The sequence below is a fragment of the Mesorhizobium robiniae genome, assembly GCF_040545535.1.
In the GTDB taxonomy this organism is placed as follows: domain Bacteria; phylum Pseudomonadota; class Alphaproteobacteria; order Rhizobiales; family Rhizobiaceae; genus Mesorhizobium; species Mesorhizobium robiniae.
Window position 1 is genome coordinate 167,244 of record NZ_JBEPMC010000010.1, and the last position, 95,500, is coordinate 262,743.

General features: G+C 62.1%; 92 protein-coding genes and 1 tRNA gene. 45 read left to right on the plus strand and 48 right to left on the minus strand.

What is annotated here, in order from left to right; genetic code table 11:
* Positions 1 to 115 precede the first annotated feature (115 nt).
* Together ABID19_RS25500 and ABID19_RS25505 are read left to right on the plus strand one after the other, a co-directional pair.
* Positions 116 to 1,282 carry an acetyl-CoA acetyltransferase gene (locus ABID19_RS25500; RefSeq protein ID WP_354493686.1) on the plus strand — a complete coding sequence of 389 codons (1,167 nt, stop codon included), beginning with the start codon at positions 116 to 118 and terminating at the stop codon, positions 1,280 to 1,282.
* A 129-nt stretch (positions 1,283 to 1,411) separates the two neighbouring features.
* Positions 1,412 to 2,416 (plus strand): asparaginase, encoded by a 1,005-nt coding sequence (locus tag ABID19_RS25505; RefSeq protein ID WP_354493687.1) that lies wholly within the window; start codon positions 1,412 to 1,414, stop codon positions 2,414 to 2,416.
* Positions 2,417 to 2,425: 9 nt separating this feature from the next.
* On the opposite strand, the gene ABID19_RS25510 is transcribed toward ABID19_RS25505, so the two are convergent.
* Complete coding sequence (locus ABID19_RS25510; RefSeq protein WP_354493688.1) at positions 2,426 to 3,802, minus strand: TIGR03808 family TAT-translocated repetitive protein; 1,377 nt, start codon at positions 3,800 to 3,802, stop codon at positions 2,426 to 2,428.
* A 118-nt stretch (positions 3,803 to 3,920) separates the two neighbouring features.
* Between ABID19_RS25510 and greA the strand changes: the two genes are divergently transcribed.
* Positions 3,921 to 4,394 (plus strand): transcription elongation factor GreA, encoded by a 474-nt coding sequence (gene greA / locus ABID19_RS25515; RefSeq protein WP_354493689.1) that lies wholly within the window; start codon positions 3,921 to 3,923, stop codon positions 4,392 to 4,394.
* Here greA and ABID19_RS25520 read toward each other — a convergent pair.
* The 4 genes from ABID19_RS25520 to ABID19_RS25535 all read right to left on the minus strand — a co-directional run bounded on the left by ABID19_RS25520 (position 4,391) and on the right by ABID19_RS25535 (position 8,628).
* Complete coding sequence (locus ABID19_RS25520; RefSeq protein ID WP_354493690.1) at positions 4,391 to 4,780, minus strand: type II toxin-antitoxin system death-on-curing family toxin; 390 nt, start codon at positions 4,778 to 4,780, stop codon at positions 4,391 to 4,393. The two genes, greA and ABID19_RS25520, sit on opposite strands and share 4 nt — an antisense overlap.
* A complete protein-coding gene (locus ABID19_RS25525) occupies positions 4,777 to 4,998 on the minus strand; it encodes an AbrB/MazE/SpoVT family DNA-binding domain-containing protein (RefSeq protein WP_095496758.1) in 222 nt (73 codons plus the stop codon). The genes ABID19_RS25520 and ABID19_RS25525 overlap by 4 nt, the downstream gene beginning before the upstream one ends.
* 76 nt (positions 4,999 to 5,074) lie before the next feature.
* Positions 5,075 to 7,189 carry a methylmalonyl-CoA mutase gene (gene scpA, locus ABID19_RS25530; protein ID WP_354493691.1) on the minus strand — a complete coding sequence of 705 codons (2,115 nt, stop codon included), beginning with the start codon at positions 7,187 to 7,189 and terminating at the stop codon, positions 5,075 to 5,077.
* Positions 7,186 to 8,628: a methylmalonyl-CoA mutase subunit beta gene (locus ABID19_RS25535; protein WP_354493692.1), complete on the minus strand. Its 1,443-nt coding sequence runs from the start codon at positions 8,626 to 8,628 to the stop codon at positions 7,186 to 7,188. Before ABID19_RS25535 ends, scpA begins: the two co-directional genes overlap by 4 nt.
* A 359-nt stretch (positions 8,629 to 8,987) precedes the next feature.
* On the opposite strand from ABID19_RS25535, the gene ABID19_RS25540 reads away from it, so the two are divergent.
* The 5 genes from ABID19_RS25540 (at position 8,988) to ABID19_RS25560 (ending at position 14,478) form a co-directional block, all read left to right on the plus strand.
* Positions 8,988 to 10,532 (plus strand): helicase HerA-like C-terminal domain-containing protein, encoded by a 1,545-nt coding sequence (locus ABID19_RS25540; RefSeq protein WP_352929142.1) that lies wholly within the window; start codon positions 8,988 to 8,990, stop codon positions 10,530 to 10,532.
* A gap of 97 nt (positions 10,533 to 10,629) precedes the next feature.
* Positions 10,630 to 11,490: an FAD binding domain-containing protein gene (locus tag ABID19_RS25545; protein WP_354493693.1), complete on the plus strand. Its 861-nt coding sequence runs from the start codon at positions 10,630 to 10,632 to the stop codon at positions 11,488 to 11,490.
* The gene (locus tag ABID19_RS25550; protein ID WP_354493694.1) at positions 11,490 to 11,966 is read left to right on the plus strand and encodes a (2Fe-2S)-binding protein; all 477 of its coding nucleotides are present in this window, start codon (positions 11,490 to 11,492) and stop codon (positions 11,964 to 11,966) included. Before ABID19_RS25545 ends, ABID19_RS25550 begins: the two co-directional genes overlap by 1 nt.
* A gap of 2 nt (positions 11,967 to 11,968) precedes the next feature.
* On the plus strand, positions 11,969 to 14,233 hold the full coding sequence (locus ABID19_RS25555; protein ID WP_354493695.1) for a xanthine dehydrogenase family protein molybdopterin-binding subunit: 2,265 nt from the start codon (positions 11,969 to 11,971) through the stop codon (positions 14,231 to 14,233).
* Positions 14,233 to 14,478 (plus strand): MoaD/ThiS family protein, encoded by a 246-nt coding sequence (locus tag ABID19_RS25560; RefSeq protein WP_352526126.1) that lies wholly within the window; start codon positions 14,233 to 14,235, stop codon positions 14,476 to 14,478. Before ABID19_RS25555 ends, ABID19_RS25560 begins: the two co-directional genes overlap by 1 nt.
* A 161-nt stretch (positions 14,479 to 14,639) precedes the next feature.
* Here the strand turns inward: ABID19_RS25560 and ABID19_RS25565 are convergent, their stop codons facing one another.
* A complete protein-coding gene (locus ABID19_RS25565; protein WP_354493696.1) occupies positions 14,640 to 15,230 on the minus strand; it encodes a CGNR zinc finger domain-containing protein in 591 nt (196 codons plus the stop codon).
* Between the two features lie 119 nt (positions 15,231 to 15,349).
* Between ABID19_RS25565 and ABID19_RS25570 the strand changes: the two genes are divergently transcribed.
* The gene (locus ABID19_RS25570) at positions 15,350 to 16,255 is read left to right on the plus strand and encodes an alpha/beta fold hydrolase (RefSeq protein ID WP_354493697.1); all 906 of its coding nucleotides are present in this window, start codon (positions 15,350 to 15,352) and stop codon (positions 16,253 to 16,255) included.
* Positions 16,256 to 16,331: 76 nt separating this feature from the next.
* Here the strand turns inward: ABID19_RS25570 and ABID19_RS25575 are convergent, their stop codons facing one another.
* The 3 genes from ABID19_RS25575 to ABID19_RS25585 all read right to left on the minus strand — a co-directional run bounded on the left by ABID19_RS25575 (position 16,332) and on the right by ABID19_RS25585 (position 17,692).
* Positions 16,332 to 17,156: a L,D-transpeptidase gene (locus ABID19_RS25575; protein WP_354493698.1), complete on the minus strand. Its 825-nt coding sequence runs from the start codon at positions 17,154 to 17,156 to the stop codon at positions 16,332 to 16,334.
* A 195-nt stretch (positions 17,157 to 17,351) separates the two neighbouring features.
* Complete coding sequence (locus ABID19_RS25580; RefSeq protein ID WP_354493699.1) at positions 17,352 to 17,651, minus strand: HAD-IA family hydrolase; 300 nt, start codon at positions 17,649 to 17,651, stop codon at positions 17,352 to 17,354.
* Positions 17,614 to 17,692, minus strand: a tRNA-OTHER gene (locus tag ABID19_RS25585). The genes ABID19_RS25580 and ABID19_RS25585 overlap by 38 nt, the downstream gene beginning before the upstream one ends.
* 223 nt (positions 17,693 to 17,915) lie before the next feature.
* Here ABID19_RS25585 and ABID19_RS25590 point away from each other — a divergent pair.
* The 5 genes from ABID19_RS25590 to ABID19_RS25610 all read left to right on the plus strand — a co-directional run bounded on the left by ABID19_RS25590 (position 17,916) and on the right by ABID19_RS25610 (position 21,447).
* Positions 17,916 to 18,107, plus strand: coding sequence for a hypothetical protein (locus ABID19_RS25590; protein WP_354493700.1), 192 nt, complete (start codon positions 17,916 to 17,918; stop codon positions 18,105 to 18,107).
* Between the two features lie 61 nt (positions 18,108 to 18,168).
* Positions 18,169 to 19,047 carry a branched-chain amino acid aminotransferase gene (locus ABID19_RS25595; protein ID WP_354493701.1) on the plus strand — a complete coding sequence of 293 codons (879 nt, stop codon included), beginning with the start codon at positions 18,169 to 18,171 and terminating at the stop codon, positions 19,045 to 19,047.
* 106 nt (positions 19,048 to 19,153) lie between these two features.
* Positions 19,154 to 19,756 (plus strand): superoxide dismutase, encoded by a 603-nt coding sequence (locus tag ABID19_RS25600; RefSeq protein ID WP_354493702.1) that lies wholly within the window; start codon positions 19,154 to 19,156, stop codon positions 19,754 to 19,756.
* 290 nt (positions 19,757 to 20,046) lie between these two features.
* Positions 20,047 to 20,490: a c-type cytochrome gene (locus ABID19_RS25605; RefSeq protein WP_352929122.1), complete on the plus strand. Its 444-nt coding sequence runs from the start codon at positions 20,047 to 20,049 to the stop codon at positions 20,488 to 20,490.
* Between the two features lie 9 nt (positions 20,491 to 20,499).
* On the plus strand, positions 20,500 to 21,447 hold the full coding sequence (locus ABID19_RS25610) for a cytochrome c (RefSeq protein WP_354493703.1): 948 nt from the start codon (positions 20,500 to 20,502) through the stop codon (positions 21,445 to 21,447).
* Between the two features lie 6 nt (positions 21,448 to 21,453).
* Here ABID19_RS25610 and ABID19_RS25615 read toward each other — a convergent pair whose 3' ends face one another.
* From ABID19_RS25615 to ABID19_RS25630, 4 genes are all read right to left on the minus strand, one after another.
* Positions 21,454 to 22,302, minus strand: coding sequence for an LON peptidase substrate-binding domain-containing protein (locus ABID19_RS25615; protein ID WP_352929119.1), 849 nt, complete (start codon positions 22,300 to 22,302; stop codon positions 21,454 to 21,456).
* Positions 22,303 to 22,506: 204 nt separating this feature from the next.
* The gene (locus ABID19_RS25620) at positions 22,507 to 22,896 is read right to left on the minus strand and encodes an SET domain-containing protein (RefSeq protein ID WP_354493704.1); all 390 of its coding nucleotides are present in this window, start codon (positions 22,894 to 22,896) and stop codon (positions 22,507 to 22,509) included.
* A gap of 198 nt (positions 22,897 to 23,094) precedes the next feature.
* The gene (locus ABID19_RS25625; RefSeq protein ID WP_352929117.1) at positions 23,095 to 23,721 is read right to left on the minus strand and encodes a LysE family translocator; all 627 of its coding nucleotides are present in this window, start codon (positions 23,719 to 23,721) and stop codon (positions 23,095 to 23,097) included.
* 80 nt (positions 23,722 to 23,801) lie between these two features.
* Entirely contained in the window at positions 23,802 to 25,913 is a 2,112-nt protein-coding gene (locus ABID19_RS25630; RefSeq protein WP_354493705.1) for a S9 family peptidase, read from the minus strand.
* 116 nt (positions 25,914 to 26,029) lie between these two features.
* On the opposite strand from ABID19_RS25630, the gene ABID19_RS25635 reads away from it, so the two are divergent.
* Both ABID19_RS25635 and ABID19_RS25640 read left to right on the plus strand, forming a co-directional pair.
* Positions 26,030 to 26,398 (plus strand): SH3 domain-containing protein, encoded by a 369-nt coding sequence (locus ABID19_RS25635; RefSeq protein ID WP_354493706.1) that lies wholly within the window; start codon positions 26,030 to 26,032, stop codon positions 26,396 to 26,398.
* Positions 26,399 to 26,830: 432 nt separating this feature from the next.
* Positions 26,831 to 27,256, plus strand: coding sequence for a Ros/MucR family transcriptional regulator (locus ABID19_RS25640; RefSeq protein ID WP_287244296.1), 426 nt, complete (start codon positions 26,831 to 26,833; stop codon positions 27,254 to 27,256).
* A 145-nt stretch (positions 27,257 to 27,401) separates the two neighbouring features.
* Here the strand turns inward: ABID19_RS25640 and ABID19_RS25645 are convergent, their stop codons facing one another.
* Positions 27,402 to 27,830 (minus strand): SufE family protein, encoded by a 429-nt coding sequence (locus ABID19_RS25645; protein WP_354493707.1) that lies wholly within the window; start codon positions 27,828 to 27,830, stop codon positions 27,402 to 27,404.
* A gap of 115 nt (positions 27,831 to 27,945) precedes the next feature.
* The gene (locus tag ABID19_RS25650) at positions 27,946 to 28,314 is read right to left on the minus strand and encodes a DUF5330 domain-containing protein (RefSeq protein ID WP_354493708.1); all 369 of its coding nucleotides are present in this window, start codon (positions 28,312 to 28,314) and stop codon (positions 27,946 to 27,948) included.
* 535 nt (positions 28,315 to 28,849) lie between these two features.
* Here ABID19_RS25650 and ABID19_RS25655 point away from each other — a divergent pair.
* The 3 genes from ABID19_RS25655 (at position 28,850) to ABID19_RS25665 (ending at position 31,780) form a co-directional block, all read left to right on the plus strand.
* Complete coding sequence (locus ABID19_RS25655) at positions 28,850 to 30,595, plus strand: ATP-binding protein (protein WP_354493709.1); 1,746 nt, start codon at positions 28,850 to 28,852, stop codon at positions 30,593 to 30,595.
* Positions 30,570 to 31,343: a peptidoglycan-binding domain-containing protein gene (locus ABID19_RS25660; protein ID WP_354493710.1), complete on the plus strand. Its 774-nt coding sequence runs from the start codon at positions 30,570 to 30,572 to the stop codon at positions 31,341 to 31,343. Before ABID19_RS25655 ends, ABID19_RS25660 begins: the two co-directional genes overlap by 26 nt.
* Positions 31,344 to 31,432: 89 nt before the next feature.
* Positions 31,433 to 31,780, plus strand: a complete 348-nt coding sequence (locus ABID19_RS25665) for a DUF1491 family protein (RefSeq protein WP_354493711.1) — start codon at positions 31,433 to 31,435, stop codon at positions 31,778 to 31,780.
* Between the two features lie 45 nt (positions 31,781 to 31,825).
* Here ABID19_RS25665 and ABID19_RS25670 read toward each other — a convergent pair whose 3' ends face one another.
* Complete coding sequence (locus tag ABID19_RS25670; protein WP_354493712.1) at positions 31,826 to 32,845, minus strand: DUF2336 domain-containing protein; 1,020 nt, start codon at positions 32,843 to 32,845, stop codon at positions 31,826 to 31,828.
* Positions 32,846 to 33,056: 211 nt separating this feature from the next.
* Here ABID19_RS25670 and ABID19_RS25675 point away from each other — a divergent pair, with 211 nt between their 5' ends.
* Positions 33,057 to 33,281 (plus strand): hypothetical protein, encoded by a 225-nt coding sequence (locus tag ABID19_RS25675; RefSeq protein WP_354493713.1) that lies wholly within the window; start codon positions 33,057 to 33,059, stop codon positions 33,279 to 33,281.
* Positions 33,282 to 33,296: 15 nt separating this feature from the next.
* On the opposite strand, the gene ABID19_RS25680 is transcribed toward ABID19_RS25675, so the two are convergent.
* The 4 genes from ABID19_RS25680 to ABID19_RS25695 form a co-directional block, all read right to left on the minus strand.
* Positions 33,297 to 33,845, minus strand: coding sequence for a DUF1254 domain-containing protein (locus ABID19_RS25680; protein ID WP_354493714.1), 549 nt, complete (start codon positions 33,843 to 33,845; stop codon positions 33,297 to 33,299).
* Complete coding sequence (locus ABID19_RS25685) at positions 33,838 to 34,422, minus strand: DUF1214 domain-containing protein (RefSeq protein ID WP_354493715.1); 585 nt, start codon at positions 34,420 to 34,422, stop codon at positions 33,838 to 33,840. Before ABID19_RS25685 ends, ABID19_RS25680 begins: the two co-directional genes overlap by 8 nt.
* 113 nt (positions 34,423 to 34,535) lie before the next feature.
* On the minus strand, positions 34,536 to 36,695 hold the full coding sequence (locus tag ABID19_RS25690) for a transglycosylase domain-containing protein (RefSeq protein WP_354493716.1): 2,160 nt from the start codon (positions 36,693 to 36,695) through the stop codon (positions 34,536 to 34,538).
* A 199-nt stretch (positions 36,696 to 36,894) separates the two neighbouring features.
* Positions 36,895 to 37,533, minus strand: a complete 639-nt coding sequence (locus ABID19_RS25695; protein ID WP_352929101.1) for a TetR/AcrR family transcriptional regulator — start codon at positions 37,531 to 37,533, stop codon at positions 36,895 to 36,897.
* A gap of 130 nt (positions 37,534 to 37,663) precedes the next feature.
* Between ABID19_RS25695 and ABID19_RS25700 the strand changes: the two genes are divergently transcribed.
* A complete protein-coding gene (locus ABID19_RS25700; RefSeq protein ID WP_354493717.1) occupies positions 37,664 to 40,078 on the plus strand; it encodes a GcvT family protein in 2,415 nt (804 codons plus the stop codon).
* Positions 40,079 to 40,098: 20 nt separating this feature from the next.
* Positions 40,099 to 41,652, plus strand: coding sequence for a trimethylamine methyltransferase family protein (locus tag ABID19_RS25705; RefSeq protein WP_354493718.1), 1,554 nt, complete (start codon positions 40,099 to 40,101; stop codon positions 41,650 to 41,652).
* A gap of 21 nt (positions 41,653 to 41,673) precedes the next feature.
* Here the strand turns inward: ABID19_RS25705 and ABID19_RS25710 are convergent, their stop codons facing one another.
* The 3 genes from ABID19_RS25710 to ABID19_RS25720 all read right to left on the minus strand — a co-directional run bounded on the left by ABID19_RS25710 (position 41,674) and on the right by ABID19_RS25720 (position 44,082).
* A complete protein-coding gene (locus ABID19_RS25710) occupies positions 41,674 to 41,838 on the minus strand; it encodes a hypothetical protein (RefSeq protein ID WP_354493719.1) in 165 nt (54 codons plus the stop codon).
* A gap of 140 nt (positions 41,839 to 41,978) precedes the next feature.
* A complete protein-coding gene (groL, locus tag ABID19_RS25715; protein WP_354493720.1) occupies positions 41,979 to 43,604 on the minus strand; it encodes a chaperonin GroEL in 1,626 nt (541 codons plus the stop codon).
* Positions 43,605 to 43,698: 94 nt separating this feature from the next.
* Complete coding sequence (locus ABID19_RS25720) at positions 43,699 to 44,082, minus strand: co-chaperone GroES (RefSeq protein WP_354493721.1); 384 nt, start codon at positions 44,080 to 44,082, stop codon at positions 43,699 to 43,701.
* A gap of 247 nt (positions 44,083 to 44,329) precedes the next feature.
* On the opposite strand from ABID19_RS25720, the gene ABID19_RS25725 reads away from it, so the two are divergent.
* On the plus strand, positions 44,330 to 44,602 hold the full coding sequence (locus ABID19_RS25725) for a hypothetical protein (protein ID WP_354493771.1): 273 nt from the start codon (positions 44,330 to 44,332) through the stop codon (positions 44,600 to 44,602).
* Positions 44,599 to 44,865 carry a DUF1488 family protein gene (locus ABID19_RS25730; RefSeq protein WP_354493722.1) on the plus strand — a complete coding sequence of 89 codons (267 nt, stop codon included), beginning with the start codon at positions 44,599 to 44,601 and terminating at the stop codon, positions 44,863 to 44,865. The genes ABID19_RS25725 and ABID19_RS25730 overlap by 4 nt, the downstream gene beginning before the upstream one ends.
* Before the next feature lie 42 nt (positions 44,866 to 44,907).
* On the opposite strand, the gene ABID19_RS25735 is transcribed toward ABID19_RS25730, so the two are convergent.
* The 3 genes from ABID19_RS25735 to ABID19_RS25745 form a co-directional block, all read right to left on the minus strand.
* Positions 44,908 to 46,005 (minus strand): sensor histidine kinase, encoded by a 1,098-nt coding sequence (locus ABID19_RS25735; RefSeq protein WP_354493723.1) that lies wholly within the window; start codon positions 46,003 to 46,005, stop codon positions 44,908 to 44,910.
* Positions 46,006 to 46,371: 366 nt separating this feature from the next.
* On the minus strand, positions 46,372 to 46,563 hold the full coding sequence (locus tag ABID19_RS25740; protein WP_354493724.1) for a hypothetical protein: 192 nt from the start codon (positions 46,561 to 46,563) through the stop codon (positions 46,372 to 46,374).
* A 48-nt stretch (positions 46,564 to 46,611) separates the two neighbouring features.
* Positions 46,612 to 46,869 carry a hypothetical protein gene (locus tag ABID19_RS25745; protein WP_354493725.1) on the minus strand — a complete coding sequence of 86 codons (258 nt, stop codon included), beginning with the start codon at positions 46,867 to 46,869 and terminating at the stop codon, positions 46,612 to 46,614.
* A 194-nt stretch (positions 46,870 to 47,063) separates the two neighbouring features.
* On the opposite strand from ABID19_RS25745, the gene ABID19_RS25750 reads away from it, so the two are divergent.
* The 9 genes from ABID19_RS25750 (at position 47,064) to ABID19_RS25790 (ending at position 54,913) form a co-directional block, all read left to right on the plus strand.
* Positions 47,064 to 47,474 (plus strand): DUF3168 domain-containing protein, encoded by a 411-nt coding sequence (locus ABID19_RS25750; protein WP_354493726.1) that lies wholly within the window; start codon positions 47,064 to 47,066, stop codon positions 47,472 to 47,474.
* Between the two features lie 175 nt (positions 47,475 to 47,649).
* Positions 47,650 to 47,949 carry a hypothetical protein gene (locus tag ABID19_RS25755; RefSeq protein ID WP_354493727.1) on the plus strand — a complete coding sequence of 100 codons (300 nt, stop codon included), beginning with the start codon at positions 47,650 to 47,652 and terminating at the stop codon, positions 47,947 to 47,949.
* 70 nt (positions 47,950 to 48,019) lie between these two features.
* The gene (locus ABID19_RS25760; protein WP_292217009.1) at positions 48,020 to 48,685 is read left to right on the plus strand and encodes a response regulator transcription factor; all 666 of its coding nucleotides are present in this window, start codon (positions 48,020 to 48,022) and stop codon (positions 48,683 to 48,685) included.
* Complete coding sequence (locus ABID19_RS25765; RefSeq protein WP_354493728.1) at positions 48,669 to 50,120, plus strand: ATP-binding protein; 1,452 nt, start codon at positions 48,669 to 48,671, stop codon at positions 50,118 to 50,120. Before ABID19_RS25760 ends, ABID19_RS25765 begins: the two co-directional genes overlap by 17 nt.
* 173 nt (positions 50,121 to 50,293) lie before the next feature.
* Positions 50,294 to 50,734, plus strand: a complete 441-nt coding sequence (locus ABID19_RS25770; RefSeq protein ID WP_354493729.1) for a hypothetical protein — start codon at positions 50,294 to 50,296, stop codon at positions 50,732 to 50,734.
* Between the two features lie 116 nt (positions 50,735 to 50,850).
* Positions 50,851 to 52,008, plus strand: coding sequence for a c-type cytochrome biogenesis protein CcmI (gene ccmI, locus ABID19_RS25775; protein ID WP_354493730.1), 1,158 nt, complete (start codon positions 50,851 to 50,853; stop codon positions 52,006 to 52,008).
* 3 nt (positions 52,009 to 52,011) lie between these two features.
* On the plus strand, positions 52,012 to 52,455 hold the full coding sequence (ccmE, locus tag ABID19_RS25780) for a cytochrome c maturation protein CcmE (RefSeq protein ID WP_095486555.1): 444 nt from the start codon (positions 52,012 to 52,014) through the stop codon (positions 52,453 to 52,455).
* A 5-nt stretch (positions 52,456 to 52,460) separates the two neighbouring features.
* Positions 52,461 to 54,452 (plus strand): heme lyase CcmF/NrfE family subunit, encoded by a 1,992-nt coding sequence (locus ABID19_RS25785; RefSeq protein WP_354493731.1) that lies wholly within the window; start codon positions 52,461 to 52,463, stop codon positions 54,450 to 54,452.
* A complete protein-coding gene (locus ABID19_RS25790) occupies positions 54,449 to 54,913 on the plus strand; it encodes a cytochrome c-type biogenesis protein (protein WP_354493732.1) in 465 nt (154 codons plus the stop codon). Before ABID19_RS25785 ends, ABID19_RS25790 begins: the two co-directional genes overlap by 4 nt.
* Here ABID19_RS25790 and ABID19_RS25795 read toward each other — a convergent pair.
* On the minus strand, positions 54,910 to 55,218 hold the full coding sequence (locus ABID19_RS25795) for a type II toxin-antitoxin system RelE/ParE family toxin (protein ID WP_354493733.1): 309 nt from the start codon (positions 55,216 to 55,218) through the stop codon (positions 54,910 to 54,912). The genes ABID19_RS25790 and ABID19_RS25795 overlap by 4 nt on opposite strands.
* Positions 55,215 to 55,484, minus strand: coding sequence for a CopG family ribbon-helix-helix protein (locus ABID19_RS25800; RefSeq protein WP_354493734.1), 270 nt, complete (start codon positions 55,482 to 55,484; stop codon positions 55,215 to 55,217). The genes ABID19_RS25795 and ABID19_RS25800 overlap by 4 nt, the downstream gene beginning before the upstream one ends.
* 183 nt (positions 55,485 to 55,667) lie before the next feature.
* Between ABID19_RS25800 and ABID19_RS25805 the strand changes: the two genes are divergently transcribed.
* The 4 genes from ABID19_RS25805 (at position 55,668) to ABID19_RS25820 (ending at position 62,640) form a co-directional block, all read left to right on the plus strand.
* Positions 55,668 to 57,203, plus strand: coding sequence for a Do family serine endopeptidase (locus ABID19_RS25805; RefSeq protein WP_354493735.1), 1,536 nt, complete (start codon positions 55,668 to 55,670; stop codon positions 57,201 to 57,203).
* A gap of 331 nt (positions 57,204 to 57,534) precedes the next feature.
* The gene (locus tag ABID19_RS25810) at positions 57,535 to 58,209 is read left to right on the plus strand and encodes a response regulator transcription factor (RefSeq protein WP_164547000.1); all 675 of its coding nucleotides are present in this window, start codon (positions 57,535 to 57,537) and stop codon (positions 58,207 to 58,209) included.
* Position 58,210: 1 nt separating this feature from the next.
* On the plus strand, positions 58,211 to 59,686 hold the full coding sequence (locus ABID19_RS25815; RefSeq protein WP_354493736.1) for a sensor histidine kinase: 1,476 nt from the start codon (positions 58,211 to 58,213) through the stop codon (positions 59,684 to 59,686).
* Complete coding sequence (locus tag ABID19_RS25820) at positions 59,686 to 62,640, plus strand: bifunctional [glutamine synthetase] adenylyltransferase/[glutamine synthetase]-adenylyl-L-tyrosine phosphorylase (protein ID WP_354493737.1); 2,955 nt, start codon at positions 59,686 to 59,688, stop codon at positions 62,638 to 62,640. Before ABID19_RS25815 ends, ABID19_RS25820 begins: the two co-directional genes overlap by 1 nt.
* Positions 62,641 to 62,739: 99 nt before the next feature.
* Here the strand turns inward: ABID19_RS25820 and ABID19_RS25825 are convergent, their stop codons facing one another.
* Both ABID19_RS25825 and pepN read right to left on the minus strand, forming a co-directional pair.
* Entirely contained in the window at positions 62,740 to 65,067 is a 2,328-nt protein-coding gene (locus ABID19_RS25825; protein WP_354493738.1) for a PAS domain-containing sensor histidine kinase, read from the minus strand.
* Between the two features lie 215 nt (positions 65,068 to 65,282).
* On the minus strand, positions 65,283 to 67,928 hold the full coding sequence (pepN, locus tag ABID19_RS25830) for an aminopeptidase N (RefSeq protein ID WP_354493739.1): 2,646 nt from the start codon (positions 67,926 to 67,928) through the stop codon (positions 65,283 to 65,285).
* Between the two features lie 154 nt (positions 67,929 to 68,082).
* On the opposite strand from pepN, the gene ABID19_RS25835 reads away from it, so the two are divergent.
* On the plus strand, positions 68,083 to 70,389 hold the full coding sequence (locus ABID19_RS25835; protein WP_354493740.1) for a xanthine dehydrogenase family protein molybdopterin-binding subunit: 2,307 nt from the start codon (positions 68,083 to 68,085) through the stop codon (positions 70,387 to 70,389).
* Positions 70,390 to 70,433: 44 nt separating this feature from the next.
* Complete coding sequence (locus ABID19_RS25840) at positions 70,434 to 71,336, plus strand: DMT family transporter (protein WP_352929835.1); 903 nt, start codon at positions 70,434 to 70,436, stop codon at positions 71,334 to 71,336.
* On the opposite strand, the gene ABID19_RS25845 is transcribed toward ABID19_RS25840, so the two are convergent.
* The 3 genes from ABID19_RS25845 to ABID19_RS25855 form a co-directional block, all read right to left on the minus strand.
* Positions 71,337 to 72,149 carry a helix-turn-helix domain-containing protein gene (locus ABID19_RS25845; protein WP_354493741.1) on the minus strand — a complete coding sequence of 271 codons (813 nt, stop codon included), beginning with the start codon at positions 72,147 to 72,149 and terminating at the stop codon, positions 71,337 to 71,339.
* Positions 72,150 to 72,243: 94 nt separating this feature from the next.
* A complete protein-coding gene (locus ABID19_RS25850) occupies positions 72,244 to 73,131 on the minus strand; it encodes a uracil-DNA glycosylase (protein WP_354493742.1) in 888 nt (295 codons plus the stop codon).
* A 288-nt stretch (positions 73,132 to 73,419) separates the two neighbouring features.
* Complete coding sequence (locus ABID19_RS25855) at positions 73,420 to 74,064, minus strand: hypothetical protein (protein ID WP_354493743.1); 645 nt, start codon at positions 74,062 to 74,064, stop codon at positions 73,420 to 73,422.
* Positions 74,065 to 74,411: 347 nt separating this feature from the next.
* Between ABID19_RS25855 and ABID19_RS25860 the strand changes: the two genes are divergently transcribed.
* Both ABID19_RS25860 and ABID19_RS25865 read left to right on the plus strand, forming a co-directional pair.
* Positions 74,412 to 76,091, plus strand: a complete 1,680-nt coding sequence (locus tag ABID19_RS25860) for an electron transfer flavoprotein-ubiquinone oxidoreductase (protein WP_354493744.1) — start codon at positions 74,412 to 74,414, stop codon at positions 76,089 to 76,091.
* Between the two features lie 146 nt (positions 76,092 to 76,237).
* The gene (locus tag ABID19_RS25865; protein WP_354493745.1) at positions 76,238 to 76,840 is read left to right on the plus strand and encodes a DUF922 domain-containing protein; all 603 of its coding nucleotides are present in this window, start codon (positions 76,238 to 76,240) and stop codon (positions 76,838 to 76,840) included.
* Between the two features lie 7 nt (positions 76,841 to 76,847).
* On the opposite strand, the gene ABID19_RS25870 is transcribed toward ABID19_RS25865, so the two are convergent.
* The 5 genes from ABID19_RS25870 to ABID19_RS25890 form a co-directional block, all read right to left on the minus strand.
* Positions 76,848 to 77,879 carry an endonuclease/exonuclease/phosphatase family protein gene (locus ABID19_RS25870; RefSeq protein ID WP_354493746.1) on the minus strand — a complete coding sequence of 344 codons (1,032 nt, stop codon included), beginning with the start codon at positions 77,877 to 77,879 and terminating at the stop codon, positions 76,848 to 76,850.
* Positions 77,880 to 77,973: 94 nt separating this feature from the next.
* Positions 77,974 to 79,434, minus strand: a complete 1,461-nt coding sequence (locus ABID19_RS25875; RefSeq protein ID WP_354493747.1) for an AMP nucleosidase — start codon at positions 79,432 to 79,434, stop codon at positions 77,974 to 77,976.
* 148 nt (positions 79,435 to 79,582) lie between these two features.
* On the minus strand, positions 79,583 to 79,777 hold the full coding sequence (locus ABID19_RS25880; protein ID WP_354493748.1) for a hypothetical protein: 195 nt from the start codon (positions 79,775 to 79,777) through the stop codon (positions 79,583 to 79,585).
* A 34-nt stretch (positions 79,778 to 79,811) separates the two neighbouring features.
* A complete protein-coding gene (locus tag ABID19_RS25885; protein ID WP_354493749.1) occupies positions 79,812 to 79,964 on the minus strand; it encodes a hypothetical protein in 153 nt (50 codons plus the stop codon).
* Between the two features lie 316 nt (positions 79,965 to 80,280).
* Complete coding sequence (locus ABID19_RS25890; protein ID WP_354493750.1) at positions 80,281 to 80,625, minus strand: DUF2147 domain-containing protein; 345 nt, start codon at positions 80,623 to 80,625, stop codon at positions 80,281 to 80,283.
* 468 nt (positions 80,626 to 81,093) lie between these two features.
* Here ABID19_RS25890 and ABID19_RS25895 point away from each other — a divergent pair, with 468 nt between their 5' ends.
* Positions 81,094 to 81,360: an SEL1-like repeat protein gene (locus tag ABID19_RS25895; RefSeq protein ID WP_354493751.1), complete on the plus strand. Its 267-nt coding sequence runs from the start codon at positions 81,094 to 81,096 to the stop codon at positions 81,358 to 81,360.
* Positions 81,361 to 81,818: 458 nt separating this feature from the next.
* Positions 81,819 to 82,940 (plus strand): ABC transporter substrate-binding protein, encoded by a 1,122-nt coding sequence (locus tag ABID19_RS25900; protein WP_354493752.1) that lies wholly within the window; start codon positions 81,819 to 81,821, stop codon positions 82,938 to 82,940.
* 218 nt (positions 82,941 to 83,158) lie between these two features.
* Here the strand turns inward: ABID19_RS25900 and ABID19_RS25905 are convergent, their stop codons facing one another.
* The 8 genes from ABID19_RS25905 to ABID19_RS25940 form a co-directional block, all read right to left on the minus strand.
* Positions 83,159 to 85,126, minus strand: coding sequence for an acetyl/propionyl/methylcrotonyl-CoA carboxylase subunit alpha (locus tag ABID19_RS25905; RefSeq protein ID WP_354493753.1), 1,968 nt, complete (start codon positions 85,124 to 85,126; stop codon positions 83,159 to 83,161).
* A gap of 46 nt (positions 85,127 to 85,172) precedes the next feature.
* Entirely contained in the window at positions 85,173 to 85,595 is a 423-nt protein-coding gene (locus ABID19_RS25910) for a hypothetical protein (protein WP_435528772.1), read from the minus strand.
* A 54-nt stretch (positions 85,596 to 85,649) separates the two neighbouring features.
* Complete coding sequence (locus ABID19_RS25915; protein WP_354493754.1) at positions 85,650 to 86,192, minus strand: O-acetyl-ADP-ribose deacetylase; 543 nt, start codon at positions 86,190 to 86,192, stop codon at positions 85,650 to 85,652.
* Between the two features lies 1 nt (position 86,193).
* Positions 86,194 to 87,801 (minus strand): carboxyl transferase domain-containing protein, encoded by a 1,608-nt coding sequence (locus tag ABID19_RS25920; protein WP_354493755.1) that lies wholly within the window; start codon positions 87,799 to 87,801, stop codon positions 86,194 to 86,196.
* Positions 87,802 to 87,805: 4 nt separating this feature from the next.
* The gene (locus ABID19_RS25925) at positions 87,806 to 88,189 is read right to left on the minus strand and encodes a type II toxin-antitoxin system VapC family toxin (RefSeq protein ID WP_354493756.1); all 384 of its coding nucleotides are present in this window, start codon (positions 88,187 to 88,189) and stop codon (positions 87,806 to 87,808) included.
* Positions 88,186 to 88,578 (minus strand): AbrB/MazE/SpoVT family DNA-binding domain-containing protein, encoded by a 393-nt coding sequence (locus ABID19_RS25930; protein WP_354493757.1) that lies wholly within the window; start codon positions 88,576 to 88,578, stop codon positions 88,186 to 88,188. Before ABID19_RS25930 ends, ABID19_RS25925 begins: the two co-directional genes overlap by 4 nt.
* Positions 88,579 to 88,660: 82 nt before the next feature.
* Positions 88,661 to 89,824 (minus strand): isovaleryl-CoA dehydrogenase, encoded by a 1,164-nt coding sequence (locus ABID19_RS25935; RefSeq protein WP_354493758.1) that lies wholly within the window; start codon positions 89,822 to 89,824, stop codon positions 88,661 to 88,663.
* Between the two features lie 63 nt (positions 89,825 to 89,887).
* Entirely contained in the window at positions 89,888 to 90,550 is a 663-nt protein-coding gene (locus ABID19_RS25940) for a TetR/AcrR family transcriptional regulator (protein WP_354493759.1), read from the minus strand.
* 150 nt (positions 90,551 to 90,700) lie between these two features.
* On the opposite strand from ABID19_RS25940, the gene ABID19_RS25945 reads away from it, so the two are divergent.
* On the plus strand, positions 90,701 to 91,234 hold the full coding sequence (locus ABID19_RS25945) for a MarR family winged helix-turn-helix transcriptional regulator (protein ID WP_354493760.1): 534 nt from the start codon (positions 90,701 to 90,703) through the stop codon (positions 91,232 to 91,234).
* Positions 91,235 to 91,243: 9 nt separating this feature from the next.
* Here ABID19_RS25945 and ABID19_RS25950 read toward each other — a convergent pair whose 3' ends face one another.
* A complete protein-coding gene (locus ABID19_RS25950) occupies positions 91,244 to 92,356 on the minus strand; it encodes a pyridoxal phosphate-dependent aminotransferase (protein WP_354493761.1) in 1,113 nt (370 codons plus the stop codon).
* Positions 92,357 to 92,494: 138 nt separating this feature from the next.
* Here ABID19_RS25950 and ABID19_RS25955 point away from each other — a divergent pair, with 138 nt between their 5' ends.
* Positions 92,495 to 94,174, plus strand: coding sequence for a tetratricopeptide repeat-containing sulfotransferase family protein (locus ABID19_RS25955; RefSeq protein ID WP_354493762.1), 1,680 nt, complete (start codon positions 92,495 to 92,497; stop codon positions 94,172 to 94,174).
* 280 nt (positions 94,175 to 94,454) lie between these two features.
* On the opposite strand, the gene ABID19_RS25960 is transcribed toward ABID19_RS25955, so the two are convergent.
* Positions 94,455 to 95,500: porin (locus tag ABID19_RS25960; RefSeq protein WP_354493763.1), on the minus strand; the 1,046-nt coding region annotated here is incomplete at its 5' end.

Below are 95,500 nucleotides of genomic sequence, written 5' to 3' on the forward strand. Positions count from 1 at the left end.
TCAAGCGATTGTGTGGGTCTGGCCCCTTCACGAATTCGTCGGAACGGTTCATACTTGAACAATGCTGAGGCGCGCTGCGGCATCGCGTAGCCCGGCCCGCAGGATGGAGGTTGCCATGACAGCATGCATCGTCGGCTGGGCGCATTCGCGCTTCGGCAAGCTCGAAGGCGAGACGCTGGAGAGCCTCATCACCAAGGTGGCTGGCGAGGCGCTCGAACATGCCGGCATCGGTCCTGACGAGGTCGACGAGATCGTGCTTGGCCACTTCAATGCCGGCTTTTCCGCGCAGGATTTCACCGCAAGCCTGGTCTTGCAGGCCGACGACCGGCTGCGCTTCAAGCCGGCGACGCGGGTCGAGAACGCCTGCGCCACCGGTTCGGCAGCGGTCAGGCAAGGCATCCGCGCCATCGACGCCAATGCCGCCCGCATCGTTCTGGTGGTCGGCGCCGAGCAGATGACGACGACGCCAGGTCCCGAAATCGGCAAGAACCTTCTCAAGGCCTCCTATCTGCCCGAGGATGGTGAGACGCCGGCAGGTTTCGCCGGCGTCTTCGGTAAGATTGCGCAGGCCTATTTCCAGCGCTATGGCGACCAATCGGACGCACTCGCCATGATCGCCGCCAAGAACCACAAGAACGGCGTCGACAATCCCTATGCGCAGATGCGCAAGGATTTCGGCTATGAGTTCTGCCGCCACGAGAGCGAGAAGAACCCCTTCGTCGCCGGTCCCCTGAAGCGCACCGACTGCTCGCTGGTCTCGGATGGCGCCGCCGCTCTGGTCCTTGCCGACACCGCGACGGCGTTGAAGATGCGCCGCGCGGTCGCCTTCCGCGCTAATGAGCATGTGCAGGATTTCCTGCCGATGTCGAAGCGCGACATCCTGGCCTTCGAAGGCTGCGAACATGCGTGGAACCAGGCGCTGAAGAAGGCCGGTGTGACGCTCGACGATCTGTCCTTCGTCGAGACGCATGACTGCTTCACCATTGCCGAGTTGATCGAATATGAGGCGATGGGTTTGGCGAAACCGGGCGAGGGCGCAAAACTGGCGCTGGATGGCGAGACTGCGAAGGACGGCCGGCTGCCGATCAATCCGTCCGGCGGGCTGAAGGCCAAGGGCCACCCGATCGGCGCCACTGGCGTGTCGATGCATGTGCTGAGCGCCATGCAACTCGTCGGCGAGGCGGGCGGCATCCAGGTGCCGGGCGCCAAGCTCGGCGGCATCTTCAACATGGGTGGTGCCGCTGTCGCCAACTACGTTTCCATTCTCGACCGGATCAGATAAAAGCGGCCCGCTTATAGCGCCGCGCGCCCTTTAGGGCGCGCAAAGGACGCTGTAACACTTTGATTTTGCTCATGGTCCTTTTCGAAAATCGATTCCGATTTTCGAGGTCATGCGCGAGCGGGAGGATCCATGACAAATCCGGTTCTAGTCGAGGTTCTGCGCGGCGCGATCGTCGAGAGCGCTCATCGCGGTGCCATTGCGGTCCTCGATGCCGATGGCAAGCCGTTCCTGGAGATCGGTGATACCTCGCACCCGGTGTTCCCGCGCTCGGCGGTGAAAGCGATCCAGGCACTGCCGCTGGTCGAAAGCGGTGCCGCCGATGCGTATGGTTTCCGCGACCGCGAACTGGCGCTTGCCTGCGCTTCGCATTCCGGCGAGCCCGCGCATGTCGAACTGGCACGGGCGATGCTGGCGAAGGCCGGGCTGGACGAGACCGCACTTGAGTGCGGCGCGCATTGGCCCTCGAGCCATGACGCGACGGTTGCGCTGGCCAGCGCCGGCACCTTGCCGAACGCGCTGTACAATAATTGTTCCGGCAAGCATGCGGGCTTTCTCTGCACCTGCGTCCACGCCGGCATCGCTCATCGCGGCTATGTCAAATCAGGCCATGCCTCGCAGGAGATGGTGCGCGATGCGATGCAAGCGGTGACCGGGGCTGCCCATGATGTCGACCATTGCGGCACGGACGGCTGCTCGATCCCGACCTATGCCGTGCCGCTGCACAGCTTCGCGCTCGGCTTTGCCCGCATGGCGACAGGCATCGGCTTTGAGCCCATGCGCGCCAAGGCCGCTAAGCGGCTGCTTTCCGCCTGCATGGCGGAGCCCTTTCTGGTCGCCGGTACGGGCAGGGCTGATGTCGCGCTTATGAAGGCAGCTCCCGGCCGGATTTTTGTGAAGGGAGGGGCCGAAGGCGTCTATTGCGCGGCCCTTCCGGAGCTTGGCCTTGGCATCGCGCTGAAATGCGATGACGGCGCTGGTCGTGCGGCGGAAGTCATGGTCGCCGCCGTGCTGGCCAAGCTCCTGCACGCCGATAAGGCGCTGGCGGCGAAACTGATCGAACAGGCAAATCCGCCCATCCAAAGCCGGATCGGCGCCAAGGTTGGCGCTGTCAGGCCCACCGCCGCATTGAGCTGAGAACGGCATTCAGCTCACATGATTGCGCTCGATGGTCAGATGCGCATAACCGGCATTGCCAGACGAGGCGAGATCGCCGGCCACCGGCTCGGCCCAGCGGTGGCCGACGATTGCGCCGTTTTGGGCGCTGTCGATGACATTGTCGGAGATGACCGCCGTCCCTGCGCCCTCGACCACGGTTACGGCGATGCCGGTTCCAGCCTTGCGGATGATGTTTCCCGTCGCGACCACATTCCGCATGAATGGCCCCCAGCCGATGTTCATGCCGTAGAGCGGCGCATTCTCAACGACATTGCCGGAGACCGTGGTATCCGCCTCGACGCCGATGCCGACGCCGAAACCGGGCGGATCGGCAGGGTAGGGGCCGCTGGTCGAGAGATTGCGCACGATGTTGCCTGAACACACGCCCATGCGGCCGCCCTCGTTGAAGTTGACGATCGAGATGCCGTTGGCGGCGCCATCGACGATGTTGTTGCTGACGATCGCCCCTTCGAACGAGAATTCGGAATACACGGCGGTCTCGCCCGAGCGCGAGCAGGTGTTGCCGGTGATGTGCAGATTGCTGGCGCTGTTGGCGCGGATCGACGAAAACGCGCAATCCGAGACGATGTTGCCCGAGATGACGACGTTGCCGGCGCGGAAAGCATTGATGCCGTTGCCGTTCTGGCCGGTTCCGCCGCTGCGCGCCTGAATGCGCTCGACACGGTTGCCACTGACGATCGTGCCGTCCTCGGCCGCTTGCCAGCGGTGCACGAGGATGCCGCCATTGGCGCAGTCGGACACGGTGTTTCCTGATATCGCCAGGCCGGCGGCTTCGACCGAATAGATGCCGGCGTCGGCGGCGCCCGATATTTCCGAGCGCTCGATGCGGCCCGAAGCGTGCTCGAGCGCCAGGCCGCTCTTGCCGCTGCCGGATATCTGGCAATTGTCGATCACGAGGTGCGTGACGCGGCGCAGGTCGAGCAGTCCTTGCGCGTGGTCGCCCATCCAGCGGTTGCTGCCGTCAAACACCAGCCCGGTGAATTCGATGTGCTCGGCCTGTTCGGCAATGAAGAGATGGCCGCTGCCGCCATAGACGATCCGCGATGCACCCGGCACCCCGGAAAGCCTGACACGGCTGGGCAGCGACAGATTGGACACGACATAGGTTCCCGGTGGCAGGAATACCGGCATGTCGCGGTCGTTTGCGTCGCTTAGCAGCCTGGCGAAGGCTTTGCTCTGATCGTCAAGCGCGCCGGGCCGCACGCCGAGGTCGGCAGCGTTGATCGAGCCGCGCATCGAGGCATTGTCGATGCCGGGCAGGCCGGCCGCCGCTGCCTTGCCGAGCGAGAGGCCCATGACGGCAAAGCCGGCGGTCTGCGTAAGCAATCTTCGTCTGTTCAACATCGGCACAGATTCCCAGCGTTCGGTCCGTCGCGTCGCAGGAATCGTGCCAGGCCGATCGGTCCGGTCCGTTTGCCGGCAATGGCTTGTGCAGTCGCCGCGCGAGGCATAAGTTTGATTGATGAGCAGAGCTTTCACCCGCGAAGAGGACAGCGAAAACGCCATCGCCGGCATCGGCGAGCGGCCGATCAGCCAGCATCGCAATCTGGTGACGGAACGTGGCCTGGCGATGATCGACGCCGAACTGGCTGCCCTGCGCGATGATTTGGGCAGGGCGGAGAAGAGGGCCGATCGCGAGCGCATCGCGTTGATCTCGCGCGACCTGCGCTACTGGACGGCGCGTCGTGAAAGCGCCGAGCTTTCCCTACCGGAACCGGGCAGCGACCTGGTTCGCTTTGGCATGGGTGTCACGCTGGAAGGCGATGACGGTAGGAAGGTGCATTGGAAGATCGTCGGCGAGGATGAGGCCGATCCGGCCAAGGGCACGATTTCCCATGTATCACCCATGGCGATGGCCTTGTTCGGCAAGAAGGTCGGCGAAATCGCCGTGGTGAACGGCAAGGAGTGGGAAATCGTCAAGCTGACTGCCAGTTAGTCCTCGACCTTGACGACATGATCGCGGAAGAAAGCCGCCGCACCGGCCTCGTCGATCTCGCCGGCGGCAACGCCCATGACGAATTCATAAATCGTGCCGTTGTCGGCCGTCAGCATATAGCCGTTGACAATCAGGAATGCGCCGGCGGCGACGATGGCCGTGCGCTTGTTGCCGTCGACAAAGGCATGATTTCTGGCGATGCCGAAGACATAGGCCGCAGCCAAATCCTCGATCGATGGATCACCGTAGTTCGCCTTGTTCTCGGCGCGGGCGAGCGCCGATTCGAGAGCATTCTCGTCCCTCAAACCCTGCGCGCCACCATGCCGGCGCAGCTGCTCCGCGTGCATCGCTTCCACGGCGCGTCGGCTCAGAAAGTGCCAGCTCATTCGGCGAGCTTCTGAAGCGCGACCTTGTATTTGTCCATCACCTCGCGCGCAGCTTTCATTTGCCGCTCGAAGCTATCGTCCACCGGCTTCAGCGCAAGGCCGTCACCTGTCTCAACGATTTGAAGCTGGTCGCCAGCCTTCAGGTTTAAACGATCGAGAAGCTCCCTCGGCAGGATCACGCCTTCGGAATTGCCGATCTTGCGGATAGTCGTGTTCACGGCGCTGCACCCTTGTTGCAACGCAAATTATAACGCGATCCGCTCTCCGTTACAACGGATATTATAACAGGGCCACTTAGAGCAGCCGATCCATCAGCCGCTCCGCCGCTTCCGGGATGACGGTGCCCGGCGGGAAGATTTCCGCGGCACCCGCCTGCCGCACCGCATCGTAATCCTGCGGCGGGATGACGCCGCCGGCGACGATCAGCATGTCATCGCGGCCAAGCTTCTTCAACGCATCCTTGAGTTCGGGAATAAGCGTCAGGTGCCCCGCTGCGAGCGAGGAAGCGCCGACGATATGCACGTCGTGCTCGACCGCGAGCCTGGCGATCTCTTCCGGCGTCTGGAACATCGCCCCGACAGTGACGTCGAAGCCAAGATCGGCAAAGGCGGTGGCGATGACCTTTTGGCCGCGGTCGTGGCCGTCCTGTCCCATTTTGGCGACGAGAATGCGCGGCTTGCCGCCGGACTTCTCCTCGAACGCCACGATCTTGTCCTGCAGCCGGTCGACCACCGGACTGTCGCCGAGTGCCTTGCGATAGATGCCGGAGATCGTCTGGACCGAGGCGACATGGCGGCCGAAGACCTTTTCCAGCGCCAGCGAAATCTCGCCGACCGTGGCGTTGGCGCGTGCGGCGCGGATGGCGAATTCCAGCAGGTTTTCGCCGCTCTCCGCAGCGCGGCTCAGCGCATCCAGTGCGCTCTCGACCGCGCCGACGTCGCGTGTGCCTTTCAGTCTTTGCAGCTTCGACAATTGCCGAGCTCTGACTTCGGCATTGTCGATCTTCAGCACGTCGACCTCGATGTCCGTCCCGGGGCGATGGGCATTTACGCCGACCAGTATCTGTTCGCCGGAATCGATCCGTGCCTGCGTGCGCGCGGCTGCCTCTTCAATGCGCAGCTTGGGTATGCCTTTTTCGGTTGCGGCGGCCATGCCGCCCAGGCTCTCGATCTCTTCGATATGGGCAAGCGCGCGCGCCGCCAGATCATGCGTCAGCCGTTCGACATAGGCAGAGCCTCCCCACGGGTCGATAATGCGGGTGGTGCCCGATTCCTTTTGCAGGACGAGCTGCGTGTTGCGGGCAATGCGCGCCGAATGGTCCGTCGGCAGCGCCATCGCCTCATCAAAGGCGTTGGTGTGCAACGATTGCGTATGACCCTGCGTCGCCGCCATCGCCTCGATCATGGTGCGGATGATGTTGTTGTAGGGATCCTGTGCCGTCAGCGACCAGCCCGAAGTCTGGCAATGGGTGCGCAGCGACAGCGAGCGCTCGTCCTTCGGCAAGAAGTTCTTCAGCATCAGGCTCGACCACAAAAGGCGGGCAGCCCTCAGCTTGGCGATCTCCATGAAGAAATTCATGCCGATTGCCCAGAAGAACGAAAGGCGCGGTGCGAAACGGTCGATATCGAGACCCGCTGCGACGCCGGCGCGGGCATATTCGATGCCGTCGGCGATCGTATAGGCAAGCTCGAGGTCGGCAGTCGCGCCCGCCTCTTGCATGTGATAGCCGGAGATCGAAATCGAATTGAACTTCGGCATGTGCTGCGAGGTGTAGGAGAAGATGTCGGAGACGATCCGCATCGAAGGTTTTGGCGGGTAGATGTAGGTGTTGCGCACCATGAACTCTTTCAGAATGTCGTTCTGAATGGTTCCGGCAAGATCCTTCTGCGCAACGCCCTGTTCTTCCGCCGCCACGATGTAGAGCGCCATGATCGGCAGCACCGCGCCGTTCATGGTCATCGACACCGTCATCTCGTCGAGCGGGATACCGTCGAAGAGCTGGCGCATGTCGAGTATGGAATCGATGGCGACGCCGGCCATGCCGACATCGCCGGCAACGCGCGGATGATCGCTGTCGTAGCCGCGATGCGTGGCGAGGTCGAAAGCGACCGACAGCCCCTTCTGGCCGGCGGCAAGGTTGCGCCGGTAAAAGGCGTTCGACTCTTCCGCCGTCGAGAAGCCGGCATATTGCCGGATCGTCCAGGGCTGCTGGACATACATGGTCGGGTAGGGGCCGCGCACGAATGGCGGCAGGCCCGGATAAGTGTCGAGATGCGGCAGCCCCTTGAGGTCGCCTTGGTTGTACAAATGCTTGACAGCCAATCCTTCCGGCGTCATCCGCTGGCCCCTGATCTCGATCGGCGCGCGGCGCGGCGCCGACCAGCCGATCTGGCTGAAATCCGGGATCATGATGCTGCTCCGATCGACTGATCGATGCGGATCGGAAACAGCGGCTCGCACACCGCCACGCCTTCGGTGAAGGCGGGCCGCCGCTCCGCCGCCAGCGTTTCGACCGGACGCTCGGTCTTCAACGGATGAAGCGTCGTGCCGACGATGGCCCGCTCGCCCGCCTCATAGGCAGCATTGCGGCGCGCGGAAGCCGCCTGAACCCGTCTCTGGATGTGCCCTTGCTGCAGGCTGGACAACACGCCACCTTCCGCCTCGATCCGCTGGAATTCTTCCCAAGCCGCTTCGCAGAGGCTCAATGTCAGCGCTTCGACGGCGCCCGAACCGCAAGCAGGGTCGGCGACGTGATCGATATGACTTTCGTTGGCCATGATCAGTTGCGCGTTGCGGGCGACACGGCGGGCAAAGCCCGCCGGCAGGCCATGCGCGATCGTATGCGGCAGGATGGAGATCGAATCGGCCCCGCCGGCTGCCGCGGCAAAGCCGGCGATTGCAGTGCGCAGGATATTTGTCTCCGGGTCCGCCGAAGTCATCATGCGGAAGGACGTCTCGGCATGGATGCTGGCGGTCGAGGCGGAGATCGAGCATGCCTCCTGAACACGCGCCCACAGCCTGCGCAGGGCCCTGACCTTGGCCATCGACACGAACTGGTCCTGGTCGACGCTCAGTGCAAAGCCGATATGGGGCGCCGCATAGACAAGCGGCTGGCGCGCTTCCTCGAACATCCGGAGATAGGAGACCGCCGAAGCCATCATGGTGCCCAGCTCCTGCGCTTCGGTGGCGCCGGCATTGTGGAAGACGCGCCCGTCCGCCTCCAGCAGAACGCCGGGCACGCCCATCGAGAAAAAATGCGCCAGAGATTGCGGCATCGACGCCTGCAGCGCCTCGATCGACATGCGCAACCGGCCGGTCCCGGCAAATATCGCCGCCGGATCGATGCCGAAGGAAAGGTTGAGCTTTGCCGGGTCTGACCGGCGCTTGCTCAAAAATGCAACCAGCCAGTCGGCCACGGCGCGGCTCCAGGGATGCGCGTCGATGCGGATCTGGATGCGGTTGAGCGGCACGCCGTCCAGCACTGTCTCGAGCGCCTCGGCAGTCCTCGGCAGGCCATAGCCGAACGCGTTCGGCGCGCCTTCGAAGACGAGCGACAATCCGGTGGCACCCTGTGCCACGTCTTCCAGGGCCTGCGCTTTGGCACGGCCGATATCCGGGTCGTCGATACGCTGGCTGACGAACCACGGCGACCTGGGATTTGCCCGCGCGAGAGGCTCTGCGGTGGCCGAACGTTCGTAAAGCGGTTCGATGCGAATCGCATCGTCAGTATGGGATACGAGCTTTTCCTCGAAGGATCCGCCGGCCAAGGCTTTCTCCGCAAGGGCCAGCCACCGCAGCCGGTCAGGGTTCGGAAGCTCGGCATCGTGGTTCAAGGCACCGGCGCCCATCCGCTCTCCTCGTCTACAGCGCCGCGCGTCCTTTGGACGAGCAAAGAACGCTGGAGCACTTTTGATCCTGCGCACGATCCCCAGCGAAAATCGATTCCGATTTTCGGGGTCATGCGCTTGTCGGCCCACAGGCCTGGAACATCAGTCTATGGTTCCCCGTCGCATATCACAATGCAACACGCCTGCGACGATGAACCGTCAACCGATTGCCAAACATGCGCAAAATCCGCAAGCTCCAAAAACTCAATTTCGACTATGGCCATTGTCGCTGCGCAATGGCGTCATTATACCTGCGGCGAGCCCCACCAGTTTCAATACGTCAGGGCGTTCAACACTTCAGGTTTGCGGAGACCGGACAGATGGCCGACGACACCAGCATTTTCATAGGAGCCAGCCGCAAGCCGGACGACAGCTACCAGCGCCCCGAACGCCTTTTGCTGCAATATGGCAATCGTCACGGCATGATCACTGGCGCGACCGGCACAGGCAAGACCGTGACCTTGCAGATATTGGCGGAGAGTTTCTCCAATGCTGGCGTGCCGGTCTTCTGCGCCGACATCAAGGGCGACCTGTCAGGCATCGCCATGATGGGGACGGCGCAGGATTTTCTGGTCAAGCGAGCCAAGCAGATCAAGCTCGATCCTTATGAATTCCAGGAGTTCCCGGTCATCTTCTGGGATTTGTTCGGCGAGCAGGGCCATCCGATCCGCGCCACCGTCTCGGAAATGGGGCCGCTGCTTCTGTCGCGCCTGATGAACCTTTCCGAGGCGCAGGAAGGCATCATGAACATCGCCTTTCGTATTGCCGACGAAGAAGGCCTGCTGCTGCTGGATTTGAAGGATCTGCAGGCGCTTCTTGCCAACATTGCCGATCGCGCCCAAGAGATCGGGGCGCGCTACGGCAATGTCACCAAACCTTCGGTCGGCGCGATCCAGCGCACGTTGCTGGTCCTGGAGCAGCAGGGGGCGACGAACTTCTTTGGCGAGCCGGCATTGCGGATCGCCGATATCATGCGCACCACCCGCGACGGCCGTGGCGCCATCAGCGTGCTTGCCGCCGACAAGCTGATGATGAATCCCCGCCTCTATGCGACATTCCTCTTGTGGCTGATGTCGGAACTGTTCGAGGAGCTTCCCGAAGTCGGCGACCCCGACAAGCCAAAGCTGGTCTTCTTCTTCGATGAGGCGCACCTTTTGTTCGAGGACGCGCCGAAGGTGCTGATCGACCGGGTCGAACAGGTGGTCCGCCTGATTCGCTCGAAGGGCGTCGGCGTTTATTTCGTCACCCAAAATCCGCTGGATATCCCTGAAACGGTGCTGGCCCAGCTCGGCAACCGGGTGCAGCACGCGCTTCGCGCCTACACGCCGCGAGAGCAGAAGGCGGTGAAGACGGCCGCCGACACGTTCAGGCCCAATCCCGACTTCAGCTCTGCGACCGTGATCACGCAGCTCGGCACCGGCGAGGCGCTGGTCTCGACGCTGGAAGCCAAGGGTGCTCCGTCGATGGTCCAGCGGACGTTGATTCGCCCGCCGTCGTCCCGCCTTGGTCCGATCACGCCTGACGAGCGCCGCAAGCTGATCACCGAGAGCCCGGTTGCGGGGCAATACGACGAGACCATCGATCGCGAATCGGCTTTCGAGATGCTGCAGAAAAAAGCCAAGGATGCTCTCGATGCAGAGGCGCAGCAGCAGGAGAGCGGCCGCTCGCGCTGGACTATTCCGGGCTTCGGCAATGATGATCCACCCCCGCAGACCACCGGCGGCGGCCGGCCACCGGCGCGGCGCGCGTCCAATCGCCAGACGGTGGCGGAGGCAGCGATCAAATCGGTGGTTCGTTCGGTCGGCTCGTCCGTGGGACGAGCAATCGTTCGCGGCATTCTCGGCAGCCTCTCAAGAGGCCGCTGAGAACGCTAGCTGAATCGCCGCAAATGCAGAACTGGGTAGCCATTATAGGGAGACTCCTTATAACGGTCGACGAGATTGCGATAACCAAGGGGAGACGATGCGTTACATACGTCCGCTTTCAATCGAAGACGCCGTTGGCCAGTTGACCGGCTCGTCCGGCACAGCTGCCATTCTCGCCGGAGGCAGCGACCTGCTGGTGAGGATGAAAGGCGGTTTTATCGAACCCGAGCTGATCGTCGACATCAAGGCGATCGAGGGCTTGAGCGAAATCCGGGAAACGGCTGATGGCTTTAGCATAGGCGCAGCGGTCCCCTGCGCCGTGCTGGGCGAGAGCAAGGCCTTGAAGAAGGCGTGGCCCGGCGTCGTCGAAGCCGCGAACCTGATCGGCTCGAAGCAGGTACAGGGGCGATGCACCATCGTCGGCAATCTCTGCAACGCCTCGCCGGCCGCCGACAGCGTGCCGGCGCTGGTGGCCGCCGGCGCAAAGGCGTTGGTTGTCGGGCCGGAAGGCAAGCGCACAATCCCAGTGGAAGCCGTGCCGACCGCGCCGGGCAAGACGTCGCTGGCCAAGGGTGAGATCATCGAGGCGATCCTGCTGGACGGGCGCGCGCCGCGCTCCGGCGATGCCTATCTGCGTTTCATTCCACGTACCGAGATGGATATCGCGGTGGTCAGCGCCGGCGTGAACCTGACGCTCGACGAGCACGGCGTCGTCAAAGCGGCCCGCGTAGCGCTGGGCGCTGTGGCGGCGACGGTGCTTCTGGTCGAAGAGGCCGCCGAGGTTCTCATCGGCTCCAAGCTGGACGAAGCGACGCTAGAGCGGCTCGCCAAAGTCTGTTCGGGGGCGTGTCGCCCCATTGACGACAAGCGTGGCACGGTCGAATTCAGAAGAAAAGTTGCGGGCGTGCTGGCCAAGCGGGCCGCCGCGACCGCCTATGCACGTGCAGGGGGCAAATGATGGCTGGAGTTGCAGTTTCAACGACGATCAATGGCGACAATTTCGAGTACCTTTGCCAGCCGGACGAGACGTTGCTCGACGTGTTGCGCGATCGTCTGGGATTGACGGGCGCCAAGGAAGGCTGCGGCACCGGCGATTGCGGCGCCTGCAGCATCATCCTCGACGATCGGCTGGTGTGCTCGTGCCTGGTGCTCGGCGCGGAGGCTGAAGGCCGGCGCGTCGATACCGTCGAGGGCATGGCGCATGGCGACAGGCTGCATACGCTGCAGCAGAAGTTCCTTGAGCACGCAGCACTGCAATGCGGCATCTGCACGCCGGGTTTCCTGATCGCCGCCAAGGACCTTTTGGCCAAGAACCCCGATCCGACCGAGGAGGAAATCCGCTTCGGCCTCGCCGGGAATCTCTGCCGCTGCACCGGCTATGACAAGATCGTGCGCGCCGTCCAGGACGCCGCCAGTGTTATGAAGGAAGCCTGACGATGAATTTCGATCCGCGTTATTCGGGACGCAATTTCTCTTCCGTCGGTACGCGCCCCATCCGTCCCGACGGCGTCGACAAGGTGACGGGCCGCGCCCGCTACGGCGCCGACTTCAATATGGCCGGGCAACTGGTCGGGCGTGTTCTCAGAAGCCCCCACGCGCATGCCGCGATCAGGAGGATCGACACGTCGAAGGCGGAAAAGCTAGCCGGCGTCAAGGCGGTGATCACCGCGGCCGACCTGCCCGACCTCACCGACGGCGATGCCGCCATGTACGACATCCTCGACAACTGCATGGCGCGCAAGAAGGCGCTTTATGACGGCCATGCCGTGGCCGCGGTCGCGGCAATCGATGCCCTCACCGCAAGGCAGGCGCTGAAGCTCATCGAGATCGACTACGACGTGTTGCCGCATGTGACCGACGTCGACGAGGCGACGAAGCCGACGGCGCCGGTGCTCAACGAGACCATTTTCACCGAAGGCGTCGAACCCAGGCCCGGCAAGCCCTCCAACATCGCCAAGCGCAGCCAGTACGGCCATGGCGACGTCGAGGCGGGCTTTGGCGAGGCCGATTTCATCGTCGAGCGCTCCTTTAAGACCGAGCAAACGCACCAGGGCTATATCGAGCCGCATGCTTGCGTGGCGAGCGTCAGCTCCGACGGCACCGCCGATCTCTGGGTCTGCACGCAGGGCCATTTCGTCTACCGCCAGCACTGCGCGCAGCTGCTTGGCATGGAGGCTTCCAAGCTGCGCGTCACCTCGTCGGAGATCGGTGGCGGCTTCGGCGGCAAGACTCATGTCTGGGCCGAGCCGGTGGCGCTGGCGCTGTCGCGCAAGGCCGGCCGACCGGTCAAGCTGGTGATGACGCGCGACGAGGTGTTCCGCGCCTCCGGGCCGACAAGCGCCACCTCGATCGACGTCAAGATCGGCGCCCGCAAGGACGGCACGATCACCGCGGCCGAGGCGACGCTGCGCTATTCCTGCGGCCCCTACACCGGCATGTGGGCCGAGCTCGGCGCCATGACCGCGTTCGCCTGCTACAGGCTCGATAACGTCAAGTCCGTCGGCTACGAGGTGCTGGTCAATCGGCCGAAGACCGCGGCCTATCGCGCGCCGTCGGCGCCCATGGCCGCTTTCGCGGTAGAGAGCGCAATCGACGAACTGGCCAAGGAGATCGGCATGGACCCGGTCGAATTCCGGATCAGGAATGCCGCGCAGGAAGGCACCAGATCGTCCTACGGCCCGGTATATGGCCCGATCGGCATCGGCCCCACGCTCGAAGCGGCGAAGAACCATCCGCACATGAAGGCTCCGCTTGGCAAGAACCAAGGCCGTGGCATGGCTTGCGGCTTCTGGTTCAACTTCGGCGGCCAAACCTGTACTGACCTCAACATCGGCATGGACGGCTCGGTATCGCTTGCCGTGGGAACCGTCGACGTCGGCGGCTCACGCGCCTCGCTGTCGCTGGTGGCCGCGGAAGAACTTGGCATCGCCTATGAGCAGGTCAAGGCGGTGGTCGCCGATACTTCCAGCCTCGGTTACAACGATATGACGGACGGAAGCCGGGGTACCTTCTCGTCCTCCATGGCGACGATCTCGGCCGCCCGCAACGCGATCAAGGTCCTGCGGGAACGCGCCGCGCAGATGTGGGACATTTCCGTCGACGACGTCGCCTGGGAACAGGGCCATGCGGTCGCCAAGGGCGAGAAGCACGGCAATCTCGGAAAACTGTCGCTGAAGGAGATCGCGGCCGAGTCGGGCAAAACTGGAGGGCCGATTGCCGGCCACAGCGAACTCGTCGCCGATGGCGCGGGCGTCTCCTTCGCCACCCATATCTGCGATATCGAGGTCGATCCCGAGACCGGCGCCACGAAGGTGCTGCGCTACACTGTCGTCCAGGACGCCGGCAAGGCGGTGCACCCGACCTATGTGGAGGGACAGTACCAGGGGGGTGCTGCGCAAGGCATCGGCTGGGCGCTCAACGAGGAGTATATCTACGGCAAGGACGGGCGGCTTCAGAATGCCGGCTTCCTCGACTATCGCATCCCGGTCTGCTCGGACCTGCCGATGATCGACACGCAGATCCTCGAGATCCCCAACCCCAACCACCCTTACGGGGTGCGCGGTGTTGGCGAGACATCGATCGTGCCGCCGCTGGCGGCGATCGCCAATGCGGTGTCGAACGCCGCGGGCGTGCGGATGACGCATATCCCGATGTCACCGCCGCGCATCCTGGCGGCGATCGAGGCCGAACGGGCAGACTGATGGTTGAAGTGACGCTCTGGGGATCGCTTGGCGCGGCCGCCGGAGGCAAGAACAAGGTCGAGATCGAAGCAAAGGACATAAGGGAGCTGTTCAGGAAGCTGGCTGAACAGTATCCCGGCCTCGAGCCCTTGATCGACCGCGGCATCGCTGTCGCCATCGACGGTACGATCTATCGCGACACCTGGTCGAAGGAATTGCCAAAAGGCGCTGAAATTTTCCTGCTGCCGCGTCTTGCCGGAGGATGACTGGACAACCGTCTCCCTGCCATCGACAACCAAGATTTTGGCCTGTCATGCTGGGCAGCCATAGCGCATCTACGCGACTAGACGTGAATGCGCCAAGGTGGATGTAGCGGCCGTCGGCGGCGCCCTTTTCTCCATCGCGACATCACTATGAAGCCGTTCGTCTAGCCATGCTCCCTGTGGCGCGACACCTTCTCGCGGTTTCCGCAGGTCCGCATGCTGCACCAGCGGCGTTTCCCGCCTCGCGACGTGTCCAGGAAAAGCCAGCCGCAGCGCGGACAGGAGCGCAGCCTTTCGCGCGACAGGGTGAAGAAGGCTTCCACCGCCGTCACGGCCAGGAAGGCCGTGACGGCGGCCGGGTGCCGCCACTCGACCAAAGTGAGTTCCGGTCGCGTACCGTTCGATAAGATCGACCCGGCGGCAAGCCCGCTCGCCGCACCGGAGAACAGGAAGCTCAGCGCCTCCATCACGGGGGGCCTGCCTGCGGCGATTGCCCCGAAGACCCGGGCCGACGCCTCCCGAACCGCGTGGACCCCTTCCACGAATGGTTCGCCCGTTATGCTGGCGACCGCTTCTGCCTGGCGGGCATCGGCAAGCCCCGATGCCTTGAACCAGTTTCCAATGTCCTGTGCGGATTTGAGCAGTTCGTTATCCTGCTCGGGCACCCGCCGGTTGAACACGGCGTTCGCGAGATCAAGGGCGGGATGCCCACCAATGAAGTGCTCCTGCACCCATTGCGTATGTGCGTTCGCCACGGAACCTAACCTCGTCTAACCTGTTATCCGGTTACAAGCACTGTAACCGCTATATTACGGAAATCCGGTTTCGAGGCCAGGGCGTTGTCTCGTCCGGCACGAGAAGGAGGAAATGAGAGATGCAAAACTATCACCACAAGACCCGCCACGAGACCATCAATGTCAAAGGCCTTGATATCTTCTACCGGCATGCCGGCGATCCCGAGAGGCCGGCAATTCTGCTGCTGCACGGCTACCCGACTTCGTCTTACATGTATCGCAACATCATCGAGCCATTGGCGGAAACCGCCTATGTCGTTGCGCCGGATCTGCCTGGTTTCGGCTATTCCTCCGCGCCATCCGCCGATGCCTACGACTACACGTTCGAGAACATTGCCGACACGATCGATGCGTTCCTCGCCGCGCTGGATCTCGAGAGGTTCTTTCTATTTATTCACGATTTCGGCACGCCCGTTGGCTACCATCTCGCGACGCGCCGGCCGGACCGCATCCTTGGCCTGATCGTCCAGAACGGCAATGCCCATGACGAGGGGCTGGGGCAGGGATGGGACGCCCCGAAGGCGTTCTTTGCCGACCCGACCGAGGAGAACAGGGCCAAGCTCCCCGACTGGATGAATTTCGAGACGACCCGATACCAGTATATCGGGGAGCAGCCGGAGCGCCTGGCGTCTCTCTATCCTCCCGAGGGCTGGCATCTCGACTGGGAGCGCCTGTCGCGGCCCGGAATCACCGATATCCAGTTCAAGATCTTCTCAGATTACGGGTCTCACATTGCGCGTTTCCCGACAATCCGGGCCTACCACCGCGAGCACCAGCCGCCATGCCTTCTGCTTTGGGGCAGACACGATCCTTTCTTTGATATCAACGAGATCATGGCCTACAACCGCATCCTTGATGCGCTGGAGATCCACGTCTTCGAAAGCGGACACCAGCTTTTGGAAACCCATCACAGAGAATGCGCGGCTCTTGTGAGCCGCTTCATGCGCGACGTGGACGCCGGCGTGTTTCGAGATTCCGCCAAGTGAGTTGCATGAGTGCTTTGGCGTGCCCGGATCGACGGTGAGAGCGGCAAATGTCCGCTCCTCCTGCGCTTCGACCAGCTCAGAAAATCGAGTCCGAGATTGTTCTTGCCGCGCCGAGCAGGATCGATCCTTCCGGGACGCCCGCATCGATCGGAATGGCCTTGCGGTCTGCCGTGGCAACAAGCTCCTGACCGACACCGGAGGTAACGATCACCGGCGTCTTGTTGGGCACACGGTCATAAAGGTCGATAATGTCCTGATTTATCAAGCGAACGCAGCCAGATGACACCGATTTGCCTATGGAGTACCACTCTGGCGAGCCGTGCAGGCGGTAAAGCGTGTCCTGGTTGCCCTGAAAGAGATACAGCGCCCGCGCGCCGAGCGGATTCGTCAGCCCGCCGGGCATGCCGCCATTGTCGACACCGTATTTCGCGAGCTCAGGCTGGCGGGCGATCATTTCGGCCGGCGGGGTCCATTTCGGCCATTTCTGCTTCCACTGGACGACGGCGTCGCCAGACCATTCGAAACCGGCGCGACCCAGCCCGACGCCATAACGGATGGCTTGTCCGCCCGGAAGCACGAAATAGAGGTGATGGCCGGCGGTATCGACGACGATGGTGCCGGGCTGTTGGCCGGTCGGATCGGAAACGATCTGACGCAGAAATTGCTCGTCGATTTTCTCGAACGGTACACCTGGGACGTCGAACCCACCGTCGCTGATCGGTGCGTACATTGTTGCATAGTCCATGAGCGGCGGCTCGACATTGGCTGGCGGTGGAGGCTCGACCGGCCGCCCTCCTGTCGTGGTGCAGGCGGAAACCGCAATCGAGGCGGCACCGAGCGCAGCGGCGTTGAGAAAGCCACGACGGCTCAGGCGATAGGATTCGATTTCGGTTGTGAACATGGCTGCCTTTTTTAGGTCTCAAATCGAAACAAAACATGAATACGCCGATCGGTACGGCGCCAGCCCTACCAATGCCCGGCGCGATAGGCGGTTCCGATTCTGGCCTGAGGGTGGACAAAGAAAGGCAAAGCTGTGACGGCGCCGTCGCTGTTGCGCCGGGGCAACAGGCCTACAGCGCGCGCGATCGGTCATGCGTTAGCCTCCGGCCAGCAGGCCTTCGAGCGAGGGCAGGATCAGGGCCGGCGGAAAGTCCCGGTATTCCTCGGGCTGGTTGGAGCGGTTGATCCAGACTGTCCGGAAGCCGAACTTGGTGGCGCCGGCGACGTCCCAGCGGTTGGATGACTGAAACGACACCGCATCCGGATAGAGGCGCCAGCCTGTCGCGACCATGTCGTAGACCGACGGGTCGGTCTTGAAGCGCCTGACCGTATCGACGGAATAGATGTCGTCCAGGAATTGGTCGAGCGCGGCGGATTTGACCGCCGCTTCCAGCATCTCAGGCGAGCCGTTGGAGAGGATCGCCAGTTTCGCGCCCGATGCCTTGAGCGTCTTGAGCACCGCCGGCACCTCCGGATAGCAGTCCAGCCGCCAATAGGCGTCGAGCAGCTTGGCCCTGAGCCCCTTGTCTGCGGAAGGAACCTTGCGCAAGGCGAAATCGAGCGCCTGTTCGGTGAGTTGCCAGAAATCCGCATAGGCGCCCATCAGCGTCCTTACCCAGGAATATTCCAGCTGTTTGGCGCGCCAAATCTCCGACAGGAGTTGGCCGTCCGGTCCGATCTGGTCGGCATGGCGGCGTACGGCGGCATGCACGTCGAACAGCGTGCCGTAGGCGTCGAAAACGTAAGCCGCAAAATGCATGACGACAGTTTTGCGGCGCGGCAAGGCCAGGCGCAAGCACAGATTGCAATCCGCATGCCGCTGGCCTCAATAAATCTCGGTCATGCCGGTTGACGGCAGATGACAAAGCATCTTCCAATGGCGACACAGGACAGTTCTGAAACGGAACCAAGCGATGACACTGGCGACTGCGGCGCAATCCGCGACATGGACCTTCGTGGACGGCGACTGGTACGAAGGCAATGTCGCCATTCTGGGGCCACGCAGTCATGCCATGTGGCTCGGCACCAGCGTCTTCGACGGCGCCCGCTGGTTCGAGGGTGTCGCCCCCGACCTCGATCGCCATGCCGCGAGGGCGAACGCCTCGGCGATCGCGCTTAGTCTCAAGCCATCCATGAGCACCGAAAAGATCGTCGGGCTGACCTGGGACGGGCTGAAGAAGTTCGATGGCAAGACGGCGGTCTACATAAGGCCGATGTACTGGGCCGAGCATGGTGGTTACATGGGCGTGCCGGCAGATCCGGCCTCGACCCGTTTCTGCCTTTGCCTCTACGAATCGCCGATGATCTCTCCGGCGGGCTTTTCGGTCACCGTCTCGCCGTTTCGGCGACCAACCATCGAAACCATGCCGACCAACGCCAAGGCCGGCTGCCTCTATCCCAACAACGGCCGTGCCATCCTTGAAGCCAAGATGCGCGGCTTTGACAACGCCCTGGTGCTGGACATGCTGGGCAACGTCGCCGAGACCGGAACCTCGAACATTTTCCTGGTCAAGGACGGCCATGTCCTGACGCCGGCGCCGAACGGCACGTTTTTGTCCGGCATCACCCGCTCGCGAACGATGACCCTGCTTGACGAGTATGGGTTCAAGACCACCGAAAAAGCGCTGTCGGTGCGCGAATTCCTCGAAGCAGACGAGATATTCTCGACGGGAAATCATTCGAAAGTCGTGCCGGTCACCCGCATCGAGGATCGTAATCTCCAGCCCGGGCCCGTAGCCAAGAAGGCGCGCGAACTCTATTGGGATTGGGCACATTCGACTTCAGCCGGTTGACCCGATAAAAAGAGAATCGGCGCTTCATTCCGGAGTTGTTCCACATCAATCCAGACCTATGTTAGTCCGGTATCGACACCGGATTTTTCCACGAGGAGTACGACCGATGGCTTTTGAATTGCCCGCCTTGCCCTATGACTACGAGGCCTTGCAGCCTTACATGTCGAAGGAGACGCTGGAGTATCATCACGACAAGCACCACAAGGCCTATGTCGACAACGGCAACAAGCTGGCCGCCGAAGCCGGCCTGGGCGATTTGTCGGTCGAAGACGTTGTAAAACAGTCCTTCGGCAAGAATGCCGGGCTCTTCAACAATGCCGCCCAGCACTACAACCACATCCATTTCTGGAAGTGGATGAAGAAGGGCGGCGGCGGCAACAAATTGCCGGGCGCGCTGCAAAAGGCGTTTGACAGCGACCTTGGCGGCTACGACAAATTCAAGGCGGACTTCATCGCCGCCGGCACCACCCAGTTCGGTTCGGGTTGGGCCTGGGTTTCGGTCAAGGACGGCAAGCTGGCTATTTCGAAGACGCCGAACGGCGAGAACCCGCTGGTTCATGGCGCGACGCCGATCCTGGGCGTCGACGTCTGGGAGCACTCCTATTACATCGACTATCGCAACGCCCGGCCGAAATACCTTGAAGCTTTCGTCGACAGTCTCATTAACTGGGACTACGTTCTCGAAATGTACGAAAAGGCCAGCGCATGACCCCGAAAATCGGTATCGATTTTCGGAAAGGATCATGCGCAAAATCAAGCTGTTACAGCGCCCTTTGCGTGCCGGAAAGGCGCGCGCGCCGTAATCGCCGTTGAGTTGCAGAAAAGCCCCGGAAACGGGGCTTTTCTTTTGGCTCGAGATCGGCTGCTCATTCCACGCAAGAACGGCTGTCGCGAAAATTCACATAACCGTGAGGCGAATTTCCGGAATTTTTAAGCCACCTTTGCCGTTATCGCTAGGGCCGGATCCGGTCCTAAACATCTTCACCATGGAGCCAATGAATGAGAAAGCTTATCCTCGCCATCTCGATGCTCGCCTTCGCCGGTTCGGCGGCGTCTGCCGATCCGATCCAGGAGCGGCAGGCCCTGATGAAGGAACGTGGAAAGATCGCCGGCCAATTGTCGAAAGTGGTTAAGGGCGAGGACCCTTACGACGCCGCTGCCGTGCTGACGGCGTTGCAGGCGCTGCAGGCCAATGCCGAAAAATTCCATGCCAACGTCGACACTCTTTTCCCGGCGGGCAGCGACACCGGCGACACCACAGCTGCTCCCAAGATCTGGGAAGACATGGCCGGCTTCAAGGCGGCTGAACAGAAATATCTCGCCGACGTCAAGGCTGCTGCCGCTGCTGCCCCCGCGGACGTCGATGCCTTGAAGACACAATTCAACACTATCGGCGGCGATTGCGGCACCTGCCACCAGACATACAGGATAAAGAAGGGCTGATAGCGGGCGATGCGCCTGCTGAAAAAACTCGTCGGCGCTGCCCTTCTTCTGGGCGCCGCCGGCGCGGTTGCCGGCTGGTTCCTGTCGGCGCCGGTCAGGCTCGACGCTGAGACCCTGGCGCAGCTCGGCTCCGGCGATGCCGCCAGGGGCAAGCGCATTTTTTATGCCGGCGGCTGCACGTCCTGTCATGCGAAGCCAGGCTCGCAAGGCGATGCCCGCCTTCAACTGGCCGGCGGTCTCGAACTCAAGACACCGTTCGGCACTTTCGTGCCGCCGAACATTTCGCAGGATGCCAAGGACGGTATCGGCGCCTGGTCGGTCGAGGACCTCGCCAACGCCATGCTGAAGGGCGTGTCGCCGACCGGCGAGCATTTTTATCCTGCGTTTCCGTATGCTTCCTACGCGCGCATGAAGCCGGCCGATATTGCCGATCTTCATGCTTTCATGAAGACGCTCCCCGCTGTCGCGGGCAAGGCGCCGGCCAATTCGCTGGGATTCCCGTTCAACATCCGTCGCGGCATCGGGCTGTGGAAACGTCTCTATTTGGGCGATCAGCCGGTGGTTTCCTTTCCGGACGGGACGCCGCAGCTGGTGCTGGCAGGTCGTTATCTGGTCGAAGGGGCTGGCCATTGCGGCGAATGTCATACGCCGCGGGATTTCATCGGCGGCGGCAAAAAAAGCCAGTGGCTAGCGGGTGCTGCGGCCGCCGAAGGCAGCGGCATCGTGCCGAACATCACTTCGGGCGAAGGCGGGCTCGGTGACTGGTCAGAGGCCGATATCGCCTACTATCTCGAGACTGGCTTCACGCCGGATTTCGATTCCGTGGGCGGCGCCATGGTCGATGTGCAGAGAAACATGGCCGAACTGACGCCCGAGGACCGCGCGGCGATCGCAGCCTACCTGAAAGCCGTCCCGCCGCATCCCGACGGCTATCCCGCGCGCAAGTCGACGAATTAGCACCCGTTAGGCGGTTGGCTCTGGCCTATTCTCAGGCCGGCCGGCCTTCATCAGGTCGAGGATCTTTTCCAGTCGGGCGACGACATCGCTGGTTTCCAGAAGTTGCTGCTTCTGTTCGATGCTGATCGACAGCAGCGGCGCGAGCGTATCGGCTAGGACACCGGGATCGCCGATGGAGGGCAGACCGAGCCGCGCCTTGGGCCTTCGCTGGATCGAGGAAAAATCGATGTTGGCGTAGCTCTGATATGTATCGAGAACCGCGCTCGAACGTGCTGCCGCCTCCGCCGATTGGCCACGCTGCTCTTCAACCGGCGCGACCTCTGCCGCCAGAAAGTCGGCGTTGGCCAGGTGGAGGATCGCGGCTCGCTGGAGGCCGGAAACGGAGACCTTGAGAACACCATCCACCTGCGTTTGGCAATTTATCACGCTTGCAGTGACACCCACTGGATAGAGAGAATCAAGGCTGCCGGGATCATCGTCGGTCGCCCGCCTCTGGGCGACCACAAGAACGCGGCGGTCGCCTGCCATCGCGTGCTCCACCGCGCGCCGCGTTTTGTCCCGGCCCACGAAGACCGGAACAGTCATTTGCGGAAAGAGCACGAAATCCCGCATTGGAAAAATCGGCAGATCCGCGCCGGAGGAAGGGGGTGGGCTGGCCTCGGGCGTCGGGTTTCTGGGCCCAGCACCGACGGGTTGGCTCGCCTGAATCCTTGCAGCCAATACATTCCAGTCGCGGAAGCCGAGGACCCTGGCAATGAGCTCGAGGCTTTCGCTGTGGGACAGGGAAACAGATTTGGCGTTCAGCGCTTCGGACAGTGTTTGCGCCATGGCTTTTGCATCGCGGAAATCGCGCATGGAATGATCCTTTGCTTCGAAGAACGGAAGACGTCAGGGCTTGCATTACTGACCCGTTCGTTCGGGCAAAGGGAGCCTGAAGTGGCTCGATACATTCACCTTACCCCGGAGGGTGCAAGCAGCAGGTTGTATCCACCTGTCTGGAGGGTGCGCTGAAGGTCCGGTGTTGTCAATCCTGCCCGCGCTGCATTCCACGTTCCCGTTTTACGGGTGGCGATCGCCCAGGAAATCGAAGCCGGTGTCGAAGAAATGATTGTAGTCGCACGTCATTTCCTCGCCGGGCGCGATGTCGCGCAATGCATATGTCTCCTCGGGTGAGGCGACGTCGCAATTCGGGTTATCGGCATGGTTCATGTAGCGCGCGTCGTCGGCTTCGAAGACGATGTAGTTAGGGTCGCGGCGGTCGGGATAGGAATAACGGTCGAGATAGGCTTTTACCGGTCCGGTCTCGCGTTCATAGACATCGACCGGGATGCGCCGGTCGTAATTGGGGTTGAGCTTCCAAACCAGTGTGCCACGGGGAATGTGGTTCTTGGCAAAAACTCCGATGCCTTGGATGGGCGATTTGTCGAGATAGACGTCGACGAGCATCATAGCAGACCCTTTGGAGTGACTGGGTGATTTTGGGTGGCGCGGTCGCGAAAGCCGCGCATTGGGTAGCGCGCGGCCATCGGAATTGCGAGCAGAAAAATCCGCTGCGCATGACTTGGGGCAGACGCTTCGAGAGGGATCACGCAAATTAAAAACTCGTGACTGTGAGCAAGCGGCAAGGCCGTGCAAGGCTGCCGCGCATTAGCGCTCCTGCAGCGCCAGCCGGACGCCCAAAGCGCAGTAGATTCCGCCAACAACCTTGCCCTGCCATCTCAGCACCGTCGGATTTCGGCGCAGGAAAGTGCCGAGCCGCCCAGCGCTCACTGCAAAGACGACCGTGCTGAAAAGGCCCAGCACGACAAAGACGACTCCCAATGCGGTCAACTGAAGCATGACCGATCCATTTTCAGGCCGCACGAACTGAGGAAGAAATGCGAGGAAGAAAAGCGCGGTCTTGGGGTTGAGCACTTCGGTCAGGATAGCTTGCCGAAATGCTTTTGCGGCGGAGATCGCAAGCGCGCCAGCAGCCGGGTTGGCCGGCGTTTTCTCGATGATCGCGCGAATGCCGAGATAAACGAGGTAGGCCGCACCGGCGTACTTTACGATGCTGAACAGCGCCGCCGACGTGGCAATGATCGCCGAAATCCCGACTATCGCCATGAAGGTGTGAACAACGTCGCCAGCCGCGATCCCGGCGCCGGTTGCGATGCCTACCCTGGTTCCAGAACTGGTCGCCCTCGCCACTGTCAGAAGAGTGGCGGGGCCTGGGATAAAGACAAAGCCAAGCACAACCGCGACATATGCAATCAATGTGGCAAGATCGATCATTGGTTGGCTTCTCCGCAACTTTCCCCGCCAATGAAGCCACGTTGCGGAACGCAAGGCAATGACTGCTCATCCGCCGGTGCTCACGCGGCAAGGTCGGCCTTGCCTGCAACCTTCAGCGCAAAGGCATATGTATAGGCGATCTCCTCAAGCCTGGAAAACCGGCCGGATGCGCCGGCATGGCCGGAATCCATGTTGATCTTGAACAGCACCGGATTGTCGCCAGTCTTGCGGTCGCGTAGCCGCGCCACCCATTTTGCCGGCTCCCAGTAGGTGACGCGCGGGTCGGTGAGGCCGGCAAGCGCCAGGATCGGCGGATAATCGAGCGTGGCGACATTGTCATAAGGCGAGTAGGCGGCGATGGTCTGATAATCGTCCCTCGAAGTGATCGGATTGCCCCATTCCGGCCATTCCGGCGGCGTCAGCGGCAAGGTCCCGTCGAGCATGGTGGTGAGCACGTCGACAAACGGAACCTCGGCGACAATACCGCCGAAGCACTCCGGCGCCATATTGGCGACGGCGCCCATCAGAAGGCCACCGGCCGAGCCACCTTGTGCGACAATTCGGTCATGGGCCGTGTAGCGCTCGGCGACGAGGTGGTGTGCGACTGCGATGAAATCGGTGAACGTGTTCATCTTGTGCGCCCGCTTGCCGTCGTCGTACCAGCCGTAACCCTTGTCCTTACCGCCGCGGACATGGGCGATGGCATAGACGAAGCCGCGATCGACCAATGAAAGGCAGTTGGTGTTGAAGGCGGCCGGCACTGTGATGCCGTAGGACCCGTAGCCGTAGAGCAGGCAAGGCGCCGAACCGTCGAGCGGCGTTTCGCGGTGATGGATGAGCGAGACCGGCACCAGTTCGCCGTCGGCGGCGGGCGCCATCAGCCGCCGCGTCACATAGTGGTCCGGGTCGTGACCGGACGGCACTTCCTGGGTCTTCAGCAGCACGCGCTCGCGGGTGCGCATGTTGTAGTCAAAGACCTGCGCCGGCGTCGTCATCGACGAGTAGGAAAAGCGCATGATCTCGGTGTCGTATTCGTAGGATCCCGACAGGCCGAGCGAGAATGCTTCCTCGTCGAAAGAGATGAGGTGCTCCTCGCCGCTCTTGCGATCGCGCACGACGATGCGCGGCAGGCCTTCCTTGCGTTCAAGCCTGACCATATGATCCCTAAAGCCGATCACCGAGAGGATCAGCCGCCCCGCTTCGTGCGGCACCAGTTCCTGCCAGTTGGCGCGCACTGGGTCGCTCGCCGGCGCCGTCATCACCTTGAAATCCTTGGCGCGGTCTGCGTTGGTGAGAATGAAGAAGATATCGCCGCCTTCTTCGAGGTCGTATTGCAGGCCAGTCTCGCGCGGGCAAACCAGCTTCGGTTCGGCGAACGGCTCGCTGGCGCTCATCAGCCGGTACTCCGAGGTCTCGTGATCGTTGATGCCGATCATGATCCATTCGTTGGAGCGCGTGCCGCCGACATTCATGAAGAAGCCGGGATCGGTTTCCTCATAGATCAGCCGGTCATTCTGCGGGTCGTCGCCAAGGACATGGAACAGCACCTTGGAGGGGCGGTGGTTGGAATCGAGGCGGGTGTAGAAAAATCCGTCGTTGCCGGCATCCCACACGCCGCCGCCACCTGTGTCCGGAATCCGGTCCGTCAGTTCGTTGCCGCTGGCAAGATCGCGCACACGAAGCGTGAAGAATTCGGAGCCCTTGTCGTCGAACGCCCATAGGAGCTTGCCGTGATCGGCCGAATGATCGACGCCACCGAGGCGGAAATAGGCCTTGCCCTCGGCCTCGAGATCGCCGTCGAGCAGGATCTGCTGGTCGCCGCCATCGCGCGGTGTCCGGAAATAACGCGGCTGCTCGCCGCCAAGCTTGAAAGATGACCCATAGGCGTAGGGTCCGTCCTTCATTGGCACGGAAGAATCGTCTTCCTTGATGCGGCCCTTCATCTCCTTGAAAAGCTGCTTCCGCAACGGTGCGGTGTCGGCCATCAACGCCGCCTGGTAGACGTTCTCGGCTTCGAGATGGGCGCGGATTTGGCCGTCGAGCAGGGACGGGTCCCTGAACATCTCTTGCCAATTATCGGCTCTCAGCCAGGCATAGTCGTCCGTCCGGGTTACTCCATGATGTGTATCGAAGACCGGTCGTTTCTCCGGTTGCGGCGGGGTTACAGTCGGAAATGCTGGGGTTCGGGTCATTGCGTCTCGCTGTGGAAGTTACTTGAATGGAGAATGAACACGCCGATCAGCGCGGGTTCAAGAGCCGGAACATATGTTTGCACCCGCTCCAGAAGATGAGCCGGAGGAGAGAGACAATGAAATTCCGTTTTCACGCCGCCGCGGCTTTCGCCGCCGCTTCGACAGTTTTAGCCTTTACCGGCCAATCTCATGCAACCGTGTTCGCCGCTTGGCAAGTGACCAACCTTCCGTTTGGCGACACGCTCAACGTGCGCAAGTATCCGGCCGGGTCATCCCAGAAGCAGGCCGCCTATCCCAACGGAGCCGTTTTGCAGATGACCGGCAAATGCACCGGCGGCATAAACCTTCTCGACATCGCCAAGCAGCCGGCTTGGAGGCAGGAGCAGAAGATCCGTTATCGCTGGTGCGAAGTTTGGCATGATCCAGCACAGAACGGCACTTTCGTCACCGGCTGGGTCTATGGAAAATACATCGCCCCGCATTGACGGATCGGTGGCGGTCCACGGCTGATCTCTGGGCTATTCGCAGCAGCGGCCGAGACAAATCGCAACCTATGGTTTCGCGGACTCTAAACAACCAGCTAGCGCGCGCTACAACCAAGCATAGCGAAGCATTGAGATATTTTTACTAGCTGCAATGGATGTAACGGCAGCTTGACCTAGCGTCAGCCGCTGCTGGTCTGACCAGAAAATATCGTAAAGTTACAGAGTGCACGAAAGATTGAAGCTCATCGTGGAATATTTTCTTAACATCGATGAATATAGCACAAGAAGCGAATTGACTTACTTCGTTCACTGGCTCATTAGGATGCTGCGACGCGAATCGCAGAGGCTCTTTCCTGCAAAAATTTCGCGCGGTGCCCGACCTGTCAAAAATAGGGCGCAGATAGAAACACCTTTCGTTGGGGCCATGAAGCCATGGATATTGTCGAAACACCTTCCAGAAATAGTGATGCGCTGATCGAATTGACGGCCGATGTCGTAGCCGCCTATGTCAGCAACAATCCGGTGCCGGTCGGCGAGCTGCCGAGCCTTATTGCCGATGTCCATGCCGCCCTCGGGCGCGTGGGTGGGGCCAGTGAACAGCCGCCTGCCGACAAGCAGAAGCCGGCAGTAAACCCGAAACGCTCAGTCCATGACGACTACATCGTCTGTCTTGAAGACGGCAAGAAATTCAAGTCGCTGAAGCGTCATTTGATGACCCACTACGGTTTGACGCCTGACGAATATCGTGAAAAATGGGGCCTGGACGCAAGCTATCCGATGGTTGCTCCCAACTATGCTGCTGCCCGCTCCCAGCTTGCCAAGAAGATGGGTCTCGGCCGCAAGCGCAAGGGGCGCTGATAACCCGCACTCTCTCTACTTTGTGTTAGATGATCAACGGCGCCTCCGGGCGCCGTTTGCTTTTGGAGCATTGCTGCGCGACATGCGTTGCCATGTATCCGGCGCCGTCATGCCGATTGATTGCGCTGTTGACCTAATCAGCCAGTCAGGCGGTCTGCCTCAAGGCCGCCTCGGCGTCGCGCTTGATGCGCTTGACCATAGAACGAAGACCATTGGCGCGTTGCGGCGACAGGTGTTCGTCGAGGCCGAGTGCCTTCAGCGTGGCTTCCGCGTCGGTTTTCTGGATCTCACTGGCGGTTCGTCCCGAAAACAGCGCCAGCATGATGGCGACGAGGCCGCGCACGATATGGGCGTCCGAATCGCCGGCGAAGGTGACGACTGGATCGGAGCCCGACCCATATTCCGTGGTCAGCCAGACCTGGCTAACGCAGCCGGGCACCTTGTTGACGGAATTGCGTTCCTCATCGGGAAATGGCGGCAGCGCCTCGCCCAGTTCGATCACATAGCGATAGCGGTCTTCCCACTCGTCAAGCAGGGAGAAATCGTCGCGGATCGTTTGGATCGTCGTGGTCATCGCCCCGGATATAGTCACCCGGCGACGCCGCGTCACGGAAAAAGAGGAAAAACACCGTAGGCATCGAGCGGGCGATCGGCCTGCGGTGCAGTGATAGACGTGGCTGAAAAATACCTCAGTTCTTTGCCGGCAAGTCGCCCTTTGCCGGCAAGTCGACTTTCGCGGGCAGGACGATGTCTTCGGGCACGCTGCCGGTCGTTGTCGCCGTGTCGGGTTCGGCGGTCTCGTCGTCCAACATGGCGGCTGCGATCTTGGCGGTCTCCTTGGCTCGGGCGGTGATCGTGTGCATTGCGGACTTGCCGGTCTCGCAGACGTCAGGCTTGCGTTCGCATATGCCGGCAATGTCGCCGACCGCCTCGCGCGCCGCAAACAAGGCCTGGATCGGCCCGACGCTTTGGTAGCCGGTCTCGCCGGAGCCGACATTCAGCGGCAGCGCCAGAAGCACCAACGAAAACCAGAAAGCCATTCTTATCAGAAAGCCCATCTGTATGCCCTCTCATCCATGACCGGACCATGCATTCGTGCGGCATGACCTCTTTATGATTGCGATAGTGGCACAGACGCACAAAGGACGGCTTGTCTAGTCAGCGAAAATTTTCCTCAAATTTTAGGCAAATTCGAAACGAAGCATTTTGCAACGGGTTTGCCTCAGATCCAGGCTATTTTCTTCACTTAAGGTTAACCATCCATCTGACTGTTTTCTATAGTTATTTCTCAAAAGAGCAGCGTGCGGATGGCAGCTGTGAGCGGCGGGAGGGCGGTCAGCCCGGATAACGCTCCATTTACTATGGCTGCAATTGCCCAGGTTTTGCCGCGCCGGCCTCCCGATATTTGCCTCGGGCCGGGCATTGGTCGGTCCCGCCTTATCCATTCCTTAAACGCTGGATGCGAGTTTCAGATCAACAAAAGCGACCTGCGAAGCAGGGCTGTTCACGACCGGATGCGAGTGCGTTGAGTTGAGTTCGATAAGAACCAGATACGTTGAGTTGCCCGGCGCCATGGCAGCCGGTTGCGAACGTATGGTTCATCCGTCGATACTCGGACAGAACGACCGCCGGTGCCAGAGCCGATTTATCGGTGTCATGCTGGCCGCTCCGTTCTTTGCCGCAGGTGCAGCAGTCACGCTGGTCACCTCGGGCATTGGCGCTGCCGTGACCATGGCTGCGATCCTTGCGACGTTCGGCTTCTGCTGGTTTGCCGCCTTGCTGGTGGCGGCATCGGGCAAGATGGCGTTCGCCGGCCAGGTTGCCCTGGCGATGGGCAGTTTCGCTCTTGCCGGTGTCATTGCCGCAGCGGGAGGCCTGGCCTCGCCGGTCGCCATGCTTGTCCTGGCGCTGCCGTTCGAAGCCTGGTGGATCGGCGCGTCTCGTCGCGCCGCATTTTGGGGCACCGTATCCGCATCTGTCGCTATCCTGCTGCAGCCCTTTGCCGGTTTTGTCTTCCCGTTCGGCGCGGCAGAAATCGCTGCGTGGCATTGGCTGCTGCCGCTGGCCTGGGCGCTCACCCTCATTCCGCGGATAGCAGCCCTTGGCAACCCGGCCGGCGCGCAGCGTGACCCGGCGACGGACGATCGGCTCGAAAACGTCATCGACGCTGTTGTCCTGCGGGCAGGCAGGCATGGCGAGGTTCTGGATGCGTCGGCAAAAGCGCGCGCGATCCTGAAGCTGCAGCCGGAACTTCTGTTCGGTACCGGCCTGTTCGACCGCATCCATCTGTCCGATCGCGTCGCATACCTCAGTGCGCTGGCCGACATGCGCGATGGCGCATTGGCGCGCCGGCTCGATGTTCGCGTCCGGCTGCCGCAAAACGGCAACGGCCCGACGGCGGACAATTACCGGCCGTTTTCCCTCGAGCTGATGCGGGCTAAAGAGCAGGAGGACGTCTTCACATTCGTCTTGCGTGAAAACGACGAAGTCACCGGGTTGCGCGAAGAGCTTGCCGCTGCGAAAGAGGCGGCCGCGTCTGCCGAAGTGGCAAAGGGACGTTTCCTGGCGGTTGTCAGCCATGAGCTTCGCACGCCGTTGAACGCCATCATCGGTTTTTCCGACATGCTGTTGCATGAGATGTTCGGTACCTTCAAGGATCCGCGCCAGAAGGAATATGTCGGCCTGGTCAAGGAGTCCGGCCAGCATTTGCTTGCCGTCGTCACCTCGATACTCGATGTGTCAAGGATCGAAGCCGGCGCCTACGCAACCGAGCCGGAACCATTCCGCTTTGTGGAAGCGGTCGAAATGTGCCGGTCGATGATGCGCTTGCAGGCCCAAGCCAAGGACATCGAACTGCAAGCCCAGATCGCACCGGATGCAGGCGAGATAAACGCCGATCGTCGCGCCGTGCAGCAGATCCTCATCAATCTCGTTTCCAACGCGATCAAGTTCACGCCCGATGGCGGAGATGTCGTCGTCGGCGCCAAGCGGATCGGCTCGCGACTGCATTTCTGGGTCAGGGACACCGGCATCGGCATCGCCGAGGAAGACTTTGCCAATCTCGGCAAGCCGTTCATGCAGATCCAGAACGACTATACGCGCCGCTTCGAGGGATCCGGGCTCGGCCTGTCGCTGGTAAAGGGGCTGGTGGCACTGCACGAAGGCACGATGTCGATCGAAAGCATGCCAGGCGAGGGCACTACGGTGACGATCAGCTTGCCGGTGAACGGACCGAGGGGGCGTTCGACGGACAAGCCCGGCGTGCTGCCGATGCCCGCGGCCAAGACGGAAGGCGAGACGAAAGGGGACAGGCATGGCTCGCTCCGCAAAACAGCCTAAGGCGGTCAAGCGCCGCGGCAATGCCTTGCAAGGTGGCGCGGTCGCCATCGGCAGCCTGATCTCGCGCAACCCGGTTCTGGTCGGCGGTTCGACCGCCTTCCTGGTGACGCTGTTCTACGTCTCGGCGAACGCCCTGTGGTATCAGCCTTTTCCCCATGCCGGCGCGTTCTTCGCGACCAGGAGCATAGAGAACTTTCCTCGCGCAGACGCCGACGAGCCAGAGACTACCATCAACATCGTGCGGCCGGGGCCGGCCTCGGCACCGATCAAGAGCGATCCAGTCGTCGAACAGGTCCAGGGCATATTGAAGGATCTCGACTTCTACTCCGGTACGGTCGACGGGATTACCGGCCCCAACACGCGCAAGGCTATCCAAGCCTATCAGCAGAAGGTCGGGCTCAACGCCTCCGGCGAGATCGACAGCGTCCTGCTCGATCAATTGGGCGCCACGCCAACCGCCTCCACGGCGGTGCCGCATCCTGCACCTCGCCCGGGCGACACGGCCGCCGTTCCCGTTTCCGTTTCGACGCAGGCAAATGCGGCAGCGCCAGCGCCCGACGCCCGTATCATCAAGATCCAGGCCGGGCTGAAGGCATTCGGCAATGACGATATGCAGCTCGATGGCGTGGTTGGGGCACGCACCAAGGCAGCGATCAAGGAGTTCCAGTCGCTGTTCGGATTGCCGGAGACCGGCGAGCCCGACGAGGTCGTCTACGTTAAGATGCGCGAGATCGGCCTGACCAACTGAAGCTTTGACCTGCTAATGGTCGAAGCGATCGCTCGCGGATTGGCGAAAAACTCGCTAAACAGCACCCGGATCTCGTCCGGAGTTTTGTGATGCGCGTAACCACCGATCTGTGGGTGTCGGCCCTGCTGCGCCGGGTTTTCGGCGCCGGCGGCTTCGCGGCCGTGGTCAAGCGCGGCGCGACCGAGGCCGGCGCCGTTTTTGTGCTGGCGCGTGGCAGGCTGGGCGAGATCGCCCTGTTCGGGCCGGCGCCGCAGACGAGCTATGATTCAGCCAAGCCCGATGAGCGTTTCTTCAGCCTGCTCGGCGCAGGCGACGATGTCGCCGTCTTCGACGCTCGACTGGAAAGGGAGAAGAAATTCGACCCCGACATCTGGGTGGTCGAGATCGAGGCCGGCTCTGTTCCCGTCGAGGAACTGATCTCCATCAAGTCGCTCTAACGATCTTCATGAAAACAGAGGCTTAAAGCGTTCGCTTGAATCTCTTCAGACACGACGCGCCTTGACGTTAGCGGCAGCATTGTCGCTGTTCGCCTCGCGGATGTCGGCGTATGCCGCAACAGGTCCGGTATAGCGAACGGCCTTCGACAATGCCTCGGCTTTCCAGCCGCGGAGCCTGTCCAACGCTGCCTCGCGATGCAGCAGGCGGTAACGGTCGAGGAAGATGCGGATCGCCTGCGGATGCTGGAAAGTGGTGGGATAAACGGCGACGGTGATCAGGAACGCCCTGTCTTCGCCAAGATCGAGCGCGCGCAGGGCGGCCAGCAGCGACGTGTAATTCTGGTTTGCGGTAAGCAATCGCGCCGTTGAGAAATCGATTTCGAGCGCGTCGGCCAGTGCTGTCTGGAAGAACGCGGCGTTGCCGGTCAGCGCCGTCTCGCGCAGTTTGACATAGGTTTCGGCGCCGTCGGACGGACCGGTGGCCGCGCTGGCGCTCTTCGTGTCGGCATGCATCATCGACCGCAGCCGGCGCCGTGTATTTTCGGCAGCGGCGCCGGGCTCCGGTTGCGCGGCGGGATTGGGCGCGGCGAGTTCGGCGGTTTCGGGCGTCGGCTCGACGATCGCCTCCGGCTGTCGCATCCGTACCAATGTCGGCTTTTCAAGCACCCTGATCAGATCCGCGATGGTCGGGTTCAGGTTCTTGCGACGCGCGATGGCACGCGCATGCGGCAGGCCGTGCCGCCCGATCAGCGCGATGAGATCGACATCGCTGAGCGCGCGCGAGCGGATGAGCAGCGGGGCGGCGACGTCGACCGGCTCCTCGCAAAGCCGCCGGACCAACGCAGTGGGCGCATATTCGCACTCGGAAAGGGCGGCAGCGACGTAGCGGCGTGATTCGATCGACACATTGGCGAAAAGCGGAAGCGTCAGGTCTTCAAGCTGCGCGATCTCCCGGCGTGAAGGGCGGGTGAGCGAACAGAACGCCGACACCGCCGCACGGAACAGCCTTTCGGCCTTTCCCGATTCAGCCCGTATAGCGATTTGCCTGAAATCCGAAGCTGACACGAAGATACGCCTGATACTCGACACACAATCTGGACCATGCTCGACCGGGACTGTGTCGGTTTCGCATTCGCCGCGGGCCAAGGCTTCCTGACCTTTAGACAAAGATCAAATTAGCGGCGATCCGTTAGCGTTCCGTTAACCTACTGGCGTCCTTAATCAGATTGGAGGCGTTGCGTTGTGCTCCGGGGCAACCGAGAGGAATACGCGAACCATGGGCATGGTACTGTCTTTCGTGCCGCGAACGGCGGCAACCAATCGAGCAGAACAAAACACCGGAGCGCCGGCGGCGGTGATCATTTTCCCCGGCGTCCGCTATGAGCAACGGCCACTGACGGGCGAGACCCGGACAGGCGTCGGTCTGGACAAGCCGGGCTCGATGCCAGGCGCGTCGGGGACGCCAGGCTCGTCGGGGACGCTGCCTGTTCCACACCACTGATTTTCAGGATCCGCTTTAGAAATCCTGCAGCTCACAGGAGCTCTGATCGAGAAACCGCGACACGGTTGGCTTCCAGCTGTCGTCGGGAACGAAGGCGCGGATGACGAACATGCCTTCATCGATGGGTACCTCGACGAAGATTGCCCCTTGCAGTTCCTCGGGAAGATCCTTGCGCATCTCGATCATCTGCGCCGGCGTCAGGACGATACTGTCCAGCACCCTTCCGGTCGCACTGTGGTCGTTGAAGGAGTAGATGTTGTGGCCGCTGCGGTCATAGACCGATACGGACCAGAACGGGACGTTTCCTGGCGACTTCACCCGCACCATTCCTTCGGACAGATCGAACCGGCAAGCCGCTGCATAAAACAGCGGATCGACGGATTTCACCACCGGCGTCCCGCCGGCCTCTGCGTCCAGCCTGGTCATCCTATAGAGATCCGAGGCCATGGCCAGCCGCGACCAGGCATCACGTTCGGAAAATTCCGGGACGAGCAGCAGCACGACGATGTGCACGATGCCGGCGCCAAGCAGGCCGAGCAAGATCGCGTGCAGCAGCTTACGCATTGCAGCCGACCTTCACGATCTGCGGCAACTTGACATCCGAAAGACCCGTGCTGCTGGCAATTGGCGTGTCGTAGAATGTCAGCACGAAATACATCCGGCCGAAGCCGTCGGAAAGCAGCCAGTTGCCCGGCGCGGGGTGGTTGCCGACGGAAACCACCACCGAATTGTCGGGTTGGCGCACCACCTGGTAAGATTGAAGTGCCGCAAGCCTCGACTTGCCGGTCTCGACCACGCCGAGCGATTGATCGGCGGCATAGAGCGTCCAGAACCGCGCCGTGGGAAATCCGCCTTCGATTTCATAGGCGCATTGGCGTTTCAATTGTTCGCCGCCGGAATCGCGTTCGGCGATAAAGGACAGGCCTTCTGCCCGCCCGAGCGCCAGCACGCCCTCGCGCGCCACGCGGGCTCTTGAATAAGGGTCCGCCGCCTGCGTGCCGATATCGGGAAACGCCGTCCATGGGCCGATCCTGATCGCGCCGATACCATCCTGCGTCTTGAGAGCGTACCAGACGCTGCCGCCGCCGCCGCCGATGGCTATGGTAAGCGCGAGGAGCGTCAGGAAGGCATTCTTGAGCATGAAGAGCCGCGGGAAAGAGGAGTGCCGCTCGGGGATATCGCGGGGCAGGGGGCCATGGCAAGCGGACCCTCGGAATTTGCCGGCGCGAGTATGGCCTGGCCCGCGTGCCGGCATCAAAGCGCCGACAGGGTCTCCGGCGTCGTGGGTGCCTGGAGGACCGGCGCCGACTGGAACAGCCTTGTGATGTCCCTGAGCGTCCGCGTGGTTTGGCTGGACAGCACCGGCGGGCGCTCGGCGGCGGCGTTGGCCGCTGCTTGTTCGGCATTCTTCTTTTCCGCTTCCTCGGCCTTGGCGGCGATCTTTTCGTCGACGAAAGGATGATCGAGACCGGGGATCGGCTTGAGGTCGATATTCTGGTGCGCATAGACCATCAGCCGCTGCCACACCATCGCCGGCAGCGAGCCGCCGGTCATGTTGTTGGTCGGTGTGAAGTCGTCATTGCCGAGCCACACGGCAGCCGTGTAGTTGCCGGTGAAGCCGACATACCAGGCGTCTCGGTAAGACTGCGTGGTGCCGGTCTTGCCGGCCGATACGATGTTGGGAAGGGCTGCGCGCCGCGCCGTGCCCATCACCGGCACCGCCGCCAGCATGGTGTTCATGGATTTCAACGCCTGCTGCGAGAGCACTCGGTGCGGCGGCGGGGCGTCCTTGGTGAAATCGTAAACCACGTCGCCGGTACGGGTGACGAGCTGGGTGATGCCGTGCCGTGAGCCGACAAAGCCGTTCTGGGCGAACACGCTGTAGCCTGTCGCCTGGTCCATCACGGTCATGCCCGATGTGCCGAGCACCATCGTCTTGTGTGATTCGAGTGGCGATTCGACGCCCATGGCTTCCGCCATCGCCTTGATCGGCTTGATGCCGAGATAATCCTTGGCGAGCCGCACCGGCACGGTATTGATCGACTTGGCCATCGCCGTGATCAGCGTGACCTTGCCGGCCGATCCGCCATTGTAATTGTGAGGCGACCAACTGCCCCAGGAGATCGGGCCGCCGGAAACGACGGAGTCCGGCGTGAAGCCGTGCTCCATCGCTGTTGCGTAGATATAGGGTTTGAACGATGAGCCGCTCTGGCGTAACGCCTTGGTGGCGCGGTTGAATTGGCTGGCACCGTAGTCGCGGCCGCCGACGATCGCCCTGACCGCACCATTGGTTTCTATGACGACCATGGCACCCTCGGTGACGTTGTATTCCTTGCCGAATTGACGGAGATGGAACTCCATCGATTCTTCCGCCGCCTTCTGAATGTTGGCGTCGAAAGTGGTGTGAGCGACCACCGAATGCTGGCCGGACTTCGCCGCGATCTTCTTGACCTCTTCGAACGCCCAGTCGAGGTAGTAATCCGGGCTCTTCTGCTCGCCGCGGTCGACGATTTCGGCCGGATGCAGCCGCGCCTGCAGCACCTGGCCCTCGCTCATGAAACCGGCCTCGACGAGATTGGACAACACCACATTGGCCCGTGCCCTGGCAGCAGGCAGGTTGATATGAGGCGCGTATTTGGTGGGGGCCTTGAACAGGCCGGCCAGCATCGCCGCTTCGGCGAGATTCAGATCCTTGACGCTCTTGCCGAAATAGAAATCGGCGGCCGCTTCGATGCCGAAGGTGCCGCCGCCCATGTAGACGCGGTCCAGATAGAGCTGCAGGATCTCCTTTTTCGACAGATTGGCCTCGAGCCACAGCGACAGGAAGGCTTCCTTGATCTTGCGTTCCAACGTCCGTTCATTGGTCAGGAACAGGTTCTTGGCCAACTGCTGGGTGATGCTCGAGCCGCCCTGGACCACCGAATTCGCCCGTACATTCTCGAAGATCGCCCTGGAAAGGCCGAGCGCGTCGATGCCGTGGTGATCGAAGAAACGCCGATCCTCGGTGGCCAGCACCGCTTTGATGACCTGGTCGGGCATCTCGTCGACCGGCACCGAATCGCGCTGGATGATGCCGCGCTGGCCAATCTCGTTGCCGTAGCGGTCGAGGAAAGTGACGGCGAAATCGCCCTGGGCACGCCAGTCGCCGGCGGTCTCCTGGAAGGCCGGCAAGGCCAGCGCCAGCATGACGACGATGCCGCCGGCGCCGAGCGTGAAGGCCTCGCTTGACAGTTCGACGACGCCGCGGCGCCAGCCGGAGACGCGGAAGCGCCGGAAAAAAATCGTGGCCGCTTCCCAGAACCGGCGCGCTTTGAAGCCGATCTCGTAGAGCGAGGAATCAAACCACGCATCCGCCGCCAGCAGCCTTGCTGCAATCGGACCTCTTCTCTTGCGTGGTTTCAAAGGACTGGCCATTCCAGGATCCGGCTGCGGCTACGCCTCCCACTGAGAAACTGCATGGGGGCAATTTCAGGGCGGCGCGCCCACCAAGACTATTCGTCCATTTTGGCGCCGCTCACAAGGGCGAGGAGGACTTGCGCTGTACAGTTTATATACGGGAGTCGGGCTTGTGGGCCACCTCCAACGCCTTGCCGGCGCGCATCCGCTTTCAATACTACCGCGCCGCGATAAAGCGCATGAAATGCGCCACGTCGGTGTCGCTTGGCTCCTGGCCGGTAAAACTGCGCAGATAGGCGGCGAGATGACTGACTCTCGCCTCGACCGGTTCCTTGAGGTCGAGCACATAATAGCCGATCTGCATGTAATAGAGCACGCGGGCGCGGATGAAGGCATCCTCTTCATCGTAGCCGTGGCGGCGATACATGTCGCGGATCGCGCCCAGGCGGTCATTGTCGGCCTGGTCGATGGCCCGGCGCACGTCGTCGGAGCGACGCGCCCATTCCCGGATGGCAAAGTCGAGCCTGGGATCGAACAGGCGCTCATCGGCCCAGCATTCGAACACGTTCATCACACCCATGATGATGCTTTCGGCCGGCCGCTGCGCGCGTTCGACAATCGCCTTGGTGTTGGTGTCCCGCCAATGGGCAAGCAACTGGTCGAGCAGATCCTGACGGCTCTCGAAATACCAGTAGAAGCTTGAGCGTGAAACGCCGAGCTTCTGGCCGAGCGGCAGCACGCGCACGCTTTCGATGCCATCTGAAATCAATGTCTGGAGCGCAAGATTGATCCAGTCCCAGCGCGTTACCTTGATGTTGCCGGGCGCCGGCTCGTCCTGTGGAGCAATCATGATCATGCACCCACAATTGGCATGACGGATAACGACGCGCAAGCGGACTGGACAGCTATGCCTACACTCTAGACACATATGTACAGTACATATATGGTGCCAGGATTGAGCAAGCGTCGAACAGCCGGAGGAAGCCGTGAAGTCGCACTATCGTGCAGTCGTCATCGGGGGTGGCGTGGTCGGAGCATCGGTGCTCTACCATTTGGCGCGGTTCGGCTGGACCGATGTGGCACTGATCGAGCGCGCCGAGCTGACGGCCGGTTCGACCTGGCATGCGGCGGCCGGTTTCCATGCGCTCAACGCCGATCCCAATGTCGCCGCGCTACAGGACTACACCATCAAGCTCTATCGTGAGATCGAGGCCGAATCCGGCCTGGATGCCGGCCTGCACATGACCGGCGGCGTCAACATGGCCAGCGACCCCGCCCGCTGGGAGTGGCTGAAATCGGCTTGGGCCGTGTTCCAGTCGGTCGGCATCGAAACCGCCCGGCTGGTGAGCCCGGAAGAGATCAAGGAAATCTGCCCAATCGTCGATGTCAGCGACGTGCTCGGCGGCCTCTACGATTCCAACGAAGGCCATCTTGACCCTTACGGCACGACGCACGCCTATGCCGGGGCGGCAAGAAAGCGCGGTGCCGACGTCATTCTGCGCAACCGCGTTCTCGACCTGAAGCCGCGCGCCGATGGCGGTTGGGATGTGCTGACCGAGCAAGGCATGGTCGTTGCCGAGCATGTCGTCAATGCCGGTGGTCTCTGGGCAAAGCAACTCGGCCGCATGGCCGGCGTCGACCTGCCGGTGACGCCGATGGAGCACCACTATTTCGTCACCGAGGACATTCCGGAAGTCGCCGCCCTCGACAGGGAGCTCGGCCTTGCCGTCGATCTCGACGGCTTTGCCTATCTCCGCCAGGAGCGCAAAGGCGTTTTGCTCGGCATATATGAGCAGAACCCAAAGCACTGGAACATGGACGGCGCGCCGTGGGATTACGGCATCGAACTGATCCCCGAGGACATCGACCGCATCAGCCCGGAACTCTCCAGGGCTTATGAGCGCTTCCCCTGCCTGGCGACGGCCGGCATCAAAAAATGGGTGAACGGCGCCTTTACCTTCACACCTGACGGCAACCCGATTGTCGGCCCGGTGCGTGGCCTGAGGAACTATTGGGTCGCCTGCGGCGTCATGGCCGGTTTCAGCCAGGGCGGCGGCGTCGGCAAATCGTTGGCCGAGTGGATGATCCATGGCGAACCACGGGCCGATATCTTCGGCATGGACATCGCCCGTTATGGGGCGTTTGCCGCTAACCGCTGTTATCTCAAGCAGACGACGCGCCAGTTCTATTCGCGCCGCTTCGTCATGACCTTTCCCAATGAGCGCCTCCCAGCCGGCCGCCCGCTGAAACGCCCCGGCGCCTATGACGGCATGACGGCGGCAGGATGCGAATGGACGGCCTCATGGGGGCTGGAAATCCCGGCCTATTTTGCGCCAATGGACTTTCGCGAGAACACCACGCTGAAACGCTCCAATGCCTTCGACATCGTTGGCGACGAGGCGCTGCAGGTCCGGCGCGCCGCCGGTCTCGTCGACACCTCGGCCTTTTCGCGCTATGCGGTGTCCGGCTCGGGCGCGGAAGCCTGGCTCGACCGGCTGTTTGCCTCGAGGCTGCCGAAACCGGGGCAAGCGAAACTCGCGCCGATGCTGGGCCACGATGGCCGGCTGAAAGGTGATCTCACCGTCTTCAACTGGGATGGCGGCAACTACTGGATCATGGGTTCCTACTATCTCAGGGAATTCCATATGCGCTGGTTCGAGGCCCATGCGGCAGAAGGCGCGACCGTTACCGACATTTCCGACGCAATGTCCGGCTTCCTCGTCACCGGGCCGCATGCACGGGCGGTTCTTGCGCGCACCACGCATCAGGATGTCTCGGCCGAGGCCTTGCCGTTCATGGCTTGCGGCGAATTCGACATTGGCATGGTGCGTGCGCGTGTCGCGCGTCTGTCGATTGCCGGCGAACTCGGCTTCGAAGTCAACTGCCCGGCCAGCATGCATGCCACCTTGCGCGAAACGCTGCTGACCGCCGGGGAGGATCTCGGCCTTGCCGAGATCGGCTTCTACGCCCTCAACGCGCTCAGGCTGGAAAAGAGCTTCGGCATCTGGTCGCGCGAATTCACCCAGGGCTACACACCTGGCCAGACCGGACTCGACCGCTTCATCGCCTTCGGCAAGGACGGCTTCATCGGCCGTGAGGCGGCGTTGAGGGAACGGGAGGCCGGCGGCTCCAGGCAACACTTGGTGACGCTTGAGGTGGACGCGCTCGACGCCGACGCCAGCGGCTTCGAACCGGTCTGGCACAACGGCCGGCGCATTGGTTTCGTTACCTCCGGCGGCTATGGCTACACGGTCGGCAAGAGCCTGGCGCTGGCCCTTGTCGAACGCGATTTTGCGAGGGAGGGTACGGCATTGTCCGTGCACATTGTCGGCGTCGAGCGGCCAGCGCGCATCATCCCCGCCTCGCCCTACGATCCCCAGGGGAAGGCGATGCGGCAATGAGACAATAAGGAGTATCCGCCATGGTCGACGACGCCGCACGTGATTTAAGGCGCGAACGCAGGCGCGGGCGAACCGGCGAGGCCGGCAGCGAGTCCAGCCGGCGGCCGGACTATCGTACCCTGAAGAATCCGTTCCTGCCGCAGCCGATCTTTTCAGCCGACCAAGTTGCCGCGATCCATGACACGGCACTGCGCGTGCTTGAGGAACTTGGCGTCAAGGTGTTGTTGCCCGAAGCGCGTGTCACTCTTGCCCGTGCCGGCGCATTGGTCGATGAGGACAGCCAGATGGTGCGCATCGGTCGCGACATCGTGGCAGCCGCACTTACCTCGGCGCCGAAATCAATCCGGGCGCACGCCGGCGACCGTGCCCGAGACCTGATGCTCGAGCTCGGCTCGATGACATTCCTGGCGGGATCCGGGGCGCCCAACGTCACCGATCTGGAGCGCGGCCGGCGGCCTGGGACGCTTGCCGCTTTCGAGGATCTCATTCGGCTGGTGCAGCATTTCGACGTGCTACATATGCTTGGGCCCTGCATCGAGCCGCAGGACATCGACAATCGTTTGCGCCATTATGCCGTCAACCGGGCTCAGCTGACGCTCTCTGATAAGTTCCCGTTCGTCTTCGCGCGCGGCACGCCGCAGGTCGAGGATGGTTTTGCGATGATCAGGCTGGCGCGCGGGCTGTCGGAAGACGAATTCGCCAGCGGCGCCCATTGCTACACCGTCATCAACACCAACTCGCCGCGCCAGCTCGACATCCCGATGGCGCAAGGCATCATCGATTTCGCCAGGGCAGGGCAGGTGTTGATCATCACGCCCTTCTGCTTGGCCGGCGCCATGGCGCCGATCACCGTGGCCGGCGCATTGACGCTGCAGCATGCCGAAGCGCTGGCCGGGCTGACGCTGGCCCAGATCGTGCGGCCGGGCGCGCCGGTCGTCTATGGCTCCTTCTCGTCCAATGTCGACATGAAATCCGGGGCGCCGGCCTTCGGCACGCCAGAGCACGTCAAGGCGACGCTCGGTGCCGGCCAGCTTGCCCGCTTCACGGGCCTTCCCTGGCGCTCCGGCGGCGGCAGTGCCGCCAACATTTCGGATGCTCAGGCGGCCCACGAAACGCAATTCGCCCTATGGGGCTCGGTGCTGGCCGGCGCCACGGTCTGCATCCATGCGGCGGGCTGGCTCGAAGGCGGCTTGAGCGTCTCCTTCGAGAAGCTGATCACCGACATCGAGGCATTGCAAACGGTCGCCGAACTCTGCGTGGCGACGCCCGGCGACGAGGCCGCGATCGGCTTCGAGGCGATCGCCGAAGTGCAGCCGGGCGGACATTTCTTCTCGGCCGGACACACAATGGCGCGCTACCGCACCGCCTTCTACGAACCGTTGGTCGCCGACTGGTCGAATTTCGGCAATTGGACGCAAGCCGGCTCGAAGACGGCCACCGAGCGCGCCACCGGCATCTGGAAGCGGCTGGTCGCCGATTTCCAGCCGCCGGCCTCGGCGGTTGCCACATCAGGCGCTCTGGACGAATTCATCGCCCGGCGCACTGAAGAGGGCGGGGCAGCGCCGGTCTCGTGATGTAGTTCAGCTCACGCGCTTTCACATCGGGCGCTTGGCGCCGGTTTTTTGCGGATCACGGCGTATCGCGCCAGCATCGGCCCGTCTGTGCTTGTCGGCGGCAAGTCTGCGAATACGATCGAAGCGGCTTTCCTCGGCCGCTTTGGTTGCCAGCACTGCATTTGGCTTCGGTACGAACGTGATCATCTGTCGATCTCCCTGTCGTTGCTGACTGATGGAAGTCTTCCTGACTGGCGGAAATCCTTGGCACGCCGGGGAAATGCCCCGGCGGCCATTGTTCTGGCTCGGCCCGTCCGGCCTTGTCGGGCGGGCACTTCGGGCGACGGTCAGTAACCGCCCATGCCACCAGGGGCCGCAGACGCGGCATCCTTGGCGGGAATGTCGGTGATCATGGCTTCCGCAGTGATCAGCAATGCCGCGATCGAGCCAGCATCCTGCAGTGCTGTCCGCACCACCTTTGCTGGGTCGACGATGCCGGCCTTGATCATGTCGACATAGGTTTCGTTCTGGGCGTCAAAACCCTGGTTGTGATCCTTGCTGTCGGCGAGCCTGCCGACGACGATCGAACCCTCAACGCCGGAGTTCTCGGCGATCTGGCGGATCGGCGCTTCGAGCGCTCTCGACACGATCGAAATGCCTGCCGTCACATCGGCATTGGCTCCGGTCAGGCCTTTCAGCACGGCCTTGGCGCGCAACAGCGCAACGCCGCCGCCGGGAACGATGCCTTCTTCTACCGCCGCGCGCGTGGCGTTCAGCGCATCGTCGATACGGTCCTTCTTTTCCTTGACCTCGGACTCGGTCGCGCCACCAACGCGAATGACCGCGACGCCGCCGGCGAGCTTCGCCAGCCGCTCCTGCAGCTTCTCCTTGTCGTAGTCCGAGGTGGTCTCCTCGATCTGCCCCTTGATCTGCGCGACGCGCGCCTGGACCGTGGCTTTCTCGCCGGCGCCGTCGATGATCGTGGTCGTATCTTTTTCGATCAGCACGCGCTTGGCGCGGCCGAGCATGTCGAGTGTGATGTTTTCCAGCTTGATGCCGAGATCTTCGGAAATCATCTGGCCGGCGGTGAGCACTGCAATGTCTTCAAGCATCGCCTTGCGGCGGTCACCGAAGCCTGGCGCCTTGACTGCCGCGACCTTAAGGCCGCCGCGCAGCTTGTTGACGACCAGCGTCGCCAGCGCTTCGCCTTCGACGTCCTCGGAGATGATCAGCAGCGGCTTGCCGCTTTGCACCACGGCTTCGAGGATCGGCAGCATCGCCTGCAGATTGCCGAGCTTCTTTTCATGGATAAGGACATAAGGGTCCTCCAGCTCGACGCGCATCTTCTCGGCATTGGTAACGAAATAGGGCGAGAGATAGCCACGGTCGAACTGCATACCCTTGACGACGTCGAGTTCGGTGTCTGCGGTCTTGGCTTCCTCGACGGTGATGACGCCATCATTGCCGACCTTGTCCATCGCCTTGGCGATCATAGCGCCGACAGTTACGTCGCCATTGGCGGCAATGGTGCCGACCTGCGCGATTTCACCGGAAGACTTGACCTTCTTGGCGCGTGCCTGGATTTCTTTGACGACGGCGGTGACGGCAAGATCGATACCACGCTTCAGGTCCATCGGGTTCATGCCGGCGGCAACGAATTTGGCGCCCTCGCGCAAGATAGAAGCGGCAAGTACCGTGGCTGTGGTGGTGCCGTCGCCAGCGAGATCGTTGGTCTTCGATGCCACTTCGCGCACCATCTGGGCGCCCATGTTCTCGAACTTGTCGGCAAGCTCGATTTCCTTGGCCACCGTCACCCCGTCCTTGGTGATACGCGGCGCGCCATAGGCCTTGTCGATGATGACGTTGCGGCCCTTGGGGCCGAGCGTCACCTTGACGGCGTTGTTGAGGATTTCGACTCCGCGCAGCATGCGGTCACGCGCATCGGTGGAGAATTTGATTTCTTTGGCAGACATGATTTTCATCCCGTTCGTTGGTGGAGTCGGTCGCTTCGTTTGTCGAATCGGCCGGTCGCTTGAGGCATCGAAAGCCGTTGGCGGTTCCGCCCGATCAGGCGGCCTTGACGGCCACGGTCTTCTCGATGACGCCCATCTCGCTCTTGTCGATGATGCCCATCTCGCCCTTGTCGATGATGCCCATCTCGCTCTTGTCGATGATGCCCATGATGTCGGCCTCCTTCATGATCAGAAGGTCCTCGCCGTCTATCTTGACTTCGGTTCCCGACCATTTGCCGAACAGGATGAGGTCGCCGGCCTTGACATCGAGCGCGATCAGCGCGCCGCTTTCATCCCGCGCGCCTGGCCCGACGGCGATCACTTCGCCTTCCTGCGGCTTTTCCTTGGCATTGTCGGGGATGATGATGCCGCCCTTGGATTTGGTATCGCTTTCGGCGCGCCGAATGACGACGCGATCGTGAAGTGGCCGGAATTTCATGGGAACTTCTTTCTGGGGCCGGCGTAGGCGGCCACGCCCTTGTATAGGCGTTCTGGCACTCGATAGATAGGAGTGCCAAAAAATATTCGTCCTCTGTCGGAAACTATTGAATAGTATTATTTGGCATTTTCATTTTCAGGAATTCGATGAACATAAAATAATCCCGAAATTGATTTTTCCGCTCCGAGTACCTATTTTAGATGGGAAACTCACTTTCATAATCTCAATCAAGAAGGAGATTTTATCGATGGCGGAATTCAGTCAGAATATCATGGAGAAAGCTGAAGCGCGCTTCATGGAAAAGCAGAAGAAAACCGCGGAGCGTAATCAGGCAACGGCCGAATATGTTTCCGAAGCCAAAGCCAGGATCATCAAGACGGCAAGGCTGCGGGCGCTGCGGCTGGCCAAGGAAGAGGCCGACCGCGCCGCGGAGGCCCTCAATCCCGTCGCTCCCAAGAAAAAGCGGGCGTCGCGAGCGGTCAAGAAAGCAGACGTCGCATCAACGGAGGTCAAGTCATGAGCCTGACATTTCCCAATCGAAGCCGCAGCTACGACGAGGCGGGCAAACGCATCCGCTTCGTCGGCCATGACGGCATGTTCCAGATTTCCTTCTCTGTCGCCGCGGATGCCATCTCGAAGGCACCCCCAGAGGCCCCAACTGCCGAAGCCACCTATCTGGCGGCGTTCGACACCGCCTCCAACTCCATCTATGAAATCGCCAGGAATGCCTATGCCCGCACGCGCAAGAGCATATATGTGCTGACGGCGGCCGATTTTCGTTAGACCATGATCCCGAACTTTCGGTTCGGTAAAATTGGATCGGTCCTAATTGACAGTCGTTGCCGGCGCCGTGGCCTGCGGCATGCGCGACGAGAACGTGGCATGCGTGATCGAAACGAGGGTGCCCGATGCACCGCTGGTAAACTCCATCGTACCGTCGAGTTGTTTTACCAGCGCCTCGACGATGGCCGTTCCCAGGCCGCCCTTTGCCATGGCGGGATCGCGAATGATCTTGCCGCCGCCATTGTCGGAGACGACCAGTTTCCAGTCCGAGGCGTTAATTTCATAAGTCACCAGCACCAGCGCGCCAGCCCTGTGGGTCGGGAATGCATATTTGATGGCGTTCAATACCAGTTCGGTGACGATCAGGCCGATGCTGACGGCCTTGTCGGACGCGATCTTTCCATCCTCGGCCATAACCCTGATCTCGATCGGCTGCGTCTCGCCGATCATGGAGGAGCCCAGGCTGCTGCAAAGCTTGGACAGATACGAACTGACCTCGATCTGGTCGATGCCGCCCGATGAATGGAGATGGGACTGGACGGCGGCAACGGACATGACGCGCTGATGCGCGTCCTGCAGATGCTGGCGTGTTTCCAGCGAGGTTACGGCTCGCGCCTTCAGCAACAGGATGCTGGCGATGATTTGCAGGCTGTTGGCAACACGGTGCTGCATTTCCTGCAGCAGGATTTCCTTTTGACGTAGCAACTCTTCTGCCTGCACCAGCAATTCCGCCCTCTCACGCTCGATCGCGCGCCGGGCCGTGACGTCCATGAAGGCAAGCAGGATCGTCGAGCTTGGGTTGTTGTCGTAGATCACCTTGCGGGCGTTGAGCAGCATGGTCCTTCGCCCGAGATTGGGAAAATCATGCTCGACTTCGAAGCCATCCATCGATGTCTTCTGGGGAATGATCGTTTCCAGCAGCAGACGAAGCGCCGGTATGTCCCATTGGCCGTCGCCCAGTGCATAGAGCAGGCAGCCGGCTGTCTGTTCGGGATCGACCCTGAAGGTGCTGTAGAAGGCCCTGCTCGCCGAGAGCACGCGAAACCGGTCGTCCAGAACGAGAAACGGTTCTGGGATCGTGTTGACAATCGCTTGGGCAAGCGTTTGAGCGTCTTCAAGTTTGTCGACTGGATAGATCATGATGTCGAGGCGATCCGATCCTGGGTCGAGGATTGGCGAAAGCCGTCAGTGTCTAGGCCGGTCGCAGAACAATGACCGTCCAGGACTTTGCTGAGAACGCCGAGGTGGCTGGAATTCGCTGTTTTGTCGAGCGACATACGCTTGATCCCTCATGGGCGAAAGCGTGATCGACTCTTTCAACCGTCCGTATGCCTGCACGATGCGGACGACGCTCCAACCTATGTCAGTATCCGGCCGATGGCAATCAATCACCTTGGCGCGGTCTGACAGGACGCCATGAGACGTAGCTGCGAAGCTCAACAGTTTGTCCTCGGTAAGGCCGAGTCGGCTGATCGGTGCGGCAGGAGCAGACAACTGGCGGCAGGATCAGGGCTTGCGGTCCGCCTTTGCCCGTCGCTTGACGTCTCGGCTGTTCAGCCGATCGACCATCGCGTCCGCATCGCGTGTGTCCATGCCGACCATGACCTGGTGCTTGAGCTCGACGGGTTGGCCGGTGAAGACATCGAAGACGGTCCAGCTGTGCGGATGCTCCATGCGCAGTGCGTAGCGGTTTGCCATCCCGGCATCCTTTTTCGTTTCCGCCCCCGATCGATGGATGTCGACTGGTCAGGCCTGCGTGACGTAGAACACTGCCGCCAGGACAAGGACCGTCCACACGACGACGGACAGCTTCAAGACCAGGCCTCCGTGTGAAGACAAAAGCTTACGCATGTGAATCACCATCATGCTCTTCGACATGGTCGGTGCCGCCGCGGTTGCAACCGGTGCCTTGAGCCCAAGCTTTCCGAAGACAGGCAGCTGCGATGGCTCGCGCACGAAAACGACCTCGAATGTCCAGAGAAGAATCTGACGCCTTGATAGCATCGTTTTTCCAACTCCTTGCACGCCAAATGAGAGGTGTGGGTTAGCTATCATCCGCAAGACGTCCCTGACGCGAAAGGCCGCGGCACTCGAAATCCCGTGATCTGGCGCCAGAACTTCATCCCGGCTACGCTGTGAGCAGGAATCGCTGACGGCGTGAAGGCCTGTTCAGCTGTGACGGGCGAGGGGAGAAGACGATGACCGCGCCGGCCGCCGCGTTGCAGAAGGCCTTGTTCGAAGCGCTGAATGGTGACGGTTTCCTGTCAGCGGCCTTGGGCGGTGCAAAACTGTTCGATCACGCCCCGGAAAATGTCCCGTTTCCCTATGTCGCTTACGGCCGGACCAGCGTCTACGACTGGACAACAGGCGTCGAGAACGATGCCGAGCAGCTTTTCACGCTGCACTTCTGGTCGAAGTCCGAGGCGAGGAAAGAAATGCTCGATGCGATGGGCCTAGTCAGTGCCCGCCTCGATGATGCGCCCCTCGCGCTCGACGAGCATCACCGCGTCAATCTCAAACTCGAATTCACCGAGGCCCGTTACGACGAGGACGTTTCAGCCTATCACGGGCTGCTGCGCTTTCGCGCCGTGACGGAAGAAAACGCCTGACGCGCTTTCAATATGGCTGCAACACAGTTTAGACTGCGCGTTGATGAATTCGCCGGGTTGGAGCGGCGAATTCATAAGGTCGGTTGTCTCGCATTTCAGGGGGTGAGATAGGCATGTGCTGCAAGGCGTTCACTGTTCATTTCACGTTCAGCACCGATGCGTTAGAACGCTGATCATGAGAACGCTTCGCTCCCACTTCCGAACCGCGATACTGGCGCTGTCTGCGGCCGGTCTGTTCGTGTCGCAGGCGACGGCGCTGCCGGTCGTCATGCCGGAGCAGAAGCGGCTGGTCGTACTGGCTGCCTCCGACTGCTACGCGATCGGTCAGCAGGTTGCCGAGCAGAATGGCGGCACGCTGGCCAAGGCATCGCAGTCGACCCGCGGTGGTCAGCCGGTCTGCGTCATCGTCGTGCTGGTTCCGGGCAAGGACGGACAGCGTCCGCGCCGCACCGAGATCGTCGTTCCGCAGAATTGATCGCACCGTTTCCCAGTGTGCCGGAATCGGCCTATATCTGACCAATTCTTCAACAGGTGTTGATCCCCGCATGCGCGTACTGGTCGTCGAAGATGACAAGGATCTCAATCGGCAGATATCGGACGCGCTGCTCGACGCAGGCTATGTCGTCGACCGCGCTTTTGACGGCGAGGAGGGGCATTTCCTCGGCGACACCGAACCCTACGACGCCGTCGTGCTCGATATCGGCTTACCGCAGATGGACGGCATCAGCGTGGTCGAGCGCTGGCGGCGCGGCGGTCGCAAGATGCCGGTCCTGATCCTGACGGCGCGCGATCGCTGGAGCGACAAGGTGTCTGGCATCGACGCCGGCGCCGACGATTACGTTACCAAGCCGTTCCACATCGAAGAGGTGCTGGCCAGGGTCCGAGCGCTCATCCGGCGCGCGGCCGGCCATGCGTCGTCGGAGTTGACCTGCGGTCCGTTGCGGCTCGACACCAAGGCCTCCAAGGCCGATGTCGACGGCGTGCCGCTGAAGCTGACGTCGCACGAATTCCGCCTGCTTGCCTATTTGATGCACCATATGGGCGAGGTGGTGTCCCGGACGGAACTGGTCGAGCATCTTTACGATCAGGATTTCGACCGCGATTCCAACACAATCGAGGTCTTTGTCGGACGGCTTCGCAAGAAGATGGGCATCGACATGATAGAAACCGTTCGCGGCATGGGCTATCGAATGCGTGAGCCGGAGGCGTAAGGCGGAACCGCTCAAACAGACTGCTAGGACGCCGCTTTCACTGCGGTTCTGGCCGCGTTCGCTAGCGTTTCGGGTGATCGCGTTTTCCACGGTCTGGGCCATACTCACCCTGATCGTCATCTTCACGTTGATCACGACGCTCTATCGCCAGGCGAACGAACGCGGTTTCGACAGCTTGTTGTCGGCGCATCTGTTCAATCTGATCGGCTCGGTCGGCGTGTCGGAAGGCGGTTCGCTGACCGGTGCTCCCGACCTTGGCGATCTCCGGTTCTCGGAGCCGAATTCCGGCTGGTACTGGTCGGTGGAGCCTGCGTCGGAAGGCGTGCGCGGTGATCTGCACTCCTCCTCGATGACGAAGACGATCCCGTCGCCAAGCGTTGCCGAGGTCCCTTTCAATGCCAGCTTCCAGCGCAGCTATGCCACCGAAGGCATCGATGGCGAGGAGTTGGAGGTGTTCGAGAGCGAATTCGTTCTCGACGCGAAAAATCGCGCCGCGCGCTTCCGTGTCATGGGTAACCAGACCGAGCTAGAGCAGGAAATCGGCGCCTTCCAGCGTCGCCTGCTGACCTATCTCTCGCTGTTCGGCGTCGGCATGATCGCCATCAACGCCATCGCCATCCTGCTCGGCCTGCAGCCATTGCGCCGGGTCAGGAACGCGCTCGCCATGGTGCGCGAAGGAACCGCGCAAAGGCTGGACGGCAGCTTCCCGGCTGAGATCGAGCCGCTCGCCAACGAGACCAACGCGCTGATCGAAAACAACAAGCGTATCGTCGAGCGCTCGCGCACGCAGGTCGGCAACCTCGCCCATTCGCTGAAGACGCCGCTGGCGGTCTTGATCAACGAGGGGCGAGCGCTCGGCGGCGCCAAGGGCAAGCTGATAGCCGAGCAAGCTGCCTCCATGCAGAAGCAGGTTGACCACTATCTGCAGCGGGCCCGCGTCGCGGCGCAACGCGACAGCGTCGTCTATCGTACGCCGGTGACACCGCTGGTCGAGCGCATGGTGCGCGTGCTGCAAAAACTCAACCCGCAGACCGCTCTCTCGCTTTCGTTGCCGGCGGTCGACATCGTCTTTGCCGGCGAACGCGAGGATCTGGAAGAATTGCTTGGCAATTTGCTCGACAACGCCATGAAATGGGCAAAGAGCGCGGTCGCCGTGTCGGTGACACCAATCTCCGGCAAGAAGAGTGGCGCTGGCAAGGACGGTGCTGTCAATCTGTTCGAGATCAGCATCGAAGATGACGGCCCAGGCATTCCCGAAGACAAGGCCCGCGAGGCGCTGAAGCGCGGACGCCGCCTCGACGAGACCAAGCCGGGGACTGGGCTTGGGCTTGCCATTGTCGCCGACCTCGTCAACGAGTATGGAGGCGTTCTGGCTCTGGAACGGTCGAGTATGGGCGGATTGAAGGCGGTGGTTCAATTGCGGAGCCTTCAGTGATGCCTGCAGGGGCAAATCGACAATTGATCGGCGATGCGTGATATGGCGGCTTGTCGATTGGTCCCGGAGCCGTCGGTCGCGGCCAAATTTCCGACAAACATCAACACTATGTCCACGCCGACCTCCCCGATTGCGCGGCTCTCAGCTCTAACTCAAGAAAACCGGTTGTTGGCATGAAGATTCGCGTCGCGCTCATTTCCGTACTGCTGGCCGTTTCCGGGTGCACGACGCTGGGCAAAGGCCCGGGCGCCACGGTCGCGCCACAGCCTGCTGCGACGCCGCCAAGTAGCGGCAAGATCGCGACGACGATCATTTCCGCGATGGGGGGAGGCCTCGTCAGCGGATCGGTTGGTGCCGGCTTGAGCGACCCCGAAAAACGCAAGGCGCTGGAGGCTGAATACAAGGCGCTCGAGTACACCACGAGCGGTCAGAAAGTGACGTGGAAGAGCGATCGGTCGACGCATTACGGTGAAGTCGTGCCCGCCCAGCCCTATCGTGTCGGCTCGCAGGACTGTCGGCAGTACACCCACACGGTCTTTACCGGTGCCGCCGGCGCCACCGCGCGCGGGACCGCATGCCGCAACGCCGATGGCAGTTGGACGCCGCTGACATAGCGACGGGCCGGATAGGTCCGGTTGACATCAATCATGGACTTGCGGCGCGCCTGCCGTCAAAGCGTCGCAGGATGCCAGTGTTGGCAGGGCAGGGCTCTGCCGCTATTGGAAGTAGCATGCTGTTCTGGGTCATAGCTGCCGTTCTCACGCTGGGTGCAAGCCTGGCGGTTCTGCTGCCGTTGGCCGGCGGCCCAAAGGGTGGTTCGGCGAGCAGCGAGCACGACCTTGAAGTCTATCGCGACCAGCTGTCGGAGCTTGACCGGGATGTGGCGCGTGGCTTGATCCAGCCGACCGAGGCCGAAGAGGCGCGTGCCGAAATCGCCCGCCGCATCCTGCGCCTGGACAATTCCGATCCGGCCGACAAGACCGCGGCGCGGCAGCCGTCGATGGCGACCAGGTTGGTTGCGACCGCCGCCGTGCTGGTGGTGCCGCTGGTCAGCTGGGGCTTGTACAGCCAGCTTGGCTCGCCCGATCTGCCTTCGCAGCCGCTCAGCGAGCGGCTGGCCAAGAATCCCGCCGACAGTTCCGTCGAGGAGCTGGTGGCACGTGCCGAGGCCCATCTAGCCGCCAATCCGTCCGACGGCAGGGGTTGGGACGTTCTGGCGCCGATCTATCTGCGCATGCAGCGGTTCTCCGACGCGGTGACGGCATATCGCAACGCCATTCGCCTCGACGGCGACAGCGCCGCTCGGCAGGCCGGCCTCGGCGAGGCGATCGCCAGTGCGGCGGGCGGCATTGTTTCGGCCGACGCTCAGGCCGCTTTCGAGGCGGCGTTGAAGCTCGATCCGGCAAATCCGAAGGCCAGCTTTTATCTCGCGATGGGCATGGCGCAGGAAGGCCGCATTGGGGAGGCGACAGCGGCCTGGCAGAAAATGCTTGGCGCCTTGCCGCCGCAGGACTCAGCCTGGCGCAGCGCCGTCGAGCAGGCGCTTGCCGAATCCGCCAAGCGGAGCGTCGCTTCGGGAGAGCCTGCAAAAGGCCCAAGCACCGGGGATGTCGGCGCCGGGGATGTCGATGCCGCCTCGTCGATGTCGCCGCAGGACAGGGAAGCGATGATTAACACGATGGTCGCAGGCCTTGATGAAAAACTGCGGCAAAACCCGCGCGATGCGGAAGGATGGATGCAGCTTATTCGTTCCTATGTCGTGCTGGGCAAGGCCGATCAGGCGCGTGACGCGCTCAATCGCGGTATCGCCGTTTTTGGCTCCGATAGTGACGAAGCGAAGAAATTCACCGCCTTTGCCGTCTCGCTTGGCCTGACGGCGACGGAGTAAAACATGACGCGCAAGCAGAAAAGACTGTCGGTGATCGCTGGAGGGTTGGCCTTTCTCGGTGCCGCGACCGGACTGACCTTCTACGCGCTCGGCCAGAAGGCCTCGTATTTCTACATGCCCGCCGATCTGACCACCGCCAGCCTGCAGCCCGGCCAGCGCATCAGGCTAGGCGGCCTCGTCGAAAAAGGCACGATCGAACGCGGCCAGGGAGCCACCGTCGCCTTTTCGGTGACCGACAACCAGAAGCAGGTCAAGGTCACCTACACCGGCATTCTTCCCGACCTTTTCCGCGAGGAGCAGGGCGTCATCACCGAAGGCACGTTTCGTCCGGACGGCGTCTTCGTCGCCGACAGCGTGCTGGCCAAGCATGACGAGAACTACATGCCCAAGGAGGTGGCCGACGGCCTCAAGGCCAAGGGCGTGTGGCAGGAAAGCAAAAGTGAGTAACGGCCTTGGTTGAAACCGGACATTTCGCGCTGGTCCTGGCATTCGCGCTGGCCTTGGTACAGACGCTGGTGCCGCTGTTGGGCGCGCGCCTGAACAACCAGAAGATGATGGCCGTCGGCGGACCGGTCGCGGTGACGGGCTTTGCCTTGACCGCGCTGTCCTTCGCGGCGCTGGCGATAGCCTATGCAACGTCCGATTTTTCGGTGGCCAATGTCTGGGACAACTCGCATTCGCTGCAGCCCTTGATCTACAAGATCACCGGCACCTGGGGCAATCACGAGGGCTCGATGCTGCTCTGGGTGCTGATCCTGACCTTCTTCGGCGCGCTCGTCGCCGTTTTCGGCAGCAATCTCCCCGCGACGCTTCGGGCCAACGTACTGGCTGTGCAAGGGGCGATCGGCGTCACCTTCTTCCTGTTCATCCTGGCGACGTCCAATCCGTTCGCCAGGCTCAATCCGGCGCCGATCGAGGGCCGCGATCTCAATCCGATCCTGCAGGATCTCGGCCTCGCCATCCATCCGCCGTTGCTCTATCTCGGCTATGTCGGCTTCTCGATCTGCTTTTCCTTCTCGGTAGCAGCCCTCATCGAAGGCCGCATCGATGCCTCCTGGGCACGCTGGGTGCGGCCATGGACGCTGGTCGCCTGGATGTTCCTGACCGGCGGCATCGCCATGGGCTCCTACTGGGCCTATTACGAACTTGGCTGGGGCGGTTTCTGGTTCTGGGATCCGGTCGAGAACGCCTCCTTCATGCCATGGCTGGCGGGCACGGCGCTGCTCCATTCGGCGATCGTCATGGAAAAGCGCTCGGCCCTGAAGATCTGGACGCTGCTGCTGGCGATCCTGACCTTCTCGCTGTCGCTGCTCGGCACATTCCTGGTGCGCTCCGGTGTGCTGACTTCCGTCCACGCCTTCGCCACCGATCCGACGCGCGGCGTGTTCATTCTCTGCATCCTGATACTGTTCATCGGCGGATCTTTGGCGTTGTTTGCCTTTCGTGCCTCCAGGTTGACGGCCGGTGGCCTGTTTCATCCAATCTCCCGCGAAGGGGCATTGGTCCTCAACAATCTGTTCCTGACCACGGCCACCGCTACCGTGCTGATCGGCACGCTGTATCCGCTGGCGGTCGAGGCCGTTTCAGCCGACAAGATTTCGGTCGGCGCACCGTTCTTCAACCTGACGTTTGGCCCGCTGATGGTGCCGCTTCTGGTCGTGGTCCCGTTCGGGCCGCTTCTGGCCTGGAAGCGCGGCGACGTCTTCGCTGTCGCTCAACGCCTGATGGCGGCCTTCGCCGCAGCGCTTCTGGCTACGCTGGTGACGGCCTTGTTCATCGATGGCGCATCGGTGTTCGCGGCGCTTGGCGTCGGCCTGGCCTTCTGGCTGATCTGCGGCGCGCTCACCGATATTGCCGTCAAGTCCGGCCTTGGCGCTGTCGCGCCCGGCATTATGCTCAGGCGCTTCGCCGGCCTGCCGCGGTCGGTCTTCGGCACGGGGCTCGCCCATCTCGGCCTCGGGCTGACGACGCTGGGCATCGTCGGCACACTTTGCTTCGGTACCGAGAAGATCCTGTCGATGCATGCAGGCGAGACCGTGCAATTATCCGGCCATACGCTGCGTTTCGAAGGGCTTTATCCGGCCCAGGGGCCTAATTACAGCGAGGATCGCGGCCGCTTCGCCCTGCTCGGCGTTGATGGAAGCACAACTGCCGTAATCACCTCATCCAAGCGCTCCTACCCGGTCCGACAGATGACGACGACCGAGTCCGGTATCAAGACGATTGGGTTCAGCCAACTCTACCTCTCGCTTGGCGACGAGGGGGCCGACGGCTCCGTCGTGGTGCGGCTATGGTGGAAGCCGCTGGTGACGCTGATCTGGGGCGGCGGCCTTGTCATGATGGCAGGTGCTGCGATGTCGCTCATGGACCGGCGCCTGCGTGTCGGGGCACCGTCGCGCCGCCGCAAGTCGACGGGCGCCGTGGCTTCCGCGAGCCTGCCATGACCGCAAGATTCTCGCTGGCCTCGCTGGTCCTGCTGCTGACGCTGTTGTTTGCCGGCGCCGCACTTGCGGTGAAGCCCGACGAGGTTCTGGCCGACCCGGCGCTAGAGGCGAGGGCGCGGACGCTTTCGGAGGAGCTGCGCTGCATGGTTTGCCAGAACCAGTCGATCGACGAATCCGATGCCGACCTTGCCCGCGACCTCCGCGTGCTGGTGCGCCAGCGCCTCGTCGCCGGCGACACCGACCAGCAGGTGATGGACTACATCGTTTCCCGCTATGGCGAGTTCGTGCTGTTGAAGCCGCGCTTCAGCCTGCGCAATGCGCTGTTGTGGGGCACGCCGGTATTCCTGCTGCTTGTCGGCGGCGCCTTCATCGTGCTCGGCGCCCGCTGGCGCCGCTCAGCGCCTGCGGCCGTGCTCACCGCCGAGGAGAAGGCAGCGTTGGACAAGATGCTGGGTAACTAACTCGGCCATTCCTCCGGCGGCCAGTCCCGCGACGTGTGAATGACGTGCAAGATAATGACGCTCTCACGCCCGGCGATCGGCCGCAACTCATAGGCAACAACGTAGGGCAGGCGGCTGATTGGCTTCTCATAGGTGCCTGTTACCCGGCCAGGCCGGCCCGTCGCCATATCGCCAAGACCGCGACCCGTGTCACGAAGGCGATCCGCAAGGCGTCTGGCAGCGGCTGGATTGTCCCGCGCGATGAAGGCGATTTGCTGTTTGATGTCGTCCAGCGCTTCTCGTGACCAGGTGACGAACCGCTTCACGCCTTGTCCGCGCGCTTGGCTTCCGCTGCTTCGATGATGGCGTCGATTTCCGCCATGGCTTCGTCGTGGGCCACGACACGGCCAGCTGCCGCGTCGGCCATGCCACGTTTGATACCTTCGATGATCTCAAGCTCGCGATCGACATAGGCCGATATCGCTTCGGCCGCGAGGAAGGATTTGCTGCGCCGAGTGTCGGCGGCGATCCGCTCCAGCTTCAGCTTGGTTTCGGACGAAACCCGAATCGTCATGGTGGCGCTTGCGGTCATAGTGAAAGCCTTGTGCTGAACTGTGTACAACATAAGGCAACGGGCGGGCGCAACCAAGCGGTCCGTGCCAATACATTACGAAAGTTTCATGCACCGGAAATGGCGCCGTAATGTGCGCCCCTATATTTCTCTTGCCTGAGGATGCCGACCGAAGCGCATCCCTTGAAAGAGGATACGAGACCCATGAATATTGCCCCCAGTTCATATCCCCGCACCCGCAAACGCCTGATGGCTGCCGTCGCTTCAGTGGCCATTGCCGGCGCGATCGGCTTCGGCGCGGTTGCCACCGGGACGGCCCCGGTTATGGCCGAAGCCGTGCGTGTCGAGGCGCCGCAGGTTCCGAGCTTCGCCGACGTCGTCGAGCGTGTTTCGCCGGCGGTCGTCAGTGTCCGCGTCAAAGCCAAGATCGAATCGACCGCTGACGACGGCTCCGATCCACTTGATGGCTTCGGCAACCTTCCCGACGATCCGCAATTGCGCCGTTTCTTCAGGGAGTTCCGTGGCTTTGGCGATCAGGATGGCCAGGATGGAATGCGTCGTTTCGGACGCCGTGACCACAACCGCCAGCCGCGGCCGATCGCCCAGGGGTCCGGGTTTTTCATCTCTGAGGATGGCTACCTCGTCACCAACAACCATGTCGTCGGAGATGGATCGTCCTTCACGGTGGTGATGCATGACGGCAAGGAACTCGACGCCAAGCTGGTTGGCACGGATCAGCGCACCGATCTCGCAGTGCTCAAGGTCGAAGGCGACGGCAAGTTCACTTATGTCGACTTCGCCGATGATTCCAAGGTTCGCGTTGGCGACTGGGTCGTGGCCGTCGGCAATCCGTTCGGCCTCGGCGGCACTGTCACCGCCGGCATCGTCTCGGCCCGTGGCCGCGACATCGGCGCCGGCCCCTATGACGACTTCATCCAGATCGACGCCTCGGTGAACCGCGGCAATTCGGGCGGCCCGACCTTCAACCTCAACGGCCAGGTCATCGGCATCAACACCGCGATCTTCTCCCCGTCCGGCGGCAGCGTCGGCATCGCCTTCGACATCCCCGCCTCGACCGCCAAACAGGTCGTGCAGGATCTGATGAAGGGCGGCACCGTCCAGCGCGGCTGGCTCGGCGTCGAGATCCAGCCGGTCACCTCCGAAATCGCCGAATCGCTGGGGCTGAAGTCCGACAAGGGCGCGCTCGTTTCCAGCGCCCAGAACGATGGTCCCGGCAAGAAGGCCGGTATATCAGCCGGTGACGTCATCACTCAGGTGGACGGCAAGGACGTCGCTTCGCCGAAGGAACTCGCCCGTCTGATCGGCGCCTACCAACCCGGCAAATCGGTCGACGTCACCGTGTGGCGTGACGGCAAGAGTGAAACCGTCAAGGTCGATCTCGGCACGCTGCCTTCGGGCGACAAGCAGGCCTCGTCCGACCAGCAGCCTTCCGCTCCGCCAAAGGCCGACACGCTGGCAGATCTCGGCCTCACCGTCACCAGATCCGACGATGGCAAAGGGCTTGTGGTGACCGATGTCGACCCCGACAGCGATGCCGCCGATCGCGGCATCCAGCCCGGCGACGTCATCACCTCGGTCAATTCCACGGAGGTGAATGGCACCGACGACGTCGCCAAGGCAATGGCCGATGCGGTGAAGGCGGGCCGCAAGGCGGTGCTGATGCAGATCAGCCGCGACGACAGCAACCGCTTCGTCGCGCTGCCTGTCGCCAAGGGCTGACGCCCCAGACGTTTCCGGTGCGGTGGTTTCAAATATCCCGAGCCGCCGCACGGGAAAGTACGGGGCCGGATACGTTAGTCAGTCAGTCATCGTGTTCCGCCCCAGCGGCAGCGGGCTCCCATCGCCCGCTGCCGCTCAAACCACAGAACATGCCGCCCGAAAGCCTGCTTCGATCTTGCGCCGAGGGAGCCGGTGTCATTGCGGCGACGGCGTTCCAAAACAAAGACTTACCGCGTATCCTTGAATCACTTTGTTCGCGATACGCTCAGGTGAGGCCACGATGCATATGCCGGCCACTCAATCTTCCAGCGAAATCGCGTATAACGGTCCCATGAAGATTCTCGTCATAGAAGACGATCGCGAAGCGGCCGATTACCTCCAGAAAGCCTTCACCGAGGCCGGACACACCGCCCATGTCGCCGGCGACGGCGAAACCGGCTTCGCGCTCGCTGATTCCGGCGACTATGACGTGATGGTCGTCGACCGCATGTTGCCGCGCCGCGACGGCCTGTCGGTCATCGCCGGTCTGCGCTCCAGGGGTAACACGACACCGGTGCTGATCCTGTCGGCGCTCGGCGAAGTCGACGACCGGGTCACCGGCTTGCGTGCCGGCGGCGACGACTATCTGACCAAACCCTATGCCTTTTCCGAGCTTCTTGCCCGGGTCGAGGTGCTGAACCGCCGTGCCAGCGCCAGGGAAGCCGAAACTGTCTACCGGGTCGGCGATCTCGAACTTGACAGGCTCTCGCATTCGGTGCGGCGCGCGGCGCGCGAGATCACGCTGCAGCCGCGCGAATTCCGCCTGCTCGAATATCTGATGCGCCATGCCGGCCAGGTGGTGACGCGCACCATGCTGCTGGAAAATGTCTGGGACTACCATTTCGATCCGCAGACCAACGTCATCGACGTTCACGTCTCGCGGTTGCGCGGCAAGATCGAGAAGGGCTTCGACAAGCCGATCCTGCACACGGTTCGTGGCGCCGGCTATATGCTCAAGAGCGGCTAGTATGGCTCTTTCCATGCCGGCTATCATGAAGACGACGGCAGCGCGGCTTTCGGCGCTCTATCTCCTCTTGTTCGCCATCTGCGCGGTGCTGCTCGTCTTCTACATGACCTCTCTGTCGGCGCGCATGCTGACCGCGCAGACGCAGGAGACCATCAACGACGAAGTGCTCGGCCTCGCCCGGGCTTATCAGCGCGGCGGCCTGCCGGTTCTGGTGCGCGTGGTCGAGCAGCGCTCCCGCCAGCCCGGCGCCAATCTCTACCTGATCGCCGATGTCAACGGCCAGATCTTGACCGGAAACGTGCAGAGCCTGGAGCCGGGTGTGCTCGAGGCAGAGGGCTGGACCACTCGTCCGTTCTCCTACCGGCGCTTCGGCGAGGGCGCGCTGGAGCGGCAACGCAACCCTGTGGCAGACGAGAACGAGACGCAATCCGGCGAGAGCGAAGTGCAGACGGAAGGCGAGAAGGGCCATAATGCCATTGCGCTGGTGCTGCGCCTGCCCAATCAGATGATCATGCTGGTCGGTCGCGACCTCGGCGAGCCGGAGCGATTCCGCGCCGTCATCCGCCGCGCGCTGATGCTGGCGCTGGGCATGATGGGGCTCGGCGGGCTTTTGATCTGGTTCTTTGTCGGGCGCGCGGCGCTGAAGCGTATCGACTCGGTGTCGGAAGCGAGTCGCCGCATCATGGGCGGCGATCTCTCCGGCCGGCTGCCGGTCACCGGCGCGGGCGACGAGTTCGACCGTCTCTCCGAAAACCTCAATTCCATGCTGGCCAGGATCGCCACGCTCAACGAAGGGCTGAAGCAGGTCTCCGACAACATCGCCCACGATCTGAAGACACCGCTGACCAGGCTGCGCAACCGCGCCGAGGCGACGCTTTCCGGCAAGCACAAGACCACCGACTACCGGCAGGCGCTGGAAGCGACCATCGCCGAGTCCGACCAGCTGATAAAGACCTTCAACGCCATCTTGATGATCTCCAGGCTGGAAGCGGGCTATTCCTCCGAAAGCACCAGCCGGGTCGATCTGGCCGCCTCCGTGCGCGATGTCGTCGAGCTTTACGAGCCGGTGGCGGAGGAGGCTGGGGTAACACTTGAGACTTCGGTGGAGGGTGCCTTCGTGGTCGAAGGCAATCGTGAGCTGATCGGCCAGGCACTGTCGAACATTGTCGACAACGCGATCAAATATTCGACCGACTCGACCGCCAGGCCCACCGTTCGCGTTGCGCTTGAACGCGCCGGCAGCGAGATCAAGCTTTCCGTCTCCGACAATGGCCAGGGCATTCCCGACGATGCCGACCGCGCCAGGGTGACCGAGCGTTTTGTGCGGCTGGAAAAAAGCCGCTCGCAGCCGGGTTCCGGCCTGGGCCTCAGCCTCGCCAAGGCTATTATGACATTCCACAACGGGCGGCTCGATCTTCTGCCGGGCAATCCTGGATTGTCGGTAGTCATGAGCTTTCCCGAACGGGAGGATCGCTGATGGCAGTGAAAGCGGCTGCGGAACAGACCAGCTGGCTCTTGAAGCCGGTCGCAAAGCTCGTGCCCCTGGATCAGAGCCAAGCCCGGCGGGAATTGTCTGAGATCGCTTCCACCGCGCAGGAGGAGGGGCTTACCCGGTTGGCGAAATTCCTGGCCGGCAGGGGCGCCGTCCAGGATTTCCTTGCCGCGGTGTTCGACCTGTCGCCGTTTCTGCGCGACACAGTGCGCCGCCGCCCTGAGATTCTCAATGCGCTTTTCGATGGGACGGTCGAGGCCCGGCTGATTGCGATCGGCGCGGCGATCGACAAGGCCGCGCGAGGTGAAGCCATCTCCGAAAGCCGCCTGATGATGGAATTGCGCCAATGGAAAGCGGAAGCGCATGTCTTGATCGCGCTGGCCGATCTTGCAGGCGAGGCTGAAACCGCCATTACTGTGCGGCGGCTGAGCGATCTTGCCGACGCCTGTACCCGCGCTGCTGTCGACTTCCTGCTTCGCGACGCGCACGGTCAGGGCAAGCTCAAACTGCCGGATCCCGAGGATCCGGCGCGCCAATCGGGCTGGATCTTGCTCGGCATGGGCAAGCTTGGCGCGCATGAGCTGAACTTCTCCTCCGACATCGATCTCGTCGTTTTCTTCGACCCGCAGGCCCCTGCCGTCGTCGATCCGCTCGATGCGACGGAGCTGTTTTCGCGCCTGACGCGCCGGCTGGTCCGCATACTCCAGGACCGCACCGAACACGGCTACGTTTTCCGCACCGACCTCCGGCTTCGTCCCGATCCCGGTTCGACGCCGCTGGCGATCCCGGTCGAGGCCGCACTGCGCTACTACGAAGCGCGCGGCCAGAACTGGGAGCGCGCCGCCATGATCAAGGCGCGTCCGGTGGCCGGCGACCTCGCCGCCGGTGCTGCGTTCCTGAAGGAGCTCCAGCCCTATATCTGGCGCAAATACATGGACTACGCGGCGATTGCCGACGTTCATTCGATCAAGCGCCAGATCCATGCCCATAAGGGGCATGGCGAGATCGCGGTGAAGGGCCACAACGTCAAGCTCGGCCGAGGCGGCATTCGCGAGATCGAATTCTTCGTCCAGACCCAGCAGCTCATCGCCGGCGGCCGCTTCCCCGAGCTGCGCGGCCGCGAGACCGTGCCGATGCTTGGCCAGCTTGCGGCACGCGGCTGGATCACGACCGAGGCGTGCGACGCGCTCACAGGGCAATACTGGTTCCTGCGCCGCGTCGAGCATGCCGTCCAGATGGTCGCCGACGAGCAGATCCATATACTGCCGGAAGACGACGAAGGGCTTGAACGCATAGCGCGTATGCTCGGCTTTGCCGATGCCACGGCCTTTGCCAAGGCGTTCCGTGCCGCACTTCATCAGGTTGAACGCCACTACGCCGCACTTTTTGAAACCGCGCCCGAGCTCTCGGCGGGCATCGGCAACCTGGTCTTTACTGGCGATGTCGACGATCCCGACACCTTGCGGACGTTGCAAAGTCTGGGATTCCAGCGGGCAAGTGACATCTGCCGTGTCATCCGCGGCTGGCATTTCGGCCGCTATCGAGTCACCCAGTCGGCCGAGGCGCGCGAGCGGCTGACCGAACTAACGCCGGCGCTGCTACAGTCCTTCGGCCAGACGCGCCGGGCGGACGAGGCGTTGATACGCTTCGACGAATTCCTTGCCGGCCTGCCCGCCGGCATCCAGCTGTTCTCGCTGCTGCAGTCCAATCCAGCCCTGCTGAAGCTGCTGGCGACGATCATGGGCGCGGCTCCTCGGCTGGCCGCTATCATCACGCGCCGGCCGCATGTGTTCGATGGTCTTCTGGATCCGGCCCTTTTGACCGAACTGCCGGACCGCGCCTATCTCTCGGCGCGTCTCGCTGCTTTCCTCGAAGGCGACAGGGCCTATGAGGACGTGCTCGACCGCCTGCGCATCTTTGCGTCTGAGCAAAAATTCCTGATCGGCGTCAGGCTGCTTGCCGGCTCGATCGATTCGGCCCGCGCCGGCCACGCCTTTTCCGATCTGGCCGATCTCACCATCGATGCGGCGCTGCGGGCAGTGATCGCCGAGTTCGCGCTCCGCCACGGTCGCATCGCCGGCGGCACTGTTGCGCTGCTCGGCATGGGCAAGCTCGGCAGCCGCGAATTGACGGCCGGCTCCGACGTCGACCTCATCCTGCTCTATGATCACGACACCGATGCCGAAGAATCCGACGGCGACAAGCCGCTCGCCCCGTCCCACTATTACTCCAGGCTGACGCAGCGGCTGATATCGGCCGTGTCCGCACCGACCGCCGAGGGCGTTCTCTACGAGCTCGACCTTCGTCTTCGGCCGTCCGGCAACAAGGGGCCAGTGGCCACTCATGTCGATGCCTTCAAGAAGTACCAGCGCAAGGACGCCTGGACATGGGAGCATATGGCGCTCTCCAGGGCTCGCGCGATCGGTGGCGATAAAGCGCTGTGCGCCGAGGTCGAGGCCGAGGTGGCAGCGGTGCTTGCCCTGCCGCGCGACAGCGCCAAGGTGATGGCCGAGGCGTCCGAGATGCGTGCGATGATCGAGAAGGAGAAGCCGCCGCGCGATCTCTGGGACATCAAACTGATCCCCGGCGGTCTCATCGATCTCGAATTCATCGCGCAGGTGGCGGCGATCACGGGAAAGGTCGAAGCCGGCCGCCGTGTCACCGGGACAGCGGAAGTCCTGTCGAGGCTGGCGCCGGATTTCGCCGAGGCCCAGGTCAGGCAGGAGCTTTGCGATGCCTATGCGCTCTATCTGGCGCTGACCCAGAGGATACGGCTCTGCCTCACCGGCGTATTCGAACGAGACGACGTGCCGCCGGGGCTCTCAGATCTGCTTCTGGCGGTCACCGACCTGCCGGATTTCAGTGTGCTGGAAGCGCACCTCAAGGAGACGTCGCAAAAGGTCAGGAAGGATTTCGACCTTTTGCTTCGTGCGAAGTGACCGTGACGGCACAACGCCAAACGGCTGTTTCGAATAACATCGGGGCAATGTCCCTCCGGCGTTCCCGAAAGTTCCAACTCCTTCACGACAACAGAGGGGTCAGGCGGCGGCCCTGACTGCCTGCGCCACCTTCTTGATCGGAATGCGCACCGACACGATCGTGCCAATGCCTTCGGTGGACCGGATTTTCAGGGCGCCGCCTTGAAGCTCGGCCAGCGAGCGTGAGATGGCGAGGCCAAGGCCGGAGCCGGCATGGCTCTTGGAAAACTGGTTCTGCACCTGTTCGAACGGCCGCCCGAGTTTGCTCAGCGCCTCCTTCGGGATGCCGCAGCCATTGTCTTCGATCGTCAGCACCAGAGCGCTGGATGTGTTGCGAGCCCTTACCGCAATGCGGCCGCCCTGGCCGGTGAATTTCACCGCGTTCGACAGGAGGTTGATGATGATCTGCTTGATCGCCCGGCGATCGGCGAACAGCGTCAGTGAATCGGGGATGCGGGTTTCGACGGTGATCGATTTTTCCGCCGCCTGCAGCGAGATGACGCGCACCGTTTCCCTCATCAGTGGGCAGAGGTCGATTTCTTCCTGATCCATCGAGAACTGGCCGGCCTCGATCTTCGACATGTCGAGGATGTCGTTGATGACGCCCAGCAGATATTTGCCGCTGCCGTTGATGTCGGTGGCATATTCCTCGTAGCGCGGTGAACCCAAGGGCCCGAACAGCGCCTGTTCCATCAGCTCTGAGAAGCCGATGATCGCGTTGAGCGGCGTGCGCAACTCATGCGACATGTTGGCCAGGAACTCGGATTTGGCCCGGTTCGCGGCCTCGGCGCGCTCGGTTTCCTTCATGTATTTGCGATTGAGCTCGACCAGTTCGCGCGACCGCTCTTCCTCCGCCCGGCGGGCAAGGCTGAGGTCGTGGATCGTCGCCATCAGCCGGCGCTCGCTGTCGACCAGCTTCTCCTGGTGCAGCTTGATCTGGGTGATGTCCGAGCCGACCGAGACAGTGCCGCCGTCCCTGGTCCGAAGCTCGTTCACCTGCAGCCAGCGGCCATCAGCAAGCTGCCGCTCGAAGGTCACGCCGCCTTGCTGACCGTTGAGGTTGGCAAGCCGGCGCTCCGACGCGAAGGCGAGCATGCGTTCTTCCAGAACGGCGCGCGAGGCGCCCGGCATCACATCGCGATCCGACAGGCCATTGTCCTGCTGGTACTTGGAATTGCACATGATCAGACGTTGGGTCGAATCCCAGAGCACGAAGGATTCGTTGATGTTTTCGATAGCCGTTCGCAAGCGAAGATCCGCTGCCTCGGAGCGCAGCGCCAGGTGCCGCTGCTCTGTGACGTCGACGGCAATGCCGATCAACTGGATCTCCGGCGCTTCCGGGTCGATCACCTGCGCCCTTGCGCGCATCCACACCCATTGTCCGTCGGCATGGCGCATCCGGAACACCTGGTCGATGTGATCGATCTCGCGTGCGACGATTCTGTTGGCGAGCTGGAACAGGTCGCCGTCCTCGGGATGGATGATCTCGTCGACCTCGCCGAACGACAGCATCGTGTCGCAGGGCTCATAGCCTAGCATGTCATACATCGAGCGCGACCAGTACATCTTGCCGCGCACCATGTCCCAGTCCCACAGGCCGCAGCGACCGCGCACCAGCGCCATATCGATGCGCTGGTGCGCTTCGAGATAAATGCGGTCGGCGGCCTGGGCGCGCGCCGCTTGGCCGAAATAGGCGTAGAGGACGATGATCAGCACGCCGGCTGTCAGCACAAACAGGGTGACGTTGAGCGAAACGGTCTTTCGCCACGCCTCGAAGACCGCTTCCTGCGGAACGAGCGCTGCGGCAGCACCGTTCCTGGCATTTGCCAGGCTCACCGCCGCATACCAGTCCTGGCCACCGATGCTGACCTCCATCACCCCGGCGCGCTCGCCGAACATGAATAACGGTTGACCGCCCTGGGCTATGGCGTCGAGCGACCGCCCCTTCCAGCCCGTCGATTGCGGTGTCACGGCAACGATCTTGAACGCCCCGTCGGTGGCCGCAAGCACGTGGCTCCGGCCCATGGCCCCCAGACGGCTGATGCCCTCCAACAGGTCCTGCGTCGCGCCGGGCGTTGAGGTCAGGTTGGCATTGACGGTAATCGAACTGGCAAGTTGGCCCGCCGCGAGCGAGAGGATCGCCTTGGCGTCGCGTTCTACGTCGTCGCGCTCGTTCATCAGCGACAAGAACCGCAGCGCAGCGATGACCAGCAGGAAAACGATGATCAGGGCCGGTATCGATCGGCGCAACAACGGCTCGGCTGCCAGGAGCCGTCGGTAGGCGGGTTCGGCGATGAGCCGAGCGTTACCGGCGAGACCGTCGCGTCTCGCCTCACGCCGCTCAAAAGCCGTCCCTCCGGGCGCGCCCCACGCGTCCGCCTTCGCCATAAATGGCTCTCCCCGATTTCAAATCTGCTTGACGATCCGGCGACGCCGCACTTCCGAATCTTCAGCTAAAGAATCAAAGGTGATTCGCCTTGTCCAGAGGCGCGGCGAAAAAAGATTAAAAATCGACTAAAATAATGGTTTTTCCCGCCCGATGATGGCGCTCAGCAGCGCTCGGCCTTTCCTTCTTCCAACAAGGGGAGAAGGTAAAGGATGCTTTACGCCAAGGTCCGCTCGACGATATCCCGCAAATCGGCCGATAGGTTCTCGGCATTGCCAATCGATAGCAGCGCTTCCCTTGCCTTGGCCTGACGGCTGGGTTCGAGCGAGCGCCATGATCTGAGGGCTGTCGCCAGCCGGGCGGCCAGCTGCGGGTTGCGCTTTTCCACCTGCAGGACCGTTTCGACGAAAAACCGATAGCCTTCGCCGTCGGTGCGGTGGAAGCCGGTCTGGTTGGCGCTGGAAAACGTGCCGACGAGCGAACGCACCCGGTTCGGATTGGTCATCGAGAACGCCGGATGGCCGGTCAAAGCGCGTACCGCATCGATGGTTTTCGGGCCGGGCACGCTGGCCTGGATCTGGAACCATTTGTCCATCACCAGCGGATCGGTCGCATATTTCACTTCGAAGTCGGCCAGTGCCTTGACCGCCTCGGGCGAACCGCTGTGACGGAGCGCAAGCACGGTCAATGCAGCGGCGCGGTCCGTCATGTTGGTGGCGGACTGGAAATGCCGAGCCGCAAGCGCCGCACCTCCCGGCAGCAGCGAGAGATAATCGAGCAGGATGTTGCGCAACGCCCGGCGCCCGGCGCTCGCCGCATCCGGACTGAAAGCGGCCTTGTCGGCAAGTCGATCGTAGAGATCGGAGAATATCTCTCGGTTGGCCCCGGCGATCGCGGCCGTCAGCGCCTCGCGAGCCGAGAAGATGGCATCGGGGTCGATGTTCTTGCCGATGTCGCGAGCAATGTCGGCTTCGCTCGGAAGCGCCAAAGCCAGCGCCCGATAGGCCGGCTCGAGTGTCCCGTCGCCGGCTATTTTGCCGGCGAGCTTGGTCAGCCGTGATGCGAAACCGGGCCGCTTGCCGCCGAGGACCTGGCGGAAGGCTGATATCAGCGCGTCGGTCAAAAGCGTGTTGAACGCCTGCCAGCGCGAGAAGGTATCGTCGTCGTGGCCGGCAAGAAAGAACTGATCGTCGGGCTTCTGCTCGACGGAAAGCGTCACCGGCGCCGAGAAGCCTCGGTTGAGCGATATCGCTGGGCGCTCGGCAACGCCCGAGAAGCGCACCATGTGCCGGCGCTTGCGGATATGGATGACGCCGTCCTCGACGCTGGCGCCCTCGACACTGCTGAAGGCCATCGCCTTGCCATCGGCGCCGACCAGGCGGAAGGCCAGCGGAATGTGCATCAGCCGCTTGCGGCTTTCGGACGGCGTTGGCGGCACCGACTGCTCGATCTCGAGTGTGAATTCCTGGGCTGCCGGATTGTGCGTCGAACTGATCGTCAGATTGGGCGTACCCGCCTGATGGTACCAGAGCGAAAATTGCGACAGGTCGCGGCCGGACGCATCCTCGAACACTTTGATGAAGTCCTCGATCGTCGCAGCCTCGCCATCATGGCGCTCGAAATAGAGGTCCAGGCCGGCCCGGAACGTCTCGGCGCCGAGAATGGTGCGGATCATGCGCACGACTTCCGAGCCCTTTTCGTAGACCGTCGCGGTGTAGAAATTATTGATCTCGCGGTAGCGTCGCGGCCGCACCGGATGCGCCAGAGGTCCCTGATCTTCGGGAAACTGATGCGCCCTGAGCGTGCGCACTTCGGCAATACGTTTCACCGCTCGCGAGCGCTGGTCGGCGGAAAACTCGTGATCGCGAAAAACCGTCAGTCCTTCCTTCAGGCAAAGCTGGAACCAGTCGCGGCAAGTGATTCTGTTGCCGGTCCAATTGTGAAAGTACTCATGCGCGATGATCGCCTCGATATTGGCGAAATCGGCGTCCGTCGCGGTCTCCTGGTCGGCCAGCACATATTTGTCGTTGAAGATATTGAGGCCCTTGTTCTCCATCGCGCCCATGTTGAAGTCGGATACGGCAACGATATTGAAGACGTCGAGGTCGTATTCGCGGCCGAACGCCTCCTCGTCCCATTTCATCGACCGTTTCAGGGCGTCCATGGCATAGCCGGCGAGCCCTTCCTTGCCTGGCTCGACATAAATGCCGAGCTCGACCTCGCGGCCGGACAGCGTGACGAAGCTGTCGGCGACCTTGCCGAGCGCGCCTGCCACCAGCGCGAACAGATAGGACGGCTTGGGGAAGGGGTCGTGCCATCTAGCGTAGTGCCAGCCGTCGGCAAGTTCGCCGCTGCCCGCTGGGTTGCCGTTGGAAAGAAGCAATGGCGCCTCATGCCGCAGCGCCTCGATGCGCACCGTATAGACGGACAGGATGTCAGGTCGGTCGAGAAAATAGGTGATGCGCCGAAAGCCCTCGGCCTCGCATTGCGTGCAATAGACGTTGCTGGAGCGATAGAGGCCCATCAGGGCTTCGTTGTGTGCCGGCGCCAGCTCGGTTTCGATCACGAGCTGGAAGCGGGGTGCTGCGGGCAGCGCGGTGATCGTCAGCTGATCGGGCGTGGCAAAAAAATCCGTCGGCGCAAGTGTGCGGCCGTCGATTGCGACGCGGGTGAGCGTCAGCCCATCGCCATCCAGCACCAGAGGCACCGACGCCGCTATGCCGCCGCGACGTTCGACCGTCAGCACGGCAACGACGCGGGTGGCCTCTGGCGACAGGCGGAAAGTCAGGCTGGTTTCCGGAATGAGATAGTCGGTGGGGCGATAGTCTTCGAGCTTGAAGACCTGGCCGGTGTCCGTGCGCATTCCGTGGGTTTCCTGTCGATTCCCTAAGCGGCAAGTGGGTCCGCTGGTCCAAGTAATTTGAAGCCCGCGCTCTTTACACGAAACCGTCACTCGACAAAACTGGCGCAACGCCTATTTCAGGCGCTCGTTCTCCAATCATCATCGCGAGGTACCGATGACCGTCGTCACACCGAAATTCGGCATGGGCGCCTCTGTGCTGCGTCGCGAGGACCAGGCCTTCATCAAAGGTCTCGGCCGCTATACGGACGACATCCAGCCCGTCGGGCTCCTGCACGGCTATGTCCTGCGCTCGCCGGTGGCCAAGGCAAGCTTCACCGTCGGTTCGACCGAGGCGGCCAGGGCCGCACCTGGCGTCCACCTAGTGCTGACCGGTGCGGATATTGCTCATCTGGGCAATCTGAAATCCGGCGCCATGCAAAGGCAGCCGGACGGCACCAAGGCGCCGACCCGCGACATTCCGATCCTTTGCCGCGACCGCGTCAATTATGTCGGCGATGCCGTCGCATTCGTCGTCGCCGACAGCCGCGCGCTGGCGCAGGACGCGGCCGAACTGATCGAGGTCGATTACGACGGCGAAGATGCCGCGTCCGTTACCGCCATGGCGCTTGATGAAGGCACGCCGCTGGTCTGGCCGGAACTCGGCTCCAACCGCGCCTTCAGCTATCACATCGGCGACAAAGCGAAGACCGCGGCAGCATTCGCCAAGGCTGCCAAGGTCACCCGGATCGAATTCATCAACAACCGGTTGGTCTGCAATTACATGGAGCCGCGTTCGGCGATCGGCGAGTGGAACACGCAAGAGAACCGCTTCGTCCTGACGACGGGTTCGCAGGGCGTGCATTCCATGCAGTCCATTCTGGCCGGCGTGTTCAAGATCAAGAAGGACCAGCTGCGCGTCATCACGCCGGACGTCGGCGGCGGCTTTGGGCCGAAGACCTTCGTCTATCGCGAGTATCCGCTGGTGCTCGAGGCAGCCAGGCGGCTTGGCCGTCCGGTCAAATGGGCCGGCGACCGCACCGAACACTTCCTCACCGATGCACAAGGCCGCGACAATGTCGTGAGGGCTGAAATGGCGATGGACAAGGACGGCCGCTTCCTCGGCATGAGGGTCGACCTTCTCGCCAATATCGGCGCTTATGTCTCTCAATACGGCCCGTTCATCCCCTATATCGGCGTCACAATGTCGACCGGCGTCTACGACATCCAGGCGCTCGACGTTTCGGTGACCGGCCTCTACACCAACACCTGCCCGGTCGACGCCTATCGCGGCGCCGGCCGGCCGGAAGCGGCATTCCTGCTGGAAAAGCTCGTCGATGCCTGTGCCCGCGATCTCAATCTTCCCGTCGAAGAGATCCGCCGGCGCAATTTTATCAGGCCTGAGCAATTCCCTTATCGCACTCAGACAGACCGCCTCTACGACACTGGTGAATTCGCAGGTCATATGGACCGTGCCATCGAACAGGCGGAGTGGCAGGCGTTCCCGGAGCGGCTGGCGCAGTCGAAAGCGGCTGGCAAGATCCGCGGCATCGGCATGGCGACCTATATCGAGGCCTGTGCCTTTGCGGGCTCCGAACCGGCCTTTGTCGAACTGAACGGCGACGGTACGGTCACGCTGAAGATTGGCACCCAGACCAACGGGCAGGGACACGCGACCGCCTATGCGCAATTCCTCTCTGAAAAGCTCCATCTCGACATCGACAAGATACATGTCCGCCAAGGCGACACTGACGAGCTGAAGGCCGGCGGCGGCACAGGCGGCTCGCGCTCCATTCCCCTGGGCGGCGTATCAGCGTCTCGCGCAGGCGAGGATCTGGCCAACAAGATCAAGCGCATCGCCGCGGATGAGCTGGAGGCCTCGGCCGGCGACATCGAATTGTCCAAGGGCGTTGCCCGCATCGTCGGCACCGACCGCACCATCGATTTTTCGAGCATCGCCAAGGCCGCCAAGGGCCCGGACGATCTCAAGGGTTTTGGCGAGTTCGTCCAGGACGAATGCACCTACCCGAACGGCACCCACATCTGCGAGGTCGAGATCGATCCCGACACCGGTATGACGGAGATTGTCCGCTATACGATCGTCGACGATTTCGGCGTCACCGTGAACCCGATCCTGCTGGCCGGACAGGTGCATGGCGGCGTCGTCCAGGGCATCGGCCAGGCGCTGACCGAGAACACGATCTATGGTGAGGACGGGCAGCTGTTGACAGCGAGCTTCATGGACTATGCCATGCCGCGCGCCGACGATTTTCCGTTCTTCCATTTCGAAACCCGCAACGTGCCCTCGACCACGAATGCACTCGGCATCAAGGGGGCAGGTGAGGCGGGCACGATCGGCGCAACGCCTGCCGCGCTCAACGCGGTGACGGATGCGCTCTATCGCGCCTACGGCATCAAACACATCGACATGCCGGCGACGCCGGCGCGCATCTGGGCAGCAATCGAAGAAGCAGCTGGTAAGTGAGTCCATCGGATCACTCCGGTGGGCACAACACGCTTACCGGGATCATGCTCAAGATCGTGTCGGTGGCGGTCTTTGTCGGCATGTCGTCCTGCATCAAGGCGGCGGGCACCGTGCCGGCGGGCCAGATCGTCTTCTTCCGCTCCTTTTTCGCCATCTTTCCGATCATCGTCTTCCTGGCATTCCAGGGAAAGCTCCGCACCGGCTTTTCGACCAAACGCCCGCTCAACCACATTGCGCGCGGCGTTGTCGGCGTCTGCGCCATGGGCCTCGGCTTCTTCGCGCTGACGCGGCTGCCGCTGCCGGAAGCGATCACGCTGAACTACGCACAGCCGCTGCTGGTGGTGGTGTTCAGTTCGATCTTTCTGGGCGAAACGATCCGGGTTTATCGCTGGAGCGCGGTTGCCGTCGGACTGGTCGGCGTGCTGGTCATCTCATGGCCGGAACTGACCCTGCTGAGTTCGGGTGCAGCACTCGGCGATCAGGAAGTGCTCGGCGTCATCGCCGCCCTGGTCGCGGCAGCGATCTCGGCCGTAGCCATGCTGCTGGTGCGCAATCTCGTCCAGAGCGAGCCGACGGCAACCATCGTGCTGTGGTTTTCGGTGACGGCGAGCGTCCTGGCGCTGCTTTCCCTGCCGTTCGGCTGGCAGGCGCTGACGCCGGTGCAGGCGGGGCTTCTGGTTCTTTCAGGTTTTTGCGGCGGCGTCGCTCAGATTCTGATGACGGCAGCCTATCGCCATGCCGAGGCTTCGGTCGTAGCGCCGTTCGAGTATACCTCGATGCTGCTTGGCATTGTCGTCGGCTATCTCGCTTTCGGCGACGTCCCGACGGTTCATATGCTCATTGGCGGCCTGATCGTCGTCGCCGCCGGCATCTTCATCATCTGGCGTGAGCGCCAGCTTGGCCTCGAACGCGCCCGCACCCGCCAGGCGACCCCGCCGCAAGGATAATCAGGACGGCTCCGCCCGCTCCTTCGCCAATCGCACCAGCACCGTCCTTGTCTGTTCATCGGCGGGGAAAAAGGACTCGATAGCCAGCTCTGACAGCGTCACATCGAGCGGTGTGCCGAACACGGTGATCGTGCTGATGAACGACAGCACGGCATCGCCATGGGCAAGCCGCAGCGGGTGCACGATCGCACTAGGCTCGACCGGCACCGGCCGCGCGCCGCTCAGGCCGGACGGATAGGTCCGAAGCTCGCGTTCCAATTCGACCAGGACCGGGTCGCCTGAGGCGTCGTTCTGGTGTTTCAGCCGGTCGAGGAGATGCGCGCGCCATTCGGCGAGGTTGACGATGCGCGGCGCGACGCCACCCGGGTGCAGGCTGAGGCGCAGCACGTTGACCGGGGACTTCAGCAACGAGGGCTCGGCGACATTGGCCAGGAATGGGCCGATAGCAGCGTTCGCCGATACCAGGTTCCAGTGCCGGTCGACGGCCAGCGCCGGGAAGGGTTCGTGCCCCTTGAGCACGATCTCGACGGCCGCCATCGCCGGCGCCAGCGAGGCATCGGTGAGCGAACGCTCGCTGAAGCTAGGCGCAAAGCCCGCCGCCAGCAGAAGCTGGTTGCGCTGCCTGAGCGGGATCGACAGCTGCTCGGCCAAATGCAGCACCATGTCGCGAGAGGGTGCCGAACGGCCGCTTTCCACGAAGCTCAGGTGCCGCTGCGAGATTTCGGCTTCCATGGCTAGATCGAGTTGGCTCATGCGCCGGCGCGTGCGCCATTCGCGAATGAGGCTGCCGGCGGAAGTCTGGGATGCTGTCATGGCGATATGACTAGGTCGGCGGCGGCGGCTTTTCAATTACCGGGCAGGTTATAGCGCTTCTCTCGGCTTTTGCGGGGCGAGAAAACGCTGGTCGTCAACCCAGCGCCCGCAACTTCGCCTTCACTTCCAGGAAATCCCGCCACGCCAGTTTCTTGTGCGCGGGAGTTCTCAACAGATAGGCGGGGTGAAGGGTCGGCATGGCGGGAATGGCAATGCCGGAGCCGGTCGTGTGGACGCGCCAATTGCCGCGCAGCCGCAGGATGCCCTCGCTGGTGTTGAGAAGCGTCTTTGCCGAGGGGCCGCCCAGGTTGACCAGCACCTTCGGATTGACCAGCTCGATCTGCCGTTCGATGAACGGCCGGCAGATCTCGGTCTCGTGCGGTGTCGGGGTGCGGTTGCCCGGCGGCCGCCAGGGGATGACATTGGCGATGTAGGCCGACGTCCGGTCGAGGCCGATCGCAGCCAGCATTCGGTCGAGCAGCCGGCCCGAGCGGCCGACGAACGGCAATCCCTCGATGTCCTCGTCGCGGCCGGGCGCCTCACCGACCAGCATGACAGCGGCATTCGGATTGCCGTCGGCGAACACCAGGTTCTTGGCGGTGAATTTGAGATTGCAGCCGTCGAATGCCGCCATGTGCTGGCGAAGCTCGTCCAGGGTTGCCGCGGTCGTCGCCAATTGGCGCGCCAGGGCGGCTTGCTGCTCGTCGGGCACCGTCGCCGCCCCGGACGGCGCGCGTGCTACCGGTGCCGCAGCTTGCCTTTCGCCCATTTCGGCGCGTGCCACGCTCGTCGAGCGCGGCAGTGCGGCGTTTTCACCAGTTGGCTGCGTAACTGCCACTGGCGCCCGCTCAGGCGGCTTCGACGCGGCCTCGGCAAACCGGTTCAGCGGCTCCTCTTCGAGCGCTTCATCGACGCCCGCGCTGGCGTAGAAGGCCAGCAGGTCCGCGATATCAGGTCGGTTGTCTCGGGAAACGGCAGTCATGCTTCACATTCGGCCGCGCGGCAGGAATTTGCAACATCGTGATTGGCGTGATGCTTCATGATTTCGTCATCCTGGGGCGGAGCAGGAGCGAAGCGACGTTGCGAAGACCCCAGGATCCATGCCGTAACATCGGAGCGCCGCAGCGGTGCATATCCCTGTGAGCGGAGGCGGAGCCCAAAACAGCCTTCATTCTGGGCCGTCACATTCTTCGGCGGCAGCCACGGCATGGATTCCAGGGTCTCCGCGACGTCGCTTCGCTCCTGCTTCGCCCTAGAATGACGAAGTATGTCAGCTCGACGGTATACGCGGGTCCTGCACGAGATAGAACGTCCAGCGCGGCGTGTAGTCGGTGATCAGGTAATCGAAGCTTGCCGTCTTCAGCGGGTCGATCTTGCCGCTTTTGAACAGCAGCCGGTCATAGGGTTCGAAGTCGCGATCGAAATCGGCGAAGCTGCTCGACCAGATGTTGTCAGGCGTCTTGTTGCGCTGGTCAAAGGACAGGCCGTCGCCGAACACGCTCGGCCGGTGGAGCATCTCCTGGAGTTCGAACTGGAACTCGACCCAGGCCTGGCCGCTATTGTTGAGTACGTCGATGCGCATATACATGAGGCCGTTGGCAAATTGGCCCGCGGTGCCGAACGGCTGGATCGGTTTTGTCGTGCGGATGGTCAGTGTCACCGGTGTTGCCGAATTGAGCTCTTCGGTGATGACAAGCGGGTCGTCCTTTGTCCCGATGCCCGAGGCGCTGGTGATGCGGAAGCCGCCGAGTTCGTCGGAAAAGGAGTAGGCTCCGGCCGCCCAGACCTTTTGCGGATCGGCGTGGGCCTCAATGGGCGCCAGCGGCAAAAGGGCCAAAGCGAGCGCCCGGCAAATCCGTCCGGGCGAGGAAAAAAAGCGCGTCGATGAAAAGCCGGTCGGCCCGTATATGCGCATGGCGCGAAGTATGGACGATAAGCAAGCCGTCGAACAATTAAAAACGTGAGGGCGGCGGCTCTCGTTGGAACTCGCCTGGCCCGGATCGATGTTCCGTGGACCGCAAACCATGATCTTGTAGTACGATGCGCGACTTTTTGACGAAAACGCCATTGTCACGTCAGCGCCGGTTTCGCGTCGCGAATTGATGCGCTATGCAGCGGATAAGCCAGCAAGATGCGCAAATGCGCTTGCATGACCGCAAAAAGTGAAATCACTTTTTGGAAAGGATCATGTGAAAATAAAAGTTGCCAGAGTGTCCTTTGCGCGTCCAATGGGCGCGCGGCACTCTGGGCAGTGAGGGGTTGATGAGCGATATCGAACGCGAAAGCATGGAATTCGACGTGGTCATCGTCGGCGCCGGTCCGGCGGGCCTCGCCGCCGCGATTCGTCTCAAGCAGGTCAATCCCGAGCTTTCCGTCGTCGTCCTGGAAAAGGGCGGCGAAGTCGGCGCCCACATCTTGTCCGGCGCCGTCGTCGATCCGATCGGCATCGACCGGTTGTTGCCGGGCTGGCGCGAGGAGGAGGGTCATCCTTTCAAGACGCCTGTCACGGCAGACCATTTCCTGGTCCTCGGCCCCGCCGGTTCGTTCCGGCTGCCCAACATCCTGATGCCGCCGCTGATGAACAATCACGGCAACTACATCGTTTCGCTCGGCAATGTCTGCCGCTGGCTGGCGACCAAGGCCGAGGCGCTGGGCGTCGAGATCTATCCGGGCTTTGCCGCCGTGGACCTCATTTACGGTGACGGGGGCGCGGTCACCGGCGTCGTCACCGGCGACATGGGCGTCGAGAAGGACGGCACGCACGGCCCGGGCTTCGCGCCGGGCATGGCGCTGATGGGCAAATACGTCCTGATCGGAGAGGGCGCGCGCGGCTCATTGGCCAAGCAGCTGATCGCCAAATATCACCTTTCCGACGGCCGCGAGCCCGGCAAATACGGTATCGGCCTCAAGGAGCTCTGGCAGGTCAAGCCGGAGAACCACAGGCCGGGCCTGGTGCAGCATTCTTTCGGCTGGCCGCTCGACATGAAGACCGGCGGCGGTTCCTTCCTCTATCATTTGGAGGACAATCAGGTTGCGGTCGGCTTCGTCGTCCATCTCAACTACAAGAACCCCTATCTGTCGCCGTTCGATGAATTCCAGCGCTTCAAGACCCATCCGGCGATCAAAGGCACGTTCGAGGGCGCCAAGCGGCTGGGTTATGGCGCCCGCGCCATCACCGAAGGCGGCTGGCAGTCGGTGCCGAAACTGTCCTTCCCCGGTGGCGCGCTGATCGGGTGTGCTGCCGGCTTCGTCAACGTGCCGCGCATCAAGGGATCGCACAATGCCGTGCTCTCAGGAATGCTGGCGGCCGAGCATGTCAGCGACGCGATTACCGCCGGCCGCGCCAACGACGAACTGGCTTCTTACGAGGCGGCATGGCGGGCGACCGACATCGGCAAGGATTTGAAGAAGGTGCGCAACGTCAAGCCGCTGTGGTCGCGCTTCGGCACCGTCGTCGGCGTCGGCATTGGCGGCCTCGACATGTGGCTGAACACGCTGTTCGGCTTCTCGCCCTTCGGCACGCTGAAGCACGGCAAGGCCGATTATGCGACGCTGGAACCGGCCGCCAAGCACAAGAAGATCGCCTATCCGAAGCCGGACGGCGTGCTCACCTTCGACCGCCTGTCCTCGGTGTTTCTCTCCAACACCAACCACGAGGAAAACGAGCCGGTCCACCTGCTCGTCGCGGATATGGATCTGCAGCAGCGTTCCGAACACGATGTCTATGCCGGGCCCTCGACACGCTATTGCCCGGCCAGCGTCTACGAATGGGTCGATAAGGATGGCAACGCCGCCGCCGATCCCACCGCGAAGGACGTGCGCTTCGTCATCAACGCGCAGAACTGCGTCCACTGCAAGACGTGCGACATCAAGGACCCAAACCGAAACATCACCTGGGTGCCGCCACAAGGCGGCGAGGGACCGGTCTATCAGGGCATGTAGCCTACCGAACATGGCAGTCTGCCGGAACCGCCGGCCGGTTCGGCCGTCAGCCGGTGAAGGCTCGCCATATATTTGCGGCCTCTAAAAAACATTGAAGCGGCGCGGCGCTTGTGGTTCCTTTCCGTCCTGACCCGGAGAGATGAGACATGCGCCTGGCGGTTCTGACGTGCCTTGCAGCGATTGGCGCCTTGTGCGGCTTCGCACCGTCGGCATCGGCCGACACGAAGGTGCTGGTCAAGACCCGAACCTACGACATATCAGGAACCACGGGCGCCGCACTGATCGAAGCCATGGACCGTAAGGGTCCGAAGAGGCATGGCTTCATGACGCACGCCATCGCGCTGACCGCCTATACTGTAAATTGGGACCTTGAGGTCAGCAGAGAGGGCGGTGTCTGCCGTCTGCGGCAGGCCAACGGGACACTCGATCTCACCTACACCTTGCCCCGAATGACCTCAGCCGCGACGCCGGCGCTTCAGAAGCGCTGGAAGCGGTTTTTCGAGGGCGTTCGTGCTCATGAGCATAACCATGGCCGCATCGCCAAGGTGATGATGCGGGCCACCGAGAAATCGATCACGGGACTGGAATTCGCCGACAACTGGGTTTGCAGCAAGACACACCGCGAGGCGAGGCGTCGGATCAAAGCCGTCTATGCCGAATACGAGGCGAAACAGAACGCCTTCGATGCGCGCGAGCATCGCGACGGTGGCCATGTCGAGCACCTCGTTCGTGCTCTGGTGCGCAAGTAGTCGGCTCTCAGCTTCGGGTCTTGCGGTTCTGTGTAACGAATGCGGTCGCGGTTTCATCCTCGTCGGCCGGCTTTTTCTCTTCCCGCCTAAGCGAGAATTCCACCATCACCGGAAGATGGTCGGAGCCATTGTTTTCCAGCCTCGACACCGAATGGATGAGAACCGCGCCCTTGCTGAAAACCTGGTCGATCGGCAGCCCGGCGAAGCGCAGGAAATCCGGCAGCTTCATATAGAGCCAGGTCGGCCCGGGCGAGGGCGCGACGGTCAGCTTGCCAAGACCTGCGACGCGCCGGATTGCGGCGCTCCACGGCACTGCATTGCAGTCGCAAGCCATGATCGATGTTTCGCCAAGCGAGGCGAACTCCTCCGACAACCCACCGATCTGCCGTGATTGGTTGCGCGGCCATGGCCAGGTGAGATGCAGGGCGGCGACGTCGACATCGGTTCCGCCGAAATCGACCGTCGCCATGGCCATCGCTCCACGCCAGTCGCAGCGCGGTTGCGTGCCGGCGGCAAACGGCCGTCTGGACAGCAGCGCAACGCCGAACACGCCATTGGGGTAAGGGCAGAGGATCCGGTAGGGATAGGCGCTCGTGATATAGCCAAGCTCGGTCGTCCACATCTCCGACACTTCATCGAGAGTGATCACGTCCGGATTGGTCCGGCCGATCAGCGACAGCACTTTCTTCGGCGTCGGATTGTTGAAGCGCAAATTCATCTGCAGCAGGCGGTAGACCGGCTGGTCACCGGGCTTGGCGACATAGGCCGCCTGCACCTGCCACAGGCGCGGCAGCGCGCTCGATGTGGTGGCGAAGGCTGCCCCGGCAAAGAGCAGCGCTGTGGCTGCCTGCAGGCGAAACGAGGTCGCGAGCAACGGCAGCGCGCAAAGCGCCATCAGCACGGCAAGATGAACGCGGAAATGAGCGAAGGAATCGAAGGCTGGATGCAGCGCTCCGAAGAACCCGGCCACCAGCGCGACCGAGCAGCCGAGCATTGCGACGAATGCCACCGATACTATCAAGTTTCGAACGCGTGCCATCTCGTTGCTTTTCGGTAGAATTGCGGCTCAATCAAGATGACGAAGTGCCCTGGCGCGCTGTTACGAGGCTCCGGTCGACGAAGGCCGATCGGTCCTACTGGAACGCCGTCTCCGAAAAGCTTCTGAGCTTGCGCGAATGCAACCGTTCCATCGGCATCTCGGCCAGCTTTTCCATCGCCCTGATGCCGATGGTCAAATGCTGTGCCACTTGCCGCTTGTAGAATTCGGTCGCCATGCCAGGCAGCTTCAGTTCGCCATGCAAGGGCTTGTCGGAGACGCAAAGCAGCGTGCCATAGGGCACGCGGAAACGGAAACCATTGGCGGCGATCGTCGCCGATTCCATGTCGAGCGCGATCGCCCGTGACTGCGACAGCCGCTGCACCGGCCCGCGCTGGTCGCGCAGTTCCCAGTTGCGATTGTCGATGGTGGCGACGGTGCCGGTGCGCATGATGCGCTTGAGGTCATAGCCGGAAAGGCCTGTGACTTCGGCGACAGCCTCCTGCAGCGCCACCTGGATCTCGGCCAGCGGCGGGATCGGCACCCAGACGGGAAGATCATCGTCCAGGACATGGTCTTCCCTGACATAGGCATGCGCCAGCACATAGTCGCCCAGCGCCTGGGTGTTGCGCAGCCCAGCGCAATGGCCGAGCATCACCCAGGCATGCGGCCTGAGCACCGCGATGTGGTCGGTGATCGTCTTGGCGTTGGAGGGGCCGACGCCGATATTGACCATGGTGATGCCGCCATGGTTCGGCTTCTTCAGATGATAGGCCGGCATCTGCGGCAGGCGCGGCGGCGCCACGCCTGCGCCAGGCGCGTTTTGTCCAGCCTTGGTGACGACGTTACCCGGTTCGACGAATCCAACGTATCCGCCGCCGCCCTTTGCCATCAGCTCATGCGCACGGGCAACGAATTCGTCGATGTAGAACTGATAGTTGGTGAACAGCACGAAATTCTGGAAATGCTGGGGACTGGTCGCCGTGTAGTGCGACATCCGGTGCAGCGAATAATCGATGCGTTGCGCCGTGAACGCCGCCAGCGGCCTGGCTTCGCCTAACGCCACTTCGAACGTGCCGTTGGCGATCTGATCGTCGGTGCCGTCGAGATCCGGCACGTCGAACAGATCACGGATCGGCCGCCTGATGCGTTCGGCCGCCGCGCCATCGACATGGGAGCCTTCCAGGAACGCAAAATGCAGCGGGATGGGCGTCGTCGATTCCGAAACCGTGACCGGAACGCCGTGATTGCGCATGATCAGGCGAAGCTGTTCGATGAGATAGCGTTCGAAAAGGACAGGCTGGGTTATGGTCGTCGAGAAATGCCCAGGCGTCGGCATGTGGCCGTAGGCCTGCCGCGAGTCGATCTGGGTGAACGACGTCGTGGTGACGCCGACTTCCGGATAGAAGGCCCGGTAGCGCTTGTTGTTGTCGCCGCCTGCGGCGAGCGCCGTGAACGAATCACGCAGGAATTTGGTGTTGCGGTCGTAAAGCACCTGCAAGGCCGCGACGGCCTTTCCAGCATCATTGAAGCTCTGCCGGCCGAACGGCTCCGGCATCACGACTGAGTCTATGGCCTGGGGATAGATTCGCTTTTCCATGACCCAATATAGAGGCTTGGTCAGGCGGTTGGGAGGGGGTATGCCGGCCTGAGCACGGCCAAAGCGTCGTTTTTGCTCGAATGGTTTCGATGAAGGTCGATCGGGCCTAGCCGCGCCGCAGGCTGACCAACAGAACAAAGCCGACGCCGTTCTTCTTCAACGCCGGCGCTTCGATCGTCGAGCCGGCATCGGCGCGCAGCGTCGGCACGGCCAGAACCGGCGCTGCAAGGATCATCAGGATGAGCGTCGCCCGCGGCACAAGCCGAAGGATCTTGAAGGCGTTGGCGACGATGCGGTTCATGGCGTGTTGTTCTCTCTAAAGGTCTTTATCGGCGTCAGTGGCGAAGGTGGCTCGGGCAACCGAACCGGCAGGAACTAGCCTGGTCCCAGGAGCGCGCCGGACGGCCAGCCTCGGCAACGAGGATGGCGAACAACATGCCGAACAGGCTCACCAGCAGGCAGACGATGGTAAAGCGGCGGGCGAACATTGCGTGGCGTCTCCTTCAACACGCATGAGAATGCCCTGATGCAACTGAACCGGTTCTGATGCCAGCGTTCATCTGCGGTTCAAATTAAATCAACGGAGTGTTGAATGCCCGCCGTGCAGTGCGCCGTCGCCGGTCACGAGCGTCGCCGCAGTCTTTCTGCCGACTCCCGACCTCGCTCACACGAACGAAGGATGCGCAAAATTGCTGGTCGGTACGGAAGGCGCGGCCTGACGATCGGTCCGTTGTCGCGAAGAGATACCGTAACAGAAAACGGGGCTTCGCGGCCCCGTTTTTCAATTTGTGACAAGTGGAACGATCAGAGCTTGTGCCAGGTCTGGCTCTTGCAGATCAGTCCGCCGAGCACGCAGCCGCTCATCTTGAGCGAGGCGCCCGAGACCGAGGCCTTGCCCGAATAGGTCTTGTCGGTTTCCGGATCGGTTATGGTGCCCGTATATTTGTTGGCGCCGGACACCTTGAACGAACCGATGCGCTTGCCGGCAAACTTGCCCGATTTGAGCGTGATGGAATATCCACCGCCGCCGCCCGCGATGGCGGCAGTCGCACCGGCCTGCGTTTTCCAGTTGCCTTCGATCGGATCGGCCCAAGCCGTGCCGGCCATGATCAGTGAGGCCGCAAGGGCCATGCCGATTTTACGAAACATGTTTCTCCTCCCTGCAGGCATCCGGCCGGGTATTCCGCCTCGGTCTGCCTTTTACGCAAACGTAAGCTAATCCACCTCCCAGCAAAACAAAAGCGGTGCCGCTGCGGAAGACTTCAGGATTTTCTGGCGGTTCGAAGCGGTCTCGCCGGCGAGAAATGAAACGATGGGCATGCCGGCTTTGTCTCCCGTGGTTAGCGGAGTCTTGATTTGCGCCTCGCTAATTTTCGTCAAATTTAGCCCAAACCGCCGAAATTGCTGGTTTTGCATCCTTAACGAATTCCCGCGTTTACCTCTTGTTTTAGCTTTGTTTTCCTCAAATTAAGCACACCGTTTAACGACGGATTCAAGCCTTCGCTTCATTCTCGAAAGCATCGAAAGAGCGGCCACCCCAAGGGTTATCGACAGATACCAAGGGACAGAAGAAGGCAGCTCTCGGGAGCCTGACAGGGGCTAGAACAGGGGATTGAAATGGCACGTTTTGAAATGCCTGAAGCCGGCTTCGGCGCCATAGGGGCAACTGCCCAGGCCGACATTCTTTTCGAACTGGGCATGATGTATGCGACCGGCCGCGATTGCGAGACCGATGTCGTCGCCGCCCACAAATGGTTCAACATCGCTGCGATCAAAGGCTCGGTCCGCGCCGCGGAACTGCGCTCGGAACTGTCGGCCGCTATGTCGAAGGTCGAGATCGCCAGAGCGCTTCGTGAAGCTCGCGAATGGATGACGATGCACTAAGTCAGCCCTCGATTTCATCAGGCACTAAGTTCATCACGCACTGAGATCACCGACAGGGACGCTCTAGGTCAAGGCCGCACAGATGGCCGGACCGGCGAGAGCAAGGCCGCGCAAGACGGTCGCATCAACAATAACAAGAATGCGGCAGGCCGGACACGGCCGAACCGCGCCACGACAGGGAAGGCGAGCGGTTTCGGGCACGGGAGTGTCCGGAGATGCTTCGATCGACAAAGCCGCGACCGGCCGAAACAAGGCCGGCGCGGCTTTGCGTTTTCGGGCCATGATCGCAAAAGGTGGAAACCGTTTTGGGAAAGATCATAGTCAAACAGAAACGTTGCAGGCCTAATCGAGTGCCGCCGATGCGCCTAGACAGGCTTGCCGAAGAATGAAATTCTCCCGCCCACTCTGGAAGAGGCGCGGCCGGGGCGGCTGCGCGAGAGTGGAGGAGTTGTATCACCATGAAAAAGATAGGTATTTTGAGCGCGGCCGTGTTGAGCCTGATGATGAGCGCGCCGATTGCCTTCGCCGAGGACATCACCTTTGCGGTGGTCGGACCGATGACCGGACAGCTTGCCACCATTGGCGATCAGTTCAAGCATGGCGCGCAAGCCGCAGCCGACGCGATCAACGCGGCCGGCGGCGTCGATGGCCGCCAGATCAAGCTCGACATCGAGGATGACCAGTGCGATCCGAAGCAGGCGGTTTCGGTCGCCAACCGCATTGTCGCCAACGGGGTCAAGTTCATTGACGGCCATGCCTGCTCGGGCTCGAGCATCCCGGCCTCCGCCGTTTACGCCGAAGCCGGCGCGCTTATGATGAGCCCGGCTTCGTCGAACCCGGTGCTGACCGACGCAGCGGCGAAGGCTGGCTGGCCGACAATCATGCGCCTCTATACGCGCGACGATGCGCAGGGCGCTTTCATTGGTCCATGGATCGCCAAGAAATATGCCGGCAAGAACGTCGTCATCATGCACGACAAGAGCGCCTACGGTCAGGGCGTGGCTGATGCCGTCAAGGCAACGATGAACCAGAACGGCCTCAACGAGATCCTCTACGAGGGCATCAATGCCGGCGAAAAGGACTACTCCGCGCTTGTCACCAAGCTCAAGGAGCTGAAAGCCGATGTGGTCTATTTCGGCGGCTACCACCCCGAAGCCGGCCTCATCCTGCGCCAATCGGCGGAGCAGAGTGTCAAGTTCCAGCTGATCATGCCGGACTCGATCGCTTCGCCGGAATTCTGGCAGGTTGCCGGCCCCGCCGGCGAAGGCACCATGTTTGTCTTCCCGTCGGATCCGCAGGCGAAGCCCGAAGCCAAGGAAGCCATCGAAAAGATCAAGGCGGGTGGCTTCGTGCCCGAGGGGTTCACGCTGTTCTCCTATGCCGTGATCCAGGCCTTCGCCGAAGGCGTCAAGCGCGCCGGCAGCGACGATCCGGCCAAGGTTGCCGAGGCGTTGAAGAACGGCGAGCCGATCAGCACCGTCGTCGGCCCGGTCACTTTCGATGAAAAGGGCGACCTCAAAAACGCCAGCTACGACATCAACCAGTGGCACGACGGCAAATACGCGCCGATCCAGCCGTGATGGCTAGAGCAATTCCAGGAAAAGTGTGAAACGGTTTTCCGTCCGGAATTGCGCAAAAACAAAGAGATAGAGCGGTTCGGCGTTTCCGTGAAACGATGAACCGCTCTAGCGTCGCCTAGCGACAATCGGAGATGGCCGGGTCTGACCCGGCCATTTTCATTTGGGCATCCGTTTGTGGCACGTGTCGTCAACAACGCCTATGGATAAGGAACCAGCGGTCAGCCTTGGGCTTCCTCAGCAAAGCGAACCAGCACCGTCCCGTCTGTGACCTGCGTGCCTTCGGCCGCGATTTCGGCGATTACCCCGTCATGGGTAGCAGCGATGGTGTGCTCCATCTTCATCGCCTCCAGGATCAACAGCGGCTGACCCTTGATGACGGTATCGCCTCTCGCCGCGCGCACCAGCTTGACCAGACCGGGCATCGGCGCGCGCAGGCTGTCTGAACCGGCGGCGATTTCGTCGGCTCTCGCCAGCGGGTCCGGCACCGCGAAGCTGTAACCGACGGCGCCTTCGAACACGGTGACGTGGCCGGGCCAACGGGCGAGCCGAGGAGTGGCGCGAAGATCAAGCGGATTGGCGCTGTCATAAGGGGTGCCCAGTGCGACTTGGAAGCGCCCGTCCGGCCGCAGCACCGACACAAGCGCGACGATCTCGTCCTCGCCGTAGCGCAGCCGCGTGCGCCGCGGAACAGTGTGGAAATGCGCATAGCCGGCAAGCGACGACCACGGGTCATCGGACGGCGCCTGGGTCCCGGCGACGGATGCCGCGAATGCGGCTGCGGCGACGGTCTCGTTGCTCGGCGGCGGCACTGCGGTCAGTGCTTGCTGGTGCCTGCCGATCAGACCGGTATCGACATCGCCTGCCGAAAAATCCGCGTCAGCGGTAAGAGCAGCGAGGAAGGCTGTGTTGACGGTCGAGCCGGCGATCTCGGTCTGCGAAAGGGCTGTGCCCAGCGCTTCGAGCGCCGCGTGCCTGCCCTTGCCGTGCACGACCAGCTTGGCGATCATCGGGTCGTAGAACGGGGAGATGGTATCGCCGGCCCGTACGCCGGTCTCGATCCGCATGCCGGCGCCATCGGGCGCGGCATCGGGAAATTTCAGGTGATGCAGCGTGCCCGTCGCCGGCAAAAAACCCTTCGCCGCGTCCTCGGCGTAGATGCGCGCCTCGAAGGCATGGCCGGAGAGCGTGATCTCGCTCTGCGTCTTCGGCAGCTTTTCGCCGGAGGCCACCCGCAACTGCCACTCGACCAGATCGGTGCCGGTGACCATTTCGGTGACTGGGTGCTCGACCTGCAGCCGGGTGTTCATTTCCATGAACCAGAAGCGGTCGGCCTTCAGGCCCTGCGAGGCATCGACGATGAACTCGATCGTGCCGGCGCCGGAATAGTTGATCGCCTTGGCGGCCTTCACCGCCGCCTCCGTCATTGCCTTGCGCAAGGCCGGCGTCATGCCGGGGGCGGGGGCTTCCTCGATCACCTTCTGGTGCCGGCGCTGCGCCGAGCAGTCGCGCTCGTAAAGATGCACGACATTGCCGAAGACATCCCCGAACACCTGAACCTCGATGTGGCGCGGCTTCTCGACATACTTCTCGACCAGCACGCGGTCGTCGCCGAAAGCGGCCTTGGCCTCGCGCCGCGCACCCGACAGCGCCTCGGAAAAGTCGTCGGGATGCTCCACGCGCCGCATGCCCTTGCCACCACCACCGGCGCGCGCCTTGATCAGGACGGGATAACCGATCTCGCGCGCCTTGGATGCGAGCAGCACGATCTCTTGCGCCTCGCCGTGATAGCCCGGCACAACCGGCACGCCGGCCTTCTCCATCAGCCGCTTGGCCGCGTCTTTCAGCCCCATGGCGCGGATCGAGGCGGCCGACGGGCCGATGAAGACGAGCCCCGCCGCCGTCACCTGGTCGACGAAATCAGGGTTTTCCGACAGAAAACCGTAGCCGGGATGAATGGCTTCCGCGCCCGTGGCCAAAGCCGCCGCGACGATCTTGTCGCCGCGCAGATAACTTTCGCTGACAGGCGAGGCACCGATATGCACCGCCTCGTCGGCCATCTCGACATGCAAAGCCCTGGCGTCGGCGTCGGAATAGACGGCGACCGTGCGCACACCCAGTTTGCGTGCCGTGCGGATCACACGGCAGGCGATCTCACCACGATTGGCGATCAGGATCTTGGCGAACATGGAGCCTCCGCAGCCAGGGTTTGCGACAGGCCTGGCAGGCGGCCGTCTACTTGGAGGCGGCGATTCCGCAGCCTCCGCTTGCGGTCTTGACCTTGTATTTTTTGACGCTGTCCTGACAGGACCGCAGTGCCAGATCTTCCGCAGCCTTCTTGGACGGCGCGTTCAGCCGCGCGCTGCAAAAGACGTACAGATCGGTCACGCGCGAATAGAAGGTCGTGGCATAGGCGGAATGCCCGCTGGCCGCCACATAGGCTCTGTAGGCCTTCGGGCAGTCTCCCGTCGAACCCGGCGGAAAATTGACGGCGAAACGGCTGTCGCCCTTGCTCCCCGCCAGCGATTCCGCCGCGCCAACCCCAGGCGCCGCGAATATAAGCAGTCCTGCAAGTACAGATACAGTTGTTTTCTGAAAAGGCCCTAGTCTCATCTTCGCCCAATCCCCATTGGTATTTGCAACGAGCAATAGCCGCAATTTTTCCGGGCGGCCAGTTCAAGGGTTGAAAATAAGTCTGAGGGACGGGATTTCTCATCGGTGCAGGTCACGCTCCGCCAGACGCAGCAACGCCTGCTGGTACAGTTCCGCCGTCTGTTGGTCGAAGCAGCAGAAAATGACAGTTTCCGGAACCGCTTTCTGGCCGATGAAGGCACTCACGGTGTCAACGGCGATCTGCGTCGCCTGCTCCTTTGGATATCGGTATACACCGGTCGAGATCGCCGGAAATGCCACTGTCCGGCAACCGTTGGCTGCGGCAAGCTCGAGCGACCGGCGATAGCAGGAGGCCAACAACTCGGCCTCGCCTTTGCCGCCGCCTTGCCAGACCGGCCCGACCGTGTGGATGATGAAGCGTGCCGGCAGCCTGTAACCCCTGGTAAGTTTTGCGTCGCCGACCTTGCAGCCATTCAGCATCCGGCATTCGAATTCGAGCTCGGGGCCGGCCGCCCGGTGAATGGCGCCGTCGACGCCACCGCCGCCCAAGAGCGAGGTGTTGGCGGCGTTGACGATGGCATCGACCGCTAGCTTGGTGACGTCGCCGGTATGAACGCGAATTCTGTGGTTAATCTCGCTCATTTCACATCCTGAACACGCCGAACTTTGTTTCCTCGATCCCGGCGTTCAGCGCGGCTGAAAGGCTGAGCGCCAGCACCTCGCGCGTCTTGGCCGGGTCGATGATGCCGTCGTCCCACAGCCGGGCGGAGGAATAGAGCGGATGGCCCTCATGCTCGTATTTCATCAAGATCGGCTTCTTGAATTTTGCTTCCTCCTCCGCGCTCCATTCTCCGCCCTTGCGTTCGATCCCCTCGCGCTTGACGACGGCGAGCACGGTCGCCGCCTGTTCGCCGCCCATCACCGAAATGCGGGCGTTCGGCCACATCCACAGGAAGCGTGGCGAATAGGCGCGTCCGCACATGCCGTAGTTGCCTGCGCCGAACGAGCCGCCGATGATCATGGTCACCTTCGGCACACGGGCCGTGGCGACAGCCATCACCAGCTTGGCGCCATCCTTGGCAATGCCGCCGGCCTCGTATTTTCGTCCCACCATGAAGCCGGTGATGTTCTGCAGGAAGATCAGCGGGATCTTGCGCTGGCAGCACAGTTCGATGAAATGCGCGCCCTTCAGCGCGCTTTCCGAAAACAACACGCCGTTGTTGGCGATGATGCCGACCGGCATGCCCTGAAGATGGGCAAAGCCGGTGACCAGCGTGGTGCCGTAATTCTGCTTGAACTCCTCGAACTCGGAGCCGTCGACGATGCGCGCGATCACTTCGCGCACGTCATAGGGCTGGCGCAAATCCGTCGGCACGACGCCGTAGAGCTCATGCGGATCATGAAGCGGCGGAATCGGATCGCGAAGTGCTAGCCCGATGTCCTTCTTTCGATTCAGGTTCTTGACGATGCGCCGTGCGATTGCCAGCGCATGCTCGTCATCCAGCGCATAGTGGTCGGCAACGCCGGAAAGCCGCGTGTGCACATCGGCGCCGCCCAGATCCTCGGCGCTGACATCCTCGCCCGTGGCCGCTTTCACCAGTGGCGGGCCGCCGAGGAAGATGGTCGCCTGGTTGCGCACCATGATCGTCTCGTCCGACATCGCCGGCACATAGGCGCCACCCGCCGTGCACGAACCCATGACGCAAGCGATCTGCGGAATGCCTGCAGCCGACATATTGGCCTGGTTGTAGAAGATACGGCCGAAATGGTCGCGGTCCGGAAACACCTCGTCCTGGTTGGGCAGGTTGGCGCCGCCGCTGTCGACCAGATAGACGCAAGGCAGTTTGTTCTGCAGCGCGATCTCCTGGGCGCGCAGATGCTTCTTGACCGTCAGCGGATAATAGGTACCGCCCTTCACCGTGGCGTCGTTGACGACGACCATGACTTCGGTGCCTTCGACGCGGCCGATGCCGGCGATGAGGCCGGCCGATGAGATGTCCTCGCCGTACATCGACCACGCCGCGAACTGGCCGATCTCGAGAAATGGCGAGCCGGTGTCGAGCAGTTGCGCCAGGCGCTCGCGCGGCAAGAGCTTGCCGCGGCTCTGGTGGCGCTCACGAGCTTCCTCCGAGCCGCCACGCTCGACGGTGGCAGCCTTCTCCGCAATGTCGGCGACCAGCGCCCGCATACGCTCGGCATTGGCGTGGAAGGTGTCCGAGGCGGGCGAGATCTGCGAGGTGAGGGTGGTCATGATGTTACCGGATCAATTCGATCTTGCAGCCTACGTCCAGATCGCCCCAATCGCGATCAGCGGTGACGGCAATGGCGTTCTCGCGAATTGCCAGTGCGAGGCAGGCCCGGTCGCCCAGCGATAAACCGCGATGCCGCGTCAGTTCGCGAAGCTGACCGGCGGCGATGCCCATCGCTTCGTCGAAAACGGTGACCGGCATGCCGAGGCTCGCAAGGTCGTCGGCGGCCTCCTCCATGCTGCGTCCCCTGTCGATCAGTTTGGCGATGATTTCGGCCGCATTGACCGAGCTGCATTGCGCATCCGGCGCAAAACCCAAGGCGATATCGGTGCCTGTCTCGTTGAGCAGGATCGCAAGCGCCGCCGAGCTGTCCATGACGTAGGGTTTCACTTCGCTTCCTTCCTCGCCGTTCCTTCGGCATGAAGCCGGTCCAAACGCTTATCGCTTCGGCGCTGTTCTTCCCGCCGCTCCTTGAGAAATTCGTCGACGACACTTTCTTCAGGCTTTTTCAGCGCCGACAAATCCGCCTGGACGCGCCGAAGGTTCCGAAGCCACGACCTTACCCGCAGCTCGCCGTTCTCGACATGAAGGATCAAGTCTTCACCAGGCCTCACGCCCATTTCCTCGCGCATCGCAGCCGGGATGACGAAGCGTCCGCCCTCGCCAAGTTTGATGCGCTCTCGTTTGGCTGGAACCCGGAGCGGAGTTTTCCGAGCTCCGGCCTCGAATTGTTTTTGCTGATTTTCGCCCAACCCTGCCTTTTCCGTTTCGCTTGCCATGGCTTGCCTCGTTCCAGGAGTGTGGCACATTATAGAAATATGGCACGACGTCGTCTGTATGGCAAATACCAAGAAAGCGCCATTAAACTCCCTCCGCCATGATTTCGCGACCGATCAGCCAGCGGCGGATTTCGCTGGTGCCGGCGCCGATTTCGTAGAGCTTGGCGTCGCGCAAAAGCCGACCGGTCGGATAATCGTTGATGTAGCCGTTGCCGCCCAGCAGCTGGATGGCATCGAGGGCCATCTGCGTCGCCTTTTCGGCGGCGAACAGCACGCAAGCGGCGGCGTCCTTGCGGCTCGCCTGACCGCGGTCGCAGGCGGCGGCGACAGCATAGACGTAGGCGCGCGCGGCGTTCATCGTCGTGTACATATCGGCGAGCTTGCCTTGCACCAGCTGGAACTCGCCGATCGGCTGGCCGAACTGCTTGCGTTCATGCACATAAGGCACCGCCACATCGAGGCATGCCGCCATCAGCCCGATCGGGCCGCCGGCGAGCACGGTGCGCTCGTAGTCGAGGCCCGACATCAGCACTTCGACGCCGCGCCCTTCCTCGTGCAGCACATTGTCGAACGGCACCTCGACATTCGAAAAAACCAACTCGCCGGTATTCGAGCCGCGCATGCCGAGCTTGTCGAGCTTTTGCGCGACGGAAAAGCCGGCCATCGATTTCTCGACGATGAAGGCGGTGATCCCACGCGAATGGAGCTCCGGATCGGTCTTGGCATAGACGACCAGCGTCTCGGCGTCCGGGCCATTGGTGATCCACATCTTCGTGCCGTTGAGCACATAGCGGTCGTTGCGCTTTTCGGCACGCAGCTTGAGCGACACGACATCGGAGCCGGCGCCGGTTTCCGACATTGCCAGTGCGCCGACCTTTTCGCCACTGCACAGCGCTGGCAAATATTTTTCCTTCTGTACCGGTGTCGCCCAGCGATTGATCTGGTTGACGCAGAGATTGGAATGGGCGCCGTAGGAGAGGCCGACCGAGGCCGAGGCGCGCGAAATCTCCTCCATCGCGACCACATGGGCGAGATAGCCCATGCCGGTGCCGCCGAAATCCGGGTCGGCGGTGATGCCGAGCAGGCCGAGGGCTCCGAATTCGCGCCACAGATGCGCCGGAAATTCGTTCGAGCGATCGATCTCAGCGGCGATAGGTGCGATCTTTTCCTGGGCGAAGCGCCGCACCAGGTCGCGCAGCGCCTCGATGTCTTCGTCAAGCCCGAAGTTGAGTGTGTGCGTGTACATGCCGTTCCTCCCGGCACATGGTCCCGAAATCGAATTCGATTCCGGGAGGGATCATGCGCAAAATCAAAGTGCTACAGCGTCCTTTGCGCGGCCGAAGCCGCGCACGGTGCTGTAGGTCGTACTCGCGCCGTGAGCCTCTGCTCCAACCAGTCGCATCGTCATTGAAAGATATGTGGCGGTTACCTCCGAGATCGATAGCCGCTCGCCCGGTCGGAACCAGACGATAACGCCGGTCATCATCTGGATCACCGCCATCGCCGTCAGCCCTGTGTCTTCGACGCTGAAGACGCCGGCTTCCGCGCCGTCGCGCAGGATGGCGCGCAGCTCCTTTTCATAGGCCGTGCGCATGCGCAGGATCCGCGTCAGGCGATCATGCGACAGGCTGCGCAGTTCCATGTTGGAGACATGGGTGGCGTGGCGCCGCTCGATGTGGAAGGCGATGTGGTTTTCGACATAGGCGGCAAGCCGCCCCGCCGGATCGGCCGTGGCGGGGCGCGCCGCATTCCACACCCCGATCAGCCCTTCCATATGTTCGCGCATCAGCGTGAACAAGAGGTCTTCCTTGGTCGGGAAATAGCGGTAAAGCGCGGCGGCCTGGACCCCGACCTCCGCTGCGAGCTGGCGCATCGACATCGCCTCGTAGCCTAGACGCGCGATCAGGTTAACCGCCGCTTCGCGGATCGCTGCCTCGGTCTTTTCGCCGTCGGAACCGGTCGTGCGGGCCATCGTCGCCTCATCGAGAGCGGTAATAATAAAACGAACGTTTAATTAATTCAAGGGCTTTCTGATAAGTGACTGCAGCCTTTAAATGGTTGACTAAGTCAAATAATACAGTGATGATCCTGCGGTGTAGAATTTCCAGAGACGGAACCCGACATGCCGGATGAGCGGAATGCCATGGTCGGAGAAATCCGCCATTTCAACAGGCTTTACACCAGCTTGATCGGGCTTCTCGACGAAAACTTGATGCACAGCACCTACTCGCTAGCCGAGGCGCGGGTGCTGTTCGAGCTGGGTCACCGCGCGGGAGCCGTCGCTGCCAACCCGAGCGGCGAGGCAGGGTTTCTTGCGCGAGCGTTCCATCTCGGCCTCGGGCCGGCTGCGTCCGGGATTGCCCGCGAGCTCCGGCTGGACCCGGCCTATGTCACGCGGATCCTCAGAAAATTCGCTGCCATGGGCCTGACCGAATTGCGTACCGATCCGAACGATCGGCGCCAGCGCATCCTGTCGCTGACCGCGCGGGGAAACTCCGAACTGGCAGCACTTCAGGCGGCGGCGGATCGCGATCTCACCCGGCTGACGGCCGGCCTGGCCGACGACGAAGCCGCCGAGCTTTCGAACACCTTGAAGCGGGTCATGTGCCTGCTCGGCGACGGGGAGATAGCGGCAAGGCCGAAAACGCTCGCGTAGCGATGATCCTCAGTTCCCCCGTGCCGCCGCCAACGCGCCGGGCAATTCCTCGGCAAAGATATCGAGCTCATGGTCGAGGCCGACGCTGACCCGGATGCAGCGGTCGAGCACCGGCACCATTGGTTTGCGGATGAACACATCGCGCGACAAAAGCGCCTGCAGCACGTTCAGCGCGAAGGACCCGTCGCGACCGCAGTCTATTGTGACGAAATTGGTCGCCGAGGGCAGCGGCTTCAGTCCATTCGCCTCGGCTATCTCAGCTATACGCCGGCGGCCGGCAGCGACCCGCGCCACCACACTCTGGAGATAGTTCTGATCGGCCAACGCCTCGACGCCGGCAATCTGCGCCATGCGGCTGACGCCGTAATGGTTGCGGATTTTTTCGAAGTCGCGGATCACCTGGGCGTCGGCCACCGCATAGCCGCAGCGTATGCCGGCCAGCCCGTAGGCCTTCGAGAAGGTGCGCATGCGGATGACGTTCGGCCGCGCCACATCGATCGGCGGCAGCGCCGAGGCGGGCCCCAACTCGCCATAGGCCTCGTCGAGCACCAACATGGTGGTCTCCGGCAGGGCTTCGATGAAGTGGATCAGCTCCGCCGCCTCCCACCAGCTTCCCATTGGATTGTCCGGGTTGGAGAGGTAGACCAGCGGCGCATTTTCCTTGCGCACTGCAGCCAATAGGCCATCCAGGCTTTCCCGGTCGTTCTCGTAGGGAACTGCGATCAGCCGGCCGCCGACGCCGGCTATGTGGAAATTGAACGTCGGATAGGCACCGAGCGAGGTGACCACCGCGTCATCAGGCGCCACATACATGCGCGCCACCAGGCTGAGCAAGCCGTCTATACCTTCGCCGACAACCACGTTTTCGGCGCTGACGCCGAGATGCGCGGCGACAGCCACCTGCAAATCGTGATTGTCGGGGTCGCAATACATCCACATGTCGCGGGCGATGCCGGCCATGCGGGCGATGACGCGCGGCGAGGGACCGAAACTGCTCTCATTGGCGCCGATGCGGGCGCGAAACCCGCGGCCGCGGTCCCGCTCCTGCGCTTCCGGGCCGACAAACGGCACCGTTGAGGGAAGCGCGCTGATTATTGGCGTGAGGGGAGGGCGCTGGCGCATGGCGAGGGCTCGTTCGAAAAGGGGGCTCGTTCGAAAAGGGAGCATCTTGCTAGCGCGGCACAGTTGGCCGCGCAAGCTCCCGCCTTGGCTGCAACCGGCATGCTGGATTCCTTCGGCTGTTTTTGCTAGCGAGATATCATGAACAATCGACTCCCACCTGCTTGGTCCAAGCACCTCAAGCCCGGCTCCGCGCCACAAGCCAAGGCGCCGATGATGAAGCCTGTAGTGAATCTGCAGAAAGGAAACGCTCAATCGCGGGCGCAGGCCGACGATGCCTTGCTGAAACAGGCATATATCTTTCAGCAGGCAAAGCGGCTCGACGAGGCACAGGATCTATGCCTCCGGGTTCTGGCGCGCACGCCAAACCATCCTCTTGCCCTGTACATCCTGGGGACCGTGTGCCTGGGTTACCATGATGAGATGGCGTTGCAGTATTTCGCACGGGCGGTCGGCGAGGAGCCTAAAAACCCCTACTACCACCTAAGTCTTGGCGAGGCCTATGTGAAGGTCGGCGAATATTCGCCGGCAATCAAGCATATGCAGTACGCCTTGGAACTGCAGCCCGGCCTCATCGAAGCACTTTGTGCATTGGGGCGCGCTTACATGGCGTTTGACAAGCCCGACATGGCTTTGCCGCTCTACGAGAAGGCGCTGAAAATCAACCGCAATCATCCCAAGGTGCGGGTCGGGCTGGCCAGCGCGCTCAGCAGCCTGGGGCGCATGGATGAAGCCGCCGCCTATCTGGAAGAAGCAATCGAACGTCGCATCGACATACCGGCTGCCTACAACGATCTTGTGCAGACGAAAAAGTTCACCGAAGAGCCCGAGGAACTCCAATCCATCCTTCGTGAGCTCGGCAACCCGAAGCTTGGTTCGGAAGGCGCGCAGCAACTCCATCACGCCGCCGGTAAGGTGCTGAACGACCTCAAGCGTTATGATGAGGCATTCGACCATTTCAACAGGGCGAAACAGGCTTCCGGCTACAAGTTCGATATCGACTTGTATCGTCGCTGGATCGACTCGATGATTGAAACCTTCACGCCGGATTTTTTGGCGGCTAGGGCCGGCTATGGAAACCCTTCCGAAGTGCCCGTGTTCGTAGTTGGCATGCCCCGCTCGGGAACAACGCTCACGGAACAGATCTGCGCCAGCCATCCCGGTGTCCATGGTGCAGGGGAGCTTGCCAAACTAAGGCGGGTCGCGAATGCGATCGGCCTCAAAACCTCATCGGCTGGAGATTTGACCCAGCCAATCATGTCGATCACGGAAGATCTGTCCAGAACGCTGGCCCAAGAGCATCTCTCCTATTTGCGGGAGCGGGCGCCTACCGCGCTTCGCGTAGTCGATAAGGCGCCGCACAATTTCGAACTGATCGGCCTTATCGGCCTTCTCTTTCCCAACGCACGCATCGTTCATTGCCGTCGTGACGCCATCGACAATTGCGTTTCCTGCTTTGTCCTGAACTTCAGCGAGGGGCACAGCTACAACACCGACCTGAAAACACTAGGCCTGTACTATCGTGAGTATGACCGCCTGATGCGGCATTGGAACGAGGTTTTTCCGGGTCTTATCTTCGAGAATCGCTACGAAACGCTGGTTGACGACCAGGAAGCACAGTCGCGCCGCCTCATAGATTATCTCGGGCTGCCTTGGGATGATGCCTGCCTGCGCTTTTTCGATAGGGATGGTTCGGTCAATACGCCCAGTCGCTGGCAGGTTCGTCAACCGATCTACAAATCGTCCGTCAAGCGCTGGAAAAATTATGAGAACGAAATTCAGCCGCTGATACAGTCGCTGGGCGATCTTGCAGAGATCTGACTGAGGTCGGCGGTTCGCATCGCGTAAACAGCATCCTTCCCTTCGTCATCCCAGGGTCTGAGCTCCGCTTCGCGTTGGCTCCGTCCTAGATGACGCGGGAATAGTGGCTGATGGCCAATCGCCAGCACTGGAGATTGGCGGCTGCATTCCGCTCCAAATTAGCAGAAAACGACCGTGGCCAGTATCGGCGGCGCCATGCATCGCGCAACTTGACAGCCGCGCCGATACGAAAAAACCCGGCGGTTGCCCGCCGGGTTCAAGTTCAGTCAGACGCTGCTGATTAGAACGAGCGCTGGAAGCGAAGGAGGCCGCCGATGCTGTCTTCCTTGTCGGCACCGGTCCAGTTGGAGAAGCCGGGTTCGCCGAACTCGCCGGCGCGCAGGTAATCGACTTCGGCCGTGACCGTCAGGCCAGGAACGACGTCGTAAGCAATGTTGGCAGCGATGCCGAGGTTTTCGCCTTCGTCATACGAAGCCTGGAGGTTGAACGAGGTCTTCTCGTTGATGGTGTAGGTACCACCGCCCCAGACTGCCCAGTTGCCGGCCCACAGCTTGTACATGCCGCGACCGCCAGCAGGAATTGCCCAGGTGGCGTCCTCGAGGTTGTCGTCGGTGCCGTAGCCGCCCATGATGAACAGCGACAGGTTCTCCATCGGCGTGATGTCGAGGCGAACCTTGCCGGCGACTTCTTCGTAGGCGCTGTCGTAAGCAACGACGCCGGAGATCGCGCCCCAGCCCTGCGTCCACTTCAAGCCGCCGACGACATGCGGAACATAGCTGTCGATCGTGAAGGGGCCGTAGCCTTCTTCGAGCGAGACGACGGCGGAGAAGCCGTTGCCGGCATCGAAGTAGTACTGGACGACGTTGGTGTCGAAGCCGCCGTAGGGAACCAGCGTATCCTGGATGACGTTGCCGGCATAACCGGTGAACGTATCGAAGGCCGATTCGTCTTTACCGACGCGCAGACCGCCGAGCTGGATCCAGGCGAAGTTCAGCGACACGTCCCTGTTGTGGGCGTCGTTGATATATTCGGCGGCATTGTCGTTGCCGAACTGGAAGCGGGTCTCGGTGTAGGTCTTCAAGGTGCCGAGCTCGGTTTCCTGGCCGGTCCAGGTCTTCAGCGTGAAGCGCATGTTCTTGCGGTAGGTGTCGTTGAGGTCACCATCCTCACGATCGACCGACTGCGCGCCATTGAACGTGCCGAGATCGCCCACGCCGATGTCATAGCGGAGATAGCCGCCGATGCGCAGGCAGGTTTCGGTACCGGGAATGTAGAAGTAGCCAGCGCCGTAGACGTCGCAGATCCGGACGTATTCAGCGGGTTCCG

Coding starts and splice junctions, on each gene's coding strand:
- ABID19_RS25500 (WP_354493686.1), top strand. CDS start 116: ATGACAGCATGCATCGTCGGCTGGGCGCATTCGCGCTTCGGCAAGCTC.
- ABID19_RS25505 (WP_354493687.1), top strand. CDS start 1,412: ATGACAAATCCGGTTCTAGTCGAGGTTCTGCGCGGCGCGATCGTCGAG.
- ABID19_RS25510 (WP_354493688.1), bottom strand. CDS start 3,802: ATGTTGAACAGACGAAGATTGCTTACGCAGACCGCCGGCTTTGCCGTC.
- greA (WP_354493689.1), top strand. CDS start 3,921: ATGAGCAGAGCTTTCACCCGCGAAGAGGACAGCGAAAACGCCATCGCC.
- ABID19_RS25520 (WP_354493690.1), bottom strand. CDS start 4,780: ATGAGCTGGCACTTTCTGAGCCGACGCGCCGTGGAAGCGATGCACGCG.
- scpA (WP_354493691.1), bottom strand. CDS start 7,189: ATGATCCCGGATTTCAGCCAGATCGGCTGGTCGGCGCCGCGCCGCGCG.
- ABID19_RS25535 (WP_354493692.1), bottom strand. CDS start 8,628: ATGGGCGCCGGTGCCTTGAACCACGATGCCGAGCTTCCGAACCCTGAC.
- ABID19_RS25540 (WP_352929142.1), top strand. CDS start 8,988: ATGGCCGACGACACCAGCATTTTCATAGGAGCCAGCCGCAAGCCGGAC.
- ABID19_RS25545 (WP_354493693.1), top strand. CDS start 10,630: ATGCGTTACATACGTCCGCTTTCAATCGAAGACGCCGTTGGCCAGTTG.
- ABID19_RS25550 (WP_354493694.1), top strand. CDS start 11,490: ATGGCTGGAGTTGCAGTTTCAACGACGATCAATGGCGACAATTTCGAG.
- ABID19_RS25555 (WP_354493695.1), top strand. CDS start 11,969: ATGAATTTCGATCCGCGTTATTCGGGACGCAATTTCTCTTCCGTCGGT.
- ABID19_RS25560 (WP_352526126.1), top strand. CDS start 14,233: ATGGTTGAAGTGACGCTCTGGGGATCGCTTGGCGCGGCCGCCGGAGGC.
- ABID19_RS25570 (WP_354493697.1), top strand. CDS start 15,350: ATGCAAAACTATCACCACAAGACCCGCCACGAGACCATCAATGTCAAA.
- ABID19_RS25575 (WP_354493698.1), bottom strand. CDS start 17,156: ATGTTCACAACCGAAATCGAATCCTATCGCCTGAGCCGTCGTGGCTTT.
- ABID19_RS25580 (WP_354493699.1), bottom strand. CDS start 17,651: ATGCTGGAAGCGGCGGTCAAATCCGCCGCGCTCGACCAATTCCTGGAC.
- ABID19_RS25595 (WP_354493701.1), top strand. CDS start 18,169: ATGACACTGGCGACTGCGGCGCAATCCGCGACATGGACCTTCGTGGAC.
- ABID19_RS25600 (WP_354493702.1), top strand. CDS start 19,154: ATGGCTTTTGAATTGCCCGCCTTGCCCTATGACTACGAGGCCTTGCAG.
- ABID19_RS25605 (WP_352929122.1), top strand. CDS start 20,047: ATGAGAAAGCTTATCCTCGCCATCTCGATGCTCGCCTTCGCCGGTTCG.
- ABID19_RS25610 (WP_354493703.1), top strand. CDS start 20,500: ATGCGCCTGCTGAAAAAACTCGTCGGCGCTGCCCTTCTTCTGGGCGCC.
- ABID19_RS25615 (WP_352929119.1), bottom strand. CDS start 22,302: ATGCGCGATTTCCGCGATGCAAAAGCCATGGCGCAAACACTGTCCGAA.
- ABID19_RS25620 (WP_354493704.1), bottom strand. CDS start 22,896: ATGATGCTCGTCGACGTCTATCTCGACAAATCGCCCATCCAAGGCATC.
- ABID19_RS25625 (WP_352929117.1), bottom strand. CDS start 23,721: ATGATCGATCTTGCCACATTGATTGCATATGTCGCGGTTGTGCTTGGC.
- ABID19_RS25630 (WP_354493705.1), bottom strand. CDS start 25,913: ATGACCCGAACCCCAGCATTTCCGACTGTAACCCCGCCGCAACCGGAG.
- ABID19_RS25635 (WP_354493706.1), top strand. CDS start 26,030: ATGAAATTCCGTTTTCACGCCGCCGCGGCTTTCGCCGCCGCTTCGACA.
- ABID19_RS25640 (WP_287244296.1), top strand. CDS start 26,831: ATGGATATTGTCGAAACACCTTCCAGAAATAGTGATGCGCTGATCGAA.
- ABID19_RS25645 (WP_354493707.1), bottom strand. CDS start 27,830: ATGACCACGACGATCCAAACGATCCGCGACGATTTCTCCCTGCTTGAC.
- ABID19_RS25650 (WP_354493708.1), bottom strand. CDS start 28,314: ATGGGCTTTCTGATAAGAATGGCTTTCTGGTTTTCGTTGGTGCTTCTG.
- ABID19_RS25655 (WP_354493709.1), top strand. CDS start 28,850: ATGGTTCATCCGTCGATACTCGGACAGAACGACCGCCGGTGCCAGAGC.
- ABID19_RS25660 (WP_354493710.1), top strand. CDS start 30,570: ATGGCTCGCTCCGCAAAACAGCCTAAGGCGGTCAAGCGCCGCGGCAAT.
- ABID19_RS25665 (WP_354493711.1), top strand. CDS start 31,433: ATGCGCGTAACCACCGATCTGTGGGTGTCGGCCCTGCTGCGCCGGGTT.
- ABID19_RS25675 (WP_354493713.1), top strand. CDS start 33,057: ATGGGCATGGTACTGTCTTTCGTGCCGCGAACGGCGGCAACCAATCGA.
- ABID19_RS25680 (WP_354493714.1), bottom strand. CDS start 33,845: ATGCGTAAGCTGCTGCACGCGATCTTGCTCGGCCTGCTTGGCGCCGGC.
- ABID19_RS25685 (WP_354493715.1), bottom strand. CDS start 34,422: ATGCTCAAGAATGCCTTCCTGACGCTCCTCGCGCTTACCATAGCCATC.
- ABID19_RS25690 (WP_354493716.1), bottom strand. CDS start 36,695: ATGGCCAGTCCTTTGAAACCACGCAAGAGAAGAGGTCCGATTGCAGCA.
- ABID19_RS25695 (WP_352929101.1), bottom strand. CDS start 37,533: ATGATCATGATTGCTCCACAGGACGAGCCGGCGCCCGGCAACATCAAG.
- ABID19_RS25705 (WP_354493718.1), top strand. CDS start 40,099: ATGGTCGACGACGCCGCACGTGATTTAAGGCGCGAACGCAGGCGCGGG.
- ABID19_RS25710 (WP_354493719.1), bottom strand. CDS start 41,838: ATGATCACGTTCGTACCGAAGCCAAATGCAGTGCTGGCAACCAAAGCG.
- groL (WP_354493720.1), bottom strand. CDS start 43,604: ATGTCTGCCAAAGAAATCAAATTCTCCACCGATGCGCGTGACCGCATG.
- ABID19_RS25720 (WP_354493721.1), bottom strand. CDS start 44,082: ATGAAATTCCGGCCACTTCACGATCGCGTCGTCATTCGGCGCGCCGAA.
- ABID19_RS25725 (WP_354493771.1), top strand. CDS start 44,330: ATGGCGGAATTCAGTCAGAATATCATGGAGAAAGCTGAAGCGCGCTTC.
- ABID19_RS25730 (WP_354493722.1), top strand. CDS start 44,599: ATGAGCCTGACATTTCCCAATCGAAGCCGCAGCTACGACGAGGCGGGC.
- ABID19_RS25735 (WP_354493723.1), bottom strand. CDS start 46,005: ATGATCTATCCAGTCGACAAACTTGAAGACGCTCAAACGCTTGCCCAA.
- ABID19_RS25740 (WP_354493724.1), bottom strand. CDS start 46,563: ATGGCAAACCGCTACGCACTGCGCATGGAGCATCCGCACAGCTGGACC.
- ABID19_RS25745 (WP_354493725.1), bottom strand. CDS start 46,869: ATGCTATCAAGGCGTCAGATTCTTCTCTGGACATTCGAGGTCGTTTTC.
- ABID19_RS25750 (WP_354493726.1), top strand. CDS start 47,064: ATGACCGCGCCGGCCGCCGCGTTGCAGAAGGCCTTGTTCGAAGCGCTG.
- ABID19_RS25755 (WP_354493727.1), top strand. CDS start 47,650: ATGAGAACGCTTCGCTCCCACTTCCGAACCGCGATACTGGCGCTGTCT.
- ABID19_RS25760 (WP_292217009.1), top strand. CDS start 48,020: ATGCGCGTACTGGTCGTCGAAGATGACAAGGATCTCAATCGGCAGATA.
- ABID19_RS25770 (WP_354493729.1), top strand. CDS start 50,294: ATGAAGATTCGCGTCGCGCTCATTTCCGTACTGCTGGCCGTTTCCGGG.
- ccmI (WP_354493730.1), top strand. CDS start 50,851: ATGCTGTTCTGGGTCATAGCTGCCGTTCTCACGCTGGGTGCAAGCCTG.
- ccmE (WP_095486555.1), top strand. CDS start 52,012: ATGACGCGCAAGCAGAAAAGACTGTCGGTGATCGCTGGAGGGTTGGCC.
- ABID19_RS25790 (WP_354493732.1), top strand. CDS start 54,449: ATGACCGCAAGATTCTCGCTGGCCTCGCTGGTCCTGCTGCTGACGCTG.
- ABID19_RS25800 (WP_354493734.1), bottom strand. CDS start 55,484: ATGACCGCAAGCGCCACCATGACGATTCGGGTTTCGTCCGAAACCAAG.
- ABID19_RS25805 (WP_354493735.1), top strand. CDS start 55,668: ATGAATATTGCCCCCAGTTCATATCCCCGCACCCGCAAACGCCTGATG.
- ABID19_RS25810 (WP_164547000.1), top strand. CDS start 57,535: ATGAAGATTCTCGTCATAGAAGACGATCGCGAAGCGGCCGATTACCTC.
- ABID19_RS25815 (WP_354493736.1), top strand. CDS start 58,211: ATGGCTCTTTCCATGCCGGCTATCATGAAGACGACGGCAGCGCGGCTT.
- ABID19_RS25820 (WP_354493737.1), top strand. CDS start 59,686: ATGGCAGTGAAAGCGGCTGCGGAACAGACCAGCTGGCTCTTGAAGCCG.
- ABID19_RS25825 (WP_354493738.1), bottom strand. CDS start 65,067: ATGGCGAAGGCGGACGCGTGGGGCGCGCCCGGAGGGACGGCTTTTGAG.
- pepN (WP_354493739.1), bottom strand. CDS start 67,928: ATGCGCACGGACACCGGCCAGGTCTTCAAGCTCGAAGACTATCGCCCC.
- ABID19_RS25835 (WP_354493740.1), top strand. CDS start 68,083: ATGACCGTCGTCACACCGAAATTCGGCATGGGCGCCTCTGTGCTGCGT.
- ABID19_RS25840 (WP_352929835.1), top strand. CDS start 70,434: ATGCTCAAGATCGTGTCGGTGGCGGTCTTTGTCGGCATGTCGTCCTGC.
- ABID19_RS25845 (WP_354493741.1), bottom strand. CDS start 72,149: ATGACAGCATCCCAGACTTCCGCCGGCAGCCTCATTCGCGAATGGCGC.
- ABID19_RS25850 (WP_354493742.1), bottom strand. CDS start 73,131: ATGACTGCCGTTTCCCGAGACAACCGACCTGATATCGCGGACCTGCTG.
- ABID19_RS25855 (WP_354493743.1), bottom strand. CDS start 74,064: ATGCGCATATACGGGCCGACCGGCTTTTCATCGACGCGCTTTTTTTCC.
- ABID19_RS25860 (WP_354493744.1), top strand. CDS start 74,412: ATGAGCGATATCGAACGCGAAAGCATGGAATTCGACGTGGTCATCGTC.
- ABID19_RS25865 (WP_354493745.1), top strand. CDS start 76,238: ATGCGCCTGGCGGTTCTGACGTGCCTTGCAGCGATTGGCGCCTTGTGC.
- ABID19_RS25870 (WP_354493746.1), bottom strand. CDS start 77,879: ATGGCACGCGTTCGAAACTTGATAGTATCGGTGGCATTCGTCGCAATG.
- ABID19_RS25875 (WP_354493747.1), bottom strand. CDS start 79,434: ATGCCGGAGCCGTTCGGCCGGCAGAGCTTCAATGATGCTGGAAAGGCC.
- ABID19_RS25880 (WP_354493748.1), bottom strand. CDS start 79,777: ATGAACCGCATCGTCGCCAACGCCTTCAAGATCCTTCGGCTTGTGCCG.
- ABID19_RS25885 (WP_354493749.1), bottom strand. CDS start 79,964: ATGTTCGCCCGCCGCTTTACCATCGTCTGCCTGCTGGTGAGCCTGTTC.
- ABID19_RS25890 (WP_354493750.1), bottom strand. CDS start 80,625: ATGTTTCGTAAAATCGGCATGGCCCTTGCGGCCTCACTGATCATGGCC.
- ABID19_RS25895 (WP_354493751.1), top strand. CDS start 81,094: ATGGCACGTTTTGAAATGCCTGAAGCCGGCTTCGGCGCCATAGGGGCA.
- ABID19_RS25900 (WP_354493752.1), top strand. CDS start 81,819: ATGAAAAAGATAGGTATTTTGAGCGCGGCCGTGTTGAGCCTGATGATG.
- ABID19_RS25905 (WP_354493753.1), bottom strand. CDS start 85,126: ATGTTCGCCAAGATCCTGATCGCCAATCGTGGTGAGATCGCCTGCCGT.
- ABID19_RS25915 (WP_354493754.1), bottom strand. CDS start 86,192: ATGAGCGAGATTAACCACAGAATTCGCGTTCATACCGGCGACGTCACC.
- ABID19_RS25920 (WP_354493755.1), bottom strand. CDS start 87,801: ATGACCACCCTCACCTCGCAGATCTCGCCCGCCTCGGACACCTTCCAC.
- ABID19_RS25930 (WP_354493757.1), bottom strand. CDS start 88,578: ATGGCAAGCGAAACGGAAAAGGCAGGGTTGGGCGAAAATCAGCAAAAA.
- ABID19_RS25935 (WP_354493758.1), bottom strand. CDS start 89,824: ATGTACACGCACACACTCAACTTCGGGCTTGACGAAGACATCGAGGCG.
- ABID19_RS25940 (WP_354493759.1), bottom strand. CDS start 90,550: ATGGCCCGCACGACCGGTTCCGACGGCGAAAAGACCGAGGCAGCGATC.
- ABID19_RS25945 (WP_354493760.1), top strand. CDS start 90,701: ATGCCGGATGAGCGGAATGCCATGGTCGGAGAAATCCGCCATTTCAAC.
- ABID19_RS25950 (WP_354493761.1), bottom strand. CDS start 92,356: ATGCGCCAGCGCCCTCCCCTCACGCCAATAATCAGCGCGCTTCCCTCA.
- ABID19_RS25955 (WP_354493762.1), top strand. CDS start 92,495: ATGAACAATCGACTCCCACCTGCTTGGTCCAAGCACCTCAAGCCCGGC.